Source organism: Kribbella pittospori (assembly GCF_004331465.1).
Lineage (GTDB): Bacteria > Actinomycetota > Actinomycetes > Propionibacteriales > Kribbellaceae > Kribbella > Kribbella pittospori.
Genome location: NZ_SJKB01000015.1, coordinates 1 through 112,131, shown reverse-complemented (window position 1 = coordinate 112,131; position 112,131 = coordinate 1). Strand labels below are relative to the sequence as shown.

The following is a 112,131-nucleotide window of genomic DNA, read 5'->3' as shown; positions in this document are numbered from 1 at the left end:
CGGCGCATTGATCGTGACCACGTCGCAGTGCGGGACCATGTCGGCCGCGCTCGGGTGGAAGGTGAGGTTGAGCTCGCGCTCGACCGACTCCGGCAGCCGGTGCCGGTCGGTGTAGTGCAGGTTCACGTCGAACGGCTTCAGCCGCCGCAGTACGGCGGTGCCGATCCGGCCGGCCGCGACCGTGCCGACGTGCATGCCCTCGAGGTCGTACGACCGGGCCACGCAGTCGGCGACGTTCCAGCCGCCGTCCAGGACAACCTGGTGCGACGGCAGGTAGTTGCGGACCAGGCCGAGGATCATCATCACCACGTGCTCGGCGACGCTGATGCTGTTGCTGTAGGTGACCTCGGCAACGGTCATGCCGTGCTCGATCGCCGCGTCCAGGTCGACGTGGTCGGAGCCGATGCCGGCCGTGATCGCGAGCTTGAGGTTCGGCGCCTTCGCGATCCGCTCGGGCGTCAGGTACGCCGGCCAGAACGGTTGCGAGATCACCACATCGGCGTCGGCCAGCTCACGGTCGAGCACCGAGTCCGGGCCTTCCTTGTCGGACGTGACGACCAGCGTGTGGCCCTGGCTCTCCAGGAACTCTCGCAACCCGAGCTCACCGGAAACGCTGCCGAGCAGCTCGCCCGGTGTGAAGTCGACGGCCTTCGGCGTGGGTGCGGTCTGGCCGCCCGGGTAGCCGTTGATGGTGGGGATGTCGTCACGTGCGTACGACGTCGGGTGGCCGTCGACAGGGTCGTCGTACAGGACGCAGATGATCTTGGCCATGGTGTGGATTCTCCTTGTTTGGAAGGGACTTCCACAGTCGCCGGGTCACGGTCCGACGGTCAAAGACTTGCTCGCTATGTCGAGATAGCCAGAACCCATCAAGTGCACGTTGAGCAGATCGTCCAGAGCAGTGTGTACGCCGGCCTGCCGCGCAACGTCGAGGAGTGCGCGGGCCAGCACGGGCTCGGGACTGCGGGCCGCGATCACCAGTCCGACCCGCGGCCCGTGCGCCGGGCTCTTCAGCGGTACGACGCGCATGCCCTCGGGCACACCGAACATGTGCAGCCAGGCGTGGGAGATCACGGTCGACCAGTGGTTGCCGTGCAGGTGGCTGTAGAGACCGGAGACCGTGTCGCTCTCGATCGCGGGAGAAGCGACGACGCCGTCGTCGGTGAAGTAGCCGTTCATGATCCGGCGGTTGCGCATGTCGGGGGAGAGCAGGCACAGCGGCAGCGCGGCCACCTGTGCCCAGGTTGCCACCGGCAACTCACCCAGCTCGGTGTGCTGCGGGGTGAGGAGCAGGTAGCGCTCCTCGTACAACGGGGTCTTGCGGACCTGACCCAGGGTGTCGTCGTCGAGGTACGTCATTGCGACGTCGAGATCGAACTCCGCCAGCTTCTGCGTGATGTCGCGCGACGACAACGACTCGAGGGTGACCCGGGCGCTGGTGTGCCGCTCGCAGAACGGGGTGGTGAGCAGGGAGACGACGGGCATCGCGGTCGGGATCGCGCCGAGCCGGAGCGTGCCGGTCAGGCCGCCGCGCATCACCGACAACTCGTGCCGGAGCGCGTCCTGCTCGGCCAGGATCCGCTGCGCCCACAGCAGCACCCGCTCGCCTTCGGGGGTGAGTCCCTCGAAGCGGCGGCCGCGCCGGACGATCGGTACGTCGAGCTCCTGCTCGAGCTTGCGGATCGCGGCGGACAACGACGGCTGGGAGACGTAGCACGCGTCGGCAGCCCGGGCGAAGTGCTTCTCGCGGGCGAGGGCGACGAGGTACTCCAGCTGGCGGAGCAGCATCAGGAACCCATCGTGCGGTGGACCGCATACCAGTCGTCTGTATACATAATCCAACTGTAGTGAGGTGGGTCCGCCGCGGATAGGGCTCGGGCCGGTCGCTGGTGTCCTGTGATGTGGATCACATCCAGTGGGGTGTCTCTCCACGCTGCGTTCGTTCGACGGTTGGCAGGGATCCCAAACAGTGAAGGGGTGTGGGTGATGGAGAAGGTCACCTCGAAGGACGGCACCGAGATCGCGTACGACACGTACGGGAGTGGGCCGGTGCTGGTGCTCGTGGCCGGCGGGTTCACCGACCGCGCGCGGTACGTGCCGGACGCCGAGGCGCTGGCTTCGACGTTCACCGTGGTGAACTACGACCGGCGTGGCCGTGGCGCCTCCGGCGATGCACCGACGTACGCCGTCGAGCGCGAGTGGGAGGACCTCGACGCGGTGCGCTCGGCGACCGGCGCGCGGTTCGCCTGCGCGTACTCGTCCGGGTCGATGGTGTTGTTCCAGGCCGGACTGCCGTTCGAGAAGCAGGCGGTGATGGAGCCGCCGTTCCGGGTCGACGGTGCGCCACCGGCGCCGGAGCGGTACATCGAGCGCCTGCAGGAGTACGTCGCGGCCGGGAACCCCGGCGGTGCGGCCGAGCTGTTCATGGTGGAGGCGGTCGGCCAGCCGAAGGAGGTGGTTGATCAGATCCGGGAGACGCCGATGTGGGCCGGGCTCGAGGCGATCGCGCACACGCTTGTGTACGACGGCCTGCAGATGGGGGACAGCGCCGTACCGACTGAGCTGTTGTCGACAATCGAACTGCCGACACTTGCGCTGTACAGCAACGACAGTCCGGCGTGGCTGCAGGCCGCGGTCAAGCAGACCGCGGCCGCGCTGCCGAACGGGACGGCGGAGGGGCATGACGGGACCTTCCACACGCTTCCGCCGGAGACGCTGGCGCGGGTGTTGACGGACTACTTCGTGACCGCGTGAACCGGCTGACGGCGGGCGCCTGGTAGGACACGCTCGAGCAGCCGCTTGAGGCGCGGCGCCAGCGGCTGCTCGACCCCGTAGTGCAGGGCGGCCGCGACGCCGACCATCGCGAGCATCGTGGCGGCGATCAGGAGGATGTGGTTCACCTGGTCGCCGAGCCGCTCGAAGACGATGAAGCCGATGTGCGCGTGGACCAGGTAGAGCGGGTAGGTGAGTGCGCCGAGGACGGCGAACCACGGCCGCCCGAGCCGGTGGGTCCACTTGAGTGCGACGGCCAGCATGACGGCGAAGATCACCACGATGATCGCGACCACGGCCGGCTGGTGGATCTCGGTGTGGTAGCGGATGCCGACCCGGTCGCCGAATCCGATGCCGCGGTAGATCGCGTTGCCGAGCGAGACGGCGACGATCAGCAGCGTTTGCGGCGTCGGGCCGTACCGGTGGATCAGGCACAGCGCCATACCGGCGATGAAGTAGTGCGAGAACTGGGTGTTCAGTACCAAGTCGGTTGCGTGCGGCAACAGACCGGCCTGGAAGACGAAGGTCGCGGCCAGCCAGGCCCAGAGGAAGATCGTGACCCGGCGGCGGGTGATGCCGAACCAGGTCAGGATCAGGATCATCGCGTAGAACCGCACCTCGGCCCACAGCGTCCAGTAGACGACGTCGACGTTCTCGATGTTCGGCAGGGAGTTGACCATCGTCAGGTTGGCCAGGTACTGCGGCAGCGAGACCGGGAACCGGCCCTGGCTGAGCGAGATCGACACGATCGTTGTCAGCGTGACGGCCACCCAGTACGCCGGGTAGAGCCGGACCGCGCGGGAGACGACGAAGGACCGCGGCGTGCGGTCCCAGGCGCTCAGCAGCACGACGAACCCGCTGATCGTGAAGAACAGATCGACTCCGAGGTAGCCGTACCGGGCGACCATGTCGGCATGGGGGAACTGCATCGCCGACAGGCCGCCGGCGTACGCCGAGAACAGGTAGTGGTACGTCATGACCGCGACGGCCGCGAGGATCCGCAGCAGATCGATCTCGTGCAACCGGGCCTTCGGCGAGTCCACAGTCGTCCTTCCAGGTGGTGGCGCGGGGCACCACCACTAGACCGCATCGACCGCCGCCGATCGTCAGCCCATGGCCTGATCCGGCGTCCTACTTACGGATGATTGCCGTCGGCATCCGCCTGAGCCGCTTTTGACATCAAGTCGGCAGCCGCATCGGCATCAGGATGTACGCCGAGTCTCCGGTCGGAGTCTCGTCGGGAGCGCGGAGACCGGTCAGGTTCGCGGGCTTCAGCGGCTGGGTGAAGGCGAAGTGCGCGATCGGCATCCCCAGTGAGGCGAGCGCATCGAGGAGGTACTCCGCCTTGAACCCGGTGGAGACCGGGTCGCCGGTGATCGTCGCCTCCACCGACTCCGATGCCTGTGCCTCCTCACCTGTCCCGGCATCGAGAGTCGCCGTACCGTCCGCGAAGTTGATCCGCACCGGGGTCGTCCGCTCGGCCACCAGCGCGACTCGTTTCACCGCCTCGAGCAGCGCGGCTGTGTCCACCTGGACGGTGCTGGTGATCGCGGACTCGGCCGGGATCAGGCTGCGGACCTTCGGGAAGTCGCCGTCGATCAGCCGGCCCGTCGCCCGCCGGCCGCCACCCTCGAACCCGATCAACCCGTCCCCTGTGCGGGTTGAACCGAGCGCGAGAGTGAGATCGTGGCCGGCCATCGCCTTGGCGACGTTCTGGAGCATCCGGGCCGGCACCAATGCGTTCGCCTCCACGCTCGGGTCGGCCGGCTCCCACTCGATGACGCGGAGCGCCAGCCGGTACCGGTCGGTCGCCAGCAACGAGATGGTCGATCCGCGGAGCTCAACCCGGATGCCGGTGAACACCGGCAGCGTGTCGTCACGGCCGGACGCGCTCACGACCTGCGCGACGGCGCGCGCGAACGCATCTCCGTTGACCACACCGCTCGCCCCGGGCAGCTCGGGCAGCGCCGGATACTCGTTGAGAGGAAGGGTCTGCAGCGCGAAGCGCGAACTCCCGCTGACCACCTGGACCCGGGACGCGTCGCCGCTCAGATCCACCGAGTCCCTCGGCATGCTTCGGCAGATGTCGGACAGCAGACGACCCGACACCAGGACTCGCCCGCCGTCCGCCACCTCCGCCGGCACGCTCACCTGCGCGGAGCTCTCGTAGTCGAACCCGGACAGCGTCACCTGACCGTCCTCCGCGTCCACCACCATCCCGGCCAGGATCGGCACGCTCGGCCGACTCGGCAGCCCTTTCGCCACCCATCCGACCGCCTCGGCCAGCACCTCGCGAGCAACCCGAACCTTCACACCCATTCCTCCCCAACGTCGAAGTACGACTCAATCACCCGGCACCGACAGTTCCTGCGACGCTCGGCTTACTCTGTACGCTTACGATGTAAGTCCCACGGTCGGCGAGAGGATCGGAATGGCGGTACGGCGCGAGCCACTGAACCGGGAGCGGGTCCTGCGGGCGGCGATCACGCTGGCCGACAAGGAGGGCCTGGACGCGCTGACCATGCGGCGGCTCGGCCAGGAGGTCGGCGTGGAGGCGATGTCGCTCTACAACCACGTGAAGAACAAGGACGACATCCTCGACGGCATCGTCGACCTGGTGCTGACCGACATCGACGTACCGCCTGCCGGGACCGACTGGAAGAAGGCGATGCGGCGGCGGTCGATCTCGGCGCACGAGGTGCTGGTCGCCCATCCGTGGGCGGCGATGCAGATCATGTCCCGGTACAGCATCGGCCTGGGGATGACGCGCTACCTGGACGCGACGCTCGGTCGGCTCCGCGAGGGCGGCTTCACGATCGAGGGTGCGCTGGATGCCTGGCACACGCTGGACAGTCACCTCTACGGGTTCACCTTGCAGCAGCTCAATCTGCCGTTCGCCGCCGACGAGGCGTCGCGGGTGTCGGCCGACGTACTCCCGGGACTTTCCGCCGAGGAGTTCCCGCATGTCGTGGAGGTGATCGGCCACGTGATGCGATCCGGGCGGGTGGAGGACTTCGAGTACGGGCTGGATCTGATCCTGGACGGGTTGGAGGCCGGCCTCAACGGAAGCTGATCGCTTCGAGCCGGTTGGCCTGGTCGCGATCGAGAACGACGGCGGAGGCCGCGCCGGGGATGACTTCGGTGGGGTCGGCGACTGCCTGGTCGAGGAGTTGCGGCCAGCGACGGCAGTGCGTGGCCATGCTGCCCTTGCGTACGACGCGTCCGCGCGCCTGCTGTCCGTTGCGGGCGATGTCATCGGGTACGTCGAGCAGGAGCAGATGCACTGTCCGCCCGGTCTGGCGTGCCCGCCAGCCGATGAGGCGTCGTACCCATGGACGGGTGGCGCAGTCGTGCACGAGCAGGGGACCGGTGCGCATCGCGTTGAGCACGATCGCGTAGTACGTGAGATGGAGGAGCGGCCGCCACCAGGGGTAGGGGAGTACGCCGAGGACCGGCAGCCAGCGATCGCGGAGGCGGCCCGAGTCGTACACGCGGTCGGTGTCTTCGGGGAAGAGGCGGTCGAGGAGGGTGCTCTTGCCGGCTCCTGGAATGCCGGCGAGTACGACCACCGAGTCGTTCGGGTACGTCAGCTCCTCGGCCGTCATCGTGTCGGCGGTACCTGTCATGCTGTCGTCCCTTCGCCTGGCGGACTTTCGTCCGTCAACGGAGCTGGGACGGGCAGGGTTCCGCGATCGGCCCGTGATTGCACTGAGAACTTGATAGGAAGTTCCTGAGAGGAGCTAGCGCATGGACTGGTCCGCCTGGCACGACGAGTACGACGACCCGGGGTCGGTGCTGTCCCAGCGGTTGAAGGTCGTGCAGACACAGCTCCGGTCCGCCTTGGCGGACTGCGCTGCCGGACCGCTGCGCATCGTCAGCCTGTGCGCCGGCCAAGGCCGCGACGTACTCGAGGTCCTGGCCGATCATCCACGCCGCGGTGATGTGCATGCCCGGCTGGTCGAGCTCGACCCCGAGATCGCCGACCGTGCCGCCTCAGCCGCTCGCGCACTCGGACTCGATCAAGTCGAGATCCGCGCAGGCGACGCTGCCCTCATCGATCAGTACGCCGGGATGGTGCCCGCGGACATCGTGCTGGCCTGCGGAATCTTCGGCAACATCAGCGACGAAGACATCCAGCGCACGATCGCTGCGCTCCCGCAGCTGTGTGGCTCTGGTGCTCCCGTGATCTGGACCCGCCACCGCGACGACCCCGATCTGGTGCCCGAGATCTGCTCCTGGTTTGAATCGCGCGACTTCGAACGCCTCTACCTCTCCGACCCTGCTGTCGGATTCGGTGTAGGCGTCCACCGCTACACCGGCACTCCTCAGCCCTTTGTCCCCGGCACCCATCTCTTCACCTTCCGCCACTACGAGCCATGACGAGTCGCCGGGACTTCCGTGGAGCTGACGACCTTCGGGCGATGCAGCGGCTGGTTCAACGTCTCTGGACCGTCGACTCGAACTGGCATATCGGTGATCTGGCGTGGCAACGCCGTACTGTTCCCGGCGTCGAATCCACATGGCGGACCTCGCTGTGGGAGGACAACGGCGAGACTGTCGCTTGGGGATGGGTGGAGCTTCCTGGACACCTGTCGCTGGTGACCGACGTGTCCCGTCTTGAGTTGGCGGCGGATGTCATTGCCTGGTTCGAAGAGGTCGCCTCTGCGCCGGAACTCACCTGCTCCGTGCTCGAGACCGAAGTACACCTGACCGCGGCGCTCGAGTCCGCTGGTTACCGGGCTGACGTAGAGGCACCGTTCGTCACGCACCACCACAGGTCGCTCGCGTCGGTCGCGGTCCCGTCCTGTCCCGACGGGTACCTGCTTCGTCACGTGCGCCCGGATGAGGCCGAACGACGCAGTGCGGGACACCGCGCGACCTGGTCCGACTTCGGCTCGACGCTGTCTGCGGACACCTATCAATCCGTGATGAACGCCTGGCCGTACCGGCACGAGCTCGATTGGGTCGTCGAGGATCACGACGGCAACTTCGTCTCCACCTCCTTGGCCTGGCTCGACGAGGCGAACAAGGTCGGCCTGATCGAGCCGGTCGGAACCGACCCCGCCCACCGCCGCCGAGGCCTCGCCACCGCCGTCAACCTCGCCGCCCTCACAGCCTTGCGGGACGCCGGCGCAACCCAAGCAATAGTCAACCCCCGAGGCGACCCCGCCTACCCCGTCGCCGCAAAGCTCTACCAATCCATCGACTTCCACCCCTGCCCCCAAACAACCACCTACAAGAAGAACCACACCTGACCCCGCGGTGATAATGTGAACGAAACGGTTTCGTTCACTTGGGGTGGTGGGTGGTGCGGGGTGAGGTTCGGGAGGAGGCGATTCTGGGGGCGACGTTGGGGTTGCTGGCTGAGATCGGGTACGACCGGATGAGCATGGATGCGATCGCGTTGCGGGCTCGTGCGAGTAAGGCGACCATCTATCGGCGGTGGTCGGGTAAGGCTGAGTTGGTGGTGGCCGCGGTGGAGCGGCATACCGGGCAGCGGATGGCCGAGCGGCCGGATCCGGGGGATCTGCGCGCCGATGTGCTGGGCACGTTGCAGGGGATGCGCGACGGATTGACCGGGCAGGACTCCGGTTTGCTGCTCGGGCTGCTGACGGCGATGCATCACGACGAGGAACTGGCGCGGACGGTACGAGCGCGGATGGTCGACGACAAACGGCAGGCGTTCGACCCAGCCATCGATCGAGCGGTCGCCAGAGGTGAGTTGCCGGCTGCGATCAACCGCGCGCTGCTCGCGGAGCTCAGTTCGGCGATGCTGTTCTCGCGTGCGTTCGTCACCGGTGAGCCGCTGGACGACGAGTTCCTGACCGGACTCGTGGACGACGTACTGCTCCCGCTTCTTCGCCACCAGGCGGGCGACGCCTGATGCTGACGACGGTCCTGCTCGCGCTCGTGGCCGGCTTCTTCATCGGCAACGGGCTTCCGTACTTCATGCTCGGCAGCACCGGACGGACCAACCCAACGCCGTTCGGGCAATCCGCAACGGTGAACGTCGTGGTCGGTTGGGTGGCGTTCGTGATCGCCGCGATCTCCTGGCGTTACGCCCAGGTGTCCGGCCACCCACTGCCCGGGTACGCCGCCGCAGCGGTCGGCCTGCTCGCCGTCGGCCTCATCCACGCAAGGAACTGGCACAACAACCCATGGCGCAACCGCACCCTGTTCCACCGAAGAGACCAGAGCTGACGCTAGCGGCGCGGCGTGGCGTCAGCTCTGGTCGTCGACCGCCATTCGCGGGCCAGGAGGCCGTAGATCACGAGGTCGCGGTGTTCGGTGGGGAAGGCGGCGGCTTCGCGGAGTACGCCTTCCTGGGTGAAGCCCATGCGTTCGGCTACGTTGCGGCTGCGGGTGTTGTCGATCGTGGTGCATAGCCCGACTCGGAGCAGGGCGAGTGGGCCGAAGGCGTGGTCTAGTACGGCGGTGACGGTTCGGCTGATCAGTCCACGGCCGACGAAGTCGGTGTCGAGCCAGTAGCCGATCTCGGCCGAACGCGCCTGACGGTTGATCTCGAGTTGGGCCCAGCCGACCAGGCGCCAGCCGTTGTCCGCCTTGACCGCGATGGACAGCGGCAGCAACGATCCGTTCAGCCAGCCCTGCCCAGCCTCCACCAGGTTTGCGCGGGTCTCCTCCAGCACCGGTGGTTCCTGGTACGCGTCTCCGAACCACTGCGCGAGACGTTGATAGTTGGCCTGCACCAGAGCGAAGTGCGCCTCCGCGATCGCGGCCGTCCGCGGGATCAGTACGGCGTCGTCGCCTAGCGGCCAAGTGAATTCCGCAGCGGTAACAGTGGACACAGCTGCTCCGATCTGGCGTGCCTGGCAGGAGTCGAATCGGCGATCATGCTCGCACATGTGGGCCCGTTGTTGGGGTTACGCTGCTGCGATGCTGGTGGGGCGGGCGGTGGAGCGGGCTTCGGTGGAGCGGGTGCTCGCCGAGGCCGGTGAGGGCCGGTGTGGGTCGCTGGTGGTGCGGGGCGAGGCGGGGATCGGCAAGACCGCGTTGCTCGACCATGCGGCGGCTGCTGCTGACGGCATGCGGGTACTGCGGGTCGTCGGCATCGAGTCCGAGGCCGAGCTTCCGTTCGCCGGACTTCAGTTGATGCTTGCTCGCTTCGCCGATCGCTTCGACGCGTTGCCGGGTCGTCAAGGTCAGGCACTGCGGACCGCGTTCGGCGCGAGCACCTTGCCGGGTGGACCGCCGGCGGTCGGAGCAGCAGTGCTGACGTTGCTCTCCGACCTGGCTGAGGAGCGGCCGCTGCTGTGCCTGGTCGACGATGCGCATTGGTTCGACCGATCCTCGATCGACGCACTGCTGTTCGCCGTACGGCGCCTGCACACCGACCCGGTCGCGATGATCTTCGCCGCGCGGGACGGCGACCGACCGTTCCCTGCCGCCGGGCTGGAAAGCATCGCCCTCAAACGATTGGATCAACCGGACTCGACTCGTCTGCTGGCCAGCGTTCGTACGCTGCCGCGCGAGGCAGCCGAGCGTGTCCTCGCGGAATCCGAAGGGAATCCGCTGGCCATCCTGGAGTTGGCGGCGAGCGATCGCGCCGATCGTCCGTCAGCGCCAGTCGCACCGCTGCCTGCGAGTGGACGCTTGGAGGAGCACTTCCGCCTGCAGGTCCGCGCTTTGCCGGAGAACGCGCAGCGAGCGTTGCTACTTGCCGCCGCCGACCACACCTCAGAGCTCCAGGCGTTCTTGGCCGCCGCCGCGTCTCTGGGGCTGGCTGCCGCGGACCTCGAGCAGGCCGAGCAGGAGCGACTCGTCCGGGTGACCTCCGACTCCGTCGAGTTCCGGCACCCGTTGATCCGATCGGCGGTCTACCAGGACGCGCCGTTCGCCCAACGGGTGGCCGCGCACGAAGCGCTGGCGGAGTCGTTCTCGGACCCGCGTGACGCCGACCGGCGCGCGTGGCACCTCGCCGCCGCTGCCGGTGGCACCGATGACCTGGCCGCCGCGGAGCTCGAACGCGCCGCGCTCCGTGCGGTCGGGCGCGGCGGCCCGGCGTCCGCGGCGCGAGCGCTGGAACGGGCCGCACAGCTCAGCAACGACCGCGCCGACCGAGCCAGGCGTCTCGTCGGAGCAGCTCGAGCGACGTACGACGCGGGCGGGCTCGATCATGCGGCCGAGCTGGCCGCGGCCGGCGGCGCGCTGACCAGACAACCCAGCGAACGGGCCGAGGCCAACTGGATCAGGGCCCAGGTCGCGTACGAGCGCATCTCTCCCGCCGAGGCGAGTGCGCTGTCTCTGGCCGCCGCCGTACCGATCGTTTCGACCGACCCACACCGTGCTGTGTCCATCCTTGCCGAGGCTACGTGGTGTGCGCGTGACGCGGCCGATCCTGTCCTGCTTGGTCGTTGCGCTGAGCAACTACAGTCCGTCCCCGGTGGCCTGGCCGAGGCGTTGATCGGCTTCAGCGACCTGTTGCTCGGGAACGTCAAGCCCGCGGTCGCCTCGATGCGGACGCTGCTGCCCGCTGCCCTTGAGCTGGACGCCACGCTCGACCGGCTGACGGCCGGGTACATGGCCGTGCTCATCGGGGAGGACACCCTGGCGCTCAAACTGCTCGAAAGCCACGTCGCCACGTTGCGCCTTGACGGCGCGCTCGGCTGGCTGCCGTATGCGCAGGAACCACTCGCGCTCGCACAGTTGGTGACCGGCCGCTTCCAGGACGCGGAAGCGACGGTGACCGAAGCGATCGAGCTCGCGACCGACCTCGGTCACGACCTGCAGGTCGTCGTACTGACGTCGATCTCGGCCTGGCTTGCCGCAGTTCGCGGCGACGCCTCAGCCGGCGAGCAGGCAGACCTGGTGCTGGGCGACACCAGGCAGCACCGGATGTCGGCAGCTCTGGTGACCTGGGGCCTGGCGTTGGTGGATCTGATGGCCGGCCAGCCTGCCGCCGCACTCGACCGTCTCGAGCGAGTCTGCGACGGACCGTCCGGCCGGGACGTGGCCGTGCGCGCGATCCCCGATCACGTCGAGGCCGCCGTACGGGCAGGTGAGACGGATCGTGCGCGGCGGTACCTCCCGGCGCTGATCGAGTGGGCGACAGAATCGGGCAACCCCGCGGCACAAGCGCTCGTACTGCGGTGCGAGGCCTTACTCAGCGAGGGAGGCCAGGCGCAGCAGGCCTTCGAGGCGGCGCTGCGTCTCGAAGAATGTGGACCGTACGACCGCGCGCGCACCTGTCTAGCGTACGGCGAGTGGCTGCGACGCAATCGCCGTCGTACGGCGGCCCGGGCACAACTAATGGAGGCGCTCAGCACGTTCGAGCGGATCGCGGCGTACGGCTGGGAACGACGCGTCCGCACCGAGCTGACTGCGCTCGGCGACACCGCTCCGGAGCCGGCGACCGGGATCGGTGGTGCCGGCCAGCTCACCCCGCAGGAGTTGCAGGTCGTACGCCGAGCCGCGCAGGGCATGAGCAACCGGGAGATCGCCGCCGAGCTGTTCCTCAGTCCACGCACCGTCGGTCACCACCTCTACAAGGCCTACCCCAAGCTGGGCGTCAGCAGACGCTCGCAGCTCGCCGGACTGACGCCGTAGCCCATCCGCACCACCCGTCGCGTACGACAGCACCAGTCGTCTGACTGATTCGGAGCGGGCGGCCGTGCTCCTATCGTCAGATCCACTACCTGCACACCTGGGAGGGTCTGATGGCTAAGACGATCATGGGAGCGATTGTCTCCCTCGACGGCTACATGGCCGACGACAGCGACGGCGTCGGACCGCTGTTCGACTGGTTGAGCAACGGGGACGTGAGTTGGTCCTTCGAAGGCAGCGACGACAAGGTCAGCACCACCCAGGCATCGGCCGACTTCACGCGAAACCACTACAAGGGCATCGCGTGCGTGATCATGGGCCGCCGCCTGTTCGACCTCACCAACGGCTGGAACGGCGTACCGGCCGCCGGCGAGCATGTCTTCGTGGTGACGCACGAACCACCGAAGGACTGGGAGCACGCCGGTACGGCGCCGTTCACCTTCGTCGGCAGCGTCGAGGAAGGCATCAAGGCGGGGCGGGAGTACGCCGGTGAAGACCGCATCGTCGATGTGGCTGCCGGCCAGATCGGCGGACAGGCCTTGCGGCTCGGGCTGATCGACCAGGTCGTCGTCAATCTCGTCCCGGTGGTCTTCGGTTCGGGCCGTCCGTTCTGGGCGACCGGTCCGCTGTCCGAGCCGCTCATGCTCGACAACCCGTCGCAGGTCGTCCAGGGCGACCGCGTCACACATCTCGTGTACGACGTACTGAAGGGCTGAAGCCCACGCGGCGAGGGCCGGCGGCGTGGAGGGATGGCCGCCGGGCCTGCGTTCCGGTCAGTGCAGTCGGTCGGATGGTGGGACGGCCGACAGGATCGCCACGGTCTCGGGGGCGTGGACCGTGGTGTCGCGGTGGATGCGCCAGCGGCCGCAGGTGCAGTGCTGGTACCCGATCGTGCCTTGGCTGGTCCGGTGCCGGGACTTGGTCGTCCAGTGGTGGGCGTGCATCTGTCCTCCCGGGGTGGCTGGCGTCCTGATCGACTCTTCACGGCGGCACGCACCGGTCCCAGGTCGTCGACCGGACATCTTGCGGACACTTCCGGCAGGCCTCACGGCAGCGGCGGCCGGTCGTGACCTCCTGCGCCCTAAACTGCGACGGGGAGGCAGGTGTGACCGGTCCGTCGACCTTCGGGGAGCTGCTGCGCAGGTGGCGGGAGCGCGCCCTGTTCACCCAGGAAGAGCTCGCGCAGCGATCCGGTCTCGATCCACGGACCCTGCGGCGTTGGGAGACCGGAGAGTCCGTCCGGCCGCGTGGCAGCTCCCTGCGGCTGGTCGCGGAGGTTCTCGGGTTGACCGACGACGAGTCGCTCGAGCTGGCGGCCGCCGCGCGCGGAGCGACGCTCACGGTCCCCGACAGGCCGCACCAGTTGCCGCCCGCCCCTTCGCACTTCGTCGGCCGGCACGAGGAGCTCGCCGCCTTGCACGCGCGCGTCGCCGAAGGCCGGTCCGTCATTGCTGTCGAAGGCATGGCGGGGGTTGGGAAGACGGCCTTCGCGGTCCAGGCGGGCCGGTTGCTGGCGCCGGACTTCCCCGACGGCCAGATCTTCATCGACCTGCACGGGTTCAGCGACCGCATGCACCCGCTCGAACCGGATCAGGCGCTGGCGCGGACCATGCGGGCGCTGGGTGTGCCGGGCGATCAGCTCCCGGTCGATGTCGAGGAGTGCGCGGGTCTGTTCCGCAGCCTGGTCGCCGACCGACGGCTGCTCTTCGTGTACGACAACGTGGCCGGCGCCGGTCAGGTCGCGCCGCTGCTGCCGGCCACTGCGACCTGCCAGGTCCTCACCACCAGCCGCCACACGCTCGCGAGCCTCGACCGGGGTGCGACCATCCGGCTCGGCACACTGCCCCGGCCGGAAGCCATCGACCTGTTCGCCCGTGCTTCGGAGTCCACAGGGCCGAGCTCCGATCAGCTGACCGAGGTGGTCGAGCTCTGCGGCCGACTGCCACTCGCGCTGCGGATCGCGGCGGCCCGGCTGCGGTCCCGGCCCTCGTGGCAACTGGCCGACCTCGTACTACGGTTGCAGGAGCAACGTGCCGCCGTACTCGACCGGCTCGATGACGAAACGCTCGGAGTGTCCGCCGCCCTCGACCTGTCGTACGCCGCCCTGGACGAGCCGACCCGGCGCGCCTACCGTCTGGTCGGCCTGATCCCCGGCCCGGATATCGACCTCGGAGCGGCCGCAGCGCTGTTCGGCACTGATGATGTCGCCGCCCGCTCAGCGCTGGAGACGCTGCAAGACCTGCACTTGCTCGACGAGGGCCCGGCCGGGCGGTACAGCCTGCACGACCTCACCCGCGCCCATGCGGCCCGGCACGCCCAGGCCACCGAGACTGCGCAGGACCGGTCGGCTGCGCTGACCAGACTCCTCGACCACTACTGCGCATGGGCGAGTGCTGCGATGGATCTGGCCCATCCGTACACCCGCAGTCGCCGACCGGAACCGCCGTACGTGGTGGACCCGCCGGACTGGACCGCGGACCAGGCGAACGGATGGCTCGACACCGAGCTGCCGAACGTGGTGGCCGCTGCCCGAGCCGCCCGCGAACTCGAGCTGCATCGGTACGTGGGCGACCTGGCCGGCCTGGTGCACCGCCGGCTGATCATGCGCGACCGGCTCGGCGAGGCCGACGTACTGCACCTGCTGGCGCTGGAGTCCGCTGACGATCTGGGCGACCGGGCCGCCGCAGCCAGGGCGCACGGGGACATCGGCCGGATACGCCGGCGCCAGAACGACTACCAGGGCGCCGCCGACCACTTCGCCCAGGCGCTGTCGCTTGCCGCCGCGGACGGACTGACTCTGGTGGAGGTGGAGGCGCACATCGGGCTGGCTGCGACAGTGCAGTACGGCGGCAGCCCCGTTGATGCCGACGAGCACCTCATCCGCGCACTGCGGCTGGCAGAGGACGCCGGCGACGAGCTGGGGCAGCTGGAGTCGCACTCCACTGTGGCCCATGCCCGGTTGAGCGAGGGCGCGTACCGGACGGCCGTGAGCCATTTCGACCAGGCCCTCGCTCTGGCTCGGCGAGTCGGCTACCGGGCGCGGGAGGTCGACGCCCTGATCGGCCGTGGCCGGGCTGACGCGGAGCTCGGCCGAACAGCCGCAGCCGTGGACGGGTTCCGCCGTGCGGTGGCACTGTCGCGCGAGGAGGGTCTACCCATCGGCGAGCTCGCCGGCATGTACAACCTGGGCAACGCCCGCCGCCGCAGCGGCGACCCGTCATCCGCGCTGGACTCCTACCGCGAAGTGCTCGCGGTAGCGGTCCGCACCGGGAACCGGAACTGGCAGTACGAGGCACACCAGGGCATGGGACGCGCGTACGTCGACCTCGGTGACGGCCGGTCCGCGCTCGAGCACCACCGGCAGGCTCAACTCCTGGCCGAGCGGAAGCGACTGCGTGCCGATCTCGCGCGGGCCGAGGACGGCCTCGGCGCGGCGTACTCCGTCCTGGGCGACCCGGCCGGGGCCAGGCAGCACTGGCAGACCGCCCTCGGCCTTCTCGCAGAGCTCGGCGTCGACCACACCGACGACCCAGAGACCAGCCGGGACGCGATCACTCAGAAGCTCACAGCCAACTGACGATCAACCGGTCGCCGGACCAAGCTGTCGATCGAGAATTACCGCCCAATCCTGATCGGCCAGCCCGCCGCTGACGAGGACGTCGCGCCAGTCAATGGACGCCTCCTTGATCCCCCACTGAATCTTGCGGATGTCGCCTTGGGCAGCCAGCACGATGGCTGCCTGGACGCGTTCGGAGTCGGCTCCGTTCGCCAGGAGCCGCACGACTTCTTCCGCCGACCCAGCCGCCGGGAAGTCAACGGCGACCCTGCGCTTCAACCGCGCTGACACAGGTAACACGATGCGTGTCATCCTCCTTGACCGGCTGTGGCGATGAGGGACAAGAGTGCCACCACGAGCATCAAGCCTGCGGCGACGTACGCAACGACTGTCGCCGAAATCGCCAGGGCGCGGCCGCTGGTCTGGCCGTGGACCTCGCGGAGCCCAGTACGTGCAGAGCGGACCCCCGCAGCGCTGACCAGCACCGCGGGCACGACCTGAAGGAAGAGACCGGACGCGTCAAATGACGGGTCCGAATACGCCAGCGCGTACATCGCATCGGACGCGGCCCACTGCACCAGCGGCGTGACCAAGGCCAGCACGATGGCCGCCAGAGCTGCCCGCGACCACCGCCCATCGGCCGGGCGCATCGACAGGCGACTACGGAGGCGGCTCGCCGCCAACCACGCCGCCACACCAAAGGCGAGCAACCCGACGAACGACCACAAGGCCGTGTAGTTTCTCCCGTACGAATCTGAAGCCGGTGTTGTCTCCAGTCCAGGCTTGAAGTCCGGCTGCGCCTGAACGGGATCGTCCACGTCGAAGGCTTGCAACTCGGGCGGCGCGCCGACCACCTGCCCGCCTACATCGAGTTCAATCAGCGTGTTGGCCGGCCGCTGCCCCTTGAGCGGCAGCGCCGCGACACCGTCCCGAATCGGGACGTCGACCATGATCGGCGCGCCTCCAGGGCCAACGCCGGACTTGATCGCCACTCTGGTGACGTTCGGAGCGGGCACGACCAGGGCCATCGCGGCGATCGTGTTGTCGATCCCGAGCGAGATCGACGACGCGTTCGTCGGCTTGCCAAGGTCGACGATTCGCATCGCCGGGACCGGAGTACCGGCCCGGCCATAGAGAGCGACATGCGATCCGTCGTGGGCCGGTGTCTCGGCCACGAGCAGGGTCAGGCCTTCGACCCGGGTAGCGAGCAGCCATCTGCCGGGTGAGTGTCCTTCCGCCTCCAGCCTTTCCCTTGCCGCGTCCAACAGCGCGCGGTCACCGGTCAGGTTGCCACGCAGCGGCCAAGCACCGACCGGGTGTGCGGCCACATCCGGCTCACTGTCGTCCGGGCGCGTGCAGGCTCCGCCGAGGAGCAGCATGAAGCCGCTGGCGAGCGCTACGAGCGCGCGAACCGGCCATCTCATCCCACCCCGCGCCACAAGCCCTCCCAGCACGGACGACGGCCCAAGTGCCGCCTACCGCCAGTAAAGGACGCAAGGGCGAGGCTGTACAGGTTCTTAGACGGGCTGGGGTTGTAACTGTTGGCGGGCGATTGATCGGGCCACGATGGCAGCGTCCTCGCCGACGCCGAACAGCACCGCGGACTTGCGCTTGCGCAGGAAGTGGACGCCGCAGAAGTACAGGCCCGGGACCAGCGTGCTCGCACCGTCGTCGGTGAGCGGGAAGCCCATGGCGTCGAACGCAGGGAACCGCACCCAGCGGGTGTAGTCGGGGCGGAACCCGGAGGTGACGATCACCACGAACCCCTTGAGATCCAGCTCCAACGGCGGGTCGGCGTGGAACGGCGGTGGGTCGGGCAGCTCGGGTGCCGTGATCCCCTTGGCGGGGAGTTGCTCGGTGAGCAGCCTGCGCAGGTCGGCGTACCGCGCATCGCCGAAAGCGACCGAGTCGGCGAGGTCAGCGGCGAAGTACGCCCGATGGTCCTCGACCCCGGCCAAGTGGCCCAGGAGGTGTACGCCCGTCTCCTGCAAGGTCCGGTAGTTCAGGTCGTGGCCGCCTCGCTGGCCGGTCACCAGCAGGTTGGCGCCCAGCCGAGCCGCCGGTGAGGGCAGGGCACTCAGCGGGGTGTCGAAGAAGGTGGTCTCTTTCAGCCAGCTGACGATGTCGCGGCCGCCGGTACGGCGCGGCAGCCAGGGCGCCCGTCCGCAGGCCAGGAACACGTCGCGACCCGCTTCGTGCAGCTCCTCGGAGAGCTGGCAGCCGGTCTGACCGCTTCCGACGACCAGGACCTTCCCCGGCGGAAGAGCGGCAGGGTTGCGGTAGTCATGGGCATCGACCACCGTCACGTCGTTCGGGATCCCGGCCACCACCTCGGGGCGGTGTGGTCGCTGGAAGGCGCCCGTACACACAACAACTGTCGCGGCCTGCAGCTCGCCGACCGAGGTGCGGAGGAGAAACTCGCCGTCGGGTCCGGGCTCGAGGCTGTCCACGGCGACACCCTCGCGAACCGGCGCACCGAAGCTCGACGCGTACCGCTCCAGGTATCGAACGATCTCGTCGCGCGGGACGAAGCCCTCCGGGTCGTCACCGGCGTACGTCGCGCCACGCAGACTCATGGTCCAGTTGGGTGTGACCAGGCAGAAGCTGTCCCACAGGCTCCGCCAGGTTTGGCCAACCTGCGCACGTTCGAGCACCACGTGATCGATCCCGAGGGCGGTCAGCTCGTAGCTCACCGCCAGGCCCGCCTGGCCAGCTCCAACCACCACCACTGGGTACCTGCTCATGCGTCGATGCTGCCGTCGGCAGGACCACACAAGAAGTGCAGTGTCTGAACCCCTGCCGACCTGTGGGCTTCAGTCGACGCGGCGCTTCCAGGTGGGGAGTGCCCGCGCCAGCGCGCGCGGTCCACGAACCTCGATCGCCCCGCACCGCAAGGCGTCGCCCCACTCGAGCTCTCCGAGATCCCAGCGAGCGAACGCCACCGGATCGCTCACCACGACCACCAGATCTTCTTCTCCGCCGGGGTGCCTCTCGCAGATCTCAGCGTCGCCACGCTCGATCAGCAGCCAGCCGCGGCTGCCCGGCCCCGACAGCGTCGCGTAGTCGAACCGGACCAGGACCCGGCGGTCGGGAAGCCGGCCGCGATCGAGGTGGCTGTTCACGAAGCCCCACAGCACGATGCCCGGATGCGCGTGCTCGGGTGTCAGCTCCGCCCACTGCGATCCCCAGTGCTGCAGAGCCAGCATGACCTCCGACAGCTCCCGGCCCGCTTGCGTCGGCTCGTACGTCGAGCCCGGACCGCCGGGCTTCGGACGGATCTCGAGTACGCCGGCGCGTTCCAGATCCCGCAACCGCTTGGACAGCAGGCCACGAGACAACCCAGGAGCGCCGTCGGCGATCTCGTTGAAGGTCCGGCAGCCGATCAGCACGATGTTGCGCAGGATGATGAACGACCAGCGCTCGGCCAGCAGTTCGGACGCCCGCGCGATCGGGCAGTACTGCCCGTAGGTCCTCACCCCACCCAGCCTTTCACCCCGGTGCGACCCCCACCAGTGCAAATACAGAACCTCAGATGAGGATCGGGAAGGAGAACAGGAATCCGGCCGAGATGGCGAAGCCGAGGCCTGCCATCGCGAGCAACGCCAGCTGATACCGGCGTCGCCGCATCCGCGAGGACAGCGCGGTGAAGAACAGCACGGTCGCGAACGCGACGGTGAGGATCGTGTAGTTGTCGCCGCGCTGGTTGTTGCGCAGCGCCGTCGCGAACCTCTCGTCCGCGCGGGCGTCCGACTGCTGTGCCTGCTTCAGCTCGGGGATCGAGTACTCGGGCAGCTCGAACGGGGTCGGCGCCGCGTCGGGGTTCTGCAGCGGCCTGGACTGCGTCCAGATCGGGAAGCTCGTCGCCAGTGGCTCGGGGAAGCGTGCCTGGAGAAAGCTCGTGAGCTCGGCGTCCTTGGCCTGGTAGGCCTGGAGCCACTGGGTGAACAGCGACACCTGGATCGTCATCTTCCGGTTGGCGACGCCTTCCAGTCTGGACGCCTCGATCCGGGCCGAGGAGGCCTGGGAGAAGCTGATCGACATGGCCCCGCCCCACTTGCTGGCCTGAAACCCCGACCAAGCGGTCAGGATGGCCGTCACCGACAGCAGCACAACCGCCACCAGTTCGCGCCAGTCGGTCGTGTCCCCATCCGGCTCGGCCATCCGAACGTCCCTCCTCGAGCTGCAGACCACGCGCCTCCAGACTCATCGCCACCCCGACCGGCCCCAACCATCCCGGGCGGATGATTCGGCTGCGGGCCACCTGATCGGCCACTTAGTTGCTCAGGGCCACCGCTTCGCCCGGCTCCGGGTACTGCGGCATTTGTGAATCGAATCACAAATTCGTTTCCCCGGCCGGGGTATTGCTGCGAGGATCTGCGCATGGCCAGCGGCGGTGCACGGCAGCGGAGGTGGCGGATGGCTGCCGTTCGCCACTGGCTGGACCGGATGACCGAGACGTGGATCCCGCCGACACACGGTGATCTGACCAGCCCCTGGCGCTTCCTCTTCTGGCTCACTCGATCGCAGTCGCGGCGGGTCGCGACAGGTGCGCTGTTGGGCACCCTCTGGATGGTCGGCTTGGCGGTGCCACCGTGGGTGCTGTCCCGTGCGGTGGATGACGGACTTGTCGCCGGAGACACGGCCGCCCTCGTCTGGTGGGCTCTGCTCCTGCTCGTGGTCAGCGTGCTGAACGCGCTCGTGGGGATCGCGCGGCATCGCACGATGACCAAGATCCGGATGGACGCATCGTTTCGCTCGGTCCGGGCAACGGTGTGGCACACGTCCCGCCTGGGCGCCTCTCTGACGCGTCGCGTGAGCGCTGGAGAGGTGGTGACGGTTGGCATCGCCGACGTGTACACGGTGGCGATGGCGCTGACTGTCACGGGTCCCGGCGTCGGCGCGGTGGTCGCGTACGCCGTAGTCGCGGTCGTGCTGTTCACCATTTCGCCACTGCTGGCCGCGGTCGTGCTCGCCGGCGTTCCGCTGCTCGCTGTCGCAGTAGGCCCGTTCTTGCAGCGCATCGAGCGCACCGGCGGCGAGTACCGCGTGCATCAGGGGCGGCTGACGACCCGCCTGGTCGATGTCCTGGCCGGGCTACGAGTGCTCAACGGCCTCGGCGGGAAGGGCGTTGTCGCCGAGCGGTACGGACAGGACTCGCAAGGACTGGTGAATCGTGGCTACCGCGTCGCCGGGCCCTCGAGTTGGGTCGGCGCACTGTCCACCGGACTCCCGGCGCTGTTCCTGGCCGCGGTGGTGTGGCTGTCGGCGCGCATGGCTGCGACCGGTGACATCAGCATCGGAGACGTTGTTGCCGTCTACGGCTACGTCGCCGTGCTCGTCGTACCGGTGTCGGCCTTCATCGAGGGCGGAGGTGACATCGCTCGTGCGCGGGTGGCCGGTCAGCGAATCATCGATCTGCTCAACCTGCCGGTCACACGCGACAACGACCGCGACGGGGTGATTCCCACTGACGGAGGCCCATTGGCCGATCCGCGATCGGGCGTCGTGATTTATCCCGGACGGTTCACCGCGCTGGTCGCTGCCCGCCCGGCGGAGGCAGTCGCTGTGGTCGAGAGGCTTGGGCAGCTGAGCACCGACCCCGAGGCCGGTGCGACCTGGGCCGACGTACGGATCGATGATGTTGCCCGCTACGAGTTCAGGCGCCGGCTGGTTGTCGCCGACAACCACGCCGAGGTGTTCGCCGGCACGGTCCGCGACATCGTTGCGGGACGCCTTGAACCCGACGACGTCCGAATCCGTGCCGCCCTGCACGCGGCCGTGGCCGAGGACGTCGTGGAGGCGTTGCCCGGCGGTCTGGACGCGTCGATCGCGGCCGGCGGGAGTGACCTGTCTGGTGGCCAACGGCAACGGATTCAACTCGCCCGGGCGATCTATGCCGCACCTGAAGTCCTGCTCGCAGTCGAACCCACCTCCGCGGTCGACGCCAACACCGAAGCAGCCATGATCGACCGGCTCCGCGAAGCCCGGCGCGACTCGACGACGGTGATCACCACGACGTCACCGCTCGTACTGGACCGCGCCGACGAAGTCATCGTCCTGGTCGACGGTCAGACGTCGTCAGTCGGGACACACGCCGAACTCCTGCGCAGCGATCGCGGCTATCGAGACGTGGTATCCCGTGCACAGGGCGATCAGGAGAACGATGAGTAGGCAACTGCCGATCGCAGGCACCCGCGAGGTCCGTGCTGCGGCGCTGCGTGACTTGCGCGCGGACAGGGGCGCCGTGGTCGGGATCGTCTGTGTCAACGGGCTTGCCGCTGCAGCGGGCCTGGTTGGGCCATGGTTGCTCGGCCGGATCATCGACACGATCCAAGCCGGCGGCAGTGATGTGCTCAGCCGGGTGGACCGTCTCGCCTTCGGCGCCTTGGTGTTCACGATCGTGCAGACAACCCTGACCTGGTGGGCGCTGAAGATCGGCTACCGATTCGGCGAACGCACAGCGGCACGTGTTCGAGAACGCTTCCTGAAACGCACCCTGGCACTACCGCCACGAGTCGCAGACCATCTGCCCACCGGCGACCTGATCGCCCGCGGAAGCACCGACGCATCCGTGGTGGCCATGACCTTGCGGTACGCCGTACCCGAGGTACTCGTTGCCCTCGTCCACGCCCTGTTCCTCGTCGTCGCCGTGGTCGTCCTGGATCCGTTGCTCGGACTGTGTGGGCTCGCCTGCCTGATCGGCGTCGCGGCGGCCGTGCGCTGGTATCTGCGGCGTGCCAGACCGGTCTATCTGGCGGTCGCAGCGACCGGAGCAGAACTGGCGGACGTCGTCGCCAGCACCGCCAAAGGCGCCCGGACGATCGAACTGCTCGGGTTGGGAGACCGCCGAGCGCAGGCCGCAGAATCCGCCGTCACTCAAGCCCGGTCCGCACGCCTAGGGGCACTGTGGCTGCGAACGGTGCTGTTTCCGTGGGCAGACGTGTCACTGGCACTGCCGGTGGTCGGAGTTCTCCTGGTCGGCGGCGCCCTGCAGGCCAATGGTGTGGTCAGCCTCGGTGTAGTCGTGACGGCAACGGTGTACCTACGCCAGCTCGTCGGCCCACTCGACACCCTGATGCTCTGGATCGAACAACTACAAGGCGCCGGCGCCTCCTACGCCCGCGTCGAGGGTCTGGCCGACGTCCCCGACGAGGAACCCCGGCCAACCACGCACGCCGGCGCCGCCGAGGACGGCGACCGTATCCAGGTGAGCAACGCTCACTACAGCTACACCGAGGATCGCGACGTGCTGCACGGAATTGATCTGTCGGTGCAACCCGGAGAACGGTTGGCCATCGTCGGCACCTCGGGGGCAGGGAAATCGACGCTGGCACGGCTCCTCGCCGGCCTCGACCGCCCGCACACCGGGTCAGTGACCATCGGCGGTACGCCGGTTGCCGACCTGCCGCCCGACGAGCTGCGCGAACACGTCGTACTCATCACCCAGGACCATCACGTTTTCCACGACACGCTGCGCGACAACCTGCGGATCGCACGACCGAACGCGACCGACAAGGAGTTGTACGCCGCCTTGGACGCCGTCGGAGCCGCGTGGTTGAACGACCTCCCCGACGGGCTGGACACCGAGATCGGCGACGACACCACCCTCGACGGAGCCAGTGCCCAGCAACTCTCGCTGGCACGAGTCGTCCTCGCCGATCCGCACACCCTGATCCTCGACGAGGCGACCGCACAACTCGACCCCAGGACAGCACGCCGTACAGAACAATCGCTGGCCGCCGTACTGCGGGGTCGTACCGTGATCGCGATCGCCCATCGCCTTCAGACCGCGCACGATGCCGACAGGATCGCCGTCATGGAAGCCGGCGAGCTCGTCGAGCTCGGCACCCACGACGAACTCGTCAGCGCAGGACGCGTCTACGGCAAACTCTGGCGGTCATGGCACGCAGAGGCCGACGACTAGGTGGGTCGCGTCCAGTCGCGTCGGTTCAGCTCCACGGTGAGGTCGTTGAAGGCGACTCGGTCGCTGTCGGTTGCGGTGTGCGGCCGGGCGAACCAGTCCGCGTACTCCGCCAGCTCGGACAGTCGCCACTCCAGGTCGAACAGCTCGATCATCTCCCAGTTCGGAGCGGCCAGTTCGGCGTATCCGGAGTCGACCAGGGTGCCCACGTCACGTTCCCGCGGTGCTTGGGCCAGCGATTCCCAGTCGACGAAGACAACCCTCTGATCGGTGACGAGCTGGTTGGCGGTGTGCGGCTCACCGTGCGTCGGCACCCACGGATGGTCTGCGGCCCGGCGAGCCAGCTCGTGGTAGCTGTCGGTCCAGCGTCGGATCGCGTTGATCCGCTGGGCCAGGGCAGTCCGGGCAGGTTCGCCGTACGGGCCGGTCTGCCATGGGTTGCGCAGCAGGTCGGCCAAGGAGTCGCCGAAGTCCTCTCCGACCCGGGGATGCCAGCTCGGGATGCCCGCGGGAGGCGCGGCGGCGTGCAGGCGCGCGAGCGCTTCTGCGTTCTGCTGAGCCAGGCGGTCGCTGTCGATGCCGCCTGAGCCGACCGGTTCGCCGTCCAGCCATGGCACACAGCTCAGACTGCCGCCGGCCAGCGGAGCCGTGTAGTGACCCTGGCGATTGCGTATGGATGCCACGACGAACTCGAGTCCGCTCGCGGCCAGCTCGCCCGCCGCGGCGTAAGCAGCCTCGAGCGACTCCGCCGAGTGGCGTCGGCCGAGGCTGTCGAGCGTGACGAACAGCCGCGGCATCCCGCCGTACGAGACCCGCCAGTGGTGCGCGCCGAACCCGACCGGCAGATGTTCGATCGCGTCGAGGTCGATCGCCCAGCCCGTTCGGACGGCATCGAGGACCGCCTCGGCTGAGACGACCTCCGGCGGCTCACGCATGAATGCAGCCAAGCACATGCTCGGCCCAACTCTTGGTGAGGAGTCGTGGGGAAGGTTCGGGGAAGGCGGTGTTTCTACGGTCGGCGGTGTGGTGGTCCACCAACCGAACGGAGTACTGCCATGACCGCAACGGGCTCCTCGACCGAGTGGGACTCCATCGTCGTCGGCGGCCGCGTCGCCGGCGCCTCGACCGCACTGCTACTCGTCCGCGCCGGCCTGCGGGTGCTGGTTGTGGACCGCGGCCGCCGAGGCTCGGACACCGTGTCCACGCATGCGCTCATGCGCGGCGGCGTCCTGCAACTGCGACGCTGGGGTTTGCTCGACCGTGTGGTTGCCAGCGGCGCGCCTGCGGTGCGCCGGGCGACGTTCCATTACGGCGCGGAGTCCCTGGCTGTCTCGCTCAAGCCGTATGCCGGTGTGGACGCCTTGTACGCGCCACGTCGTACCGTCCTCGACGCCATCCTCGTCGACGCCGCGGAGGAAGCCGGCGCGCGGTTCCGTTTCGGGACGGCGGTCGAAGACCTGGCCCGCGATACCACCGGCCGCGTCGTCGGAGCGGTGCTGCGCGACCATGGCGGGGCCACCTGGACCGATCACGCGCGACTCGTTGTCGGCGCCGACGGACGCGCCTCTGCGGTGGCCGCTCGGGTGGCCGCACCGACCATTGCAGCGGGCGCCAACGCCGGGGCGTACGCCTACGGGTACTGGCCAGCCGCGGACCTGGACGGCTATCACTGGTACTACGGCGACGCGTTGTCCGCTGGGGTCATCCCCACGAACGACGGTCTCGCGTGCGTGTTCGTCGGCGGTCCACCGGACGTGCTCGCCAAGGCTGCGGGCGACCGAGGGCCTGCCGCCGCGCATCACAGGCTGCTGGAGCGGCTCGACGGCGGACTTGCCGACCTCACGGCAGCACCGCCGTACGGCGCTGTGCGGTTCTTCCGCGGGATGCCTGCGCGACTGCGTCGACCCTACGGGCGTGGTTGGGCGCTCGTCGGGGATGCCGGCTGCTGGGTAGATCCGCTCTCCACTCACGGGATCACCGACGCACTGCGCGACGCGGAGTTGCTGGCGGAGGCCGTTGTTGCCGGATCGGGATCGGAGGACGACGCCGGGTCCGGGCTGACCGGCTACCAGACCCGGCGGGACTGTTTGGCTCTGCCGATGCAGCCGATCGTCGACCGTCTCGCTTCCCACGAGTGGGACCTCGGAGAGGCCCGCCGGTTGCTGCGCGGGCTGTCCTCGGTGATGGCCGACGAGGTCGAAGCGATCCGCGGTTTCGACGCTGCCCCCTCGCGCATCGCCTGACAGGGCCGGCGCGATTACAGTTGCCGATAGGAGTAGCGATGGGCGTCGAGATCGAGCTGTTGGGCGGCTTCGCCGTCCGGGTCGACGGGCGGGCCGTTCCCGCGGAGGAGTGGCGTCGCCGCCAGGCGGCCGCGCTGGTCAAGCTCCTCGCGCTTGCGCCGCGCCGGGCGCTGCACCGTGAGCAGGTGATCGACGCACTGTGGCCCGGTGACGGGATCGACAGTGCGGCGGCACGGCTGCACAAGGCCGCTCACTACGCCCGGCGCACGCTCGGCGATCCGCGGGCGATGGTCCTGGCTGGGGACATCGTGTCCCTGTTCCCGGACGTCGAAGTGGTGGTCGATGCGGAGGTGTTCGAGCGGTCCGCCCAGCAGGCCCTCGCCGCCACAGACGGGCCAGGCCGCGAGGCGGCTACCGCGGCCGATCTCTGGTCCGGGGACCTGCTGCCCGAGGACTCGTACGAGGCGTGGCTGGAGGAACCGCGGGAGCGATTGCGCCTGCTGCATCAGAAGGTACTGCGTCGAGCCGGTCGCTGGGAGGATCTCGCCAGCGCCGACCCCGCCGACGAGGACGCCAGCCTGGCCGTAGCGCGAAAGCTCGCCGGCGGCGGTGACAGGCGTGGAGCGCTGCGACAGCTGGAACGGCTTGAGCGAGCGCTGCGCGGCGAGCTCGGCGTCACCCCGAGTCCGGCTGTCGCGTCGTTGCGCGCCGAGCTGCTCGCCCTGGACGTCCCGCACGCCGAGGGCCGGCGGCCGCCGCTGGGCCGCGCTCCCGAACTCGGCCGGATCGACCGGCTCATCGTTGCCGCGAGCAATGGCCAGGGCCGGACGCTGTTCGTGTCCGGGCCCGCGGGCATCGGCAAGACCGTCGTACTGCGCTGGCTCGACCGGCGAGCCGAAGAGCACGGGCTGCGCGTCGGTTTCGGCACGGCTGCCGCCATCGAGGGGGCGTGGCCCTACGCGCCGGTGCTCGAGGCGCTCGCGGATCTGTGCCGGCGCCATCCTGCTCTGCTCGACGGCCTGGCCGACGAGTACCGCGTCGAGATCGAGGGGGCTCTGCGCGGCGCCTCCCCGGACTGGGACGGCGAGAGCCGCCACCAGCGACTGTTCGTCAGCGCCGCCGAACTGCTGCGGCTCGCGTCCTCGAGCGGCGGCGCAGTGCTCGTCGTCGACGACGCACACGACGCCGACGAGGCCAGCCTGCGCCTCCTGCATTATCTGTCCCGGAGCGCGGTCGGGGAGAGGATCGTGATCGTGGTCGCGCACCGGCCGTGGCCGCTGCGGCCGGCGATGGACGCGATGCGCCGCAGCCTGATCGGCCGCGGCACGTCCGTGCCGTTGGACCTCGGTCCGCTGGCCGATGAGGACATCCGCCAGCTGGCCGGCCGGGCCGTCGGCGAGGATCAGGTGCTGCTCGAACGAGTGGTGAAGCTGTCCGGTGGCAACCCGTTCGCCGCGGTAGAACTTGCGCGCACCGCCAGGGTGGGCGACGACCGCGCCGGTCCGATGGGCGCACTGGTGCTCCGCGGCATCGGCGCCGACGCGACCGCCGCGCTGATCAGGGTTGCAGTGCTGGGTGGTGCGTTCGACACCGACGAGTACGTCGCCCTGTCGGGCGTCGGGGAGGCGCGCGCCTATGTACTCCTCGACGACACGCTCGCCGCGGGTGCGATCGAGCAGACCAGTGCCGGCTACCGCTTCCGGCACTCGCTCGTGCGCGATGCGCTGCTGGACGGGCTGCCGCCGCACCGGCTCCTCCCGCTGCACCGTCATGCTGCCGAGGTGTTGCGCGGCCTCGGCGCCTCACCCGCGCGGATCGGCTATCAGCTGCTGCAGGCCGGCGACGTCGGTGCTGCTGCACCGTTCCTGCTGCAGGCCGCCCGCACAGACGCGGCCATCGGGGCTTACCGCGATGCGCTCGCGCTGATCGACACGGTGCGGCAGGAGGTCCGTGACCCGGAGCGCGGGCCGATGCTCGCTCTCCGCGCGGACATGCTGATGGCCACCGGTGACGCAGGCGCCATCCTCGCGTACCGGGAGGCGCTGGGCGCCACCGTCGACCCCGCCGAGCAGCGGCGATTGCTGCCACGGCTGGCGCGGGCCGCCACCTTCGCCGGCGATTACGCGACTGCGGCCGAAGCCCTCGAAGGTCTGGAGCCGAACGGATCGGCCGACGACGCCGCGTTGCTGCTCCAGCGCGGGATCCTGTCGTACCTGACCGGCGATCTCCCAGCGGCCGAGGCTGCCGCGGACGAGGCACGCCGCCGGATCGGAGTGGCCGATCCCGGCGACTGGCGGATGTACGACCTGATCTCCTTGCAGGGCCTGGTCGCGCACCTGCGCGGGGAGTGGTTCGGCCGGCTCGCTGTGGAACTGCGTGCCGGCGCGCGACGGCCGGACCTGGCCCGGTCGATGTTCGACAGCCACCTCTGCGTGGCGGAGTTCCTGCTGTACGGACCGACGCCGTACGCCGAGGTGCTAGCGCTCGCCGCCACCCTGCGCGAGTCGGCACAGCGATCCGGCGTTCTGCGGGCTGTCGCCTTCGCCACCGCGCTGCGCGGCGAGGCTGCCTTGCTCTCGGGCGACCTGACCCTCGCCGAATCCGAGCTCACCGAGGCCGCACAACTGCATCACGACATCGGCTCGACCGCGGGTGAGGCCCACAGCCTGCAGCGGCTCGCCGAGGTGCGCCTCGAGCAGGGTGACCCTGCCGAGGCGAGGCGACTCTTGCACCGAGCGCTTCCGCTCGCTCGCTGGTCGTCGATCGCGCTGCATCTACTGCAGCGCGTGTACGGGACGATGATCCGCGCGGCGCCGGACGCAGACAGTGCCCGGGCCGCCGTGGACCAGGCAACGGCCGCCCTTGGCCAGGAAGACTCCTGCACCTTCTGCTCCATCATGCTCGCAGTGCCCGCCGCGACTGCCTGCGCCGACGCCGGCGATCTCGACGACGCTCGCCGGTACCTCGCCGCCGCCGAGAAGTCCGCTGCACTGTGGAAGGGCACCGCGTGGCAGGCCGCGATCGCCGAGGCACGAGCACATCTGCACAGCGCCGAAGGTGACCGCGACGGCGCGCGTCGCCGGCTGCTCGAAGCCGCCGAGCTCTTCGCCGCGGCCGGCCAGCCCCTCGACGCCGACCGCTGCCTCACCTGACGACCCGATGTCCTGCGACATCTGCCGGGGGCACCCACCAAACCTGCAGGTCAGGGGCTGCTTGGGCGCAAAGAGGCGCACGAAGGACCGGCGATCGTTGGGGCCAAACGTGGGGCCGAAGTCGTGGCGACTCGTGTTGCCTGCAGTTGCACCGCGAAGGCCTCGACACTGTGTGGCCAGAGCCGGACCAGCCGACCACCGCCGTCGTCGAACGCTGGCACTGCGAGCGGTGTCAACCTCACCGGGCCCGCATCACCATGTGCGGAGGGTGCAACTCGACGGTGATGCTCGGCGGACACCTCGCGGCCGGCGAACTGGAACAGATGCCTGACGCGGTCGTGCTGTGGCTCGTGGGCCACGGCTGGACCCGCGCTGTCGACGAATGGGTTTGCGGAGCTCACTCCGAAGCCATCGATAATGCCTAGCTGCCACGCGCGGACTCTTGCTAACGTCCTGCGCATGCAGAAGAACTGGAGTGCCGGACATCCGGCACCGCCCGGCCGGCCAGCACGCACTGACTGAGTCCCTTATCCAGTTCAGTCGCGTGCTGCGCCCGAGCCCCGCGAGGATGGCGCAGTCCCGGAAGGGTGCTACTTCGCATGCAGGTTCCAGACCGCAATCTCAACGAGTTGCGTGAGCATGGCTTCACGATCGTTCCCGGATTCCTTGCCCCTGAAGAGCTGAAGGCCGCTCAGGAGGCACTCTGGGAACAGCATGTCCATCCCGGTGGATATGAATGCTTCGGCTACCCCCGCCCCGCAGAGTACTTCGCCGACCCGTCAGCCCATCAGGAATACGCGGCCAGCCAGTTCGCCGGGAGTCGAATGGCGCCGTGGCAGTCCTGGGATCTGAACCGGCTCGCGTTCCACCCAGACCTGGTGGATCTGGCTGAGCGATTCCTCGGATCGGCGGACCTCCACCTCTACGACGCAGACCTATGGGCGAAATATGCAGGCGCGATCGACTACGAACAGCCGCACCATCGCGACTTCATCAACCACACACTCGTGGTCCCCAGACGCGACGACCCTGGACGCCAGCTGAGGTCCTACATCCTGCTGTCCGACATCGACGAAGACGACGGACCAACCAAGATCGTCCCACTTGCGGCAGGCGCCGAACGCCCCTATTGGCCAACAGACAAACTCCACGGCTGGGAGAATTTCGCCGGCGGAACCGGCCTCGAGCTTGGCGCGTTCGCCGACGTCGAGGTGAGCGTGACCGGGCCCGCCGGCAGCCTCTTCGCGTTCCGCACGGACATCCTGCATCGCGGATCGAACATGACCGGTGTCCGTCGCGCCCGCTTCGTACTCGAGGTCAATTACGAGGTGTGGGGATCAAGATGGACCGGCAGGACGGAATGGCCCGTCCACTCACAGAACCCGCATTGGACCGAGACGATGGAACGGGCCACGCCCCGTGAGCGCGAACTGTTCGGATTCCCTTCGGTCGGCGACCCCTACTGGGACGACCAGACGCTCGCAGACGTGCAATGCCGCTACCCGAGCATGGACATGGCGCCATACACGGACCAGGCGTCCCGATGAACGTGGAACCCCGCGACTTCGAACGCGACGCGCTCGTGTCGACACTTCACGCCTGAGAGCTTTCGGACACGTCGCTCAGCTATATGCCGGTCGGTGCTGGAGCGCATCACTACTTGCCGTTCAATTCGGGCGGGCAACGTTGGTTCGTCACGGTCGACGGGCTCTTCGGCAAGTTGTTCGCGATGTTTGGCCCGACCTTCTCGCCCTAGATCGATGTTGACCTCGAGGCGGCGTTCAAGGCGCTCGAGGGCGCCTTCCGCACGGACGTTGCCCTGCACGATGGCGGACTTGAGGTGGACCTGCGGGAGCTGTTGCGGGGCTTGGAGCCCGAAGACTCGCACGCGCTCGTCTAGACCGGCGTCGGCCGTAAGGACGGACAGAGCGTAACCGGGCGGTGATCGCCGCCCAGCGGCCGGGTCAGCATCGCCTAGTGCAGCCGGCTGGGGAGTCGCGCAGCCGGTCGCCGACCGGGTCACCCAAATGCTCAGCGGCTTTGTGTAACGCGAAGGGGTACACACTTGAGCTAGCCCAGGCAGTAGCCAGGCGAACCGGCCCCGGGCCACGAGTTGGTCAGCAAGCGGCCCGATGGTTTGATTGTCGCGCTCCTGGCTGCACGACTCGATCACCAGTCGGTCGACGTCGAGCGCCAGCAACGCGGGGATCAGTGCTCGCAAGCAGTCATCTCTGCTGCTGCGGATCGCGGCACCTCCTGGCGGCGAACCGCCGCCAGGAGTCGACGTCGAGGAAACCGCCGACGAGCTCGAGGTCGACCTCCCCGGCGCCGCGGCTCCGGGCGTGATCATGGAGTGGAACGACCGGCACCTCATCGTGCACGGCCGGATCCCGGCGCGCACCCATACCGGGCCGCTGCGCCGACACACCCGGCGCACCGGGCCGATACACCACACCATCGAGCTTCCGGCGCCGGTGCAGGGCGACAAGATCACCGCCACGCTGACCAACGGCGTACTGACCATTCATGCGCCCAAGGCCCACCCCCGCCCCCTGTCTACATCGTTGACGCCGACGCTACCGATGGACCGCTGCCATGAACGCACCGCCGCTGGACCCGTACGCGACCCTGGGCGTGACCGTCGGGCCTCCGACGACGACCTCGACCACGCCTTCCGCGGACTCGTCCGCCAACTCCACCCCGACACCCGCACACCAGACCCCGACAACGACGCTGGCAACAAGTCCGGCAACGACGCCGATCGGCGCCTGCAGGATCTCCTCAACGCCTACGCCACCCTGCGCGACCCGATCCGCCGCGCCGCCTACGACCGGACCCTGGCCCAGGCAGTTGCGCCCAGCGCTCCTTCGCCGCAGCCGCGGGGCTCGCAGGCCGTGCCGATCCGGGTCGGTCCGGCGATCCGGGTCAGCCCAGTGCGCTGGGAACCGCCAGCAGCAGGAGGAAGACACGATGGCACCCGTTGACGACATCGAGACCTACTGCGACAACGGCGTCCGGAAGACCCGCTGGCGCAACAGCTCCGAACCTTTCGCCGCCGGCGGCGGCAAGCAGCGCCAAGTCAGCCAAGGCGCCACCGTCGCGCAGTGGTACAGAGTCGACCAGATCATCACCCAACCCCGACGGCACCACCGCCGAACACAACTCCTACCGCTACCGCCGCGAAGCCCACGCCACCGGCGAGTTGGACGACATCGCCGACCTGGTGGCGCCCCTCCTCAGCGCCTGACCGGAGCGGCGATTGATCGACACCTGGCATGCGAGGCGCTGGGACGGTTGGTGATCGTGTCCGCGCCGTCGAAGCCTCGCTTTCGCCCATGCTGGAGGTCCTGGGTCGTCACACAGAGTGGATGGCCACGAACTTATGCGATGGGGATAGACGAGAAGTTGGCGGGTACCTTCCGCACCTAATCCGAAGATGTGGGGAGTAGCTCATGATTGACCAGGATCAGGTGCAGAGGTTGATCGGTCGTGATGCCTACGGCAGCGACGGCGACAAGATCGGCCGGGTGGGCCAGGTGTTTCTCGACGACCAGACAGGCAGGCCGGACTTCGCTACCGTGAACACCGGGCTGTTCGGGATGAGTGAAAGCTTTGTTCCGCTTGTCGAGGCGATGCTGACCGACGCGGGGTTGTCGGTGCCGTTCACCAAGGAGCGGGTCAAGGACGCACCGAACGTCAGTCCCGACGATGGGCACCTGTCGGAGGAGGACGAACAGCTGCTGTTCGAGTACTACGGCCTTGGCTATGCCGCGCGGGCCGAGCGGCACCGCGATGACAGCGGGAACGCGGGTGACGATGTTGTGGGCCGTGATACTTCGGGTCCGACCACTGACCAGGCGATGACGCGGTCGGAGGAGCGGCTCGACGTCGGTACCCAGCGGCAGGAGGCCGGCCGGGTCCGGTTGCGCAAGTACGTGGAGACGGAGCAGGTGCAGACCACGGTGCCGGTACAGCGCGAGCGGGCGGTGGTAGAGCGTGAACCGATCACCGACGCCAACATCGATGCGGCCACGTCAGGACCGGAGATTTCTGAGGAAGAACACGAGGTCGTCCTTCACGAGGAGAAGCCGGTGGTCGGAACACATACCGAGCCGGTTGAGCGGGTCCGACTGGGCAAGGAACAGCGCACCGACGAGGAGACCGTTTCCGGTGAGGTGCGTAAGGAGCGCATCGAAACCGACGGCGACATCGACAGCAAGTAGGTTGCCTCAGCACACCCCGGTGGCGGGGCGTGCTGGCGCGTTCGTCCGCCGGCGCCCCGCCACCGCAACTGCCACGCCACGCTCTGTTCCGACACACGCGTAGCACTAACTGGCACCCAGAAGAGTCAGTCAAGTAGTCGTGTCGCGATCGTCCGCCGCGGTGATCAGGCGCGGCTGTCGACCCGCAACCGCAACGACATCAGCGACCGGTTCCCCGACATCGTCGCCCATCACCTACGCCGTAGCTGCCCTCCGGCATCGATGCCTGCCACTGTCGCTCCGCTGACGGGCGCGCTGGTCCCGGATGCTGGGGATGTCAGGCCCTCCCGCATCCCTGGCCGATCGCGTTGACTCGTCCCGGGCGAGAGAAGCCAGGCGCATAGCGGGAACTGAGAGGACCCCCCGGCCGCATCCCGGCCCGGCTTCTGTCGCCGTTGACGGTTGGCTCAACCGCAGATGGCGGCAGCCAGACGATCGAGCGATTCCTGCAGACCATCGGCGCCGACCACCGGTAACTCGTCGATCATGTCGAGATGGGTGAACTCCCGCCAGTCGTACACGTGGGTGACCAGGCAGCCCACGCCGTCCGGCTCGAGCCGCCACCGCGGTGCGACCGGTGGTTGCTGCTCGATGCCGCAACCTCGGCGAAAGGGCGCCGACGAGCTGGGAACGAGGACTGGCAAACCATCGTGCACCGGCCTCCGCCAAGCCGCAGCGCGACTCGTTGACGGCGGCTTGACCCGTCGAGATCATCCTCGACATCATGCGCCCGTCCCTACTCCTGGCGGCAGGGCCGCCAAGTCGGCCTGTTCCACACGATCGGCGAATATCGCGAGCCGGCAACGCGGCGACCATCGGCGCGCGGATCGATCAGCTGCTCGACAGCACCACGCTCAGCAAGCGAGTCCGGCACACGCTCGGCAAGATCTTGGTCCACACCGGCAAGACGATCGGCCAGGTGACCGCTGATGACCTGTTGACGATGGATGCTGCCTTGGCGCCGCTTCGACTGCATAGCTCGCATCGGCGCTCGATCCAGCACCGGTGGCGGGTGCTGATGGACCTGGGCTGGATCAGCCATGACTCCGTAGCCTGGCTGGTGCAGCGCCCGCGAGCCGCAGCTATCGGCCGAGGAACTGATCGACCGCTACGAGCTCCGCAGCCCTCATCGTGAGCTCTTCCTTACTACCTGAAACAGCGTCGACCGAGCGTGCGAGAGGTATGGGTCGTCGCGATGGCCGCGAGTTACAGTTTCGGGACTGCGACACGCGCTGACGCAAGGCCAGAGCCCTACTACCGCGATAGACCGCGCACGGGAGCGCTGATGCATGCCGCTCCAACTACCCGGATCCTCCGATGACTGCGCGCCTCGCCTTTGCACGGGTACGGGGGCAGCATAGAGCCGACGCGGACGAAGGAGACCAAGGTGACCGAAGCCACGACCCACACGATTGACGCACCGGGCGCCGTACTGACCTATGACGTCCGCCCCGGCAGCGATGCGGACAAGACTCCACTGGTGATGGTTGCTTCGCCGATGGCCGCCGCCGGCTTCACTACGCTGGCCGGGCACTTCACCGACCGCACCGTGGTCACCTACGACCCGCGGCAGAGCGAGCGCAGCAAACTCACCACCGATACGGATCCGACCCCGGAGACGCACGCCGACGACATCCACCGGGTTATCCAGGTCGCTGTGGGTCCCGGCCCTGTAGATGTGCTGGCAAGCAGCGGCGGCGCGGTGAACATGCTTGCGTTCGTCGCGGCGCATCCTGACGTGGTTCGCACCCTCGTAGCCCACGAGCCGCCGCTCGTGTCGGCATTACCCGACCGCGAGACAGCGCTTGCAGCCATCCACGATGTCCGCGACACCTACGAGCGCGATGGCCTGGGTCCGGGGATGGCCAAGTTCCTGGACCTGATCATGTTGAGCGGCGAGGTTCCCGCCGATTGGACCGATCGGCCGGCTCCTGACCCGGCCCAGTTCGGGTTGCCGACGGAGGACGACGGTTCACGGGCGGACCCGATGCTCGGTCGCGGCCACATCGTCAACACCACGGGATATGAGCCCGACTATGCCGCGATCAAAGCTGCCCCGACGCGGGTAGTGCTGGCGTACGGCGTTGAGTCGGACGGTCTGATCACTCAACGCGGCGCGATGTGCGTTGCCGATGCCCTTGGGATTGAAGCGACGAGGTTCCCGAGCGACCATGGCGGCTTCCTGGGCGGGGAGTATGGCCAGACCGGCGACCCGGACTCGTTCGCGGCCCGGCTGCGCGAGGTGCTCGACGGCTGAGTCGTGCTTAGGCGCATGGCGTGACACCTTGGACCTGATTCGCCTTGTCATGCCCAGCAACGCGGCGAGTTGTCCACAGTCGCCTACGGTGCGCCTCAGGCGTGGTGTGGGCCGTGGTGCGAGCTGGTGTCAACTCATGCGGGACATCTGGCCGTGGTGCGAAGAAAGCGATGGGAAGTTGCTGGTAGAGGCCAGATGCGGCGCTGTCGTTCCTCCTCGTAATGAGAGGGTCGTCGGTTCGATTCCGACAGGTGGCTCCACCTCGCCCGAAAGCGGTCCGGACTCAACCCGCGGGTTGAGACAGTGCGGGGTGGCGCGAAGCGCTTGCCTAGGGCAACACTGGGAGGTGCAAGCTGGCACCCGACCTGCACGGGCCGGTCGGACTGGAGCTGGCCCGGGCCGTCGAGCGGCTGCCCGGCCAGCACGGTACACCTGGCGGATCCCGCTACGAATTGAAGTGGGATGGGTTCCTTCAATGAACTCGTCAAGCCCAGGGGTACCGAGGGTCTGCCGGTCAAGGGCGCGACAATTGCCCCGGACTGACCTTCTACCCGAAGACGTCTCCGGCGGCGAATGAGCTCTGATCCGCGAGGTACCGGTGGCGCAGGGCCCAATGCCAAGATCACGTTGGCGATGTTGCCGCAGGTGGGCACGGTCAGTGAGGCAGTGCTGCGGCGCGCGCTTGCAGGTAGAGCTGTTCGGGGATGCTGAGGGTGCGTTGTGCGGCTAGCTGGTACTCGGCGCGGGCGGTGTCTGTGTCGCCTGTCTCGTCGAGCAGGTGGGCGCGGGCGGCGTGTGTCCGGTGGTGATCGGCCAGGGCGGGGTCGGCTTCCGCGGCGGCGAGCTCCTGCAGCCCGGCGGCAGGGCCGTTGACCATGGCGTGGGCGATGATCCTGTTGAGGGTGATCATCGGCCCGGGGGCAAGGCTCTCGAGCAGCTGGTACAGGGTGAGGATCTGGGGCCAGTCTGTGTCGTGATAGCTGGCCGCTTCGTCGTGGAGGGCGGCGATCGCGGCTTGCAGCTGGTAGGGACCGACGGGCGCGGACGCGAGCACGCCGCGGATCAGGGCGGTGCCTTCGGTGATGGCCTGGGTGTCCCAGCGGGCGCGGTCTTGCTCGGCGATCGGGATCAGGGCGCCGTCAGGCCGGGCACGGGCAGGTCGGCGCGCGTCGGTGAGCAGTTGCAGGGCGAGTAGGCCAGTGACCTCGCCGTGGTCGGGAAGGGCGTCGTGCAGCTGGCGGGTCAGTCGGATCGCCTCGGCGGTGAGGTCCACCCGGGTGAGCGCTTTGCCGGAGGTCGCGGTGTAACCCTCGTTGAAGGTCAGGTACAGCACGTGCAGCACCGCGGCTAGCCGGTCGGGCAGCTCCTCCGGCGGTGGAGTGCTGAACTGGGCTCCGCTGGCTTTGATGGCCTGTTTGGCGCGGCTGATCCGCTGCGCCATGGTGGCCTCGGGCACCAGGAAGGCTCGGGCGATCTCCCCGGTGCTCAGGCCGCCGACGGCCCGCAGGGTGAGCGCGATTTGGGAAGCCGGGGTGAGGGTCGGGTGGCAGCACAACATCAGCAGGGTGAGTGTGTCCTCGGTGTCCGGGACTGGGTTGGGGCCGGGTGGCTGTCGGCTCGCGGCCAGTTCTTCCCGGCGGCGGCGAGCGGCGTCGCTGCGCCACTGCTCGACCCAGCGGCGCGCGGCCACCCTGACCAGCCAGCCGGTCGGGTTGGCCGGCACCCCGGCGGCAGGCCACTGCTCGGCGGCGGCGAGCAGCGCCTGCTGGACCGCGTCCTCGCACCCGGCGAAGTCGTCGTAGCGGCGCACGAGCACGGCGAGGACCCGCGGGGTCTGTTCGCGCAGGGTCTGCTCGAGTTCGCGCCCGATGATCACATCTCGTCCGCGTTGAAGGTCATCACGGGCCGCACCTCGATCAGGTCGACCCCGGCTGCGGCCTCGTGCACTTGGGCGGCGTACGCGATCGCGGTATCGATGTCGTCGCAGTCGATGAGGTAGAAGCCGGCCAGATGCTCTTTGGCCTCGGCGAACGGGCCGTCGCCGGTCACGGTTTGGCCGTGGCTGACGTGCACCTGCTTGGTCAGCGACGGGTCGGCCAGGAGTGCGGTGGCGAGCATCTCCCCGGACCTGGTCAGCTGCTCGTTGAGGGCCCGGAACGCGTGCAGGCCCGCCTTGCGTCGAGCAGGGGGCAAGGCGTCGAAGGTCTGCCTGGACGCCGGGTTGCTGTAGATCAGGATCACGTACTGCATCGCTACCTCCGAGGATCGCATTCTTGCACCTGTGTCGAGACCGCACCGCCAGCCTCGACACCCGTCTGACGAACAGCTCAGCGGAAGGAGGTGCGTGATGATGAGTCTGGCGTTGGTGGCCGGCACGGTCTCCTCGGTGATCTTCGCGGCGAGCAACCTGCCGATGCTGGTCAAGGCCCGCCGGACCCGTGACCTGTCCTCGTACAGCCTTGCTTACTTGGTGATGAACAACGTGGGCAACCTGCTGTACTGCCTGTACGTGTTCAACCTGCCGCCCGGCCCGATCTGGGCGATGCAGTCCTTCTACCTGCTGACCATGGGTCTGTTGCTGCGCTGGTACGTGCGCTTCACCCCACAACGCCGCGCTCGGTCCGCTCAGCCCCGCTACAGCGCGGACGCGCGGCCCGCCGAAGCCAGGCGGCCCGTGATCGTATTCGCCGCGCCGGCAGACCGGCACGGCCACTCCCCATGAGTTCCGGTCCTGCGGCTCCGGTCCATCGCCGCCGGTAAAGCGGGCTGGCTTCACCCGGTGTCGAACTCGCGGACTTGGCATCGACACCCACGTGACCCGCCCGACCTGGACCGACTGTCCCGGCGAAGTGCAAGAAAGTCCGCTGCCACCCAACCAAGACTTAGGAGACCATATGCTCACTCAAGACCTATCAGGTTCCACGGCCATCGTCACCGGAGCCAGCAGAGGTCTCGGTCGAGGCGTCGCCGGTGCCCTGTCCCTCGCCGGCGCGCAGGTCATCGGCGTCGCCCGCGACCGCACCCAGCTTGACGAGGTGCGCGCCGAACTCGGCGAGAGCTTCACCCCTGTCGTTGCCGACGCGGCGGACCCGGTCGTCGCCGGCCAGTTGATCGACGCCTACCAGCCGCGGACCATCGCGCTCAACGCCGGCGCGAGGCCGCTCACCCGGCCGATCCACCAGCACACCTGGGAGACGTTCAGCTGTAACTGGCACGTCGACGTCCAGCAGGTCTTCAACTGGACCCGCGAAGCGCTGCTCCGCCCGCTCGTCCCGGGCAACACGGTCATCGCGTTCTCAAGCGGTGCCGCCGTCGCCGGCTCCCCGCTCAGCGGCGGGTATGCAGGGGCGAAGGCCTCCATCCGATTCATCGCCTCCTACGCCGCCACGGAGTCTGAGCGGGCCGAGCTGGGGATCAAGTTCACCGCAGTACGCCCGCAACTGACGCCCGCGACCGACCTCGGCGCAGCCGGTGTCGCCGCCTACGCCGCCCGGCAAGGACTCGACCTGGCCACCGCACTCGAACGATTCGGCCCGGCCCTCACCCCGGAGCAGGTAGGCAAAGCAATCGTCGAGCTGGCCACCGACCCGAACCTCGGCGACACCGCCTACCTGCTCACCACCGCCGGACTCGCCACCGCATCGTGACGATCCCATTCTCACGGAGACAGCCATGAACCAGATCAACCGTTGGCGGGCGTTCACCCTGCTCGCCGTCTCGTTCTTCATGACGATCGTCGACCTCACCATCGTCAACGTCGCCCTGCCGACCATCGGTCGTTCGCTGCACTTCTCCGAATCGAACCTGCAATGGGTCGTCACCGCCTACGGCATCGCCTTCGGCGGGCTGCTGCTGCTCGGCGGCCGAGCCGCCGATCTTCTCGGCCGGCGCCGCGTCTTCATGGTCGGGCTGGGCACCTTCACCGCTGCTTCGCTGGCGGCCGCGCTCGCGACAACGGACTCGTTCCTGATCGCGATGCGCGCTGTGCAAGGAATGGGCGCGGCGATTGTTCTGCCCGCGGCGCTGTCGCTCGTGATGAATATGTTCGGCGAAGGCGCGGGGCGCAACAAGGCGCTGGGTATTTGGGGTGCGCTCGGCGCCGGCGGGGCGACCTTCGGGTCGATCGCCGGCGGCCTGCTCATCCGGTTCGCCGGCTGGGAGTACATCTTCTCTCTCAACGTGCCGATCGGTGTTGTGGTCCTGATCCTGGTGCCGCGCGTCGTGCCGGAGAGCCGCCTCGAGACGGCGCGGCGACGGTACGACCCGTTCGGCGCGGGCTCGGTGACCGGTGGCCTGGTGCTACTGGTGTATGCGATCTCCAATGCGCCACAGGTCGGTTGGGACTCGACCAGGACCGTCGCGCTGCTGGCCGCCTCGGCGGCGCTGCTGGTCGCGTTCCTGGTCATCGAGTCGCGCGTGCAAGCCCCGCTGGTGCCGCTGCGCATCTTCCGGCTCAAGACGCTCGCCGGGGCCAACGCGGTCAGCTTCCTGCTGGGTGCGAGCTTCTTCGCCTATATCTTCATCGGGACCCTGTACATGCAGCAGGTGCTCGGCTACTCGGCGCTGCGCACCGGCATCACGTGGCTCACCGCGTCGCTCACCTCCGTCGCGTTCGCCGGCCTATCGCAGGCGCTCGTGACGCGGGGTTCGGCCAAGCTGGTCATGGCCTTCGGTATGACCCTCATCGGCGCTGGCGTGCTCTGGACCATGCAGGTACCGGTGCACGGCAGCTACTGGGCCGACCTTGCCGGGCCGTTCTTCATTACCGGAATCGGCACCGCCTTCGCGTTCATCCCGGTGTCGATCGCTGCCCTCGCCGGCGTCGCTGAGCATGAGGCCGGACTTGCCTCCGGATTGCTGAACACGACCCAGCAGCTGGGCGGAGCGATCGGTGTGGCCGTCGCATCGACCGTCGCCGCAGACCGCACCGGGACGCTGTTGCACCACGGCCGCGCGGCCCCGGCCGCACTGACCGGCGGCTTCCACTGGGCGTTCATCGTCTTGGGCCTGATCGGCCTGGCCGCCGTGCCGATCACCTTCGCGCTCGTTCGTCAGCGCGAACTGGACCTGGCCGTCGCCGCTACCGCATCAACGACGACGGCGGCGCCCGAAGAGCCCGACCCGGCCACCGTTTGAGCCCGCAGGTAGATCCCGACCCTCAGCAGGTTCAGATGAAGTACGTGATGTTGATCCACTACAAGCCCGGCTAGCACGAGGCGCTGTCCGAGGACGAGCAAGAGGCCGTGGTCGCCGACCACAGAGCACTGGCGCAGGACCCCCACGCTCGGAGCAGCGCGCAGCTCCAACCGCTCGAGACTGCCACGACCTTGCGCGGGCAATCGAGGCCCGGCCGCTGGTGGAGCGCTAGCGACGCTGAAAAGGACTTCCCCGATGAGTGTGGGGCGCCTCGCTGGTCGGCTTCCTCGGCAAACGTCGATGTCGCTGAGAAGGCTGCCCGAGGATCGCGTCACATCACAAGATCATCCACTCGAGAAAGAGAACGACAATGCGCAAGCTGATCGAATCGACCTTTGTCTCGCTCGACGGTGTCATCGAAGCGCCTGAACGGTGGGCCAACTTCGACGCCGAGGACGCGGCGTCGTCCATGGAGCAGCTCGGCAACTACGACGCGTTCGTCATGGGCCGGCTGACCTACGAGAATTTCTACGCGAACTGGGGCCACACCGCCGGCAACCCCTACATTGACCTCATCAACGCCATGCCCAAATACGTCGCATCTCGAACACTGACCGAAACGGCATGGAATGCCACCCTGCTCGGGCCCGACCCATCCAGCGCGATCGCCCGGCTGAAGGACCAGCCCGGCAAAGATCTCATCAAGTACGGCACCACCCACTTCGACCACACGCTCGTGCGAGACCACCTGATCGACGAGTTCCACCTCTGGATCAGACCCGTCGTGGCCGGCACAGGACGACGGCTGTTCGAAGACGTGGACACCTCGACGCTCCACCTCAGGCTCACCGACGAAAGGAGGCTGCAGAACGGGTCCGTGATCCTCACCTATGCCCCCCGCTGACCTCAGTCCCCGGCGGCCTCCGGCCGTTCACCGCCCGCGCCCGCTCTCGGTGTCTTCCCTGAGCAAGAGCAATATCGCCTCCGGCGGGGACCTCACGACTCCGGGATGACGAGGCCGATTTTGGCCGGCTACGTCGGAGTGGTCGGGGTCCGTCTTCCCGCCCGCCGCTCAGCCCAGTCAGGTCCTGCCAGGAGCCACCGGAGGGCCAGGTCGTACGTCCAGTTGGGCGCTCCACCTTGGCCCCTCTGGCGTCTCCTGATCGCGCAACGCGCCGCCTCGGACGGGACTGAACCGCACCAGTTGACTGCCTTTATCCCTGGTTCGCACCACGTATAGCCCCACGCCGATCGGTGCGGTCCTGGACATTTCAGAGCGTGCCACGGTCTGACCTGCAGTTTTGTTTGGCGCGCCCGGCAGGACTCGAACCTGCGACCAACGGATTAGAAGTCCGACGCTCTATCCAGCTGAGCTACGGGCGCGTGGCACGGAAGAGTCTCTCAGATGGATGGGCGATCGCGCCTCTGGGTTCCCCGGTTCCGGGGGTTCGGGGGTGGGCGAAGTACACGCTTGTCGTTCCATCCGGGTAACGCTGCGTGGGCTGTCCTGCCGTGTGAAGGGCTCTCCAACTAGGCTGCGGGCATGAGTTACCCCTCACCAGGCCCGGCCGGCTCGCCGCAACCCGCGGCGGGGTCGGCGTACTCGCCCGGCGGACCCTACCCGCAGCCGAACGTGCTGGGGAAGCATCCGGTCCCCGGCCAGCGGCGCAACCAGGGCATCCTGATCGGCATCGTGATCGCGGTCGTCTTCGCGATCGCGGGCCTGGTGATCTTCGGCATCGTGGTCAAGTCGACCGGCGCGGGCGGCTTCACCTGGGGACTGGTTTTCGCGTTCGTGCCCGTCATCCCGGTGATCGCGCTGTATCTGTGGCTGGATCGTTACGAGCCGGAGCCGACCAAGTACATCCTGTTCGCGCTCTGCTGGGGAGCGTTCATCGCCACCCTGGCCGCGATCTTCATCAACACCGAGGTCTCGAACCTGCTCGAGGAGACCGGCAGCGGCGGCAACCGCTCGGCCGTCTTCGTCGCGCCGCCGGTGGAGGAGTTCGCCAAGGGCTCGGTCATCCTGCTGCTGGCGCTGGTCCGCCGCAAGGAGTTCGACGGCATCATCGACGGCCTCGTGTACGCCGGGATGGTGGGCGTCGGCTTCGCCTTCACCGAGAACATCCTGTACTACGGCCGCATCTTCAACCAGCTGTCCGAGGAGGCCGGCAGCGACGCGGGTCTGCGCGGTGCGTTCGTGCTGTTCGTGATCCGCGGCCTGATCTCGCCGTTCGCCCATCCACTCTTCACGTCGTTCACGGCAATCGGCATCGGGGTCGCGATCAGGCATCGAAGCACCGCCGTCCGGTATCTCGCCCCGATCGTGGGGTACCTGGCTGCCGTGCTTGCCCACGGACTCTGGAACGGCGGCGCCAGCTGGGCCGGTGGCGGCGGTTTCATCACCGTCTACCTCTTCCTGATGGTGCCGATCTTCATCGGCATGGTCGTGTTCGCGCTGGTGATGCGGTCCCGCGAGGGACAGATGATCGCGTCCCGGCTCTACGACTACGTGCGCTTCGGCTGGCTGGTCCCACAGGACGTACCACTCATCGCGACGCTGCGCGGGCGCAAGGCGCTGCGGCAGAACGCGAAGCGGTACGGGGCTCAGGCGGAAACGGCAGCCAAGGCGTTCCAGCACAACGCGACCGAGCTGGCGTACCTGCGGGACAAGATCGTCCGCCAGGTGATCGGGCCGGACGCGCTGCAGACCGAGAAGCAACTGCTGGACGAACTGCGGGAGCGGCGGCCGAGCGTGCCGTTCCCGCCGATGCCGGCGTTCGCTCAGGCTGCGCCGCAGTTCCAGCCGGTGCCGGGGCCGGGGATGCCTGGGCCGGGGATGCCGGGTGGTCCGGGTGGACCGATGCCTGGTGGTCCTGGCCCTGGTGGGCCGATGCAGGGGGCGCCGGTGCCTGGGGGTGCTGGGCCCGGGGGTGTGGGGCCTGGTCAGCAAGGGTCCGGTCAGCCGGGAGCGGGTGCGCCCGGTGGGCCTGGAGGTTCGCCGTACCCGGGTCAGGGAACAGGTGGATATCAGCGCCCACAGGATGGTTATCCGCCCCCTCAGCCGGGGTATCCGTCGGGGCAACCCGGTTACCCAGGGGGCCAGCCTGGTTACCCGCCGGGACCCCCTGGTCAGCAAGGACCGCCGGGAGGATACGGTCCGTATCCACCATCGCAGTGATGCCACCCGTCCACGCCGCCAAACGGGGATGACGATGACTTTGCTTCTGCGCTGTCCGACCGGGCACCCTGTGTCCGTGGGCGGACGTCGTGGCTGACACCAGGTCAGCAGCTGGTGAAGGTTCGGAGCCGCAGGCTCCGGGCCGGGATCAGCCTGCCCAGGAGCTGGCGAACCTGATCTCCAACTCGGATGCCAAAGGCAAGGGCTTCTGGCGCCGCCGCCGCCGAAAGTCCCAGCCCGAGCCTGCCGCGCAGCCTGCCGCGGAGCCCACCGCGCCGCCCGCCCCGGAGCCCGCCGCGCAGCCTGCCGCAGAGCCCGCCGCGCCGCCTGGCTCGGAGGGCGCCGCGCCGCCTGCGCCGGAGCCTGAGAAGGCCCGGCCGGACTCCGAGGCTGCCGGCCAGGGCGACGACGCTGCGACTGGTGCTGCTCCGGGCGAGGGGTCGTCCTCTGAGACGACCGCCGGCGCTGAGACGCAGCCTGACGCGGCCGAGGCTGCCCGTGAGTCGGACGGGTCCGGTCCGGACGGCGCGGCCGATGCTTCCTCAGACAACGAAGAGAAGGTGTCTGAGGCCGACACCACGGAGGCCGCCACCGAGGACGGGGAGACCGACGAGACGGCGGCTGAGGTAGCCGAGCAGCCCGAGGCCGAGGTCGCTGACACGGCCGACAGGTCTGCCGAGCGTGCCGACGTACCGCCTGAGAACCGGTCGCGGCCGACGGTCGGCGTGGTCTACGAGCCCGATGAGTCCCCGGACGGATTCCCCCTCGAGTACGGAAACATCATCGTCGGCCTGCCCAAAAAGGCAGGTGAGTCAGACGACGCCACCGAAGCCGGCACCTCCGACGAGACTCCGGCCGACGAGCAGCCTGCAGAGGCGGCCGAACAGCACGAGCCCGACACAGATGACGCTTCCGAGGCGCAGGAGTCCGGCGCGACTGTCGCTGCCGAGGAGCAGGAACCCGACGCGGCTGACGCTGCCGAGGAGACCTCCGAGAGCGCTCCGGCCGCTGAAGCTGCCCTGGCGGAAGCCGGAGACGCGGAGTCCGCTGAGCCTGCTCTGGAGCCCGGAGACGCGCAGTCGGCTGACGCGGCTGCTGTGGTGTCCGGCGAAGACGCTGCGGCTGAGGCCTCGCAAGACGGTGCTGAGTCCGGCGTGAGCGCCAGGGCCAAGAAGCCCGAGGACGGCGCTGCCGCGGCTGAAGGGCAGGAAGCTGGCGGGGAGCAGGAGCCCGAGCAAGACGCCGCCCATGGATCGTCCGACGGTGATCCAGTTGCTGAGGCTCGCGAGGCCAACGCGGACGGGTCCTCCGAAAGCGCTCCGGCTGCTGAGGCCAGTGCGGAGGAATCCTCCGAGGGTGGTCGGGCTGCTGAGGCTAGTGCGGAGGAGTCCTCCGAGAGTGGTTCGGCTGCTGGGGCTGATGCGGAGGAGGTCGGGGACGACGTACCGGCTGAGGACTCGCACGACGGTGGTGAGTCTGAGGACTCGACCGCAGCAGCTGGACAGTCCGAGGACGGGACTGAGAGGTCCGACGCGAGCGACGCGGCTGAGAGGTCTGCAGAGGGCGCCTCGGAGGAGGCTGCTGCAGGCGACGGTGTGAGCGAGACGTCGGCTGAGGCCGTTGCGGGCGAGGACACCAGCCAGGAGCAGGAAGCCGACGAAGAGCAGGCGACCGACGGCGAGCAGGCGACCGGCGGCGAGCAGGAGTCGGACGAGGCTCCGGCCGCTGAGGCTGAGAAGGCTGGCGAGGACGCGTCTGAGCGTGGCGTTGCTGCTGGTGACGCGGAGGCGTCGGACGAGAGCGGACCGGAGAGCGCCGCGGCCGCGGCGCAGCCCGAGGGCGAGCAGGACACCGAGGCTGCGGCGCAGGATCCTGGCGCGGAGCACGGCGAAGTTGCGGAGCAGGACGGCGAAGCTGCTGGGGAGCAGGGTGACGCGGTTGCCGGGGGGCAGGACGGCGAGGCTGCGGGGGAGCGGGATGCTGGCGCGGCTGCGGGGGAGCGGGACGAAGCTGGGGAGCCGGAGGCAGAAGAAGTTGAGGAGTTGACTGCGGAGCAGTTGGCTGAGCGGTTGGCGGCTGAGCAGGCTGCTATGGCGTTGATTACGGCGCTGATGAAGTTGCGGGGCGCGCTGGCGACGAGTCGGTTGCCGATTGATGTGGTGGGGGCTGACGAGGCGCGGCAGCAGCAGAAGGCGATGCTGGATCAGCTGGACGACTACATCCTGCCTCGGCTGGTGCAGTTGGAGGCGCCGGTTCTCGCGGTCGTGGGTGGCTCGACCGGTGCGGGCAAGTCGACACTGGTGAATACGATCATCGGCAAGGTCGTCAGCGAACCTGGTGTACTGCGGCCGACGACCCGATCGCCGGTGCTGATCCACCACCCGGGCGACGCGGACTGGTTCGTCGGCGACCGGGTGCTGCCGGGGATGGCGCGTACGGCGGCCGACAGCCCGGGCGGGATGGAGGACGCGGGCCAGCTCCGGTTGGTTGCCGCTGACACCGTTCCGCGCGGCCTGGCGATCCTGGACGCACCCGACATCGACTCGGTCGTCGAGGCGAACCGTGATCTCGCGACACAGCTGCTCGCCGCCGCGGACCTCTGGCTGTTCGTGACCACGGCAGCCCGGTACTCCGACGCCGTCCCGTGGGACTTCCTGCAGAGCGCGTCGGACCGCAGTACGGCGGTCGCCGTCGTACTGGACCGGGCTCCGGCCGAGACGATCGACGACATCACCGGCCACCTTGCCCAGATGCTGCTCGAGCGCGGTCTCGGCGACTCGCCGCTGTTCTCGATCAAGGAGATCGTTGTCGACGGCAACGGCATGCTGCCGGCGGAGACCGTTGCCTCGATCAAGGACTGGCTGGTCGACCTGGCCGCGGACGCGGAGGCCCGGTCGGCAGTCGTCCGGCGGACCCTGCACGGCGCCGTCACCGCGATGGTGAAGACGACCCCGCCGTTCGCGGCCGCGGTCCGGGCGCAGGCCGACACCGTGATCGAGCTGCGCTCGACCGTCGAGTCGGCGTACGACCAAGCGGTGAAGGACATCGCCAAGGCGACCCAGGACGGCACCCTGCTGCGCGGCGAGGTGCTCGCCCGCTGGCAGGAGTTCGTCGGCACCGGCGAACTGCTGAAGGGTCTGCAGTCCAACGTCGGGCGGTTCCGCGACAAGGTGAAGGCCACGCTCGGCACCAAGTCCGCACCGCCGACCCGGGATCTCAACGACGCGGTCGAGTCCGGTCTGGAGTCACTGCTGGTCGAGCATGCCGCGGCCGCCGCCGAACGTGCGGAGAAGTCCTGGCAGTCGACCGCAGCCGGTCGACAGCTGCTCGCAGCCGGTGGCCCTGAGCTCGGTGCGATGTCCGAAGACTTCGCGGCCGCAGCGGGGCGTACGGTCCGCGAGTGGCAGGCCTTCGTGCTCGACCTGATCCGCAAGGAGGGCGCCGAGAAGCGCGGGACCGCACGTCTCCTGCAGTACGGGGTGAACGGGCTGGCACTCTCGCTGGTCGTGGCGCTTTTCGCCAGTGACGCGGACATCCCGACCGGTGCCGACGCGAGTTCAGGCGTCGGCAGCGCAGTCGTCGGACAGAGGTTGCTGGAGGCCGTCTTCGGCGACGAGTCGGTTCGGAGCATGGTGGCGAAGGCAAGGGAAGAACTTGACGGTAAGGTTCATGCCCTGATGGATGCCGAATTCGCCCGCTATCTGACTGTCCTCGACCAGCATCCGGTCGACGCTGAGGCAGCCAGGCAACTGACCGAGGCCGCGCGCGCGGTGGAGGACTGCACGTGACGGGAACAGTGGATACGGTCGAGGCCCCGGTGCGGGCCGCGACCGATGTCCTGATGAAGATCGACGCGCTGGAAGCAGCCGCGAAGGCAGGTCAGGGCCGGTTGGACCAGGTGGTCCTCACCGAGGCCACGCAGATCGTGGACCGGGCCGGTCAACGGCTCAGGATGTCCGGCGAGCTGACCGTGGTCGCGCTGGCCGGTGCGACCGGGTCCGGGAAGTCATCGCTGTTCAACGCGATGACCGGCCTCGACCTGGCTGCGATCGGGACGCGCCGGCCGACCAGCTCGATGCCGCTTGCGTGTGTCTGGGGTGAGGAGCCGGCCGGTGAGGTGCTGAGCTGGCTCGGGATCCCGCGGCGCCACCAGGTGCAACACCGCAGCTCGCTGGAGGAACAGCAGTCGGAGGATCTCGACGGTCTGGTTCTGCTGGACCTGCCCGACCACGACTCGACCGAGGTAGAGCACCGGCTGATCGTCGACCGGCTGGTCGAGTTGGTGGACATGCTGGTGTGGGTGGTGGACCCGCAGAAGTACGCCGACGCCGCGCTGCACAACCGCTACATCAAGCCGTACGCGTCGCACTCCGGTGTGATGGCGTTCGCGCTGAACCATATCGACAAGCTCAGCCCGGACCAGCGGAAGAGCTGCCTGAACGACCTGGAACGGCTGCTGAAGGCGGACGGTCTGAAGTCGCCGACGGTCGTTGCCACGTCCGCGGTCAGCGGCGACGGGCTCGACGAGGTCCGTGGCCTGCTCGTCAAGAGAGTCAGCAACAAGCGGTCCGCGCGCGAGCGTCTGGCCGCTGACGTCGATCGCGTCTCCGACCGGATGGCGAGCCAGTGTGGCGATGCCAAGACTCCGGAGATCGCCGAGGGCGACATCACCGAGCTGGTCGAGGCGTTGTCCGACGCGAGCGGCCTGCCGGTGGTGGTTGACGCCGTACGGCGTTCCTACCTGCAGCGAGCCAGTGCCGCGGCGGGATGGCCGCTCACCAAGTGGTTGGGACGGTTCCAGCCGGATCCGTTGCGACGGCTGCAGCTGGATCAGGTGTCGAGGCAACAAGGCAAGGAGCTGCGTCGGTCCGCGTCCAACGAGGTCGCGACCGCGCGAGCTTCGTTGCCTGCAGCAACACCTGTGCAGCGTGCCCGGATGGATACTGCGGTGCGGACGATCACGAACAAGGCTGCGGAAGGTCTGTCCCGGCCGTGGGCGGACTCGGTGCGTTCCGCGATCCGGCGCCGTGAGGAGTCGCTCGGTGACGAGCTCGACCAGGCGGTCGCGCGGACGGACCTTGGTATCGCCAACAATCCCGGTTGGTGGGGTGCGGCCCGGTTCGTGCAGTGGTTGTTGTTTGCGGTGACGCTCGCTGGTGGTGTGTGGCTGGCCGCTCTCCTCGTGGCGCGGATCGCCGGGCTGGATGACCCGCCGCTGCCCAAAGCCGGCGGGATCCCATACGCGTGGATCATGCTGGTCGGTGGTGCTGTCCTCGGGATAGCGCTGGCGTTCGTCTGCCGGTTGTTCGCGACCAGTGGCGCCGCCCGTCGGGCTCGTGCGGCCGAGAAGGCCCTTCGGGCCGAGCTCGAGAAGGTCGCCGAAAGCCATGTGGTCGCACCGGCTCGTGAAGAGCTCGAGGCCTACACCACCTGCCGCGACAGCCTCGCCACCGCCCGAGGCTGACGCACCGGACCCGCGCGACCACCCGAGGCTGACACACAGAACTATCGGCCGGGGCTGACGCACCGGACCCTCGGCACTGCTCGAAGGTGAGCCGCCCAACCCACGTGCCGTCGCGGGTTGGGCGCGACCGCAGGGCTAGAGCTCTCGGCCGGGGGCGAACTGGTTCATGGACAGCTCGGCTGCTTCGTAGAGGTCCTTTTCGGTGGTCGTTCCCGACTCGCGGACCGCGACCATCCAGGCGCGGACGGACTGTTCGTTGAAGTCCACCATCACCGGGTCGTCCGCGACCTCCACCGGACTGCGGTCCGTGGGGAATGTGCCATCGACGTACATGGCCAGGGCGAGGAAGCCGCCTTCCCAGCCGGGGCCGACGTACAGGGCGCCGGCGCCGCCCGGTGCTGGGAGTTCGCTGACCGTGTGCTCCAGCTCCAGCTCGGTGGAGGCGTTGGCTCCCGGGATGAGACGGAGCTCGAGGAGGCTGGTCGGGCCGCCGAACGTCACCTTGAAACGCTTCGGTGGCTCGCATTCGAGGACCTCGCCGCCCGCGTTGTCCTGGAGCTGGAAGCTGCCGCCGACCTTGAAGTCGCCGGTGACCGGCCAGAACCAGCGCTTCATCCGCTCCGGGGTCGTGAGTGCGTCCCACAGCTCCTCCGGCTCGGCCTGGTACGAGCGACGCATCAGCACGGTGGCCGTCTCCCCGGTCCGGCTGACCTCCCGATGAACCGCGTTGATGTGCTCGAGGATGTCGATCACGGGTGTTCCCTCTCCTGATGGGGCTGATGTGGAGCCCAGAATGCCGTTCGGTGCTTATATAAGTCAAGACTGAGATAATCAGGCCGCCTCGGCCTCCCGGGCGGCGGCAGTCAGGGGCAGTGGAGTGGCCGAGTACTCGTCGCCCGGGTACGGCGACGCGGTCGTCTCGGTCGGATCCGAGGCGGCCACAGGTGTCGGGACAGAGGCGAACGCGCCCGAGCGTGAGACTTCCGGGCGGGGTGGATTCTTGCTGAAGGTCGTCGTGCCCCGGTTGAGATCGTGGCCCAGAGAGAAGGCCTCGAGGATGACCCGGCTGTGTGGTTCGCCGGCGTCGTCGGTCCACTCGTGGGTTCGCAGCCGGCCGGTGACGATGATCGGCTGGCCGACCTGCACCGACTCGAAAGCGTTCTGGGCCAGGCCTCTCCAGCACTCGACGGTGAACCAGGTCGTCGGTTTGTCGACGTACGTGTCGTGGGTCCGGTTGTACTGCCGTGGCGTCGAACCGACCCGGAACGACACCACCGCGTTCTGCCCGCCCACCTCCTTGAACTGCAGCTCGCTGCCGACCCAGCCCAGCACGGTCACATAGGTCTCGCCGAAACTCATGATCGCCACCTCTCGTCCGATCCGGATGCGCTGTCACCCGAGAAGATGCACGTGTTGCGACCCTGGTCGGCACCCGATCCGACGATCTGTGGACAACTCAGGGCTGATTGGGATCCGGCTGGCCCGAGCACATAGGCTCTGGGGTATGGCGGAATTCATCTACACGCTTCGCAACGTCCGGAAGGCGCACGGCGACAAGGTCGTTCTCGACAACGTCACGCTGAACTTCCTCACCGGCGCGAAGATCGGCGTGGTCGGGCCGAACGGCACCGGTAAGTCCTCGCTGTTCAAGATCATGGCGGGGCTCGACCAGCCCTCCAACGGTGAGGCCCGGCTGGCCGAGGACGCGACGGTCGGGATCCTGCTGCAGGAGCCGCCGCTGACCGAAGGCAAGACGGTGCTCGAGAACGTCGAGGAGGGCGTCGGCGACACCAAGCAGAAGCTGGACCGCTTCAACGAGATCTCCGCCGAGCTGGCCGACCCGGACGCGGACTACGACACGCTGCTGGCCGAGATGGGTGACCTGCAGACCGAGCTGGACCATCGCAACGCCTGGGACGTCGACGCTCAGCTCGAGCAGGCGATGGACGCATTGCGCTGCCCGCCGGCCGACGCCCTCGTCGACAAGCTGTCCGGCGGTGAGCGCCGCCGGGTCGCGCTCTGCAAGCTGCTGCTGCAGCAGCCCGACCTGCTGCTGCTCGACGAGCCCACCAACCACCTGGACGCCGAGTCCGTGCTGTGGCTGGAGCAGCACCTGCAGAAGTACCCGGGCGCCGTCCTGGCGATCACCCACGACCGGTACTTCCTGGACAACGTCGCCGAATGGATCCTCGAGCTCGACCGCGGCCGCACCTACGGCTACGAGGGCAACTACTCGAAGTACCTCGAGACCAAGCAGGAGCGCCTGGTCGTCGAGGGTCGCAAGGACGCGAAGCGGCAGAAGATCCTGGAGCGCGAGCTCGAGTGGGTCCGGTCGAACGCGCGGGCCCGCCAGACCAAGAGCAAGTCCCGCCTGGCGCGGTACGAGGAGCTCGCGGCCGAGGCCGAGCGCGCCCGCAAGCTGGACATCGACGAGATCAACATCCCGCCGGGTCCGCGGCTGGGCAGCACGGTGCTCGAGGTTTCGAAGCTGGAGAAGGGCTTCGGCGACCGCAAGCTGATCGACGGCCTGAGCTTCTCGCTTCCGCGCGCCGGCATCGTCGGCATCGTCGGCCCGAACGGTGTCGGCAAGTCGACGCTGTTCCGGATGATCGTCGGCGAGGAGACGCCGGACGCGGGCACGCTGAGGCTCGGCGACACCGTCAAGGTCTCGTACGTCGACCAGTCCCGCGGCGGCCTGGACCCGAAGAAGACGGTCTGGCAGCAGGTCTCCGACGAGCTCGACTACATCAAGGTGGCGAACTTCGAGATGCCGAGCCGGGCGTACGTCGCCTCGTTCGGCTTCAAGGGCCCGGACCAGCAGAAGCCGACCGGCGTACTGTCCGGCGGTGAGCGGAACCGGCTGAACCTGGCGCTGACGCTGAAGATGGGCGGCAACCTGCTGCTGCTCGACGAGCCGACCAACGACCTGGACGTGGAGACCCTGCAGTCGCTCGAGGACGCGCTGCTCGAGTTCCCGGGCTGCGCCGTGGTCGTCTCCCACGACCGGTGGTTCCTGGACCGGGTGGCGACGCACATCCTGGCCTGGGAGGGCACCGACCAGGACCCGGCACAGTGGTTCTGGTTCGAAGGCAACTTCGCGTCGTACGAGGCCAACAAGGTGGAGCGGCTCGGTCCGGAGGCTGCACGCCCGCACCGGGTCACGTACCGCAAGCTCACCCGCGACTGAAACGCTGAACCCAGTGCCCCACCTCGTCCGCGAGGTGGGGCACTGGTCTGCGTGGGATCAGTGGACGTGGAGGGCGGACAGCAGCATGGGGAGAGAGGCGTGGAGTTCGCGCTGCCAGTAGGCCCAGCCGTGAGTGCCCGGGCCGTAGAAGTTGGTCGTCAGGTGTTTCGCGCCCACGCGGTCGAGTTGTGCGGCGAGAGCGTGGTTCTGACGGTTGAAGTCGGCCTCCAGCGCATCCGTCTTGCCGGGTGGGTCGAACGGACCCGCCGTGCCGTCGCCGCAGGACAGATAGACCGGTAGCGACTTGAGGCGTTGCGCGAGGTAGTAGGGGTCGTGCGCCGCCCAGATGCTTCGCTGTGCGACCGGATCACCCCAGACACGCAGCGGGTCGTTGCCCTGGCCGGCGAAGAATCCCATGATCCGGTTGACGGACTCGTTGTTCAGGAGCGGGTGCGCGGAGCCGGAGTACGCCGCCACCGCGCGGAACATCCCCGGATGCCGAGCGGCGTACAGCAGTGCGCCCTGGCCGCCCATGGACAGCCCGGCCACGACGCGGTTGGCTCCGGCGCCCCAGTCGCGTTCCAGCAGGTGCCGCAACTCGACGGTGTGGAACGTCTCCCACGCCGGGTCGCCGCCCGCGCCGTAGTTCCACCAGTTGCTGTACCAGCCGTTCCAGCCGGCCTCCGGCATCACCACGAGAACCTTCCGCAGACTGTCGATCGTGGCGATGTCGGTCCCCGTCCACGAGGTGTAGTCGCCACAGCAGCCGTGCAGCAGCCAGAACGTCGGCCAGTGGCGGCTGCGGTCGGCGGGATTCCACCCGTCCGGTGTCATCAGCCGGACGTTGACGGTCCGGCCGCCGAGGGCCTGGGACCGCACCGACAGGTCGACCAGCCGATCGGCGACCTGCGTGACGGCGACGACCTCCGCGCCGCGGGGTGCGGGGCGTGTCGTCTCGACGGGGGGAACCGTCGTCGTGGCGGTCGCGGGTGCGAGCGGCCAGAGAGCGAGGATCGTTGCCAGAACGAGTAGCACTCGCCGGCGCATCGACCTCGGATACCGAGTCGAGCCTGGACGTGTCGTCATGAGAGGCCTCCGGGGGCGGTGCGGATTTCTGCTCAGGTGTCGCCGAGACGCCAAGGCGCTCGCGGCACTACGGCAATCCTTTGCCCGCGCAGTGATGCGCTCAAACACTTAGCCCTTGACCTAAGTGTTGGTAGTGACAATACTTAGCCGCATGGCACAGTATTCGGCGGAGGTCGACGGGGTGTTCGTCGCGCTCGCCGACCCGACCCGACGCAGCGTCATCCGGCGCCTCGGCCGCGGACCGACGAGTGTGGGCGAGCTCGCCGCCGAGTTCCCGATGACCCTGCCGTCGTTCATGAAGCACGTCCGGACGCTGGAGAGCAACGGCCTGATCCGCACGGTGAAGGTCGGCCGGGTGCGCACCTGCGTGCTCGACCGCGACCGGCTCGCGCTGGTCGACGACTGGCTCGCGGAACAGCGCCGGATCTGGGCCGGCCGTACCGACCGGCTCGAACAGTTCGTCACCGATCCGATGGAGGAGCAGTCATGAACCCCGATCTCGACCTGACGGTGGACCGCGTCATCCGCGCGCCGCGTGCGGTCATCTGGCGTGCGTGGACCGACCCGTCCCGCTTCGAGAAGTGGTGGGTTCCGGCGCCGGCCGTGTGCCGGGTGGAGCGACTGGAGCCGCGTCCCGGCGGTGCGCTGGTGACGCAGCTGAGCGGTGACGGCACCGAGTTCGGTCCACATCTGGACGCCTGCTTCGTGGTCGTCGACGAGCTCGAGCGAATCGTGTTCACGACCGCGCTCGACAGCTCCTGGCGCCCCGCACAACCTGCGCCGGTCCTGATGACGGCCGAGATCACATTGGCGGAGCACCAGGACGGCACCGACTACCGGGTCCTCGTCCGCCACGGCGACGCGGCGGCCCGTGCCCGCCATCAGGAGCTCGGCTTCGCCGAAGGCTGGGGCACGGTCACCAAACAACTCGCCACCCTCGCCGAGCACGAGGCCGCCCGATGAAGCTCGTACTCACGGAGTTTGTCACCCTCGACGGGGTCAGCCAAGGTCCTGGCTCGTCGACCGAGGACACCAGCGACGGCTTCACCCGTGGCGGCTGGCTCGTGCCGTACCTGGATGAGGCCTTCGTACGGCGTACGTCGGACTGGCTGGATCTCGCCGACGGACTGCTGCTCGGCCGCCGGACGTACGAGGCGTTCGCCCGTGACTGGCCGCAGATCACCGACCCGGACGACCCGTTCACCGTGCGGATGAACGCGTTGCCGAAGTACGTCGTCACCAGCACCCTCGCCGAAGGCGCCTGGCACCCGACGACCGTGCTCCGCGGTGATCCCGTCCAGACCGTCGGCGAACTCAAAGCCCGGCCAGGACGGGAACTCCAGATCCACGGGAGCGCCCGCCTCGGTAACGCACTGCTGGCAGCGGGTCTCGTCGACACACTCCGGCTCGTCGTCGCCCCGACCGTGATCGGCTCCGGGCGCCGGCTGCTCAACCACCCGAGTGCGCCGACCGGCCTCCAGATCACCGAGCACGAAGTGACGCCGAGCGGCCTGGTGATCCTGCAGTACGACGCCATCGGGGCCGCGCCACTCGCGGAGTACGAAGGTGTGACGGCCTTCGTCTAGCCGGCCTGATAGTCCGCCAGAACGCGTTCGACGACTGGAAGGTCCGTCGTGATGAGGGCCTTCCAGAGCGCCCAGCCACGGGCGCGCGCCCAGGTCCCGGCGTCCTGCCCGACGGCCTCCCGGAAGGCGACGCGGGACTCGCCGGAGAAGAACGTGTACGCGATCACCAGGTCGCACGCCGGGTCGCCAACGCCTGAGGTGCCGAAGTCGATGACGGCAGACAGCCGGCCATCCTGCACCAGCAGGTTTCCGCTCGCGATGTCGCCGTGGAACCACACCGGCGGCCGGTCCCAGGACGCCGCCAGCGCCGCATCCCAGACCTCGCGGGCCAGGTCGGTGTCGATCCGTCCCTTCAGTACGCCGAGCGCCTCGACAGTCTCGTCGTGGTAGTACTCCGGCGGCGCACCGCGGTAGAAGCTGTGCGCGCCCGCTGCCGGACCGCCCGTGGCGTCCGCGCCCTGCAACGCGAGGATGAACCCCGCGATCGACCGCGCGAATTCGTTGAGATCGGCAACGGTCTCGTACGACGCGGTCGCGCCGTTCAGCCATCGCCGGATGGCCCAGTGGTACGGATACCCCTCGCCCGGTGAGCCCTTGGCGACCGCCTCGGGGATCGGCACGGGCAGGACCGGAGCCAGCTTCGGCAACCACTCGTGCTCCTTGTGCACAGCGGCCGTGTAGCTCTCGTGCGTCGGCAGGCGCGCGGTCAGATCCTCGCCGAGCCGGTACGTCCGGTTGTCCCAGCCGTCGACCTTGACCGGCGTCACCGCCAGGCCGGCCCACTGCGGGAACTGCGTCGCGATCAGTCGCCGTACGAGCGCCGCGTCGATGCCGGCCCGGCCGTCTTCGTGGATGTCCGTCACGCGACGAGATTCTCCGGGGTGCGCTGCAGTGGCATCAAAGGCTTTAGCTATCGGCTAAAACATCCTTGACCGGCTGCGAGTTGCCGACCGCGTCCGCGAGGAAGGCGGAGATGGTCCGCAGTTCGTCGTTGCTTCGCGACGCGAGGACCGCGTGCATGCGCTCGGCCTGCTCGGCGTACAGCGGGACGAGCTTCTCCTGGATCGCCTCCATCGACGGCGTGACCACGACCTTGCGGCGATCCCCAGGATCCGGTCGGCGGGTGACGAAGCCGTGTGCCTCGAGCCGGTCGATGACGCCGGTCACCGTGCCCGAGGTGAGGCCGGTGTGCTCGGCGAGCTCCCGTGGCGTCAGCGGTCCGTAGGTCTGCAGCAGCGTCATGAACTGCGAGTCGCTGGCGCCGAGGCCGACCTTCGCGGAGACCGCGTGGTTGAACAGCACGACGCTCGCGATCAGGTGGATCATCCGCTCCTGGATCTCGCCGGCGAGCTCTTCTCTGGCACTGGTCATGGCCACCTCAGCATAGGGGTTGCATTTCTCTCGGATCTCCAAGATACTCGAATTCACGAGATACTTGAAGAACCGAGATAAGGAGAGAGCGATGAAGGTGCTGGTGATCGGTGGAGGGACCGGCGGGCTGGCGCTGGCGCACGGGCTGAAGCGGGCCGGCATCGGCGTGACCGTGTTCGAGCGGGACGCGCTCCGGACCGACGGCCTGCACGGCTACCGGGTCGGGATCGACCCGGACGGCAGCCGGGCGCTGCACGCGTTGCTGCCGGCGGATCTGTACGACACGTTCGTGGCGACCAAGGCGCGGGACCCGAAGTACTTCAACATGCTCACCGAGGACCTGAAGGAGGTCCTGTCGTTCGACCTGCCGGAGTCGACCGACCCGGTCGAGAGTGAGAAGTCGATCAGCCGGATGACCCTGCGGCAGGTGCTGCTGACCGGTCTGGACGACGTGGTCGAGTTCGGCAAGGAGTTCACCCGCTTCGAGCAGCACGGCGACCAGGTGACGGCGTACTTCGCGGATGGCACTCAGGCGACCGGTGACCTGCTGGTCGCCGCCGACGGCTCGGGCTCGCGGGTACGACGCCAGTACCTGCCGCACGCGAAGACCGAGGAGACGGGCATCATCGCGATCGCGGGGAAGCTGCCGATCACCGCGGAGAGTGCGAAGCTGGTGCCGCCGAAGGTGTTCGAGGGCATCTCGATGGTCAATGCGCCGCATGGGCTGGCCTGCATCCTGCATGTGATGGAGTTCCAGTGGGACCGCGACGGCATCGTGAAGCGCGGGATCGGCGACAACACCGAGGAGTTGATCCGGCGCTGGCCCGGGCTGCAGTTCGACAACACCCGCGACTACATCAACTGGGGTCTGTCGGCGACCAGGGAGACGATGCCCGACAACATCATGGAGTTGCGAGGACAGGAGCTGATCGACGTCGCGCTCCGCCTCACCCCGGACTGGCATCCGAATCTGCGGCGGTTGTTCGAGCTTGCCGATCCCGGCACCTGCTTCCCGGTGAACATCTGGACCTCGGTCCCGCTCGAGCTGTGGCGGACGTCGAACGTGACGCTGCTCGGCGACGCGATCCACACGATGACGCCAGGTCGCGGCGTCGGCGCGAACACCGCACTGCGTGACGCGGTGAACCTGTGCCGGCAGCTGATCGAGGTGCGTGACAGTCGCGAGGAACTGATCCCGGCGGTACGGGCGTACGAGGCGAAGATGATCGAGTACGGCTTCGACGCCGTACTGAAGTCTCGGGCGCAGATGACCTCCGACGACCCGGTCTACAAGCCGGTGATCGGCCGGCTGGCGCTGGCGGGGATGCGCACAGCGATGCGGACGGTCAACCACCTGCCGCCGGTGAAGCGGCGGATGCGTGACTCGATGCTCGCCTACCGCGGGGCAGACCGTGACGAACTGGCCCTGGAGATCAGCGCGGCAGCACGCTGAGAAGCCGGCCCGAAGCGATCGGGCCGGCGATTGTCAGCGGGTCAGCGCTGGCCGATGTGCTCCGACACGGCGTCGAAGACGCGGCCGATCGCCGCGAAGTCCTCGGTGCTGGCCAGGTCGACCAGGTTCTCCCGGACGCCCTCGACGTGGTACGGCGCGGCCTGCTCCAGCAACTGGAGACCGGCCTCGGTCAGCTCGGCCCAGACGCCGCGCTTGTCGCTGGTGCAGGACGTACGGCGGACCAGTTCGGCGGTCTCCAGCCGGCCCACGGTGTGGGTCAGGCGGGAGCGGCTCTGGTGCAGCCGGTCGGCCAGGTCGGCCATCCGCAGCCGCCGGTCGGGCGCCTCGGAGAGCCGGACCAGGATCTCGTAGTCGTTGATACCCAGGCCGAACTGACGCAGGTCGTCGTCCAGTTTGGCCATCAGGCGTGCGGTCCCCAGCAGGTACGCACGCCACGCCACCTGCTGTTCGGCGTCGAGCCACCGGGTCTCAGTCGTCGTCGTCACGGGATCAGTGTACCGGGAATGTAGTTGACTTTTAAACCGTTACTGTCTACTGTCGCAGCAAGATGTTGAAGTTTGAACCATTGGGCTGCGTCGCCCCCGACCAGTACGCCCCCTTCGAGAGGAACCCATGAGCGAGACCATCAATGCCGGCACGACCCCGACCAGCAGCATCCCCGGCCTGGTCGCCGGCACCTACGCCCTCGACACCGCGCACAGCGAGATCGGCTTCACCGTCCGCCACCTGATGACCAAGGTCCGCGGCACCTTCCAGGAGTTCGCCGGCGAGATCGTCGTGAAGGACTCACTGGAGGAGTCGACCGCCGGCGTCACCGTCGAGCTGGCGTCCGTGCACACCCGCAGCGAGCAGCGCGACGGGCACCTGCGCTCCGGCGACTTCTTCGACGCCGAGAACAGCCCGAAGATGACCTTCGCCAGCACCGCCTTCAAGCCCGAGGGTGACGACTACATCCTGGCCGGCGAGCTGACGATCAAGAACGTGACCAAGCCGATCGAGTTCGAGGTCGAGTTCCTCGGCGTGGACCAGAACGCCTACGGCCAGACGATCATCGGCTTCGAGGCCTCGACCTCGATCAGCCGTAAGGACTGGGGCATCGACTTCAACGTGCCGCTCGAGGGTGGCAAGCTCCTGATCGGTGACAAGGTCGACATCCACCTGGACGTCCAGGCGGCTCTGCAGGCCTGACCTTGGCCGACATAGCGTGAGAAAGACCCCGCACCAGGTGGGTGCGGGGTCTTTCTGTGCCAAGACCTAGGCGCCGACCATCCGGTGTGCGAGGTCGGCGTACAGCTTGCCCAACGCCTCGGGGTCTCCTCGGTGTGGCGTGTACCAGCGGGCAACGTCGATGGACAGCGAGAGTACGGCGAGTGTCGTGCCCGGCAGGTCCGTCACCGCGAACGAGCCGTCGTGTACGCCGTCGGCCAGGACCTGCTCGATCTGCGTGGAGATGGCCCGGCGGATGGTCGCGACCTCGGCGAGGTGCTCGGGCGACAGCGCGGCCAGCTCGTACTGCACGACGCGGGCGATGGTGTGATGCTGCGCGTGCCACGCCGTGAAGGCGGAGACAAGTGAGCGGAGGCGGTCTGTGGGGGTCGAGCCGGTGTCGGCGGAACGCAGTACCTCCAACGCCGCGTTGTGGCCGTAGAGGCTGATCTCGAAGAGCAGGCGCTCCTTGGACGGGTAGTGCACGTAGAGCGCGGCCGGACTCATCCCTGCGCGGGAGGCGATGTCGCGCGTGGTGGTCGCCTGGAACCCGCGCTCGGCGAAGGCGTCGACGGCGCCGGTCAGCAGCCGGCGTGCGGCGGCCGGCTGGACATGCTCCCAAACCAGGGGACTGGTGACTGCGGACACGTTGACACCATGCACCGAACGCGTGAAGCTAAGCAAGCGCTTAGGCACCAATCTCACACCTCGGGGAGGCCAGATGGAGCGCGTCATCTTCAACGAGGATCACCACGCTTTCCGGGCCAGTGCGAAGGAGTACTGCGACCGTTCACTGGTGCCGCGGATGGAGCAGTTCCTCGAGGAGAAGACGGTCGACCGGGCCGCCTGGCTGGAGGCCGGCAAGCAGGGCTTCCTCGGCCTCGACGTGCCGGAGGAGTACGGCGGTTCGAGCGTCGGCGACTACCGCTTCAACGCGGTGTTCGCCGAAGAAGTGTCCAAGGTCTCCGCGTCGCTGTCGAGTTGCTTCGGCATCCACTTCGACTGCTGCGCGCCGTACATCGTCGATCTGGGCACCGAGGAGCAGAAGCAGCGGTGGCTGCCGAAGTTCTGCTCCGGTGAGTACGTCGCCGCGATCGCGATGACCGAGCCGTCCGGCGGCTCCGACCTGGCCGCTCTGAAGACGAGCGCGAAGAAGGCCGACGGCGGCTGGGTGGTGAACGGGTCGAAGACCTTCATCACCAACGGCGACATGGCCGACCTGGTCATCCTGGCGGCGCGCACCGATCCCTCCAAGGGCGCGAAGGGCATCACGCTGTTCGTGATCGAGGAGGGCATGGAGGGCTTCGCCCGCGGCCGCAAGCTGGACAAGGTCGGTCAGACCGAGTCCGGTACGTCGGAACTGTTCTTCTCTGATGTGTTCGTCGGCGACGACAACGTGCTCGGCGAGGTCGACCGCGGCTTCATCCACATGATGGAGCGGCTGGCCCAGGAGCGGGTCGGCGCCGCGGTGTCGAACATCGCGCAGGCCACCCAGATCCTGGCCGAGACGATCGACTACGTGAAGCAGCGCAAGGCGTTCGGCCAGCCGGTCGGCTCGTTCCAGTACAACAAGTTCCTGGTCGCCGAACTCGTCACCAAGGCCGAGGTCACCCAGGCGTACGTCGACAACGCGATCGTCGCGCACGACGAGGACCGGCTGTCTGCGGTGGACGCGGCCAAGGTCAAGTGGTGGAGTGCGCACGTACAGAACGAGATCCTGGACGCCTGTGTGCAACTGCATGGCGGCTACGGCTACATGAACGAGTACCGCGTCGCCCGCGCCTGGCGGGACGCCCGGGTGACGAAGATCTGGGCCGGCTCGAACGAGATCATGAAAGAACTCATCGGCCGCGACCTCGGCCTCTAGGAGGGACCCGGAATGCCTGAAGCAGTGATCGTGTCCACGGCCCGCTCGCCGATCGGCCGCGCGTACAAGGGATCGATGACCACGATCCGGCCGGACGACCTCGCCGTACAGATGATCCAGGCGGCGGTCGGCAAGGCCGGGCTGACCGGGGACCAGATCGAGGACCTGGCGCTCGGGTGTGCGGAGCCGCACGACGAGCACGGCGGCAACATGGCCCGCCGGGTCGCGATCCAGCTCGGCTGGGACAACACGCCGGCGACGACGGTCAACCGGTTCTGCGCCTCGTCGACACAGACCGCGCGGATGGCCTTCCACGCGATCAAGTCCGGTGAGGGCGACATCTTCGTCAGCGCCGGCGTCGAGTGCGTGTCGCGGTACAAGAACTTCGGCTCGGCCGGGGTCGGCGACCCGAGTTCGTTCAACCCGGTCTTCACCGACGCGGTGCAGCGGACGGAGAAGTACGCCGAGACCAACGACACCTGGCACGACCCGCGCGAGGACGGGCAGATCCCGGACGTCTACATCGCGATGGGCCAGACCGCGGAGAACGTGGCGACGCTCAGGGGCATCACCCGCGCCGAGCAGGACGCGTTCGGCGTTCGCTCGCAGAACCTGGCCGAGAAGGCGATCGGCAACGGCTTCTTCGAGCGCGAGATCGTCCCGGTGACGCTGCCCGACGGGACCGTGGTGAGCAAGGACGACGGACCGCGGGCGGGGACGACGCTGGAAGGTGTCGGTGGCCTCAAGCCGGTGTTCCGGCCGAACGGCACGGTCACGGCCGGCAACTGTTGCCCGCTGAACGATGGCGCAGCCGCGGTCGTGATCATGAGCGACACCAAGGCCCGTGAGCTCGGCCTGACCCCGCTGGCGCGGATCGTGTCGACCGGCGTGAGCGGTCTGTCGCCGGAGATCATGGGGCTCGGTCCGGTGGAGGCGTCGAAGCAGGCGCTGGCCCGGGCCGGCATGAGCATCAACGACATCGACCTGGTCGAGATCAACGAAGCGTTCGCGGTCCAGGTGATCGGCTCGGCGCGTGAGCTCGGGATCGACGAGGACAGGCTGAACGTGCACGGCGGCGCGATCGCGCTCGGGCATCCGTTCGGCTCGACCGGTGCGCGGATCATGACCACGCTCGTGAACGGGCTGCAGTTCGAGGACAAGCAGTTCGGCCTGGAGACCATGTGCGTCGGCGGCGGCCAGGGCATGGCGGTCGTCCTGGAGCGCCTCAGCTGATGGGTCTGGAGAACCGTACGGCGATCGTCACCGGGGCGTCCCGGGGGATCGGGCTGGCAGTCGCGCATCGCTTGGTGGCCGATGGAGCGCGTGTCGTCATTACCGGTCGCACCCAGGAGACGCTCGACCAGGCGGTCGAGTCCCTGGGCGGACGTGAGCACGCGCTTGCGGTCGCCGGGAAGGCCGCGGATCCCGAGCATCGGGCGACTGTGGTGGCCGCGGCGGTGGCGACGTACGGGTCGGTCGATCTGCTGGTGAACAACACCGGCATCAACCCGATCTACGGCAAGCTGCTCGACGTCGACCAGGCCGTCGCGGCCAAGATGGTCGACACCAACGTGCTGGCGACGATCGCCTGGGTGAAGGCATGCCGGGACGCGTGGATGCGGGCGCACGGCGGCGCCGTGGTCAACCTGTCCTCGGTGGCCGGTCTGGCGCCGTCGCCGGGCATCGGCTGGTACGGCGCGACCAAGGCGATGGTGTCGCGGGTGACCGCCGAGCTGGCCCTCGAGTTGGCACCGGAGATCCGGGTCAACGCGGTGGCTCCGGCGGTGGTGAAGACCAAGTTCGCCGGAGCCCTCTACGAAGGCCGTGAGGACAAGGTCGCCTCGACGTACCCGTTGCGCCGCTTGGGTACGCCGGAGGACGTCGCTTCGCTGGTGTGGTTCCTGCTGTCGGACGAGTCGTCGTGGATCACCGGTCAGACGATCACGATCGACGGCGGCCTCACCCTCAACGGCGGGATCGTCGGCTAGGGCTGCCGAGCAGGGTGCGCCTCGCGGGGTATATGCGACATCTTCTGTCGCATATTCTGAACCCGTGCGAGCCGACCGGTTGTTGCAGATCATCCTGCTGTTGCAGCGGCATGCGCGGTTGAGTGCGCGGGAGTTGGCCGAGCGGCTGGAGGTGTCGACGCGGACGGTGATGCGCGACATGGAGGCGTTGTCGGCGGCCGGCGTACCCGTCTATACCGAGCGTGGGCGCAACGGTGGGTGCGTGCTGCTGCCGGGGTATCGGGCTGACGTCAGCGGGCTGACGCCGCGGGAGGCGCAGGCGTTGTTCGCATGGTCGGGGCGGTCGGCACTGTCCGACGAGCTCGGCTTGCGCGATGCGTTGCAGTCCGCGATGGGGAAGCTGTCGGCGACCCTGCCGCTGGAGTTGCAGGACGACGCTGATGCGTTGTCGGGTGCGATCGTGGTCGATCGGCGCCGCTGGTTCGCGGAGGCCGAGGACACCGGGGCTCTGCCGGTACTACGGCAAGCGGTGGTGACGCGGAGACGGGTGCGACTGCAGTACGCGTCGGCGAGTGAAGGGCATCAACGCCGTACCGTCGATCCGTGGGGGCTGGTCGAGCAGGCCGGGCGGTGGTATCTCGTCGCGGCGCATCGTGGTGCGGCGCGGATGTATCGCGTGTCCCGGGTCGAGGAGGCCGACATCCTCGAGGAGGCCGCTGAGCGACCGGACGGACTGGATGTGCGGGCGGAGTGGGAGCGGCTGCGGTCCGGGCTCGAGCAGCACGCTCCGGTCGGCGTCGAGGTGGAGGTGCGGGTTCACCCGGAGCGCGTCGAGGTGATCCGGCGGATCGCCACGCCGATGGTGGCCAAGGGGACGAGGATCCGCGAAGTGCCCGCGGAGGACGAGTGGCCGCACCTCGCTCTGCACTTCCGTGTCCGTGAGGCCGCATCCGGCCTACTGCTCGCGTTCGGAAGCGACGTCGAAGTGGTCGAGCCGGTCGAGATGCGGACCAGGCTGCTGGAGCTGGCGACCGCTGCGGTCGCGACCTACGGCTGACGTCTGGCCACGAAGGTCTGGCGGAGGATGAAGTTGCCGTCGGCACCTTCATCCTCGTTGCGCCAGTGGAAGCCGGTCTCGGTGATGCCGGTGAAGGCCCAGCGGGTCTTGGCGGTCTGGGACTCGAGCGTGATGGTGTCCTCGGTCGCGTGCGCGACGAACGGCATCACGAACGCGGCCTTCGGGCCCATCCAGGTGGAGCGGAACGCGTTCAGCTCGGGGTCGTGGATGCGGATCGACAGACCCCACTCGCCGTCGCCGTCGACCGACCTGGCGGCCCGGCTCGGCGTGATCCAGATGTCGGCGACCGCGCGGCCGTCGAGGGCCCAGGCGAAGTGCCACTCGCCCTTGGTCGACCGGGTGACCGCACCGGTCTCGTCGTACCAGGCGACGTCGAGGTCCCAGCTGCCGATCAGTGGGGCGAACGGGGCGAAGGCCTCCGCGTACTCCGGCCGGGGTCCGTCGGACACCATCAGCCCGGCCAGGACCCGGGCTGCGGAAGCGCCATCGGTAATCTCCATAGGTGCTATTTACCCCTGACGCACCCGGGGGGTGTCAAGAGGATTCGGACTCCCCGCCGCCGGTGACCCCGTCGTGTCCCAGCACGATGGCACTTCCGGCGGTCGGGGCGATCAGTCCGACAGCACCGGGCAACTCTAATGCCCCGGCGTTCCACCACCGAATCGTCCGGAGCGCGCACCTGTTGCGATCACGTTGCTGTTCGCCCGTTATTCCGTGGCGACGCGGAGGGTGGCTGGTTATGGTCCGGGCATGACGACACCGGTGGTGATCCGGCAGGCCGTTGGCGACGACGCCGACGCCGTGGCTGAGGTACGACGTGCGGTCTACTCGTACAAGATCATGTCGCCGGCCGCGACGCGGCACATGATCACTGTGCAGGCGCCGGGCGAGCGGTTCCTGGCGCTGGTCGCCGAGTCCGGCGGTGAGCTGGTCGCCTGGGGATCAGCCGGTCTGAACGTCTGGACCAGCAGTCCGGGCCAGAGCCATCTGTCCATCTACGTCCACCCGGACCATCGCAAGCAGGGCATCGGCAGTGCGCTGGCCGAGCGGCTGCATCAGCACCTGAGTGAAGTAGGCGCTGTGCGGGTGCGGGCGTTCGTCCATCCCGACGGCCTCGAGTTCGCCCGCAACCTCGGGTACGACGGGACGCGGCTGATGCACTACTCCGGCGTCGACCCGCGGAAGCTCCCTGCGCAGCCGCCGACTCCGAACGGCATCGAACTCGTGACGTTCGACCAGGTCGATCCGCTCCAGGTCTACACCGCCGACACGGTCGCGTCGCTGGACGAGCCGAGTGATTCGCCGATCGATGCCGTCGGCTACGACGAGTGGCTCGACGAGATCTGGAACGGCCCGGCCCTGGACAAGTCGCTGAGTGTGGCCGCGATGGCGGGTGACGAGATGGCGGCGTTCACCGTGATCGAGACAGCCGGTGATCGTGCCTGGTCAGGTATGACCGGGACCGTCCCGGCGCACCGGGGTCGCGGTCTGGCCAAGCTGGTCAAGTCGGTCGCGCTCCGTCGCGCCGCCGACGCCGGCATCACCGCCGCCTACACCTCGAACGACGACGAGAACGGCCCGATGCTGGCCATCAACAACTGGCTCGGCTACCAACGCGTCCAGACGGAGTACGGCCTCCTGCGCACCCTCTCCGAATAGATGACAACCATCAGCTTCGACCGGGTGCAGCACCTGGTCCGGGTACGCGTGCGGCTCGGTGATGCGGAGTACCGCTTCCTCGTTGACACCGGCATCGGAATCACGGTCGTTGCCTCGGCCATCGCAAGTCGCGCCGACGTTCAGCCGACCGGCCAGACGTACACCGGGCGGCGGATGTCGGGCCAAGAGGTGGAGGCGCCGCTCGTCCGGCTGCCGATGCTCGCGCTTGGTGACTACTCCGTCGACGGGCATGTCGCCGGTGTCGCCGACCTCGGGGATGCGGACGATCCGAACGGTTTCGCCGGGATCCTCGGTCCTGGCTTCTTCGAGAACTACACGGTCACCACGGATCCGGACGCGATGACGCTGACCGTGCGACCGCGGGAGAGCTTCCACGCTGACGGTCCCGACGTTCCGCTCGACGTACGGCGGGACTCGGTGTCGGTGGATCCGTTCACCCAACTGGTGTTGCCGAGTGGGCGCGAGATCTGCGTCGAAGTGGACACCGGGTCGGACAGCCTGATCCTCGACACCCGGTTCATGGCCGACTGCGGTGTGGGTCTCGAGACCCCGGGGCTGACGACGCGGACCGGGACCGACGAGACCGGCTACGAGTGGACGCGGCACTGGGTGACGATTCCGGGCAGCGTGCACCTGGCGGGTGCGCCTGAAACCGCTCAATCGTCACCCAGGGTTCAGTTTCAGGACATCGTTCACGACGGGCTGGTTGGGGCAGGGTACCTGGAGCGGTACAGGATGACGTTCGACGTGACGGGCGCGCGATTGGTGCTCGGTCCCCGGAACGAAACGGCTGAGACACAGCTGTAATCGGGTCTGTATCCGGTCTGCACCTGATTGCGGGTTATGTTCCGGAGAACTTCGCTGAAGGAGTTCGCATGGAGATCAGGGCTGCCGAAACGGGGGATGTCGAAGGGGCGATCGCGTTGCACGATGCCCTCGCACCGTACTTGGTGGTCACGCGGACGGCGTTGACCCGCAGGCTGCAGGCTCCGCCCGAACTGGGACTGGGAACCTTCGCCGCGGTGGACGCGGGCGAGGTGGTGGGCTGGGCGTCGACCGCGCTGATCGCGGGGTCGGATCCGCTCGACGGGCAACTGCGAGTACTGGTCCGGCCGGACCACCGCGGCCGCGGGATCGGTGCGAAGTTGCTGGAGGCAACCCACGAGGACCTGCGCGCGGCCGGAGCGACCACCGCGCGGGTGTTCGCGGACCCGTCGACCGTGGAATGGGCGGCCCGCTGGGGCTACCGGCAGACCCGGCAGGTGCACTACGCAGGCATCTACCCACCCAAGGCACCCGACGTCCCGGGCGCCCCGACCGGAGTGGAGCTGGTCGCGCTGGACCAGGTCGACCCGCGCAAGCTGTACGAGGCCGACGAAGTTGCCCAGCGCACCAAACCTGGCGACGCCAAGATCACCACCCGGCCGTACGACGACTGGCTCGAGGGCATCTGGAACTCGCCGTCGATGGTGCTCGACCTCAGTACGGCGGCCCTGTACGACGGCGAGATCATCGCGTTCACCCTCGGCAACGGCGATCACACCAAGATCTGGTCCCAGATGACCGCGACGATGCCGGAGTATCGCGGCCGCGGGCTGGCCAAGCTGGTCAAGTGCGCCGCGCTCCACCGCGCCGCCGAGGCCGGCGTCCGTGGCGCCTACACCGCCAACTACGACGGCAACGCCCCGATGATCGCGGTCAACGAGTGGCTCGGCTACGACCGCGTCGCCACCCACGCCGTACTCATCTGCCCGCTCTGACCCACACCTTCTCCCTGCCCCCTCGCCCTCTGGCTGGCTGACACGGAGGACGTGGGGAGGGTGGGGTGGGGCGGGGGAGTCAGGGGACGAGCAGTACGACGGTCTCCGCGACGCAGGCGGGTTTGGTCGAGTTCTCCAGTTCGATGACCCAGTTGAGGGAGACCTGGACGCCGGCCGGCGTCTCGACGGCGTTGGAGATCGAGGCGCTCGCGCGGACGCGGGTGCCGACCGGGACCGGGGCCGGGAAACGCACCTTGTTGACGCCGTAGTTGAGCTTCGCGGTGACGCCGCTGACCGAGAACAGTTCGTCACCGAACCGCGCGATCAGGCTCAGGGTGAGGTAACCGTGCGCGATCGTCCCGCCGTACGGGCCCTGCTTGGCGCGCTCGACGTCGACGTGGATCCACTGGTGGTCGCCGGTGGCGTCGGCGAAGGTGTTCACCTGCTCCTGGGTGATCTCCAGCCACTGGCTCTCGCCCAGTTGGGTGCCGACCGCGTGCACGACCTCGTCGACACCGGTGAACGACTGCGCCATCTGCAACTCCCTCAATGCTGTGCTCAGTTTCGGGGTCCGCCGGCAACGTACAGGACCTGGCCGGAGACGAACCCGGCCTCCTCACTGCAGAAGAACGACGCCGCCGCAGCGATGTCCTCCGGCTTGCCGGTCCGGTTCACCGGGATCGCGGCCGCGTTCGCCTTCTTGAACTCCTCGAAGTCCACCCCGACCCGGGCCGCGGTGGCCGCGGTCATGTCGGTCTCGATGAACCCGGGCGCGATCGCGTTCGCGGTGATGCCGAACTTGCCCAGCTCGATCGCCAGCGTCTTCGCCAGGCCCTGCAGACCGGCCTTCGCAGACGCGTAGTTCGCCTGGCCGCGGTTGCCCAGCGCCGACGTGGAGGAGAGGAACACCATCCGGCCGTAGCCGGCCTCGACCATGTGCGCCTGGCAGGCGCGGGACATCAGGAAGCTGCCGCGCAGATGCACCGACATCACGGTGTCCCAGTCGTCCTCGGACATCTTGAACAGCAGGTTGTCGCGCAGTACGCCGGCGTTGTTCACCAGCACCGTCGGCGCGCCCAGCTCGGCGACCACCCGCTCGACGGCGGCGGTCACCTGGTCCGACTTGCTGACGTCGCAGCCGATCGCGATCGCCGTGCCGCCTGCCTCGGTGATCGCCTTGACGGTGCCCGCGCAGGCGCCCTCGTCGAGGTCGAGGACCGCCACCGCGTTCCCGTCCTTGGCGAGCCGCAGCGCGACGGCCGCGCCGATTCCCCGGGCCGACCCGGTCACGATCGCCACCCGCTGATCAGTCATCCGCGCTGCTCCTTCGCTCCGTGCTGCTGCCGGAGATGACATTACCCACGCTCCGTCACGCCGGAAGTACTCCGGATGCGATGATCGCCGTGTGGATCATCACAACCGCCATGTCTACTACTGCCCGCTGCGGTGGGGTGACATGGACGCCCTCGGGCATGTGAACAACGGACGGTACGTCGACTACCTGCAGGACGCCCGCGTCGACTTCCTGTTCCGGACCGCCAAGGAGCTCGGTGCGGACGACCTGGAGACCGGCCTGCTGGTGGCCCGTCACGAGGTCGAGTACCGCGCACCGCTGCACTTCCGGCCCGAGCCGGTGCGGATCGAGCTGTGGATCAGCGAGATCAAGGCCGCCTCGTTCACCGTGGACTACGAGATCCTCGACGCCGAGCCCGAGCGCCGGACGTACGTCGAGGCACGGACCCGCCTGGTGCCGTTCGACTTCGCCGCCAACCGCCTGCGCCGGATCAGCCCGGTCGAGCGCGAGGCCCTGTCGAAGCTGGTGGGCGCATGAAGTACACCCATCCAGTTCTGGTCCGGTGGTCGGACATCGACTCGTACGACCACGTCAACAACGTCCGGTACTTCGACTACCTGCAGGAGGCGCGGATCGCGTTCCTCGGCGAGGTCCTGGGCGTCACCGGCGACGTGTTCGCCGAACACTCGGTGGTCCTGGTCAGCCAGACCGTGGACTACCTGCGCCCGATCATGCTGCGGCACCCGCCGTACGACGTCGACGTGTGGGTCGACGCGGTCGGTACGACGTCGTACACGCTCGGCTCGTGGATCGTCGACCGCAGCGGTGAGAGCGAGGACGTGTACGCCAAGGCGGTGTCGGTACTCGTCGCCACGGACCCCGACACCCACGCCAAACGTCCCCTGTCGGCGTCCGAACGGGCAGCCCTGCTCAAGCACGTTGAGACGGCTTGAGACACTGGAACGGACATGAGTGACCAGCAGAGCTTTTATGACGCTGTCGGTGGGGCGGAGACCTTCCACCGTCTGGTGGCCGCGTTCTACCGCGGTGTTGCCGCCGACCCCGAACTCCGCGCGCTGTACCCGGAGGAGGACCTCGGTCCGGCCGAGGTGCGCTTCCGGATGTTCCTGGAGCAGTACTGGGGCGGTCCACGCACGTACTCCGAGCAGCGCGGGCACCCGCGGCTGCGGATGCGGCACGCCCCGTTCGCCGTCACCCCGCGCGCCCGGGACCTCTGGCTCGGCCACATGCGCGCGGCCCTGGACGAGATCGCCCTGACGCCGGAGCAGGACAACCAGATCTGGACGTACATGGTGATGGCGGCGCAGAGCATGGTGAACACCGACGAACCGCAGTACCCCGGCGCGATCGACGTGTCCGGCCGCTGACCCCCCTCTTCGAAGGAGAAACACGAGCATGGCTACCACTCGTACGGCCAAGGCCCACTGGGAAGGCTCGCTGATGGAGGGCGCCGGCAAGGTGTCCCTGGAGTCGTCCGGGATCGGCACCTACGACGTGACCTGGGCCTCCCGGGCGAACGAGGCGAACGGCAAGACCAGCCCAGAAGAGCTGATCGCGGCCGCACACTCGACCTGCTTCTCGATGGCGCTGTCGCACGCGCTGGCCGGTGCGGGCAACGCGCCGGAGTCGCTCGACACCCAGGCCGACGTGGACTTCCAGCCGGGTGAGGGCATCACCGGCATCAAGCTGTCCGTGAACGGCAAGGTCCCCGGCATCACCGCCGACGAGTTCGCCGAGTTCGCCGAGACCGCGAAGAAGAACTGCCCGGTCTCCCAGGCCCTGTCCGCCGTCCCGATCACCCTGGACGTCACCTTCACCGCCTGACAGCTCCACCCGACACCGACCAGGAGCAGTTGCGCCTGGTCGGTGTCGTGTTTCTGCGAGACAGTCCCGCGCGGTGCTGGGCATACTGCGTCAGTGCGCGACGATGCCGAACTGCTCGACAACCACCTCGCCTTTCTCGCCGCGCATCGCGGGGAGGTACGGCGGTCCGCAGCCGGGATCGAGGTGGTCGGGGAGGCGAGCGAGTTCTCGGCGTGGATCCCGCTAACCGCCGACGCAGACCTGCCGGAGGGTACGGCGACCGTGCGGTTGGTGCCGTGGAGCGGTGAGGGCTGGGAGGAGCGCCTGACGGCGGCCGGGTTCGAGCCTGCCGAGGTCCTCGTGCACATGGAGGCCCCGCCGGAAGCCGTCGACGGTGAGCCGCTGCCGGCGATCGACACGGACGAGGACGCGCGAGCCTTCGCCGAGGTGCAGGGTGCCGCCTTCCTCGACGACGACGATCCTGACATCGAGTGGTGGCGGGCGATGCTCCGCGAGCAGGCGGTCAAGAACTACTCCGCGCCGGAGCAGTCCCTCTACGTACTACGCGTCGACGGCGACCCGGCGTCGGTGACGCTGGTACTGCGGTCTGGACCGGTGACCGGGATCTACGCGGTAGCCACGAAACCGGCATACCGGGGACGCGGGCTGGCCTCGACGCTGCTCGCGCAGGCGCGCCGGGACGCGGCCGGTGGGCGGCTCACGCTGCAGGTGGTCGAGGGGTCGGACGCGGAGCGGCTCTATCTCAAGCTCGGCTTCCGTCCTGCTTTCCGCTCGCCGCACTTTCGTCGCCCTTAGCCTGGACCGCCGCCTCGACCTCTGCTGCCTCGGTCTCGGCCTCTTCCTTCTCCGTCGCGCTGCCGACGCCGGACGACCCGGAGCTGCGCGGGTCCCGGGTGGTCAGGTTGCCGACCCGGAGGACCTCGCCGTTGCGGACGTACCAGGTGGTGCCGTCCTCGCCCCGGAGTGTGGTGATGCGCAGCCCGACCGCGACGACCACGCCGGTCGCCTTCTCCATGTCGATGAGGTCGCCGACGCCGTACTGGTCCTCGAAGATCATGAACACGCCGGCCAGGAAGTCCTTCACCAGCGTCTGCGCGCCGAAGCCGAGCGCGACGCCGATGATGCTGGCGGACGCGATCACCGGCAGGATGTTGAATCCGAGCTCGGCCAGCACCATCACCACCAGGATGGACGTCAGCACGATCGTCACCGCACTGCACAGCAGGGAGGCGATCGTCTCGGCCCGCTGGGTCCGGCGTTCGTTGGCCAGGGTGTTCTCGACGAACACCTGGCCGCGTTTCGATTTCGCCAGCACGCCGGCGACGGCACCGTTCCCGGTCCGGCGGGCGAACCGGCGGATCACTTTGTGCAGCACCCAGCGGAGCAGGAAGAAACCGATGATCAGCCCGGCGATCCGGGCCGGGACCATGATGATCTGGTCGGTCACCTCCAGCTTGCCGTCGTTGCCCATCCGGAAGAACGTCGGGAAGGCCTCCGGCAGCGAAAACAGGGGGTGACTGATCGAGGACACAAGGTAGCTGGTCAGAATAGGCATCTCGCCGCCCGATCTTAGTAAGGCTGACAAGGGAGACGCGATCGCATGCCCAGCCGGCTGGATGACGAGCTGTCCCGGCTCGTGAGCGCTGGTGTGCTGCGCCCGTACCAGGCCGACGCTCTGCGGGATGCCGCGGACGCCGAGGTCACCGCCGCACTGGCCGATCCTGGGCGGGCCCGGCCGGAAGTTCCCGCCCAGCCACCGAAGCCGAAGGCCCCGCCGGTCGTGTCGCACGCAGGCGCGCTCATCGAGGTGCTCGGCTACATCGGCGGCGCACTCCTGCTCGGAGCGGTCGCGCTGCTGACGATCGCGAACTGGGGTGAGATGGGCCACGCCGCCCGCGTCACCACGGGGACCAGCGCCGCGATCGTCCTGCTCGGCGCTGCCGCGATCCTCGCGCTGCTGCGCCGTCAGGACCAGCTGAGTTCGGCGCTGGCGGCCCTCGGCTGCTGCGTGGCCGGTTTCGCGACGTACGTCGCCATCGAGGGGGAGACGGGGCGGGTCGTCGGCGTCGCGGTGGCGCTGGCGCTGGTCGCGATCGGGGTGTGGTGGCTGGCCGGCTCTTCGTTGCTTGTAGCAACGTTCGGGATCCTGGCCGTCGGTGTCCTGGTGCTGACCGCGGACGTGCTCACCCCGGACAACGGTACGGCGACCAACACGGCCGGGATCGCCGGGACCGGGTTCATCCTGGTGGCGTTCGTGATGGCGCTGCTCGGCCTGGTGCGGGACCAGGTGACCGCGTGGTCGCTGGCCGGCGCAGCGATGTTCAGCTCGTCGATCTGCTGGCTGGTTCAGGAGCGCGGCGAGATCATGGCTCTGGCCGTCGGCACGGCCGGTCCGGCCGCCCTGCTGGTCGCGTACGGTCGCCGGCACGCGTCGGCGTACGCCGTGGTGGGCTGCGCGATCCTGCTGGTCATCTGGCCGACCGCGCTCTACCAGTTGACCGACAACGTCGCGGGTGTGGCCATCGGTCTGGTCGTCGCCAGTGCCGCACTGCTGTTCGCCGTACTGCTGCTGAGTCGTCGCCGCTCCAACGCGAACCAGTGAACGCGGCGCGCGGCGTTACGCGGTACGGCGGTTGATGCGGCAGACTCGCTGAGGTGACTGCTCCTACTCCGGCCCTTGTCGAGCTAGCGGTTGCCCATGGGGTGGCGACGGAGTACTGGAACTGGCAGGGCGAGCATGTGATCGTCTCGAGCGAGGTCGTCGCCGCTGTGCTCGCCGCGCTGGGGGTGGACGCGTCCACGCCGGAGAAGGCGGCTGATGCGCTCGCGGAGCACCAGCAGACGCGCTGGCGTCGTACTTTGCCCGCCACTGTGGTGATGCGGGAGGGGTGGACGCCCTGGTTCGCGGTTCACCTGCCGCATGGGTCCAGCGCCGAGGTGTGGGTGGACCTGGAGGACGGCGGGCAGCGGCGGGACATCCCGCAGCAGGACCACTGGGTCGAGCCGGAGTGGATCGACGGTGTGCAGGTCGGTGAGGCGACGTTCCAGTTGCCGGGCGACCTGCCGCTCGGGTACCACCGGCTCTGCGCGCGGGTCGGGACCAGTCCGGAGATCTCGGTCGGCACGCTGATCGTCACGCCGCGCAAGCTGGAGCCGGAGAACCTGCGACGTACGTGGGGTTGGGTCCTACAGCTGTACTCGGTTCGCTCGCGCCGGTCGTGGGGGATCGGTGACCTGCATGACCTCGCCGACCTGGCTGCCTGGTCCGCGAACGATCTGGGCGCCGGCTTCGTGCTGGTGAACCCACTGCACGCCGCGGAGACGTCCGGCCGGATGGAGCCGTCGCCGTACCTGCCGGCCTCGCGGCGGTTCGCCAACCCGATCTACCTGCGGATCGAGGACATCGACGAGTACGGCGACCTTGCGCCGGCGGAGCGGGATCGCGTCCGGGCGCTCAGCCTGCAGACGCGGGCGCTGAGCGAGGACCCGACCGCACTGGACCGGGACACGGTCTGGGCGGCCAAACGGGAGGCGCTGCAGTTGCTGTTCGGCGTCCGGCCGTCGATCGGCCGGATCGCGGAGTACGGCGCCTACTGCGACCGCGAGAGCCAAGGGCTGATCGACTTCGCCACGTGGGCCGCGATCGCCGACGTGCACGGGCCGGAGTGGAGCAAGTGGCCCGAGGAACTGCAGGAGCCGGCCGCACCGGCTGTTGTTGCCTTCCGCAACGAGAATCCGGACGCAGTGGAGTTCCACTGCTGGCTGCAGTGGCAGATGGACGAGCAGCTGGCCCGCACCCAGGCGCGCGCGACGGCCGCGGGCATGTCGCTGGGCGTCGTACATGACCTGGCTGTCGGCGTACATCCGGATGGTGCGGACGCTTGGGCGCTGCAGAACGTGCTGGCGCCGGGCATCCATGTCGGTGCACCGCCGGACGCGTTCAACCAGCAGGGTCAGGACTGGTCGCAGCCGCCGTGGCGGCCGAACGCGCTGGCCGAGACCGGGTACGCCGCCTGGCGGGATCTGGTCCGGGCGGTGATGCGGCACGGCGGAGGGCTTCGGATCGACCACATCCTCGGCATGTTCCGCCTCTGGTGGGTGACGTCGCCGGAGCGGCCGACCGAGGGTACGTACGTCCGCTACGACCACGAGGCGCTGGTCGGCATCCTCGTACTCGAGGCGACGCGTGCCGGCGTGACCGTGGTGGGCGAGGATCTCGGCACGGTCGAGCCGTGGGTGCGTGACTACCTGACCGAGCGCGGCATCCTCGGTACGTCGGTGCTGTGGTTCGAGCGGGACCGGGACGGCAACCCGTTGGCACCGGAGCGCTGGCGTGAGCTCTGCCTGGCCACGGTGACCACCCACGACCTGCCTCCGACGGCCGGCTATCTCGCCGGTGACCACGTCGAGCTGCGCAACCGGCTCGGTCTGCTCACCAGACCGGTCGAGGAGGAGCTCGCAGTGGACGAGGCGGAGCGCGACTCGTGGCTGAACGCTCTCCGCGAGCGGCATCTACTCAGCAACAGCGATGGCGATGTGGAGCGCATCGTCGAGGCGCTCCACCAGTACGTCGCTCATACGCCGGCGAAGCTGGTCGGCGTGGCATTGACCGACGCTGTCGGAGAGCGCCGTACTCAGAACCAACCGGGCACCACGGACGAGTACCCGAACTGGCGCGTGCCGCTGGGCGGTCCGGACGGCCAGCCGGTGCTGATCGAGGACCTGCCCAACAACCAGCGCCTCCGCCGACTGATCGGCGCCCTGAATATCTAGCTTTCTGTACACGGTCGCTTACGAACCGTTGACAATAGATTTGAACGGTTGTTTTCTATGTGTCAACAAGAAGGCGCCTTCCTTCGCTGTCTCACCGCCCCAACAGTTGAAGGAGTCCTGGCATGCTGCGAGCACGCAAGCTCAGCCTGGCCGGAATCGCCGTCGGCGCATTGGCGCTGGCGGTCAGCACCTCCGTCCCGCTGGCCTACGGGCACGGGTACACGACCACGCCGATCAGTCGCGCGAAGCACTGCGCGAACGGCACCGTTCAGAACTGCGGCGCGATCCAGTGGGAGCCGCAGAGCACCGAAGCGCCGAAGGGGTTCCCGGCGTCCGGGCCCGCGGACGGTCTGCTCTGCTCCGCCGGCCTGGCCCAGTTCCACGAGCTGGATGACCAGCGCGGGGGAGCGTGGCCGGCCACTCAGCTCACCTCGGGTGCGAGCTACACGTTCAACTGGCACCTGACCGCACCGCACTCGACGACCGACTTCAAGTACTACATCACCAAGCAGGCGTGGGATCAGAACGCCCCACTCACCCGCGCCGCGCTCGACCTGAATCCGTTCCTGACGGTGCCGATGAACGGTGGTCGGCCGGCCAACGACGTCAGCCACCCAGGCACGCTGCCGAACCGGTCCGGACGGCACATGATCCTCGCGGTCTGGACCATCAACGACACGGCGAACGCCTTCTACCAGTGTTCGGACGTTAATTTCTGATTCAACGGCACGTTTCGTGAATTACTTTCGTGGGAAGTGCACTCCTTGAAATAACCGCCCCGTATTTCGAGGAGTGTCCCCCATGAAGTCAGTGCTCCGTCGTGTCCTCATCCCCGTCGTCGCCGTCATCGCCGGGCTGCTGCCCGCGGTCGTTGCCGTCGACCAGGCGTCCGCACTCACCAAGATGACGCACTCGCAGGCGGCCGCGATCTTCCGCGCCGCCGGCATCACCTGGTCGTCCAGCGGTGGCTGCTCGGACTGGAACAACCCGACCTGTACGTCGTTCACGAACATCAACGACTCCACCGTGTACGGCGTACGCACCCTGAAGCAGGCCAGTGGCTGCGCGGTGAACATCACCGGTGGGACCGAGGTCGGTCACGCCAGTGGCACCTACAGCCATCGCAACGGCTACAAGGTCGACATCTCGATCTACACCTGTGTCAGCAACTACATCCGCGGCACGTTCACCCGGATCGCCGACCGTGGTGACGGGGCCCAGCAGTGGCGCTCCGGTGCCGGCAACATCTACGCCAACGAAGGCAACCACTGGGACATCACCTACTACAACTGCGGTGGTTGCTGAGCAGAAGAACAAGCAGCGCTCCGCGCTGCGTTGGAGAGCAAGCAACTGCGATGGTTGCTTGAAGAACCAGCAGCGCTTCGCGCTGCGTTGGAGAGGGAAGCAACTGCGGTGGTTGCTGAATCTCTTCGTCTCTCCTTCTCTTCATGGTTGCCTCGGGGGTGAGCCCCGAGGCAACTGTGGAGGGGTGGGGGACTAGGCTCTGGAGCGTGATCACTCTGCTCTCCGGCCACACCGTGCTGGTGTTCGTCGGTATCCCCGCGCTGGTCATCGCGGTGGTGGCGCTGCTGGTCTTCGCGCCGTCGATCGCGAAGGGCCCGCGCTACCGCCCAGGCCTGTCCTGGTGGGCTCCGCCGGTCTGGATCAACGGTCCGGCCCCGGCCAAGCCGGACCCGGCCCACCTGCCCGAGCTGCCCGGTGCGCCGGGGACCCCCGCGACCGCCGGCACCGGCGTCGCCCGCACGACCGGAGGCGCAAGTGCCAGCTGGTGACGCATTCACCCCTGACCAGCTCTACGACATCGAGCGCGCGGTCCGGCACGCCGAGGAGGTCTCCGGCCTGCACTTCTCCGTGTACGTCGGGGGAGCCGACTCCGAGACCCGCCCGTTCGCGCTGGAGCTGCTGAACGAGCTCGAGGACCCGGACCACACGGTCCTGGTGTACGTCGACCCGGCCGGGCGCCGCCTGGAGATCGTCACCGGAGCACTCGCCAAGCGGCAGCTGTCGGACACGGCAGCCGGTCTGGCCGCGCTGACGATGCAGACCTCATTCGCCACCGGTGACCTGACCGGCGGTCTGGTCACCGGCGTCCAGCAGCTGGGCACGCACGCACACCAGCCGACGCTGCTGCACGCGAACGAGCCGCACCAGCAGTGAGCCCGGCGCTCCAGCCACGCCGGATCGAGCTGGGCGACGTCGTACTGCGTCCGTTCGTCCTGTCGGACGAGGCTGCGGTGGCCGACGCGCTGCGCGATCCGGACATCCTGCGCTGGACCGGAGGTACTGCGGTGATCCGCACTCCGGCGGACCTGCGTGCAAGACGGTGGCTGGAGCCGCGGGTCGACGGCTGGGCACGTGGCAGTGCGGTGTTCGCCATCGCGGATGCCGCGACCGACCAGGTGGTGGGCACGGTCTCGGTCCGGGACGTCAACCGGGTGCCTGACCAGGCGGTCGTCGCCTACTGGGTCAGCCCATCAGCGCGCGGTCGCAGGCTTGGTGCCCGTGCACTGGACGCGGCGGCCCGGTGGGCCTTCTCGTCGGACGGTCTCGGGCTGCACCGCCTCTCGCTGGACCACTCGCTGGTCAACGAAGGCTCATGCCGGGTCGCGACGCGGGCGGGGTTCCAGCTGGAAGGGACCATGCGGGACTACTTCGTCGAGGCGAACGGAGAGCGTCACGACTCGCACCTGCATGCGCGGCTCGCGACCGACCCACCGCCTCAGCTGCCGGGAGCGGCCGCCGGCTCGTAGGTCGGGCAGGCCGGGTTGCTGTACGCGCGCTGGGTCTTCGGCTCGGAACACAGATCGAGGACCTGCTCCGACGACGAACCCGGGCCCAGGTAGACGACCCAACTGTCGGTGATCGGCTCCATGGAGCTGTCCGCGAGCCCGGGGTACTGACCGTTGACCAGCATGGCCTTCGCCGGCACACCGGCCGCGATGAGCTTGGCCGCCGTACCCTTCGCGAGTGTGTCGGCCTCCAGACCGACGTCGGTCGGGTACTTGTCGAGGACCGCGATCCACTGGCCGCGTTTGAAGGCCGGCGAGGTCGGGCCGGTGTTGACCGCCGGCGTACTGGCGCGGGTCTTCGGTGCCGGCGTACTGGGTGGCGGCTTGCGATCCGCCTTCGCCGTACTGGCCGATGGATCCGCACTCGGAGTCGCAACGCCATCGGCCGGAGCGGCGGCGCCGTTCGGTACGGCGCCCGTCCGCAGACCATCGTCGGTCGTCGGCCCGGTCGATCCCCGCGTCAGGATGAACGCGAACACAGCGAGCATCGCGGCCGCGGCCACGATCGACGCGCCGATGGCGCTGTGCGACCGCTGGGCCTTCCGCGGCTGCTCCGCGGGGGTCTCGCGGCGCCGTGAAGGGCTGTGATGTCTCCGTGCTGCCCGGGCGGGCGGCCTGCGGTGATCCACGGGTGTCACGGCAAGGGCCCCTCCCCACAGTTCCCCGCAATCGGCTGATGCACCCGCAGCTTAAACCGAACCAGCGAGTAAGTGAGTCTTCTTCAGGTGGCGAGAATCTCCTTCTGCACAAGGGAATAGCGGTCCGCGCATGAGTCCTCACGATGTGCCGAAGAGCAATCGTTTGATACTCACTCGGTGCATCGGAGTGGTGACTCGATTAGGTCCCGGAGGGAATGCCGTCGAACTTGGGCTGCGGCCGGGTGTCGAGGGCGTCCTCGAGCCAGGCGTCGATGTCGACCCCGGCACCGAGGATGTGAGTCACGTACGACGCGCGCTCGTGGCTGAGCACCTCTTGTTCCCAGACACACGCACCCGCGCCGATCGGGGCCGGGCGCAGATCGTCGGCCTCCATCCCGCTGAAGATGCTGAGCCGGGACTGGAAGTCCTTCGCCCAGCTCTGTACGACGAGGTACATCGCGTCGTCGCCCAGATGCAGCACGACCACGGCCAGACCGAGCGCGCCCATCGCATCGTCGAACTCGAGTTGCCGGGTGGCGGTGGCCTGGGCGACCTCCACCATGTTGTCGTCCCACTGCCGTCCGCGCGCGGTGATGACGTACGGCTTCACGAGCCGGTGCGGGTACCGCCAGGGCATCAGCGGCGTGACTGGACGCGGGCGGTACGCCTCTGCGAGTCCGGTCAGCGCAACGGCTGCCGCACCGGCCAGGGCGGGGTCAGAAGCGGGCACCCCATCAGTTCTACAGGTCACCAGGGCGACCACGACACCGCCGGCCGCACATCGCAGTGGGGCCGGCGCTGTGCGGTGGACGGGTCAGCCGGCGTCGCGCGCCTGGGCCGCGATCGCGCGAGTCAGGTCGGCCTGGGCCTCGGTGACGTAGCGCAGCGTCGGGGCGTCGACTGACGACGACTCGGCCGACAGCCACCCGGTGAGCGCGTCCAGGGTGGACTGCTCCGGGAGGTGCCGCGGCGACAGGTAGACCAGCACGTTCTCGCCCATCGACGAGCCGAGCCGGGTGTAGACGTCCTTGGCCGCGCTCAGGTACTTCTCGACGTACGGCCGGAGCAGGTCCTCCTGGCCAGGCTGCTGGAAGCCGAGGATGGTCCGGAACTGCGTCTCGTTCGGGGTGTCCCCGGACTCGACCGCGATCCGCCACGCCTCTTCCTTGGCCTCGGCGGTCGGCCGTGCTGCCCGCGCCTGAGCCGCACGCTCGCCACCGGTGATGGTGGTGTCGCGGGTCAGCTCGTCGTCGATCTCGGCCGCGTCGATCCGGCCCAGCCGGGCCAGTGCGACGATCAGCGTCCAGCGCAGGTCGGTGTCAACGACCAGACCGGGCGGCAGGTCGCGGTCGTCCAGCCATGCCGTCAGCCGGTCTGCGCCGGCGTCGGAGAACACCGCCGAGCTGTAGGCCCGGGCGAATGCGAGCTGGTGGTCGCTGCCCGCCTCGGCATCCGCGAGCAGACTCGCCAGCGTCTCCTCGAACTGCGTCCGCAGTGCCGGCCGGTTCGCCGGAGCGGCGTACAGATTGATCGCACTGGTCGCCTGCGACAGCAGGGACCGTACGCCGGTCAGATCGGTCTCGGCCCGGATCCCGCGCAGCACGATGCCGACGTACTGGCTGGCCGGCATCTCCGCGTCGCGGGTCATGTCCCACGCCGCACCCCAGGCCAGCGCCCGCGGCAGCGACTCGGACAGCTGGTCGATCGACTCGACCAGCGTGGCCCGGGACCGCTCGTCCAGGCGGATCTTGGCGTAGGTGAGGTCGTCGTCGTTCAGCAGCACCAGGTCAGGCTGGGTGGCGCCGGTCAGCTCGGGCAGCTCGGTCCGCGGCCCGTCGATGTCCACCTCGAAACGCTCGGTGCGGACCAGTCCGTCGTCGGTCCGGCGATACAGACCCACCGCCAGCCGGTGCGGCCGCAGTACCGGGAACTTCTCCGTCGCGGTCTGCTCGATCGCGAACGACGTGAACGCACCCTCGGAGTCGACCGCGAAGTCGGCCCGCAGCGTGTTCACCCCGGCGGTCCGCAGCCAGCGCTCGGTCCAGTCGTCCAGGTCGCGGCCGGAGGCCTTCTCCAGCGGCTTGAGCAGGTCGGTCAGCTCGGTGTTCCCGAAGGCGTGGTCGGCGAAGTACTCCTTGAGCGCGGTGATGAAGGTGTCCTCACCGACGAACGCGACCAACTGCCGCAATGTGGACGCGCCCTTGGCGTAGGTGATGCCGTCGAAGTTCACCTCGACCGCGTGGAAGTCGACCATGTCGGCCGCGATCGGGTGCGTCGAGGGCAGCTGGTCCTGCCGGTACGCCCAGTTCTTCCGCGCGTTGCAGAACGTCGTCCAGGCACCGGCGTACTTCGTCGTCGCCACCGCCTGCGCCCAGTGGCTGGCCCACTCGGCGAACGACTCGTTCAGCCACAGGTCGTCCCACCAGGTCATCGTGACCAGGTCGCCGAACCACATGTGCGCCAGTTCGTGCAGCACGGTGTTGGCGCGGCTCTCCATCTCCGCGTGGGTGGTGCGGCTGCGGAACAGGTACTCGTCCCGCAGCGTCACGCAACCCGCGTTCTCCATCGCGCCCATGTTGTACTCCGGCACGAACGCCTGGTCGTACTTGTGGAACGGGTACGGCGTACCGAACGCCTGCTCGTACAGCTCGAAGCCCTGCTTGGTCACCTCGAACAGGTCGTCGATGTCCAGCGCGTCCTTCAGCGACGGACGGCACAGCAGCGACAGCGGATACGACCCGTGTGCGCCCTCGTACACGTCGGTGACGACGTGGTACGGCCCGGCCACGACGGCGGTGATGTACGTCGAGATCCGTTCGGTCGGCGGGAACTCCCAGCGGGCCAGCTCCTCGCCGTTCTCACCCTCGTACGGCGTCGGCTCGGGGGCCGGAGCGTTCGAGATGACGACCCAGCGGGCCGGTGCGGAGACGGTGAAAGTGAAAGGGGCCTTGAGGTCCGGCTGCTCGAAGGTGGCGAACACCCGGCGGGCGTCCGGCACCTCGAACTGGGTGTAGAGGTAGGTCTCCTTGTCGGCCGGGTCGACCGAGCGGTGCAGCCCTTCACCGGTGCGCGAGTACAGGCAGTCCGCGACGACACGGAGCTCGTTGCGGTCGGCCAGCCCGTCCAGCTGGATCCGCGCGCCGTCGTACACCGTGTCCGGGTCGAGCGCGCGGCCGTTCAGCGTCACCTCGCGGACCTTCTCCGCGATCAGGTCGGCGAAGCTGCTCGCGCCCGCCTCGGCGGCGAACGTGATGGTGGTCACCGACGGGTACGTCGGGGCGCCACTCGGGGCGTTGGACAGGTCCAGTTCGATCGCGTAGCTGACGTCGCTGACCACGCCCGCACGGGTACGCGCCTCGTCGCGCGTCAGGTTGGTTCCAGGCATGTCGGCATCCTATGCACCTGGCTCCAGGCTTCGCCGACGGTTTCCCCGCGACATTGCTGATGGATACCAAACCGGTGCCTGATTGTTCGATTTTGTATGATCGAGAACATGACTGCCCCCGCCGATTTCTGGTTCGACCCGGCCTGCCCCTGGGCCTGGATGACGTCTCGCTGGATGCTCGAGGTCGAGCAAGTCCGGGACGTGAAGACGACCTGGCACGTGATGAGCCTGGCCGTCCTGAACGATGGCCGCGAGTATCTGGACGACAAGTACAAGAGCTTCCTGACCAACGCCTGGGGTCCGGTCCGCGTGCTGATCGCGGCCGAGCAGGCGCACGGCAACGAGGTGCTGCTGCCGTTGTACACCGCGCTCGGCAAGCGGATCCACATCGAGGGCCGCGGCATCGGCGACGGCAAGGGCGACGTGGTCCAGGAAGCCCTGGCCGAGGTCGGCCTGCCTGCGTCGCTGATCGAGGCCGCCGACACCGACAAGTACGACGACGCGCTGAAGAAGTCGCACCACGCCGGCATGGACCAGGTCGGGATGGAGGTCGGTACGCCGGTGATCTCGGTCGAGGGCACCGCGTTCTTCGGCCCTGTCGTCACGCCCGCGCCGAAGGGCGAGGCTGCCGGCAAGCTCTGGGACGGCGTCCGCCTGGTGGCCGGCACCGAGGGCTTCTTCGAGATCAAGCGGACCCGCGACCGGGGCCCGATCTTCGACTGATTCGGTCTGTGATTCAAGGCTTGAATTCGCCCCACCCGGTTGGTGAAGGTTACTCACCAAGCAATTCCTCCAGCGGTGAGTAGGTATCAGATGACGTTGCGTGACGAGCTTCCCGAGACCGTGGCCGTGCCCCCGGGACTGACAGCGGGGATCGCTGTCTTCGACCGCGGGACCGGGCAGTTCGTCCAGCAGCAGAACGCCGACCATCGGTTCCGGTCGGCGTCGGTGGTGAAGCTGCTGATCGTGCTCGACCTGCTCTGGGACCGCGGACCGGCGTACGACGTATCGGCCGAGGACCAGGCCCGGCTCGAGGTCATGTTGCGTAGCAGTGACGACGACGCGGCCAGCTACTACTGGGATCACCTCGGTGGTTCCGGCATCGTCGAGCGGATGATCCGGCGGCTCGGCCTGACCCACACGGCCGGGCCTCCGGTCACGCACCCGGGCTTCTGGGGCTACGTCTCGATCACCGCCGCGGACACGGTCCGGATCTATCGCCACATCCTCGACGAGGCTCCGGCGCCGGTGCGCGAGTACGTGATGGGCCTGCTGCATGAGCCGACCCGCCTCGGTACCGACGGCTTCGATCAGTACTTCGGAATCGCGTCGGTGTTCGACCCGGACTTCAGCATCAAGCAGGGCTGGTCGGGGTTCCTCGGCTCGAGCGGCTACGGCTCCGACAAGGCCAAGCCGGTCGACGTTCCGCTGGATCTGGTGAGCGAGGCACTGCACACCACCGGGACGGTCGGGGCGGACGATCGCACCATCGTGGCGGTGTTCACCCTGCACCCGCGCGGAACGCAGTACGACAAGGCCTACACGGACGTGACGGCGCTGACGGCGGCGCTGACCGTGCCGGGCGGCGTACGGCGGACTGCGAGCTGATGCGAGACTTCTGGCCATGCGAGTCCACATCGGCTCTGACCATGCCGGCTTCGAATTGAAGAACCACCTGGTCCAGCACCTCACGGCTGCCGGGCATGACGTCGTGGACCACGGCCCCGCCGTGTACGACGCCGTCGACGACTACCCGCCGTACTGCCTGCGGACCGGGGTGGCGGTGGTGGAGGAGCCGGGCAGCCTCGGCATCGTGATCGGTGGCTCCGGCAACGGTGAGCAGATCGCCGCCAACAAGGTGAAGGGGGTCCGGGCGATCCTGGCCTGGAGCACCGACACCGCGCGGCTCGGCCGGGAGCACAACAACGCCAACGTGATCAGCGTCGGGGCGCGGATGCATTCCGAGGAGGAGGCGACCGGGTTCGTGGAGACGTTCCTGGCCACCGACTACTCCGGCGAGGAGCGGCACACCCGCCGGATCGACATGCTGTCGGGCTACGAGTCGACCGGCGAACTGCCGCCGCTGTCGTGATCCTCGGGCGCGTCGGCGGCTGTCCCGGTCTTGGCCGGGCGGCGGTCGACGGGCCGGCGGGGACGGGAGACGTCGCGGGCCCGCATCGAGCGGCCCGTGCCGACCACGGCCGGCGTGGGCGGACCGCTGCGGCCCTTGGCTCCCGACGAGCCCTGCGTTCCATTGGTCATCCCCATAAGAGGAATCATGCCTGAAGGTCACACCCTGCACCGCCTGGCGAGCGACATCTGGGACGCGTTCGGCGGCCGCCCGGTCCAGGCGTCCAGTCCGCAGGGCCGGTTCGTCGACGGCGCCGCGCTGCTGAACGGGCACGTCCTGCGGCAGACCGAGGCCCACGGCAAGCACTTCCTCGCCGACTTCGAGGGCGCCGGCTGGCTGCACATCCACCTCGGCCTGATCGGCAAGGTGGACTTCGGTACAGCGCCGATACCCGAACCGGTCGGTCAGGTCCGCCTCCGCCTGCAGAACGCAACGTCGTACGCCGATCTGCGCGGGGCGACCGTGTGCGAGGTGCTGACCGACGGCGAGCGCGAGGTGCTGATCGCGCGGCTCGGGCCGGACCCGCTCCGCGACGATGCGGACCCGGAGCTCGCGTGGAAGCGGATCCATCGCAGCAAGCTGCCGATCGGCCGGTTGCTGATGGACCAGGAGGTGCTGAGCGGCGTCGGCAACGTCTATCGCGCCGAGGTGCTGTTCCGCGCGAAGCTGCACCCGATGACTCGCGGCGACCTGGTCAAGAAGCGCGAATGGCAGGGTATGTGGAACGACCTGCTCGAGCTGATGAAGTACGGCGTCGAGACCGGCCGGATCGATACCGTTGCCGACGACCACACGCCCGAGGCGATGGGCCGTGACCCGCGGCAGGACGACCATGGCGGCGAGGTGTACGTCTACCGCCGGCAGGGCCAGCGGTGTTTCGTCTGTCACTCGGTGATCCGGACCGAACTCCTGGCCGGGCGCAACCTCTTCTGGTGCCCCAAGTGCCAGCGGACCGGTCTCACGCGCAAGTGATGGCAGCCAACAGTTGTATGACGATGTGATGCGCGGACCAGGGAGTGCCGTTATCTTCTTCACACCATGAACTGGCGCGGCGGTCTCGCTGGAGTAGTGCGACGGGTCGGCCGCCGGGTCGACGCGCTGGTCCGTCGTGCGCGCCGGTCCCACGCGATGGCGTTCGCTGCGATCCTGCTGATGACAGTGGTCTTCGCCGTCGCGAGCCTGAGCTGGGAGAAGCACTTCCCGGCGTCGGCGCTGATCATCCCGCTGTTGCTCGGCGGTCTGTTGCTGCGCTTCAAGCAATTGCTCGTGCTGACGCTGTTCACGCTGACGGTCAGTTCGTTCGTCGTGATGTCCCGGCCGGAGGAACTGCCGAAGACAGGGTTCGTGCTGGTCCTCGGGGTGATCGGCTGGATCGTGATCACGAACGCGAAGGTCCGCAGCCAGCTCGGCGTTCCGGGGACCCGCGGCGAGTCGATGCTGATGGAGTTGCGCGACACGCTGAACGCCCAGAGCGACCTGCCCGAGGTTCCGGTCGGCTGGCGGCTCGAGGTGGCGATCCGTTCGGCCGGTGGGTCGACGTTCTCCGGTGACTTCGTGGTGTCGACGACGCACGAGCAGGTGCTCGAGGTCGCGCTGGTCGATGTCTCGGGCAAGGGAATCGACGCCGGCACCCGGGCGCTGCTGCTGTCCGGTGCGTTCGGCGGGCTGCTCGGCGTCGTACCGGCGCAGGACTTCCTGCCGTCGGCGAACCGCTACATCCGCCGGCAGGACTGGGACGACGACTTCGCCACCGTGGTGCACGTCGCGGTCGACCTGCAGACCGGCGACTTCGACGTACGGACCGCTGGTCACCCGCCTGCGATCCTGTTCGATGCGTGGGCCGGGCGGTGGCAGACGCGCGAGTCCGACGGGCCGTTGCTCGGGTTGATGGAGGCGCCGGAGTTCGCGGTGAACCACGGGCAGCTGAAGCTCGGCGACGCGCTCTTCCTGTACAGCGACGGGATGGTCGAGACACCCCGCCGCGACATCGGCCGTGGCACCGACCGGCTGGCCGGGCACGCGGAACGCCTTGTCGGGCAGGGCTTTCTGGGCGGTGCCCGCGAGCTGGTGGACAACGCCGGCGGTCCCGGCGACGACTCCGCGATCGTGATCATCCACCGCCTGGCCCACGGGTAGGCGTGCGCTCGTGATGGCGTAGCCTGCTCGATCGTGACGAGCGAGGGCTTCGACAAGGATGCTGACCGGGCGGCGCCGGACGTGTCGTTCGAGGAACTGGTCGCGCTGATGCCGGACGCGGTCCGGGACGCGTTCCCGCCGGACCGCTGGCAGTTGGAGAAGCTGTGGGCGCTCGACCTGAAGGTCGAACCGGTGGAGATCGCCGACCTGGTCTGGATGTTCGACCTGCCGCTGTGGCAGCTCGACGGCGAACGGTTCAAGATCACCCCGAACCAGGTCGCCGAGACCCCGATGAACTTCCGTGCCAGCTACCAGCGGGTGATGGACTCCGACCTCGACCACCCGATCAACCTGGTCGCGTATCGGGGTCGTCTGGTCGTGCTGGACGGCGTACATCGACTGCTCAAGGCGCACTTCCTGCGCCGGCGCTGGATCGAGGCCACCATCGCGACCGCCAGACAGTTGCAGTCCTGCGCGCCGTGAACCCCGACCGGCTGGTCTGTGACTACCGGCGCTGGCAGGGTGGTGGCCATGGAGAGCAGGGTGGAACGTGAGGTGTACGTCGAGGCGCGACCCGATCAGGTGTGGGCGGCGCTGACCCAGGGGGAGACCTTCACCCGGTGGTACGCGTTCGGCGGGGCCGAGATCGACCTGAAGCCGGGCGGCCGGATCGTGCTGCAGTGGGACGAGCACGGGCGGTACCTCGGCTTCGTCGAGAAGGTCGAGCCCGGCCGCCGCTTCGCCTACCGGTACGCCGTCGAGGCGGACACCGACCCAGCGCCGGGGAACGCGAATCTGGTCGAATTCACCCTCACTCCGGAAGGCGACGGCGCGCGGCTCGGTGTGGTCGAGTCCGGTTTCGACCGGCTGGAATCGCCCGCCTCCTCCCACCCGGAGGAGTCGGCGCTGTCCTGGGAGGCCGGCTTGGCGGCCCTCGCCGAACTCGCGCCCACCCTGTGACGCCGTGACGCGCCTCGACTGGTGATGGTGATGCGTCACCATTACCATTGGTGACATGACAGCAAGCAACGAGGATTATGCGCCGAGCCCGACCGACTGGGTCCGCGACCAGGTCGACAAGGTCCACGCCGCCGGCACCACGGACGTCGTCGACATCATCGGGCGCAAGGTGGTCCTGATGACCATGCGCGGCGCCAAGTCCGGCAAGATCCGCAAGGTCCCGGTGATGCGGGTCGAGAACGACGGCGTGTACGCGGCTGTCGCGTCGCTCGGCGGCGCCCCGAAGAACCCGGTCTGGTACTACAACCTGAAGGCCGACCCGAAGGTCACCCTCCAGGACGGTGACGTCACCAGCGAGTACGTCGCCCGCGAGATCGAGGGCGCGGAGTACGACGAGTGGTGGAAGCGGTCCGTCGACGCGTACCCGCCGTACGCGGAGTACCAGACCAAGACCAGCCGGAAGATCCCGCTGTTCCTGCTGGACCCGGTCAGTAACTGAGCCACGCCACGCTGGAACCGGCGGCGAACCTTTCAGGTCGCCGTCGGTCACGCAGGGCCGAGGCGATCCCAGTAAAGTCTGTGAACAGTTCGGTCGCGGAACGGTACAGGCTGCTCAGAGCGGTCCGGGGACTGTGAGACGCTGGGCTCGGTAGTTCGGCGCGCTGCGTCGACCGAGTTCTGGGAGTCGTCCTGACCACACACGACGCGGTGCAGGAACCGTTCGTCGGGTCGACGCGGTTGCGTCTGGCCGGACTGGCACTGCATGCCTATACCGCGAGCGGAACGGTGCTCGCGCTGCTGATCGTCATCGCCGCCATCGACGGGGACGCGGTCCGTGCGCTCTGGCTCGGCCTGGCCGCACTCGTGATCGACGGAACCGACGGGATGCTGGCCCGCCGGCTGCGGGTCAAGGAGACGATCCCGTGGTTCGACGGCGCGATGCTGGACAACATCGTCGACTACCTGACCTACGCGTTCGCCCCGATCGTGCTGCTCTGGACCGGCGACTACCTCCCCACCGGCGCCCTCGGCGCGGTGCTCGCGGCGCTGCCGTTGCTTGCCTCCAGCTACCAGTTCTGCCGGGTCGACGCGAAGACCGACGACCACTTCTTCCTCGGGTTCCCCAGCTACTGGAACGTGGTCGCCTTCTACGTCGTCGTCCTCGGCCTCAGCCCGGTCACCACCGGCATCATCCTGGTCGTCTGCTCGATCCTGGTCTTCATCCCGGTCAAGTACGTCTACCCGTCCCGGACCAAGGCGTTCCGGTCGCTCAACCTGCTGACCACCGCGATCTGGCTGGCGTCGTACGCCGTACTCCTCGCCCAGATGCCCGACCCGAACACCATCGTGGTCGCCGTCTCGCTGGCCTACCTCCTGTACTACGCGGTCCTGAGCCTCTACATGACCTTCTGGGTCCCCCGACGCAAGGCCGTCTGAGGCCATGCCTCCTGACCCCGCGCCTACTGCGCGGCACTCGGCACGGCATCTCGCCGCACTGGTGCAAAGGCCACGATGCGCCGCATCGAGACCTTCGCCCCAGCACGCCGAGCTACCGCACCGAGCACCTGCTCGCGACGACGCGGGGCCAGGAGGCATGGCCTAGTGCTCCTAGGTCTGGGGGCGGCGCTCGGCGCCGCGGTGCTCTTCGGTATCGCCTCGATCCTGCAGGCAGTCGGTTCGCGCAAGGTGCCGACCGAGTCCGAGCTGGATCCGCGGCGGCTCGGCGGGTTCGTGGTCGCGTTGCTCAAACAGCCGGCGTTCGTTGGTGCGTTGGTGCTGAATCTGGCCGGGTTTGGGTTGCATTTCGTTGCCCTTCGCCTCCTTCCGCTGTACCTCGCGCAGGCTGGGATCGCGGTCAGTCTGGTCGTGACCGCGTTGCTCGCGACCCGGCTGATGTCGGATCAGCTGAGTGCGCTCGAGTGGTCTGCTGTGCTTGCGGTCTGCGTCGGGCTTGGGCTGCTGGCTGTGTCGGCGGGGGATGCGGGGGAGAACACGGAGCATCACGGGCTGACGATCGGGGTCATCGTCGGTCTCGTCGCGATCGCGATCCTCGGGGCGCTCGCTAGTCGGTCGCAGCATGGGGTGTCTACTGCGTTGCTTGGTTTGCTGGCGGGGCTTGGGTACGCCGGGGTCGCGATCTCGGCGCGGTTGTTGCAGGACGGGTCTTTGGGGGAGTTGTTTCGCAGCCCTACGACGTACACGCTGCCTATCAGTGGGGCGATGGCGTTCATTCTGTACTCGCTCGCGTTGCAGCGTGGGTCGGTGACGCTGGCAACCACTCCGATGATCGCCCTCCAAACCATCACCCCAGCCGCCGTCGGCGTCTTCGTCCTCGACGACGCCGTCCGCGCCGGCTGGTGGCCGGCCGCGATTGCCGGCTTCCTTCTCTCAGCTGTGGGCTCCCTCATCCTGGTCCGCTTCGAATCCGTCAAACCCGACCCGAGGTAGTCGGGACTGCCCCGCGGGGTGTGGTTGGGGTACTGAGGTGGTGGTGTGGTTGGTCCTCACGCGACCTTGTGCACCCACCAACCACGTGGCGACCGCCGAGGTGGTCGAGCCGTGCCCAAGGTCCACGGCGAGCTGCGCGCTGCCGCCCGCGGTTGAAGGCGTCGGTGGGCTGTGGATGCGGGGTCGGGATGTGGTCGGGGTGGAGGTCTGGTTGGTCCTCACGCGACCTTGTGCACCCACCAACCACGTGGCGACCGCCGAGGTGGTCGAGCCGTGCCCAAGGTCCGCGGCGAGCTGCGGGTTGCCGCCCGCGGTTGAAGGTGTCGGTGGCTGTGTTTGTCGGGGTGGGGTGCGGGTGTGGTCGGGGTGGAGGTGTGGTTGGTCCTCACGTGACCTTGTGCACCCACCAACCACGTGGCGACCGTCGAGGTGGTCGAGCCGTGCCCAAGGTCCGCGGCGAGCTGGGGGTTGCCGCCCGCGGTTGAAGGCGTCGGTGGGCTGTGGGGTGATGGGGAGTGTGGTCGGGGCAAGTGTGATTGTGCGAGGCAGCGACCAAGGTGCCAGGACAGATCACGTCAAGCCGTTACGCGCGTGGGCCGGTGTCGCAGGGCGACCACCCCCGACCGGAACTCTTGGCGATCCACGAGCTCGAGCTGGATGCGCTCGCGCAGACCGGCGAGCAACGTCGGACCGTGTCCGGCAAGGACCGGCTGAACAATGAACACGTACTCGTCGATCAGTCCCAGATCTGCCAACGCCAGGGGGAGCGTCACGCCACCCACGAACAAGCCCTCGCCTGGCTCCTGCTTGAGCCGCTGAACCGCTTGCCCCAAGTCGCCTCGGACCAGCTCGGCATTCCAATCGACCCCGCTCAGCGTGCTCGACACCACGTACTTCTTCGTCCGGTCGATGGCCTCGGCGAACGGGATCTCCCACTCACCCATCCAGTCAGGCCACGTGCCCGTGGCCGGCTGCCGCCACGCCGACTCCATCATTTCGTAGGTCACCCGGCCGAAGAGCAGAGCATCGGCTCGTTCCATCTCAGCGGTCCAGTAGCGCATCGACTCCTCGTCGGGCGGGAGCCCTGCCTCGTGATGGCAGCAACCGTCGAGCGTGACGTTGATCGAGTAGCGAAGTGGTCTCATCTCATTGCTCTCGCTTCATGCGCGCAGCGCGTTTCACCGGACCGTAGTCAGACTACTGTCGGCGCCATTGAGTCGCGGCCGCCGGACCAACACCGCACCGGCCACAGTTGCCGAACCCGCCGCCCTCAGCACTTCGTGAGCTGAGGGCCTCAGGCCACGTTGTCGAGGACTCGGATGCCGCAGAGCTCGGTGTGGGGGCTGGGATTCGTATCGCAGGAGGCGGGGACACAGCTCAACTGCTCGGTGGTTCGGTGGGGTGGCGGTGTTGTACTTGTGCTCTCGTCGACCAGGGCGTGGGTAGGGGATGGGCATGGGTAGATGGTCTGTGTCGGTGACCGGGGTGGCGACGCTGCGGGAGTATCGGCGGGGCTGGTTGCGGCCGGATCTGATTGCTGGGGTCACGGTGGCGGCGTACTTCGTGCCTCAGGTGATGGCGTACGCGCAGTTGGCCGGGTTGCCGGCGGTGACTGGGTTGTGGGCGGCAATCGGGCCGCTGCTGTTGTACTTCCTGCTCGGCTCGTCGCGGCTGCTGTCACTTGGTCCGGAGTCGACGACCGCGCTGCTGACGGCTACCGCGATCGGACCGCTTGCCGCAGGTGATCCCGTTCGCTACGCGGCACTGGCCGCCGTACTCGCTCTGATCGTTGGCGTCATCTGCGTGCTGGGTTGGCTGGCGCGGCTCGGGTTTCTTGCGGATCTGTTGTCCAAGCCGGTGCTGGTGGGGTACCTGACCGGCATCGCGGTGATCATGATGACCGGCCAACTCGGCCGCCTGACCGGTGCTCCGGTGACCGGGGACTCGCCGCCCGCCGAGGTGCTGTCTGTGATCCGTCTGTACGACGAATGGCAGACAGCGCCGTTGGTGTTGTCATTGGCCTCGCTGGGGTTGCTGCTCGCATTCGCCCGCTGGACGCCGCGACTCCCCGGCCCGCTCATCGTGGTCGCGCTCGCGGCCCTGGTGACGTGGGCGGCAGGGCTGGGTGACAAGGGAGTGACCCTGGTCGGCAACGTGCCCAGCGGTCTGCCCGTTCCGCGGCTGCCGGACATCACGGTCGCGGACGTCGGTCTGCTTGCGTTGCCGGCCCTCGGCGTTGCCCTCGTCGGCTACACCGACACGGTGCTGACCGGCCGTGCGTTCGCCTCCCGTGGCCAAGAGCGTGTCGACCCCGATCGTGAACTCCTCGTCCTCGGCCTGGCGAACGTGTCCGCCAGCCTGGTCCGTGGTTTCCCGATCAGCAGCAGCGGCAGCCGGACTGCACTCGCCGAGGCGACAGGCGCGAAGAGTCAGGTGTACTCACTGGTCGCCGCAGCCGTCATCGTCGCGACGTTGCTCTTCGCCGGACCATTGCTGTCGACCTTCCCGATCGCCGCACTCGGCGCGCTCGTGGTGTTCGCCGCCCTACGGCTGATCGAATTGGCCGAGTTCCGCCGCATCGCCAACTTCCGCACCAGCGAGTTCCTGCTGGCGATCGCTACCACGGTCGGCGTGATCGGTCTGGATGTCCTGTACGGCGTCCTGGTCGCGGTCGCTTTGTCCGTGATCGACGTACTGCGTCGCGTCGCCCGCCCACATGACGGCATCCTGGGCTATGTGCCGGGGATCGCCGGTATGCACGACATCGACGACTACCCGGACGCGAGGCCGGTCCCGGGCCTGGTCGTCTACCGCTACGACTCGCCACTGTTCTTCGCGAACGCCGAGGACTTCCGCCGCCGCGCGATGGCCGCGGTCGACGACGCCGACGCGCCGGTTGGCTGGCTGCTCCTCAATGCCGAGGCGAACGTCGAGATCGACATCACCGCGATCGATGCGCTCGACTCCCTCCGCGAGGAACTCACCACCCGCGGCATCGTCCTCGCCCTGGCCCGCGTCAAACAGGACCTCCGCGACGACCTCAACGCCGCCGGCTTCCTCGATCGCCTGGGACCTGACCGCCTCTTCTACACCCTCCCCACCGCGGTCGAGGCCTTCCGTCGGGAGACCGCGTCGTCGTGATAGTTGCCTCAAGCAATTTCATGGCACCTCTGCTGCCCCGTCTGCCGCAGCGATCCAGGATCGACCGGCGAAGATGGCGAGCAACGCGCCGGCGGCACCCATGATGCCTACCGCGGTTGCCGGTGAGGTCAGGCCGGCCACCGCACCGGCGGCAGCAACACCAAGTCCTTGGACAGCCTGCAATCCCGCCGAGGCAAGCCCGATGACCTGCCCTCGTCGGCTATCCGGCACCAGACGGACGAACATCGGCGTGACAAGCATGGTGTACGACGACAGCACACCGACCAGTGTCCAGAGCCCGATCGCTGCCGGCACTGATGGGACGGCGGCACTCACCACCAGCGGGATCCCGGATGCGACCGCGAGCGGTGTCAGCGACCGGATCCGCCAGTGCGCAGGCATCCAGCGGGTCAGCAGCAACGACCCGACGAGAGCGCCCACAGGGTCCGCGGCCATCAGTAGACCGACCGCGGCCTCACCTCTGCCTGCCTCGGCCGCGTAGGCCGCCGCGAGTCCTTCGGGTGCGATGTAGAAGCCGTACAGATACAGCAAGCCGAGCAGGCTGCGGAGCCGACGGTCGCCCCAGATCACCCGGAACCCTCCGGACAGCGACCGCCCGACCGTCATCGGCTCCGCTGCGTCCGGTGGCCGGTGGAGACTCGCGCCGAACCGGACGACAGTCGACGAGACCAGGAACGTCAACGCGTTCAGCCCCAGCGCGACGTGCGATCCGGTCAGGCCGACCAGCAATCCACCCGCGGCGAATCCAGCCACCTGGACGATGCTGTCGGTCGCACTCGCGAGACCGACTCCGACGACGTACCGATCTCCCTCGAGGACACTCGGCAGGATCGCGTTGCGAGCAGCGCTGTACAGCGGCTGCAGTCCGACCACGACGATCAGCAGTGCGGCCAGTACGGCGACCGGCAGGCCGGGGATCGCCATCACGGCCACCAGACCCGCGCGGCTCAGGTCGGTTAACACCATCACCGTACGGCGCGGGAACCGGTCCGCCAGTCCAGTCAGCAACGGGGCGCTGACCAACGGCGGCAGGAACGACAGGGCGTACGTCAACGCGGTGACGGCGGCGGAACCGGTCCGGTCGAAGACCAGTACGGCGATCGCGACTCGGGCGAGCTGATCGCCGAGCCGGGACTGCGCGTGCGCGATCCACAACGCACGGAACTCGGCCACGCCCACGACTTCGCGGATGGTCGGGCGGCTGGCCATGCGCCGACGCTAGGCCGCGCCACTTTCAGATCGCTGTCACCGCCGGCCGGGCCCTGCCGTGAAGATCGCTGGTACCGCCGGCCGGGCCGGCCGTGAAAGCAGAGTGAAGGTGCCCGCTGCCAGGCTCGGATCTCAACCTGTCACATCAACCGAGGAGGCCATCATGCGCGACCGCGAGCTCAAAGCCACCAACAAGGACTGGTGACTTGGACGGGTGCGGCCTCGCGCCGCACCCGTTCCTGACGACCTAGCGCTGGGCGAGGTGGCGGAGGAGGGCGGTCAGGCCGGCGACCTGGTAGCGCCAGAAGCTGGTGATCGTGGCGCGGAGGTCCGCCTCGGTCTCGTTGTGGAGCAGGATCCGGGCGATGGTTCTCGAGGTGTTCGTCCAGATGGATTCGAACAGGTCGAGGTCGCCCGGGGCAACCGCGTCGGCCGGCAGCGCGTTGACGAGCGCGTCCACGGACAGGCTGTTGATGCGCGCAACGACGTCCGCGTGCCGTGTCCCGGCCGCACCGGAGAGGATCACGACAGACTCGAGCCGGTACTGCAACCAGAACTGCATCATCTCGTCGGCGACATCCGTGGTCGTGCCGTCGCGTTTCACCAGCGCGGCGAAGTCCTCGACCCGGCGGCCGACGACCTCCTCCAGCGCGTTGACGACCTCGTCCGGTACGACGGCGTCGTACAACTCCTGTTTGTTGCGGTAGTAGCGGTACAGGTTCGCCGGTGCCATCCCGGCCTCGGCCGCGACACCGGCCATCGTCGCGCCGGCGTACCCGTGGACGGCGAACGCCCGGAGTGCGGCGACGCGGATCCGGGACCGGACGTCGTCCTTCAGCACCTGTGGCACACGAAGAACCTAGCATGAATAGTGAATCTATGATTCGCTATTGGCGAGAGTCGATCAGAGGAGGCAAGGATGACGCGCACCGGAGTGTTCTGGGACGGCGTGGAAGGGCGGGCGCCGATACCGCAGGCGGCGCGCACGCTCGGGTTCGAGCTGATCGAGGCCGATCCGGACCAGGGCACGATCTCCGTCGCGTTCGCCGGGGTCGAGGCGTTCACGAATCCGTTCGGCGAGGTCCTCGGCGCCTTCCTCGCCGCGATGCTCTACGACACCGTCGGCCCGGCGCTGCTGGCCACGCTCCCGCCCGGCCGGTTCATCGAGACCCTCGACCTCAACACCACCTTCGTTCGTCCGGCCCGCATGGGCAGGCTGGTTGGGCATGGCCGGGTCGTCACCCGCGTCGACGACCACGCCACGCTTGAAGGAACGCTCCATGGCGCCGACAACCAGATCGTCGCCACTGCTACCGCCACCGCTCGAGTCATAGACCTCCCATCGGCCGCCTAGCGGGTCGGCCACTTCCATGCGGGTTCGTCGAGAGGACCTTGGCCGGCGATCGTGGTGGCGCCGTGGTCTTTGACGAGTTCGATCGTGTGCAGGTCGTCGAGCGCATCCAGTGCGGCGAGAAACGGCCGGGAGTGCGTCACGACGATGACTTGCGCTTCCTTCGCGGCGGTGACGACGAGATTCGCCAAGGCCGGCAGGAGGTCCGGATGCAGGCTCGTCTCGGGCTCGTTGAGCACTAGGAGCTCTGGCGGTCGCGGGGTCAGCAACGCAGCGACCCACAGCAAGTACCGCAGCGTCCCGTCGGACAGCTCGGCCCCGGACAACGGCCGCAGCAACCCGTGCTGGCGGAACGAGATCTCGAACCGCCCACCAGCGTTGACGATCGCCAGGGTGCTGCCCGGGAACGCCAGCTCGATCGCCTCATCGAGTGCACCCTTGATGCCGATCTCCCGGATCGTCTGCAACGCGGCCGCGACGTCGGCGCCGTCCGGATCGAGCACCGGCGTACGCGTGCCGATCTGCACACGACGGGCGGGCGCGTCAGCGTCGGTGCGGAAGTGATCGTAGAAGCGCCAGGATCGCAGCCGCTCCCGCACGGTCAGCAGCTCCGGCGCGCGTTCCGGATCGGCGAACTCGCTGAGCATGCTGTCGAAGGTCTGAAGCTGGTGACCACCGCGCAACCACTCGCCCGAGCCGGCGCGGATGCGTACCTCGCGGTTGACGCGCTCAACCAGCAGCGATGCCGGCCGCAGGAACGGCCCCGCCCACAGGGCTTCCCGTTTGATCTCCGGATCGAGATCGAACACGGAACCATGTGGCACCGGCAGGCCGAGATCCATCAGATAGCCGTAGTCGTCGCCCGCGAATCCCAGGCGCAGGTTCACCGGCCCGGTCCGCACAGTGCCCTGCACCGGCCGATTCTTGCGCACGTGCTCCGGCCCAGCCCACAGCGTCGACTGAAGACCGCCCTCCCGAGCCAATGCGGCGACGGCTCCATTGCGCGAGGCATCGGCGAGCAGGCGAAGCGCTCGGTAGAGACTCGATTTGCCGGTCCCGTTCGCGCCGGTCACGACGTTGAGCCCACGCAACGGCATCACCACGCGGCGCAGTGACCGGTAGTTTTCCACCGCCAGGGTCGTGAGCATGTCCGTCACGCTACCGACCTGCTCCGACAGAACGAATCGCTAGACACTGGGCGGTCGGCGCGGATGCGGTCTGACCTGTCGGACTTCGCGACCGCTTGCCGTGTCCAACTGGTGGAGGCCTAGGTCGGGTTGATGCCCAGTGCGGTGAATCGCTGGGCGAGGTCGTCGACCCAGGCGTGCGGTGTTCGATGATCCGGCAGCGCGACGCCCGCTTCGCTACGCCAGAGTGCGTCGCCTAGGGCAGTGCGTAGGTGCCAGGCCATCACGTGCTCGGCTGACAGTTCGTGGCCGGTGAGCTGGTTGTAGTGGTGGAGGGTTGCGGTCAGCAGTTCGACGCCCGGACCTGTTCCGGGGAAGGCGCGCAGGTCGTACTCCGCCTCGGCCAGGCCGGCGGTCTCGAAGTCGACGACCGCGCGGAGGTGGTCGCCGTCCCAGACCTGATTGCCGCCATGCAGATCGCCGTGGACCAGCACGTTCTGGCCCGGCGTCGCCAGTACGTCGTCCGCCCAGTCGCACCACCGCAGGACAGCCGGACGCTGATCCGGGCGAGCCCATTTCGGGAACCGGTCGCGCAGGTCGTCGGTTGTGGCTGGTTGGAGGATCGCGGGAGGAAGCTCACCGAGAACGGCTTCGACACGGGTCGCTGACTGGTTCAAGGCAGCCAGGAACTGCGCGAGCTGCCGGCCCACGTCGTCCCGGTCCAGCGAGTCCACGACCTCGAACAGCGACTTGCCCGGCACCAGCTCGGTCACCAGGAGCAGTGGATCGGTGCTGCTAGCAACTACGTTCGGCAGGAACGGAATGCCCGGCTCACGCGCCAAGGCCTCCAGTACGCCGATCTCATGCGCCAGCCGAAGTCCGGCCTGCCGCGACCACGCGAACTTCGCCACGAACCGCCCACCAACAACCGCACTCCCCGCCCACCACAGCGGATCCCCCTCACCCAACGCCTCCCGAACCACGACCGGGCAATCCCCCAACCCAGGCGCAACCTCCTTCAACGCGGCGCCAACTGCCTCAGGAGACCCGTCCTCCAACCACCTCATCACCCCCGGAGGCTACCCCTAGAAACGAAACTGCCCTCGGTCTGTTGGGCAGACCGAGGGCAGTTCGGGGAGGGGCTAGGCCAGGGAGTCTTCCCAGGCTTGGTGGAGGCCGGCGTAGCTGCCTCCGGTGGTGATGAGGTTGCGCGGGGCGCCGTCCTCGATGATGCGGCCGTGTTCGAGCACGATCACCCGGTCCGCGGTTTCCACCGTGGACAGCCGGTGCGCGATCACGATCGCCGTACGGTCGGCCAGGATGGTCCGCAGTGCGCGCTGGATGAGCCGCTCGCTGGGGATGTCCAGGCTCGAGGTCGCCTCGTCCAGGATCAGGACGGCGGGGTCCGCGAGGAACGCCCGGGCGAACGCGACCAGCTGCCGCTGGCCGGCGGACAGCCGGGAACCGCGCTTCTCCACCGACGTCTCGTACCCGTTCGGCAGCGCGGAGATGAACTCGTGCGCGCCGATCACCTTGGCCGCCTCGACCACCTCTTCCATGGTGGCCTCAGGCTTGCCGAACCGGATGTTGTCGGCCACCGAGCCGGTGAACAGGAAGTTCTCCTGCGTCACCATCACGACCCGCTTGCGCAGATCGTCCTCGGTGAGGTCCCGCAGGTCGATCCCGTCCAGCAGCACCTGGCCGTCGGACGGGTCGTAGAACCGCGCCACCAGCTTGGCGATCGTGGTCTTGCCGGCACCCGTCGTACCGACCATGGCCAGGGTCTGACCGGCCGGCACGTCCAGATCGAGACCGGGCAGCACCGGTACGTCGTCGACGTAGTTGAACCGCACATTGCGGAACTCGAGGTGACCCCGCGCGCGCCCGGGCTTGGCCGGCTCGATCGGCTCGGGGACGTCGGGCGTCTCGTTGAGCACGCCGGAGAGCTTCTCCAGCGCGGCACTCGCGGACAGGAAGGTGTTGTAGAACTGCGAGATGTCCTGCAGCGGCTCGAAGAACTGCCGCAGGTACAGCAGGAACGCGGTCAGTACGCCGACCGTGACGTGACCGTGGTACGCCTGGTAGCCGCCGTACGCCAGGATCGCCACGATGGTGATGTTGCCGACGCCCTTGATCGACGGCATGAAGATCGCGTTCAGCTGGAACGACTTCAGGTTGGCCTGCCGGTACCGGTCGTTGACGCCGTGGAAGATCTCCTCGTTGCGCGGCTCCCGGCGGAACGCCTGGACCGCGCGGATCCCGGTCATCGACTCGACGAAGTGCACGATGACGAGTACGACGGCCTCACGCGTCTGCCGGTACACGACCGCCGACCGCTTCCGGAACCAGGCCGTCAGCAGGATCAGGGCCGGGAACGACAGCAGCGCGAGCAGACCGAGCTTGAGGTCGAGCGTGAGGAGCAGGATCGACGTACCGATCAGGGTCAATGCTGCCGTGACCAGGCCGTCGAACCCGTTGGCCAGCATCTCGTCGATCACGCCCACGTCGGACGTCAACCGCGAGATCACCCGGCCAGAGGTGAACTTGTCGTGGAACGACGGGCTGAGCCGCTGGAAGTGGTCGAACACGCGCTTGCGCAGACCGAGCAGGATGGTCTGACCGAGCCGGCCGGACCGCATCAGGAACAGCTGCCGGGTCCACGCCTGGAGCAGCGCCATCACCAGGACGAGGGACACGACGGTGATCAGTTCCTGCGCGCCTTCGCCGGCGAGGATCGGCGGGATGCCGTTGTCGATGCCGAGGTGGACCAGGTACGGGACCGCGAGGCGGGCGCCGTTCTCGACCACCACGATGACGACCAGCAGCCAGATCAGCTTGGCGTGCGGCCGGAGCAGCTCACCGAGCAGCTTGCGGGAGTCCTCCTTCAGCCGGACGGTCGTTGCCCTCGACAACTCCCGGTCGGGGTCCTCGTCGAACTGACCCCGCCAGGTGTCCTGCTGCGACTTGTCGTCCTTCGTTTCCTCCGGAGGAGGTGTCTGCTGGGTCGTGGTCATGCGTGCACCTCCTCTTCCTCCGCCGCGAGCAGGTTCCGGTACGCCGGGACCTGCTCGAGCAAATCGTGATGGGTTCCGACATGGGTGATGGTCCCGTTCTGGAGCAGGGCCACCTTGTCGGCCAGCATCACGGTCGACGCGCGGTGCGCGACCACGATGCCGGTGGTCTCGGAGAGCACGTTGCGCAGTGCCTCCTCGACCAGGGCCTCGGTGTGCACGTCGAGTGCGGACAACGTGTCGTCGAGGACCAGTACGGCGGGCTTGGCGAGCACGGCCCGGGCCAGCGCGAGCCGCTGGCGCTGACCGCCGGACAGTGACATGCCCTGCTCGCCGACGCGGGTCTCCAGACCCCATGGCAGTTCGTTGGCGAACTCGGCCTGCGCGACCTGCAGCGCCTGCTGGACGTCTGCCTCGGAGGCGTCCGGCCGGCCCAGCGTCAGATTCTCCCGGACGCTCATCGAGAACAGCGTCGGGTCGTCGAACGCGGAGGCGACAGCGGTCCGCAGCGAGACCAGCGACAGGTCACGGATGTCGTGCCCGTCGATGGTGATCCGCCCCGCGGTCACGTCGTACAGCCGGGGGACCAGCGCGGTGAGCGTGGTCTTGCCCGACCCGGTCGCGCCGACCAGGGCGAGCGTCGTACCGGGGGTGAGGTCGAGGTTGATGTCGTGCAGGATCTCGGTGGAGTCGTCGGAGAACCGGAAGCCGACGTGCTCGAAGCGCAGGTGCCCCTTCGAGTTCACCAGCTCGTCCGGACCTGACTCGATCACCGAGTAGGTGTCGAGGATCTCGCTGATCCGGTCCGCCGCGGTCATCGCCTCCTGGGCCATCGCCAGGATCGCGCCGAGCGAGGTGACCGGCCAGATCAGGGACAGCATCAGCGTGATGAACGCGACCAGGGTGCCGAGCGTGATCGCCTCACGGCCCACCGCGAGCGCGCCGAGCAGCAGCACGATCACCAGGGTCAGGTTCGGGATCACGCCGAGGAAGCTCCAGAACCGCGACGCCAGCCGGACCTTCTCCACCTCGGTGGTGTAGAGCGTGAGCGCCTCGTCGTCGAACTGCCGCTGGACGTGCCCGCGCCGGCCGAAGGCCTTGATCACCCGGAAGCCGAGCGCCGACTCCTCCACCCGGGTGGCCAGGTCACCCTGCTGGTCCTGGACCTTGCGGGAGATCTTGAGGTACTTCTTCTCGAACTTCAGCGACAGCGTGATGATCGGCACCGCGGCCAGCAGGACCACCACGCCGAGCGGCCAGTACAGCCGCAGCAGCAGGATGGTGACGACTCCCAGTTGCAGGATGTTCATCACCAGGAACAGCAGGCCGAAGCCCATGAACCGGCGGATGATGGACAGGTCGGTGGTGACCCGGGACAGCAGCTGACCGCTCTGCCAGCGGGTGTGGAACTCCATCGGCAGCGACTGGAGCCGGACGTACAGGTCGTGCCGGAGGGTGGCCTCGAGGTCGCTGACGGTGCGGGACTGCGCCCACCGGCGGGCCCAGACCAGCAGGACCTCGGCGAGGCTCAGCCCGAGGGCAAGGAACGCGAGCGGGACCAGGAGGTCCAGCTCGCGGCGGGTGACCGGGCCATCGATGATGGCCCTGGTGACCAGGGGAACGGTAAGGCTGACGCCCACACCCAGCATGGCGGTGGTGAACATCACCGACAGGCGCCAGCGGTGTGGCCGGAGGTAGGGCCGGAGCCGCCAGAGGTTGCGGCTGCGTGCAGGGACTCGGGTGGTAGGGGCAGCGATCGACGGCGCTTGGGCAGGGTGCTCGGACGGCATCTGGACGGGCGCACTTCCCATCATGCTCGGTAAGGGGTTTTCGCGACCGGAAAACGGCGCACTTTCCAGTATCGCTCACCAGGTAAGCGCTTGTCCTCTCAATTCCATTCCCCATGGATGAATTACCACTTGTTGCAATAAGCGCCTCCCGCCCCACGCGGTAGCAGCCGTCACACTCATCACGTTTCGCAATCAGTCTTCAGCCATCGATCGCGGCTGCGGGTCGGTGGCCGGGAGCGAACGGAAGGTCCGCAGCGGGGAGACGAGCGCGACCAGTACGCCGAGGAGCATGCCTGCAGTGGCCAGCAGGAGGGTCGGCCGGATGCCGATCGCGGTGGCGAGCACGCCTGAGGTGGCGGCGCCGGCGGCCTGGCCTCCGATCACGAGCGTCCGCCAGGTGGCGGTGACCTGACCGAGCAGGTGGGCCGGGGCCAGAGCCTGACGGAGAGTGCGCTGGGGGACACCGAAGAGCGACATACCGAGCCCGGACAGCGCCTGAGCGACGTAGATCATCGGAGTGACGCCCGTGGCCAGGGCAACGCCGCTCAGGGAGGCCAGGAGTACGCCGGAGATGTACGCGCGACCGATGCCGACCCGGCTGCACCAGGCGGTGGCGCCGAAGGTCCCTGCCACGGCAGCGACACCGAACGCGGTCAGAGCGACGCCGACGAACCCGGGCGACCAGTGCAGCTCACGCACCAGGTACAGGACGACCAGCGGCCCCTGCATCGCGCCCGCCAGGGCAGCTGTGGTCGCGGACAACGTCAGAGACGTCAGGATCCGGTCACTGAAGATCGCCCGCAGCCCGGTGGTCAGCCGCGCTCGGGTGTGCTCCACAGACGCCCGTACCGGCTCGCGGATCAGGTACGACGCCGTAGCGGCGACGAGGTACGACACGGCGTCGACCAGGATCGCGAACGGCGCAGTCACCAGCTGTACCAGGAAGCCGGCCACCGACGGACCGGTGGTCGAGGCCAGATTCAGGTTGAGCAGAGCGGCGCTGTTGGCCCGCATCAGGTCCTCACGCGGCACCAGCGACGGCAGCATGGTCAGCGACGCGGTGTCCGACAGCAGAGTCAGCACTCCGGTCAGTACGGCGACCACGTAGAGCTGCTCGATGCGCAACGAATCCGTTGCCGCCGCCAACGGAATGGTTCCGAGCAGTACGGCGCGGCCGAGGTCCGTCACGATCAGGATGCGGCGCAGCGGCCACCGGTCGACCCAGACCCCGGCCGGCAGACCGAAGACGAGGTGCGGCGCGATGGTCAGAGCGGACAGCAGACCCATCTGCAGCGCCGACGCCTGCAGCGTGACGACAGCCACCAGCGGCAGCGCCACAGTGGTGATCGCACTGCCCGACGCCGACACCAACTGCCCGATCCACAGCTTGCGGAATTCGCCCCTCACGACCCATGCCATGCCAAGCAACCTGTCACTCAGCAGAGTCGTGCGACTACGGGTGTTCGCCCCCAGCAGAGCGTGTTCACTGCACGCGAAACACAGGACCCCTGGCTGTGAAGGGCAGTGAGGCACCACTCGGGATCAGCCACGCGTGCTCCCGCCGTACCCGGACCACATCGCACTGCCCGTCGGTGATCAGCAGGATCGGCCCGTCCACCGGGAAGTCATCCGCTCGCTCCAGCAGGTCGACCCCGGGCTGCAGCACCGTTCCACCGCGGCCGCGCACCTGCACCCGGCCCGCGATGTCGTCCACCGGCACGTAGCCCGCGTCGTACGCCGCTGCGTCGCAGTACACGACCCGAGCCGCAGGGACATCCCGTGCCCGCGAGTACGACGCGATCGCCCCGAGTGCCTTGCCGAGGAGCTCCCGGTCCATCGATCCGGAGGTGTCCAGGACCACGCCGTACGTCGGGAGCCGTTCGACCTCGACCGGGCGGATCCACCCTGGCCGTGGGATGTCCGGCGTACCGGACTGGCGGCGGGAGGCGCGTGCGTAGGTGCGGACGCGTGCGACGGCCGGGACGTGCTCCTCGAACCAGCGCGCGAGCTGCGCGTCCCACTCGAGTGGCGGGTGATCCAGTGCGCGGATCTCCTCGACCAGTCCGGCAGGCAGAGTGCCTCGGGCTGAGTCGTGGTACGCGAGGCCGGTGGTCAGTGCGCGCCGGTAGATGTCGTCGAGTCCGGCTGCTCGTGCGGCCTCTCCTGGATGCGGCAGCGGCTGTCCGAGTACGTCGCCCAGGCCGACACCGCGCAGAGTCGCCAGCTTGCGGTAGCGGCGCAGGTCCGTGGTGATGCGGTCGTAGACGGTCTCGACGGACATGCCCTTCAGCACCGGGTCGTGCAGGGCGCCGTCCGGCATGGTGCCGACGCCCATCTCCAGCAGCCAGCCGTTGATGACCAGGTCGGCTGCCACGTTCCACAGGTACGGGTCACGGCCGCCGACGCGGTCGCCGTGGCGAAGTGCCGCGTGCAGCATCTCGTGCGCCATCACGAACCGCCACTCGTTCTGGGTCATCGCGATCAGCGGGTTGACGTAGATCTCGCCGGCCGCAGCGTTCACCGCTGCCACCCGGATGTCCCAGCCGCGAGCCAGCTCGGCCTCCGCCACGATCGTCATGCTGGAGGCGATCGCTCCGAGCAGCGGGTACGACGAGACGAACCAGCCCAGGGCCAGGTCCCACTCGTCCCGACCGCTCCGGTGGTCCGCTTAGGCACGTGCGGCTACCAGCCGCGGCAGGTCGCGGCTGACCTCGACCAGGAACCAGGTCGGGAGAACCGGACGGCCGCCGTCGTCGGCCGCGATCACCAGCTGCGCCACCTCGAGGGAGATCTCGGCGAGCTCGACCAGCAGCGCCTTGCCGCGGTGCGCGAGCTGCCGAGCCGCCGGGCTGGCCGATGCCTTGTCGGCGGCCAGCTCCTTGGTGAGGCGGGCGCGGAAGGTCTCGGCCAGGAAGTAGAGGAGGTCGCGGTCCTCCGGTGCGGCCGGCCAGCCGGTCTCGCCCTTCAGTACGGCGTCGAGTCCGAAGGCGTTCCGGACCGTCTTCACGAAGGCGCGGAACGCGGACGCGTGGGCTGCGGTGAGGGTGCCGAAGGCAAGTACCCGCAGGGTCTCGTCGGACACGTCGTCGCCGTACGAGTGCAGCGCGTCCGACAGCATGTGCCAGCTCCGCGGCGTCGAGAACGGCTCCTCGGTCTTCGGCGGCGCGGTCCAGAGATGGTCCGGGCGGTTGCGGAGGTAGTCGAGCACCCACGGGTGGATGCCCGCCGTACCGGCCCAGAGCAGCCAGTCGGACGCGGACGCGCGCAGGTGGACGTGCACCAGGCGGTTGATCAGCGCACTGGCCATCGGCCGGGCCAGAGCGTTGTCGGTGGCTCGGTTGCCGGCCCCGATGACCACGGAGCCCTCCGGCAGCTCGTACTCGCCGATGCGGCGGTCCAGGATCAGCGAGTAGAACGCCTTCTGCACCTCGGCGGACGATGCGTTCAGCTCGTCCAGGAACAGGCAGTACGGCTCGGTCCGCGCGATCGCCACCGGCGGTGCGAACCGGCTGCGCCCGTCCACGATCTGCGGTACGCCGATCAGGTCCTCAGGCGCGAGCTGGGTCCCCAGCAGCGTCACACACTCCAGTCCGAGCGATTCCGCGAACGCCCGTACCAGACTGCTCTTCCCGATCCCCGGAGCACCCCACAAGAACACCGGCCGCACCACAGCCACATGCAGCAACACCTCCGGCAGTTCCCCCGCCGAAACCGAAATCCCCGCCTGCATCCGTCCCTTTCCGTTGACCAACGTTCCAGCATCTCCTCCCACCCGGCCACGTGTCACACGGTTTTGGCTGTAGGGGGCGACTTCCCTTGGTTGGGGGTTGGTGGCTAGGGTGCCCCCTTGTGTAGAGGTGCTGGGGAGCGCCGCGAGGGGGAGTCTTGTGTTGAATCTGCGGGTCAAGGTGGCTGCCGCCGCCTGCGTCGTCGTACTCGTTCCGCTGGCTGCCGATCAGGTCATGGCCGCCGATCCGCCAGAGCACCTGGGGGAGGGGACGCTGGTCGCCGGCCGCACGGTGGCTGATGTCGGCCTGTCGGGGTCACGTGTGGTCGTGTCGGACAGCACGGGCCACGCGGTCTACGAGACCAGCAACAACGGCACCACCTGGACCGCGACCGGCGGCTCCAACGACACCAAGCCACTCCAGCTGGAGGGCTCCTCGCTGCTCACCTTCGACGCAGGTACGGCGAAGGTCGGCGGACTCACGTTCCCCGCGACCGATGAGGTCGTGCTGGGCAAGGGCGGCAAGCTCGTGTCACACCGTACGCCGAACGCCGCCACTGCGGAGGTGTACGACGTCGCCACCAAGGCGAAGGTGGCCGACTACGCCCCGCCGTTCGCGATGGCAGACAGCACGGTGTGGAAGGTGACTGAGCCCGGTCAGCTGGTCGGCAAGGACCTGAGTGCCAACACCGAGAAGACCATCCTCGTCGCCAGCGCGTGCACGGTCGGTCCGGGCCGCGTCAACGGACGCTGGGCGCTGCTGAGCGGCTGCAACCAACTGGTCGACGTGAACGGCCCGGAGGCCCCGCGCAACCTGATCGTGGCCGCCGACGCCCAGGTCGGCAACGGGTTCACAGTCCAGACCGCGTCCGGGAACCTGCTGGTCACCGATCTGAACGACCAGTCCCTCGGCCAGCGGCTCTACGGACCGATCCGCACCGCACCGGCCAGCCTCAGCACCGACGGCTCCGGTGCGACCAAGATCGTGTACGCCGACGCGCAGAACCGCGCGCGGGTGATCAGTCTGACCTGGCTGGCCGCCGATCCGCAGCAGCGGCCCGACACCACTGCGCCGGTGCTGACCAGTGCGACCGCGGGCGACCGGATCCGCGACAACACGAGCCTCTCGTTCGAGTGGGCGTACACCGACCCCACCGACCCGAACTCTCCCGCGTCCGGCGTAGCCACCTACGACCTGCGGACCCAGAAGCGTCCCAACCGCACCTCGCCATACGGCGCCTGGACCCAGCCCGCAGGCTGGCAGGGGCTGAAGGGGACCGCTGCGAGTACCACCGCGCCGCTCGGCACCGACACCTGCTGGCAGGTCCGTGCACGTGACTACGCGGGCAACCTGAGTGCGTGGAGTACGTCGTACTGCAGCGAAGTCGACGGTACGGCGCCCGGCCTGATCACCCTGCGGATCGGGGACCGGGTGCAGCTCGCGTCGACGGTGTTCAGTTGGGGCTACAAGGACGACACGGACGTCGACACGTACGACATCGTCTACAAGGTCGCATCGCCCGGGAACGCGCTGGGCGCCTGGATCTACCCGCCGGCCTGGCAGAAGACCAAGATCCGGTCGATCGCGTACACGCCGCGGCTCGGCTGGGAAGAGTGCTTCATGGTCCGGGCGCGGGACTACCTGGGCAACACGACCGCGTGGTCGTCACAGCTCTGCTCGGTGGCGCCGCAGGACGACCGGGCGCTCACGTCGGCCGGCACCGTCACCCGCTCCACCAGCACGCTCGCGTTCCAGGGCACCACGTCGATCCTGAAGGCGAACGGCGCCTACCTGACCAAGACCGCCGAGGCCGGTGCCCGCATCGCCCTCGTCGCCATCCACGGCCCCGGCCAAGGCCGCGTCGACATCTACCACGCCAACGTCAAGATCGGCACAGTCTCCCTGGCCGCCACCACTACAGCCCGCAAGGTCACCTACCTCCCCATCACCCCCTACCGCTCCGGGACCATCAAAATCATCTCGACCTCCACCGCCCCCGCCACCATCGACGGCGTCGCCTTCCTCCGCCAAAACCCGTAGCTCGACTGCCGCGGTGGTGGAGAATGTGACGGGTGGGTCTGAGGTGGGGAAGCCTGCGGTGTGTGGGGAGTTGGGGCGCGTGCTGCAGGCGGGCCGCGCAATCATGATCGGGAAGTTGGACGGATTGTCGGAGTACGACCGGCGGCGGCCGTTGACTCCGAGCGGGACCAACCTGCTGGGGTTGGTGAAGCACCTGGCCGGGCTGGAGTACGGCAGGCGTGGGCGCACTCCGACGCCACGATCGCCGTGCTCGACCTCGACAGCCCCGGGTACGTGGCGCACTGGAGCGAGGGCGGCCAGGACACCACCCTCGGCGTACTCCTGATCCGCATGGTCGCCGAAACCGCCCAGCACGCCGGCCACGCCGACATCATCCGTGAACTGATCGACGGCGAGCAGCACTCCGCCCGACGGAGCACCGTCCAGGAAGCCGCGGACCACTTCCGGTAATTGCCTGGGTGGTGGGCGCGGTGCGCTGCTAGCCTGCCGCCTGAGTCAGAGCGTGAAGGAGGTGGTGCACATGCGGTCTATCTGCGCGGTGCCGCCTCGCCGATCTCCCCGGGCGGCTCTGACCCACTAGGGGCTCACCGCAACCAACTCATGCGAGGAGTCCTGTTGTGGATTCGTTTGATCAGTTGCGGGCGGTTCGTGCTCTCTTCGACGGCTATCCGGGTTCGTACTGGGTGGCCGGCGGGTGGGCGCTGGATCTGTTCGCGGGCCGGGTACGTCGGCCGCACAGCGACGTGGATGTACTAGTTCTAGCGCGCGATCTCGATCAGGTCGCCGCCACCTTCACCAAGCCGCGTCCGATGGTCCAGCACCCCGAGTCGGATACGCGCCGTCCGTGGGAGCCCGGCGAACAACTCACCCCCGGCCCCGACGCGCTCGTCTTCCCCGACGACGCCAACCCGTGCCCGATCCAAATCCTGCTCGCCGCGTCCGACGCCGACGAGTGGGTCTTCCATCGCGGCCGAGGCACCATCCGCAAGCCGCTCACCGAGATCACGCTGATGTCGCCGGACGGTACGCCGTACCTCGCGCCAGAAATCGTGCTCCTGTTCAAGTCACGCGGTGGCCGGCCCAAGGACAACGACGATTTCGCCGACGTCGCGGTCCTTCTGGACGCCGACCGCCGTCACTGGCTCCGCAACCGGATCGCTCCAGACCACCCCTGGTTCCCTGCGCTGCGCTGAGCTCAGTCGAGTGGGTTGGCCGCGCGGCCGCCGGTTGTCCAGGCGAGGTCGGTGATGATGCGGCCGGTGGTCTCGTCGAGGCTGCTGGACGGGTCGATCACCTGCTCGCCGGGGACGTTGAGCAGGTCGCACGGCTGGTACCAGTCGCGCATCTGCTCCGGCGTGACGGTCTTGGCCAGCGGGCGCGTCGCGTGGCGCCGGACGGTTTCCTCGAACGAGAGCTGGAAGTAGTACACACCAGTCCGGCCCACGTGATCCGCGATCAGTTGCCGCAGCATGTCGCCGTACGTCGGGCTGTAGAGGATCCCCTCCAGCATCACGTGATAGCCGTTCTCCAGCGCATAACGCGCAGTCTGGTCGATCAGACCGACGTTCGGCGCTCCCGGCCGATCATGCTCCCGCAGCAGAATCCGCCGCAGATAATCCTGCTCGATCCACGCAACCCCACGCCCAACCCGCTCCCGCACCGCCCGAGCCGTTGTGCTCTTCCCCGACCCAGAATTCCCCCGCAAAACCACCAACCGCGAAGTCCCAACCCCAACCCAACCCACCCCGCCGACCCTAGCCCAGGACGCTCCACGCTTCAGCGCAGACCTCGATCCACGTCGCGAGGTCCGGCGTGCTGTCGATGGTGAGGAGCGAGTACGGCGGGCACCCCGGCAACTCCGTGACTCCTTCGAAGCTGTGGTCCGGCGCAAACAGCAGGACCTGCCCGCACCGCGGCAACTAACCGCTCCCAGTCACTCATGCCGCAGATGATGGCAGGGTCCGGCCACAGTCCGGTGCGCTGGTCGCGTGGGCGACGTACTGCGTGGTGCCAGACTGCCTGGCATGGAGATCAAACATCGGATGATCGTGTTCGACGCTGCGGATATTGATGCGGAGAGTGCGTTCTGGGCGGCGTTCCTGGGTGGGACTGTCGAGGAGTGGGGCGACAGGTGGCGCGCGATCTGGGTTGATGGCGAGTGGACGCTTGGTGTCCAGTCCGCTCCGAACCACGTGCCGCCGGATTGGCCTGATGGTGCGCCACAGCAGATGCATCTCGACTTCTACTCCGAGGGGCTCGAGGCCCACGACGCGGCGCATGAGCAGGTGATCAGCCTGGGCGCGCGACTGTTGAAGGCTGCCGACGATCGGACAGCCGCACGCGGTGTTCAGGTGTACGCCGACCCGGCCGGCCACCCATTCTGCCTCTGCTGGGTACCCAACTGACCCGCGGTACTTCAGCGAGAGCCTGGGCTACTCGCCTGTCGCGCCGTCGATGCGTTCGCGGAGGAGATCCGCGTGGCCGTTGTGGCGGGCGTACTCCTCGATCATATGCAGGTAGATCCACCGCAGCGTGTAGTCCTCGTCGGGGATGACCTCGTCGAGACTGCGCCCGGCCACGGCTGCACGCGAGCGGGCGACGCTCGCTTGATAGCTGGCCAGGTCGTCGGCGGCGCGCGCGATGTCAACCTTCTCGAAGCCGTCCTTCGAGCCGGGCGCATAGTCCCAGTAGAACAGGTGGTCCGGCTGGCCGTCGTACGCGTGGAACCAGGCCTCGACTCCAGACATGTGCCGAACCAGGCCGAGCAGCGAGAGCGTCGACGGCGGCACCGACCGCAGCGCCAGTTGTTCCGGTGTGAGCCCGCCGCATTTCAGCAGCAAGGTCGTGCGCTGGAACTCGAGGCGGTCGTCGAGCGCGGCCCGCTCGTCGATCGGGTTGTTCGGCGGCTCGGGGCGCTCAGGCGTGGTCCACGTCGACATTCCGGCGATGCTACGGACGCGTCGGCTCCTTGACCAACCACAGCGGACGAAGATTCTGCTGCGGTGTCGGATCGGGCTGCCGCCGTTCGTGGAGAAGGTGGAGAGTGGCCGGAGGGGCCGCCCTGCTGAAGGAGGAGACATGACGGAGTACCTCATCGCATTCAACGACGAATGGGTGCCCGATCTCACGGACGACGATTTCCGTGAGGCGTCCAAGCGGACCACCGCGCTGAGGGCAGAGATGAAGGCTGCCGGGGTCCTCATCTTCACCGGCGGCCTGGACGACGAGGCCCCGGTGTTCAGCGTCGACGCCTCGAGCGGCAGCCCGTTGTTCACCGACGGTCCGTACGTCGAGACCAAGGAGTACCTCGGCGGCTTCGCCGTCGTCGACGTGGCGGACGAGGAGGCTGCGCGGCTGTGGGCGGGAAAGATCGCGGTGGCGTGCGGTTGGCCGCACGAGGTACGACGGTTCCGGTACGCAACCGCCCCCGAGACCGCCTGAACGTTCGGAAGTGAACGGCCCAGGACAGAGGATCGTGCCTCTGACCTGGGCCACTGGCGAAATCCCATCGCCTCGAGCCGGACAGGGCCGCTAGGTTCCGTGCGTGATCGTTCAAAGCAACGACAGCCTGATCGAGGCGGCCGCCGCCGTACTCCATCCTCACCTGGTCGGTGATCGAGTCTTCGGCGATGTGGCGTCGGCTCTCGTCACCGACGCCGGCAACGTGTACGTCGGGGTGTGTATCGACACCGCCTCCGGGACGGGATTCTGTGCCGAGCACGCTGCCATCGCCGCGATGGTGACTGCCCGTGAGTACAAGATCGTCAAGATCGTGGCGGTCTGGCAGGGCGCGGCCGGAGACCCGGTGCACGTCGTACCGCCGTGCGGCCGTTGCCGAGAGTTCATCCGCCAGATCGACCCGTCGAACCTCGACACCGAGGTGGTCCTGGGCCGGGACCGAACGTCGACCGTCCGCGACCTCCTACCCGCCGCCGACTGGTCCGCACCACTGGACTGAACGTCGCTCGCAGGCGTCACGCTCGGCCGCCTTTTCGGTGTCTCGCCGGTGTCGGATGTCCCCGCCTCGGTCGTCGCCGGAGCCGTCTCGCCGGTGGAGAATGTCGATGTGAGGATCGAGTTCACCCTCGACTGCGCTCACCTGGACCGCATGACGCGGTTCTGGCGCGACGCCGCGGGGTTCGCAGTGGTCGGCGTCATTGAAGGCCGGTACGTCTCGCTGCAGGGGCACGATGTCGCTCTCACCCTCCAACAGGTTGAAGAGCCCAAGACCGTCAAGAACAGAATGCATCTCGACCTGCTTGTCGACGACGTGGAGTCGGAGGTGACCCGCCTGGAAGCGCTGGGAGCCTCTCGCTTGACTCCGACAGCACACGAAGAGTTCGGCCAAACCTGGTTCGTCCTCGCCGACCCCGAGGGCAACGAATTCTGCGTAGCCGCCGATCCGTCAGCTACCGCCCCGCCCAACAGCTGATATGGAGTGAGTTCTTGTCAAGTGGCAGGGTGAGGCGCCCGTCCCGGTTGCCGGGGCGGGCGCCTCGTGGCTTGGTCGGGGTTTTGGTCGG

The 112,131-nt window shown here is 68.3% G+C and carries 111 protein-coding genes, 1 tRNA gene and 1 pseudogene (1 of these 113 only partly in view); 68 read left to right on the top strand and 45 right to left on the bottom strand.

Annotation, left to right across the window (positions count from 1 at the left end; genetic code table 11):
- Positions 1 to 771, bottom strand: the 5' portion of a protein-coding gene (locus E0H73_RS35935) for an NAD-dependent formate dehydrogenase (protein ID WP_131364063.1). Its footprint begins 390 nt before the window's first position; the window shows 771 of its 1,161 coding nt (coding positions 1-771); the start codon lies at positions 769 to 771; its stop codon lies off the left edge, out of view.
- Positions 772 to 816: 45 nt separating this feature from the next.
- A complete protein-coding gene (locus tag E0H73_RS35930; RefSeq protein ID WP_131364061.1) occupies positions 817 to 1,788 on the bottom strand; it encodes a LysR family transcriptional regulator in 972 nt (323 codons plus the stop codon).
- Positions 1,789 to 1,986: 198 nt separating this feature from the next.
- Here E0H73_RS35930 and E0H73_RS35925 point away from each other — a divergent pair, with 198 nt between their 5' ends.
- Positions 1,987 to 2,754 carry an alpha/beta fold hydrolase gene (locus tag E0H73_RS35925; RefSeq protein ID WP_165555950.1) on the top strand — a complete coding sequence of 256 codons (768 nt, stop codon included), beginning with the start codon at positions 1,987 to 1,989 and terminating at the stop codon, positions 2,752 to 2,754.
- Here the strand turns inward: E0H73_RS35925 and E0H73_RS35920 are convergent.
- Together E0H73_RS35920 and dnaN are read right to left on the bottom strand one after the other, a co-directional pair.
- Positions 2,736 to 3,815: an acyltransferase family protein gene (locus E0H73_RS35920; RefSeq protein ID WP_131364058.1), complete on the bottom strand. Its 1,080-nt coding sequence runs from the start codon at positions 3,813 to 3,815 to the stop codon at positions 2,736 to 2,738. The two genes, E0H73_RS35925 and E0H73_RS35920, sit on opposite strands and share 19 nt — an antisense overlap.
- Before the next feature lie 136 nt (positions 3,816 to 3,951).
- On the bottom strand, positions 3,952 to 5,085 hold the full coding sequence (dnaN, locus tag E0H73_RS35915) for a DNA polymerase III subunit beta (RefSeq protein WP_131364057.1): 1,134 nt from the start codon (positions 5,083 to 5,085) through the stop codon (positions 3,952 to 3,954).
- Positions 5,086 to 5,203: 118 nt separating this feature from the next.
- Between dnaN and E0H73_RS35910 the strand changes: the two genes are divergently transcribed.
- Positions 5,204 to 5,845: a TetR/AcrR family transcriptional regulator C-terminal domain-containing protein gene (locus E0H73_RS35910; RefSeq protein ID WP_131364056.1), complete on the top strand. Its 642-nt coding sequence runs from the start codon at positions 5,204 to 5,206 to the stop codon at positions 5,843 to 5,845.
- Here E0H73_RS35910 and E0H73_RS35905 read toward each other — a convergent pair.
- Complete coding sequence (locus tag E0H73_RS35905) at positions 5,832 to 6,398, bottom strand: AAA family ATPase (protein ID WP_131364054.1); 567 nt, start codon at positions 6,396 to 6,398, stop codon at positions 5,832 to 5,834. The genes E0H73_RS35910 and E0H73_RS35905 overlap by 14 nt on opposite strands.
- 121 nt (positions 6,399 to 6,519) lie before the next feature.
- Here E0H73_RS35905 and E0H73_RS35900 point away from each other — a divergent pair, with 121 nt between their 5' ends.
- Genes E0H73_RS35900 through E0H73_RS35885 form a run of 4 tightly spaced genes read left to right on the top strand, consistent with a single transcriptional unit; the run spans position 6,520 to position 8,973 of the window.
- Positions 6,520 to 7,152 (top strand): class I SAM-dependent methyltransferase family protein, encoded by a 633-nt coding sequence (locus E0H73_RS35900; protein ID WP_131364052.1) that lies wholly within the window; start codon positions 6,520 to 6,522, stop codon positions 7,150 to 7,152.
- A 41-nt stretch (positions 7,153 to 7,193) separates the two neighbouring features.
- Positions 7,194 to 8,027, top strand: coding sequence for a GNAT family N-acetyltransferase (locus E0H73_RS35895; protein WP_165555949.1), 834 nt, complete (start codon positions 7,194 to 7,196; stop codon positions 8,025 to 8,027).
- 53 nt (positions 8,028 to 8,080) lie between these two features.
- The gene (locus tag E0H73_RS35890; RefSeq protein ID WP_165555948.1) at positions 8,081 to 8,656 is read left to right on the top strand and encodes a TetR/AcrR family transcriptional regulator; all 576 of its coding nucleotides are present in this window, start codon (positions 8,081 to 8,083) and stop codon (positions 8,654 to 8,656) included.
- Positions 8,656 to 8,973, top strand: coding sequence for a hypothetical protein (locus tag E0H73_RS35885; RefSeq protein ID WP_131364046.1), 318 nt, complete (start codon positions 8,656 to 8,658; stop codon positions 8,971 to 8,973). Before E0H73_RS35890 ends, E0H73_RS35885 begins: the two co-directional genes overlap by 1 nt.
- A 2-nt stretch (positions 8,974 to 8,975) precedes the next feature.
- Here E0H73_RS35885 and E0H73_RS35880 read toward each other — a convergent pair whose 3' ends face one another.
- Entirely contained in the window at positions 8,976 to 9,581 is a 606-nt protein-coding gene (locus E0H73_RS35880) for a GNAT family N-acetyltransferase (protein ID WP_165555947.1), read from the bottom strand.
- A gap of 88 nt (positions 9,582 to 9,669) precedes the next feature.
- Between E0H73_RS35880 and E0H73_RS35875 the strand changes: the two genes are divergently transcribed.
- Entirely contained in the window at positions 9,670 to 12,339 is a 2,670-nt protein-coding gene (locus E0H73_RS35875) for a helix-turn-helix transcriptional regulator (RefSeq protein ID WP_165555946.1), read from the top strand.
- Between the two features lie 110 nt (positions 12,340 to 12,449).
- Positions 12,450 to 13,052, top strand: coding sequence for a dihydrofolate reductase family protein (locus E0H73_RS35870; RefSeq protein WP_131364040.1), 603 nt, complete (start codon positions 12,450 to 12,452; stop codon positions 13,050 to 13,052).
- A gap of 57 nt (positions 13,053 to 13,109) precedes the next feature.
- On the opposite strand, the gene E0H73_RS46160 is transcribed toward E0H73_RS35870, so the two are convergent.
- Entirely contained in the window at positions 13,110 to 13,280 is a 171-nt protein-coding gene (locus tag E0H73_RS46160) for a hypothetical protein (RefSeq protein WP_165555942.1), read from the bottom strand.
- A 161-nt stretch (positions 13,281 to 13,441) separates the two neighbouring features.
- Between E0H73_RS46160 and E0H73_RS35865 the strand changes: the two genes are divergently transcribed.
- Entirely contained in the window at positions 13,442 to 15,913 is a 2,472-nt protein-coding gene (locus E0H73_RS35865) for an ATP-binding protein (RefSeq protein WP_165555945.1), read from the top strand.
- Between the two features lie 3 nt (positions 15,914 to 15,916).
- Here E0H73_RS35865 and E0H73_RS35860 read toward each other — a convergent pair whose 3' ends face one another.
- The 5 genes from E0H73_RS35860 to E0H73_RS35840 form a co-directional block, all read right to left on the bottom strand.
- A complete protein-coding gene (locus E0H73_RS35860; RefSeq protein WP_131364036.1) occupies positions 15,917 to 16,204 on the bottom strand; it encodes a hypothetical protein in 288 nt (95 codons plus the stop codon).
- Positions 16,201 to 17,316 carry a hypothetical protein gene (locus E0H73_RS35855; RefSeq protein WP_131364034.1) on the bottom strand — a complete coding sequence of 372 codons (1,116 nt, stop codon included), beginning with the start codon at positions 17,314 to 17,316 and terminating at the stop codon, positions 16,201 to 16,203. Before E0H73_RS35855 ends, E0H73_RS35860 begins: the two co-directional genes overlap by 4 nt.
- A gap of 93 nt (positions 17,317 to 17,409) precedes the next feature.
- On the bottom strand, positions 17,410 to 18,636 hold the full coding sequence (locus tag E0H73_RS35850; protein ID WP_131364032.1) for a flavin-containing monooxygenase: 1,227 nt from the start codon (positions 18,634 to 18,636) through the stop codon (positions 17,410 to 17,412).
- Positions 18,637 to 18,705: 69 nt separating this feature from the next.
- Complete coding sequence (locus tag E0H73_RS35845) at positions 18,706 to 19,368, bottom strand: winged helix-turn-helix transcriptional regulator (protein ID WP_131364030.1); 663 nt, start codon at positions 19,366 to 19,368, stop codon at positions 18,706 to 18,708.
- A gap of 52 nt (positions 19,369 to 19,420) precedes the next feature.
- Positions 19,421 to 20,053 (bottom strand): hypothetical protein, encoded by a 633-nt coding sequence (locus E0H73_RS35840; protein WP_131364028.1) that lies wholly within the window; start codon positions 20,051 to 20,053, stop codon positions 19,421 to 19,423.
- A 255-nt stretch (positions 20,054 to 20,308) separates the two neighbouring features.
- Here E0H73_RS35840 and E0H73_RS35835 point away from each other — a divergent pair, with 255 nt between their 5' ends.
- Together E0H73_RS35835 and E0H73_RS35830 are read left to right on the top strand one after the other, a co-directional pair.
- Positions 20,309 to 22,063, top strand: a complete 1,755-nt coding sequence (locus E0H73_RS35835) for an ABC transporter transmembrane domain-containing protein (RefSeq protein ID WP_131364026.1) — start codon at positions 20,309 to 20,311, stop codon at positions 22,061 to 22,063.
- Positions 22,056 to 23,816, top strand: a complete 1,761-nt coding sequence (locus E0H73_RS35830; RefSeq protein ID WP_131364024.1) for an ABC transporter ATP-binding protein — start codon at positions 22,056 to 22,058, stop codon at positions 23,814 to 23,816. The genes E0H73_RS35835 and E0H73_RS35830 overlap by 8 nt, the downstream gene beginning before the upstream one ends.
- Here the strand turns inward: E0H73_RS35830 and E0H73_RS35825 are convergent.
- Complete coding sequence (locus E0H73_RS35825) at positions 23,813 to 24,748, bottom strand: phosphotransferase (protein WP_131364022.1); 936 nt, start codon at positions 24,746 to 24,748, stop codon at positions 23,813 to 23,815. The two genes, E0H73_RS35830 and E0H73_RS35825, sit on opposite strands and share 4 nt — an antisense overlap.
- A gap of 120 nt (positions 24,749 to 24,868) precedes the next feature.
- On the opposite strand from E0H73_RS35825, the gene E0H73_RS35820 reads away from it, so the two are divergent.
- The 5 genes from E0H73_RS35820 to E0H73_RS35800 all read left to right on the top strand — a co-directional run bounded on the left by E0H73_RS35820 (position 24,869) and on the right by E0H73_RS35800 (position 33,431).
- A complete protein-coding gene (locus E0H73_RS35820; RefSeq protein ID WP_131364020.1) occupies positions 24,869 to 26,056 on the top strand; it encodes an NAD(P)/FAD-dependent oxidoreductase in 1,188 nt (395 codons plus the stop codon).
- 38 nt (positions 26,057 to 26,094) lie between these two features.
- Entirely contained in the window at positions 26,095 to 29,208 is a 3,114-nt protein-coding gene (locus E0H73_RS35815) for an ATP-binding protein (protein WP_131364018.1), read from the top strand.
- A gap of 599 nt (positions 29,209 to 29,807) precedes the next feature.
- Positions 29,808 to 30,755, top strand: a complete 948-nt coding sequence (locus E0H73_RS35810; protein WP_131364016.1) for a phytanoyl-CoA dioxygenase family protein — start codon at positions 29,808 to 29,810, stop codon at positions 30,753 to 30,755.
- A 594-nt stretch (positions 30,756 to 31,349) separates the two neighbouring features.
- Positions 31,350 to 32,192, top strand: a complete 843-nt coding sequence (locus tag E0H73_RS35805) for an Hsp20 family protein (RefSeq protein ID WP_131364015.1) — start codon at positions 31,350 to 31,352, stop codon at positions 32,190 to 32,192.
- Between the two features lie 468 nt (positions 32,193 to 32,660).
- Positions 32,661 to 33,431: a DUF2382 domain-containing protein gene (locus E0H73_RS35800; protein ID WP_131364014.1), complete on the top strand. Its 771-nt coding sequence runs from the start codon at positions 32,661 to 32,663 to the stop codon at positions 33,429 to 33,431.
- Positions 33,432 to 33,877: 446 nt separating this feature from the next.
- Here E0H73_RS35800 and E0H73_RS35795 read toward each other — a convergent pair whose 3' ends face one another.
- Both E0H73_RS35795 and E0H73_RS35790 read right to left on the bottom strand, forming a co-directional pair.
- Complete coding sequence (locus E0H73_RS35795) at positions 33,878 to 34,126, bottom strand: SRPBCC family protein (RefSeq protein ID WP_131364012.1); 249 nt, start codon at positions 34,124 to 34,126, stop codon at positions 33,878 to 33,880.
- An 80-nt stretch (positions 34,127 to 34,206) separates the two neighbouring features.
- Complete coding sequence (locus E0H73_RS35790; RefSeq protein ID WP_131364010.1) at positions 34,207 to 34,446, bottom strand: hypothetical protein; 240 nt, start codon at positions 34,444 to 34,446, stop codon at positions 34,207 to 34,209.
- Between the two features lie 411 nt (positions 34,447 to 34,857).
- Here E0H73_RS35790 and E0H73_RS35785 point away from each other — a divergent pair, with 411 nt between their 5' ends.
- Positions 34,858 to 35,727: an alpha/beta fold hydrolase gene (locus E0H73_RS35785; RefSeq protein ID WP_131364008.1), complete on the top strand. Its 870-nt coding sequence runs from the start codon at positions 34,858 to 34,860 to the stop codon at positions 35,725 to 35,727.
- A 655-nt stretch (positions 35,728 to 36,382) separates the two neighbouring features.
- Here E0H73_RS35785 and E0H73_RS35775 read toward each other — a convergent pair.
- Entirely contained in the window at positions 36,383 to 37,603 is a 1,221-nt protein-coding gene (locus E0H73_RS35775) for an RNA polymerase sigma factor (protein ID WP_238164489.1), read from the bottom strand.
- The gene (locus E0H73_RS35770) at positions 37,600 to 37,998 is read right to left on the bottom strand and encodes a YciI family protein (protein ID WP_202867720.1); all 399 of its coding nucleotides are present in this window, start codon (positions 37,996 to 37,998) and stop codon (positions 37,600 to 37,602) included. The genes E0H73_RS35775 and E0H73_RS35770 overlap by 4 nt, the downstream gene beginning before the upstream one ends.
- A gap of 76 nt (positions 37,999 to 38,074) precedes the next feature.
- On the opposite strand from E0H73_RS35770, the gene E0H73_RS35765 reads away from it, so the two are divergent.
- The 4 genes from E0H73_RS35765 to E0H73_RS35750 all read left to right on the top strand — a co-directional run bounded on the left by E0H73_RS35765 (position 38,075) and on the right by E0H73_RS35750 (position 41,767).
- On the top strand, positions 38,075 to 38,449 hold the full coding sequence (locus E0H73_RS35765; protein WP_202867719.1) for a hypothetical protein: 375 nt from the start codon (positions 38,075 to 38,077) through the stop codon (positions 38,447 to 38,449).
- Positions 38,450 to 38,621: 172 nt separating this feature from the next.
- Positions 38,622 to 39,374, top strand: coding sequence for an SDR family oxidoreductase (locus tag E0H73_RS35760; RefSeq protein ID WP_131364006.1), 753 nt, complete (start codon positions 38,622 to 38,624; stop codon positions 39,372 to 39,374).
- 25 nt (positions 39,375 to 39,399) lie between these two features.
- Positions 39,400 to 40,863 (top strand): MFS transporter, encoded by a 1,464-nt coding sequence (locus tag E0H73_RS35755; RefSeq protein ID WP_131364004.1) that lies wholly within the window; start codon positions 39,400 to 39,402, stop codon positions 40,861 to 40,863.
- Between the two features lie 370 nt (positions 40,864 to 41,233).
- Positions 41,234 to 41,767 carry a dihydrofolate reductase family protein gene (locus E0H73_RS35750; protein ID WP_131364002.1) on the top strand — a complete coding sequence of 178 codons (534 nt, stop codon included), beginning with the start codon at positions 41,234 to 41,236 and terminating at the stop codon, positions 41,765 to 41,767.
- A gap of 402 nt (positions 41,768 to 42,169) precedes the next feature.
- Here E0H73_RS35750 and E0H73_RS35745 read toward each other — a convergent pair.
- Positions 42,170 to 42,246, bottom strand: a tRNA-Arg gene (locus E0H73_RS35745).
- A gap of 160 nt (positions 42,247 to 42,406) precedes the next feature.
- On the opposite strand from E0H73_RS35745, the gene E0H73_RS35740 reads away from it, so the two are divergent.
- The 3 genes from E0H73_RS35740 to E0H73_RS35730 all read left to right on the top strand — a co-directional run bounded on the left by E0H73_RS35740 (position 42,407) and on the right by E0H73_RS35730 (position 49,508).
- Positions 42,407 to 44,044, top strand: a complete 1,638-nt coding sequence (locus E0H73_RS35740) for a PrsW family intramembrane metalloprotease (RefSeq protein ID WP_131364000.1) — start codon at positions 42,407 to 42,409, stop codon at positions 44,042 to 44,044.
- Positions 44,045 to 44,133: 89 nt separating this feature from the next.
- Positions 44,134 to 47,832: an AAA family ATPase gene (locus E0H73_RS35735; RefSeq protein ID WP_131363998.1), complete on the top strand. Its 3,699-nt coding sequence runs from the start codon at positions 44,134 to 44,136 to the stop codon at positions 47,830 to 47,832.
- On the top strand, positions 47,829 to 49,508 hold the full coding sequence (locus tag E0H73_RS35730) for a P-loop NTPase family protein (protein ID WP_238164488.1): 1,680 nt from the start codon (positions 47,829 to 47,831) through the stop codon (positions 49,506 to 49,508). The genes E0H73_RS35735 and E0H73_RS35730 overlap by 4 nt, the downstream gene beginning before the upstream one ends.
- 135 nt (positions 49,509 to 49,643) lie before the next feature.
- Here E0H73_RS35730 and E0H73_RS35725 read toward each other — a convergent pair whose 3' ends face one another.
- Complete coding sequence (locus E0H73_RS35725) at positions 49,644 to 50,261, bottom strand: SRPBCC family protein (protein WP_165555943.1); 618 nt, start codon at positions 50,259 to 50,261, stop codon at positions 49,644 to 49,646.
- A gap of 78 nt (positions 50,262 to 50,339) precedes the next feature.
- Positions 50,340 to 50,867, bottom strand: coding sequence for a single-stranded DNA-binding protein (locus tag E0H73_RS35720; RefSeq protein ID WP_131363996.1), 528 nt, complete (start codon positions 50,865 to 50,867; stop codon positions 50,340 to 50,342).
- A 145-nt stretch (positions 50,868 to 51,012) separates the two neighbouring features.
- On the opposite strand from E0H73_RS35720, the gene ettA reads away from it, so the two are divergent.
- On the top strand, positions 51,013 to 52,695 hold the full coding sequence (gene ettA, locus E0H73_RS35715) for an energy-dependent translational throttle protein EttA (protein WP_131363994.1): 1,683 nt from the start codon (positions 51,013 to 51,015) through the stop codon (positions 52,693 to 52,695).
- 57 nt (positions 52,696 to 52,752) lie between these two features.
- Here the strand turns inward: ettA and E0H73_RS35710 are convergent, their stop codons facing one another.
- Entirely contained in the window at positions 52,753 to 53,742 is a 990-nt protein-coding gene (locus tag E0H73_RS35710; RefSeq protein ID WP_131363992.1) for an alpha/beta hydrolase, read from the bottom strand.
- 190 nt (positions 53,743 to 53,932) lie between these two features.
- Between E0H73_RS35710 and E0H73_RS35705 the strand changes: the two genes are divergently transcribed.
- The 3 genes from E0H73_RS35705 to E0H73_RS35695 are packed head-to-tail and all read left to right on the top strand — an operon-like array spanning position 53,933 to position 55,367.
- Positions 53,933 to 54,271 carry an ArsR/SmtB family transcription factor gene (locus E0H73_RS35705; RefSeq protein WP_131363990.1) on the top strand — a complete coding sequence of 113 codons (339 nt, stop codon included), beginning with the start codon at positions 53,933 to 53,935 and terminating at the stop codon, positions 54,269 to 54,271.
- A complete protein-coding gene (locus E0H73_RS35700) occupies positions 54,268 to 54,744 on the top strand; it encodes an SRPBCC domain-containing protein (protein WP_131363988.1) in 477 nt (158 codons plus the stop codon). The genes E0H73_RS35705 and E0H73_RS35700 overlap by 4 nt, the downstream gene beginning before the upstream one ends.
- Entirely contained in the window at positions 54,741 to 55,367 is a 627-nt protein-coding gene (locus E0H73_RS35695; RefSeq protein ID WP_131363986.1) for a dihydrofolate reductase family protein, read from the top strand. The genes E0H73_RS35700 and E0H73_RS35695 overlap by 4 nt, the downstream gene beginning before the upstream one ends.
- On the opposite strand, the gene E0H73_RS35690 is transcribed toward E0H73_RS35695, so the two are convergent.
- On the bottom strand, positions 55,364 to 56,230 hold the full coding sequence (locus tag E0H73_RS35690) for an aminoglycoside phosphotransferase family protein (protein ID WP_131363984.1): 867 nt from the start codon (positions 56,228 to 56,230) through the stop codon (positions 55,364 to 55,366). The genes E0H73_RS35695 and E0H73_RS35690 overlap by 4 nt on opposite strands.
- 43 nt (positions 56,231 to 56,273) lie before the next feature.
- Complete coding sequence (locus E0H73_RS35685; protein ID WP_202867718.1) at positions 56,274 to 56,738, bottom strand: MarR family winged helix-turn-helix transcriptional regulator; 465 nt, start codon at positions 56,736 to 56,738, stop codon at positions 56,274 to 56,276.
- 91 nt (positions 56,739 to 56,829) lie between these two features.
- On the opposite strand from E0H73_RS35685, the gene E0H73_RS35680 reads away from it, so the two are divergent.
- The gene (locus E0H73_RS35680) at positions 56,830 to 58,191 is read left to right on the top strand and encodes an FAD-dependent oxidoreductase (protein ID WP_131363982.1); all 1,362 of its coding nucleotides are present in this window, start codon (positions 56,830 to 56,832) and stop codon (positions 58,189 to 58,191) included.
- Between the two features lie 41 nt (positions 58,192 to 58,232).
- On the opposite strand, the gene E0H73_RS35675 is transcribed toward E0H73_RS35680, so the two are convergent.
- The gene (locus tag E0H73_RS35675; RefSeq protein WP_131363980.1) at positions 58,233 to 58,697 is read right to left on the bottom strand and encodes a MarR family winged helix-turn-helix transcriptional regulator; all 465 of its coding nucleotides are present in this window, start codon (positions 58,695 to 58,697) and stop codon (positions 58,233 to 58,235) included.
- Positions 58,698 to 58,824: 127 nt separating this feature from the next.
- Between E0H73_RS35675 and E0H73_RS35670 the strand changes: the two genes are divergently transcribed.
- Positions 58,825 to 59,400, top strand: a complete 576-nt coding sequence (locus E0H73_RS35670) for a YceI family protein (RefSeq protein ID WP_131363978.1) — start codon at positions 58,825 to 58,827, stop codon at positions 59,398 to 59,400.
- A gap of 66 nt (positions 59,401 to 59,466) precedes the next feature.
- Here E0H73_RS35670 and E0H73_RS35665 read toward each other — a convergent pair whose 3' ends face one another.
- Positions 59,467 to 60,066, bottom strand: coding sequence for a TetR/AcrR family transcriptional regulator (locus tag E0H73_RS35665; RefSeq protein WP_202867717.1), 600 nt, complete (start codon positions 60,064 to 60,066; stop codon positions 59,467 to 59,469).
- A gap of 73 nt (positions 60,067 to 60,139) precedes the next feature.
- On the opposite strand from E0H73_RS35665, the gene E0H73_RS35660 reads away from it, so the two are divergent.
- The 4 genes from E0H73_RS35660 (at position 60,140) to E0H73_RS35645 (ending at position 64,309) form a co-directional block, all read left to right on the top strand.
- Positions 60,140 to 61,285 carry an acyl-CoA dehydrogenase family protein gene (locus tag E0H73_RS35660; RefSeq protein ID WP_131363974.1) on the top strand — a complete coding sequence of 382 codons (1,146 nt, stop codon included), beginning with the start codon at positions 60,140 to 60,142 and terminating at the stop codon, positions 61,283 to 61,285.
- Between the two features lie 12 nt (positions 61,286 to 61,297).
- Positions 61,298 to 62,518 carry an acetyl-CoA C-acetyltransferase gene (locus E0H73_RS35655; RefSeq protein WP_131363972.1) on the top strand — a complete coding sequence of 407 codons (1,221 nt, stop codon included), beginning with the start codon at positions 61,298 to 61,300 and terminating at the stop codon, positions 62,516 to 62,518.
- Entirely contained in the window at positions 62,518 to 63,273 is a 756-nt protein-coding gene (locus E0H73_RS35650) for an SDR family oxidoreductase (RefSeq protein WP_131363970.1), read from the top strand. Before E0H73_RS35655 ends, E0H73_RS35650 begins: the two co-directional genes overlap by 1 nt.
- A gap of 64 nt (positions 63,274 to 63,337) precedes the next feature.
- A complete protein-coding gene (locus E0H73_RS35645) occupies positions 63,338 to 64,309 on the top strand; it encodes a helix-turn-helix transcriptional regulator (protein WP_131363968.1) in 972 nt (323 codons plus the stop codon).
- Here the strand turns inward: E0H73_RS35645 and E0H73_RS35640 are convergent.
- Positions 64,300 to 64,830, bottom strand: coding sequence for a hypothetical protein (locus E0H73_RS35640; protein WP_131363966.1), 531 nt, complete (start codon positions 64,828 to 64,830; stop codon positions 64,300 to 64,302). The genes E0H73_RS35645 and E0H73_RS35640 overlap by 10 nt on opposite strands.
- 250 nt (positions 64,831 to 65,080) lie before the next feature.
- Between E0H73_RS35640 and E0H73_RS35635 the strand changes: the two genes are divergently transcribed.
- The 3 genes from E0H73_RS35635 (at position 65,081) to E0H73_RS35625 (ending at position 67,770) form a co-directional block, all read left to right on the top strand.
- Positions 65,081 to 65,989 (top strand): GNAT family N-acetyltransferase, encoded by a 909-nt coding sequence (locus E0H73_RS35635; RefSeq protein ID WP_238164487.1) that lies wholly within the window; start codon positions 65,081 to 65,083, stop codon positions 65,987 to 65,989.
- Positions 65,990 to 66,817: a retropepsin-like aspartic protease gene (locus E0H73_RS35630; RefSeq protein WP_131363964.1), complete on the top strand. Its 828-nt coding sequence runs from the start codon at positions 65,990 to 65,992 to the stop codon at positions 66,815 to 66,817.
- A gap of 68 nt (positions 66,818 to 66,885) precedes the next feature.
- Complete coding sequence (locus tag E0H73_RS35625; RefSeq protein ID WP_131363962.1) at positions 66,886 to 67,770, top strand: GNAT family N-acetyltransferase; 885 nt, start codon at positions 66,886 to 66,888, stop codon at positions 67,768 to 67,770.
- A gap of 79 nt (positions 67,771 to 67,849) precedes the next feature.
- Here E0H73_RS35625 and E0H73_RS35620 read toward each other — a convergent pair whose 3' ends face one another.
- Entirely contained in the window at positions 67,850 to 68,305 is a 456-nt protein-coding gene (locus tag E0H73_RS35620) for a MaoC family dehydratase (protein ID WP_131363960.1), read from the bottom strand.
- Between the two features lie 23 nt (positions 68,306 to 68,328).
- A complete protein-coding gene (locus E0H73_RS35615) occupies positions 68,329 to 69,084 on the bottom strand; it encodes an SDR family oxidoreductase (RefSeq protein ID WP_131363958.1) in 756 nt (251 codons plus the stop codon).
- Between the two features lie 91 nt (positions 69,085 to 69,175).
- Here E0H73_RS35615 and E0H73_RS35610 point away from each other — a divergent pair, with 91 nt between their 5' ends.
- The 5 genes from E0H73_RS35610 (at position 69,176) to E0H73_RS35590 (ending at position 71,704) form a co-directional block, all read left to right on the top strand.
- Positions 69,176 to 69,601, top strand: coding sequence for an acyl-CoA thioesterase (locus E0H73_RS35610; protein WP_238164486.1), 426 nt, complete (start codon positions 69,176 to 69,178; stop codon positions 69,599 to 69,601).
- Complete coding sequence (locus E0H73_RS35605; protein ID WP_131363956.1) at positions 69,598 to 70,017, top strand: acyl-CoA thioesterase; 420 nt, start codon at positions 69,598 to 69,600, stop codon at positions 70,015 to 70,017. Before E0H73_RS35610 ends, E0H73_RS35605 begins: the two co-directional genes overlap by 4 nt.
- A gap of 15 nt (positions 70,018 to 70,032) precedes the next feature.
- Positions 70,033 to 70,452, top strand: coding sequence for a globin (locus E0H73_RS35600; RefSeq protein ID WP_131363954.1), 420 nt, complete (start codon positions 70,033 to 70,035; stop codon positions 70,450 to 70,452).
- 28 nt (positions 70,453 to 70,480) lie between these two features.
- Positions 70,481 to 70,909, top strand: coding sequence for an OsmC family protein (locus tag E0H73_RS35595; RefSeq protein ID WP_131363952.1), 429 nt, complete (start codon positions 70,481 to 70,483; stop codon positions 70,907 to 70,909).
- A 93-nt stretch (positions 70,910 to 71,002) separates the two neighbouring features.
- Positions 71,003 to 71,704, top strand: a complete 702-nt coding sequence (locus E0H73_RS35590) for a GNAT family N-acetyltransferase (protein ID WP_131363950.1) — start codon at positions 71,003 to 71,005, stop codon at positions 71,702 to 71,704.
- Here E0H73_RS35590 and E0H73_RS35585 read toward each other — a convergent pair.
- A complete protein-coding gene (locus E0H73_RS35585) occupies positions 71,652 to 72,464 on the bottom strand; it encodes a mechanosensitive ion channel family protein (RefSeq protein ID WP_131363948.1) in 813 nt (270 codons plus the stop codon). The two genes, E0H73_RS35590 and E0H73_RS35585, sit on opposite strands and share 53 nt — an antisense overlap.
- 45 nt (positions 72,465 to 72,509) lie before the next feature.
- On the opposite strand from E0H73_RS35585, the gene E0H73_RS35580 reads away from it, so the two are divergent.
- The 7 genes from E0H73_RS35580 (at position 72,510) to E0H73_RS35550 (ending at position 78,453) form a co-directional block, all read left to right on the top strand.
- Positions 72,510 to 73,511: a DUF2157 domain-containing protein gene (locus tag E0H73_RS35580; protein WP_131363946.1), complete on the top strand. Its 1,002-nt coding sequence runs from the start codon at positions 72,510 to 72,512 to the stop codon at positions 73,509 to 73,511.
- Positions 73,512 to 73,564: 53 nt separating this feature from the next.
- Positions 73,565 to 75,682, top strand: a complete 2,118-nt coding sequence (gene malQ, locus E0H73_RS35575) for a 4-alpha-glucanotransferase (protein ID WP_131363944.1) — start codon at positions 73,565 to 73,567, stop codon at positions 75,680 to 75,682.
- 122 nt (positions 75,683 to 75,804) lie between these two features.
- Entirely contained in the window at positions 75,805 to 76,401 is a 597-nt protein-coding gene (locus E0H73_RS35570; RefSeq protein WP_131363942.1) for a lytic polysaccharide monooxygenase auxiliary activity family 9 protein, read from the top strand.
- 82 nt (positions 76,402 to 76,483) lie between these two features.
- Entirely contained in the window at positions 76,484 to 76,987 is a 504-nt protein-coding gene (locus tag E0H73_RS35565; RefSeq protein WP_131363940.1) for a hypothetical protein, read from the top strand.
- A gap of 206 nt (positions 76,988 to 77,193) precedes the next feature.
- Positions 77,194 to 77,475 carry an aa3-type cytochrome oxidase subunit CtaJ gene (gene ctaJ / locus E0H73_RS35560; RefSeq protein WP_131363938.1) on the top strand — a complete coding sequence of 94 codons (282 nt, stop codon included), beginning with the start codon at positions 77,194 to 77,196 and terminating at the stop codon, positions 77,473 to 77,475.
- Entirely contained in the window at positions 77,462 to 77,860 is a 399-nt protein-coding gene (locus E0H73_RS35555) for a DUF5130 family protein (RefSeq protein ID WP_131363936.1), read from the top strand. Before ctaJ ends, E0H73_RS35555 begins: the two co-directional genes overlap by 14 nt.
- Complete coding sequence (locus tag E0H73_RS35550) at positions 77,857 to 78,453, top strand: GNAT family N-acetyltransferase (protein WP_131363934.1); 597 nt, start codon at positions 77,857 to 77,859, stop codon at positions 78,451 to 78,453. Before E0H73_RS35555 ends, E0H73_RS35550 begins: the two co-directional genes overlap by 4 nt.
- Here the strand turns inward: E0H73_RS35550 and E0H73_RS35545 are convergent.
- From E0H73_RS35545 to pepN, 3 genes are all read right to left on the bottom strand, one after another.
- Positions 78,423 to 79,121, bottom strand: a complete 699-nt coding sequence (locus E0H73_RS35545; protein WP_131363932.1) for a hypothetical protein — start codon at positions 79,119 to 79,121, stop codon at positions 78,423 to 78,425. The genes E0H73_RS35550 and E0H73_RS35545 overlap by 31 nt on opposite strands.
- A 208-nt stretch (positions 79,122 to 79,329) precedes the next feature.
- Positions 79,330 to 79,860: a hypothetical protein gene (locus E0H73_RS35540; RefSeq protein WP_238164485.1), complete on the bottom strand. Its 531-nt coding sequence runs from the start codon at positions 79,858 to 79,860 to the stop codon at positions 79,330 to 79,332.
- Between the two features lie 84 nt (positions 79,861 to 79,944).
- Positions 79,945 to 82,515 carry an aminopeptidase N gene (gene pepN, locus E0H73_RS35535; protein ID WP_131363930.1) on the bottom strand — a complete coding sequence of 857 codons (2,571 nt, stop codon included), beginning with the start codon at positions 82,513 to 82,515 and terminating at the stop codon, positions 79,945 to 79,947.
- Between the two features lie 108 nt (positions 82,516 to 82,623).
- On the opposite strand from pepN, the gene E0H73_RS35530 reads away from it, so the two are divergent.
- The 3 genes from E0H73_RS35530 (at position 82,624) to E0H73_RS35520 (ending at position 84,607) form a co-directional block, all read left to right on the top strand.
- The gene (locus E0H73_RS35530) at positions 82,624 to 83,238 is read left to right on the top strand and encodes a mycothiol-dependent nitroreductase Rv2466c family protein (RefSeq protein WP_272949176.1); all 615 of its coding nucleotides are present in this window, start codon (positions 82,624 to 82,626) and stop codon (positions 83,236 to 83,238) included.
- A 90-nt stretch (positions 83,239 to 83,328) separates the two neighbouring features.
- Positions 83,329 to 84,123 carry a serine hydrolase gene (locus E0H73_RS35525; protein WP_131363926.1) on the top strand — a complete coding sequence of 265 codons (795 nt, stop codon included), beginning with the start codon at positions 83,329 to 83,331 and terminating at the stop codon, positions 84,121 to 84,123.
- Positions 84,124 to 84,139: 16 nt separating this feature from the next.
- Positions 84,140 to 84,607, top strand: coding sequence for a ribose-5-phosphate isomerase (locus E0H73_RS35520; protein WP_131363925.1), 468 nt, complete (start codon positions 84,140 to 84,142; stop codon positions 84,605 to 84,607).
- Here the strand turns inward: E0H73_RS35520 and E0H73_RS35515 are convergent.
- Positions 84,571 to 84,777 (bottom strand): hypothetical protein, encoded by a 207-nt coding sequence (locus E0H73_RS35515; RefSeq protein WP_131363923.1) that lies wholly within the window; start codon positions 84,775 to 84,777, stop codon positions 84,571 to 84,573. The two genes, E0H73_RS35520 and E0H73_RS35515, sit on opposite strands and share 37 nt — an antisense overlap.
- A 16-nt stretch (positions 84,778 to 84,793) precedes the next feature.
- On the opposite strand from E0H73_RS35515, the gene E0H73_RS35510 reads away from it, so the two are divergent.
- From E0H73_RS35510 to E0H73_RS35475, 7 genes are all read left to right on the top strand, one after another.
- On the top strand, positions 84,794 to 85,618 hold the full coding sequence (locus E0H73_RS35510; RefSeq protein WP_131363921.1) for an Fpg/Nei family DNA glycosylase: 825 nt from the start codon (positions 84,794 to 84,796) through the stop codon (positions 85,616 to 85,618).
- A 66-nt stretch (positions 85,619 to 85,684) separates the two neighbouring features.
- Positions 85,685 to 86,782, top strand: coding sequence for a PP2C family protein-serine/threonine phosphatase (locus E0H73_RS35505; protein WP_131363919.1), 1,098 nt, complete (start codon positions 85,685 to 85,687; stop codon positions 86,780 to 86,782).
- 33 nt (positions 86,783 to 86,815) lie between these two features.
- Complete coding sequence (locus E0H73_RS35500) at positions 86,816 to 87,265, top strand: hypothetical protein (protein WP_131363917.1); 450 nt, start codon at positions 86,816 to 86,818, stop codon at positions 87,263 to 87,265.
- A gap of 48 nt (positions 87,266 to 87,313) precedes the next feature.
- Entirely contained in the window at positions 87,314 to 87,742 is a 429-nt protein-coding gene (locus tag E0H73_RS35495; RefSeq protein WP_131363915.1) for an SRPBCC domain-containing protein, read from the top strand.
- A gap of 55 nt (positions 87,743 to 87,797) precedes the next feature.
- Complete coding sequence (locus E0H73_RS35490; RefSeq protein WP_131363913.1) at positions 87,798 to 88,241, top strand: nitroreductase family deazaflavin-dependent oxidoreductase; 444 nt, start codon at positions 87,798 to 87,800, stop codon at positions 88,239 to 88,241.
- 209 nt (positions 88,242 to 88,450) lie between these two features.
- A complete protein-coding gene (locus tag E0H73_RS35485; protein ID WP_131363911.1) occupies positions 88,451 to 89,179 on the top strand; it encodes a CDP-alcohol phosphatidyltransferase family protein in 729 nt (242 codons plus the stop codon).
- Positions 89,180 to 89,344: 165 nt separating this feature from the next.
- Positions 89,345 to 90,190, top strand: a complete 846-nt coding sequence (locus tag E0H73_RS35475) for a hypothetical protein (RefSeq protein ID WP_131363909.1) — start codon at positions 89,345 to 89,347, stop codon at positions 90,188 to 90,190.
- 575 nt (positions 90,191 to 90,765) lie between these two features.
- Here E0H73_RS35475 and E0H73_RS35470 read toward each other — a convergent pair.
- Positions 90,766 to 91,335: a dihydrofolate reductase family protein gene (locus E0H73_RS35470; RefSeq protein ID WP_131363907.1), complete on the bottom strand. Its 570-nt coding sequence runs from the start codon at positions 91,333 to 91,335 to the stop codon at positions 90,766 to 90,768.
- Positions 91,336 to 91,645: 310 nt separating this feature from the next.
- Here E0H73_RS35470 and E0H73_RS35465 point away from each other — a divergent pair, with 310 nt between their 5' ends.
- Positions 91,646 to 93,331, top strand: a complete 1,686-nt coding sequence (locus E0H73_RS35465; RefSeq protein WP_131363905.1) for a SulP family inorganic anion transporter — start codon at positions 91,646 to 91,648, stop codon at positions 93,329 to 93,331.
- A gap of 18 nt (positions 93,332 to 93,349) precedes the next feature.
- On the opposite strand, the gene E0H73_RS35460 is transcribed toward E0H73_RS35465, so the two are convergent.
- On the bottom strand, positions 93,350 to 94,561 hold the full coding sequence (locus E0H73_RS35460; protein ID WP_131363903.1) for an MFS transporter: 1,212 nt from the start codon (positions 94,559 to 94,561) through the stop codon (positions 93,350 to 93,352).
- A gap of 247 nt (positions 94,562 to 94,808) precedes the next feature.
- Positions 94,809 to 95,411, bottom strand: coding sequence for a TetR/AcrR family transcriptional regulator (locus E0H73_RS35455; protein WP_131363901.1), 603 nt, complete (start codon positions 95,409 to 95,411; stop codon positions 94,809 to 94,811).
- Positions 95,412 to 95,480: 69 nt separating this feature from the next.
- Between E0H73_RS35455 and E0H73_RS35450 the strand changes: the two genes are divergently transcribed.
- Positions 95,481 to 95,915, top strand: coding sequence for a PaaI family thioesterase (locus E0H73_RS35450; RefSeq protein ID WP_131363899.1), 435 nt, complete (start codon positions 95,481 to 95,483; stop codon positions 95,913 to 95,915).
- On the opposite strand, the gene E0H73_RS35445 is transcribed toward E0H73_RS35450, so the two are convergent.
- The 7 genes from E0H73_RS35445 to E0H73_RS35415 all read right to left on the bottom strand — a co-directional run bounded on the left by E0H73_RS35445 (position 95,912) and on the right by E0H73_RS35415 (position 105,570).
- A complete protein-coding gene (locus tag E0H73_RS35445) occupies positions 95,912 to 97,060 on the bottom strand; it encodes an AAA family ATPase (RefSeq protein ID WP_131363897.1) in 1,149 nt (382 codons plus the stop codon). The genes E0H73_RS35450 and E0H73_RS35445 overlap by 4 nt on opposite strands.
- A 119-nt stretch (positions 97,061 to 97,179) precedes the next feature.
- Complete coding sequence (locus E0H73_RS35440; protein ID WP_131364177.1) at positions 97,180 to 98,106, bottom strand: phosphotransferase family protein; 927 nt, start codon at positions 98,104 to 98,106, stop codon at positions 97,180 to 97,182.
- 75 nt (positions 98,107 to 98,181) lie between these two features.
- Positions 98,182 to 100,053, bottom strand: coding sequence for an ABC transporter ATP-binding protein (locus E0H73_RS35435; RefSeq protein ID WP_131363895.1), 1,872 nt, complete (start codon positions 100,051 to 100,053; stop codon positions 98,182 to 98,184).
- Entirely contained in the window at positions 100,050 to 101,714 is a 1,665-nt protein-coding gene (locus E0H73_RS35430; RefSeq protein WP_238164484.1) for an ABC transporter ATP-binding protein, read from the bottom strand. Before E0H73_RS35430 ends, E0H73_RS35435 begins: the two co-directional genes overlap by 4 nt.
- Positions 101,715 to 102,032: 318 nt before the next feature.
- Positions 102,033 to 103,259 carry an MFS transporter gene (locus tag E0H73_RS35425; RefSeq protein WP_131363893.1) on the bottom strand — a complete coding sequence of 409 codons (1,227 nt, stop codon included), beginning with the start codon at positions 103,257 to 103,259 and terminating at the stop codon, positions 102,033 to 102,035.
- A gap of 64 nt (positions 103,260 to 103,323) precedes the next feature.
- Entirely contained in the window at positions 103,324 to 104,469 is a 1,146-nt protein-coding gene (locus E0H73_RS35420; protein ID WP_272949178.1) for a vWA domain-containing protein, read from the bottom strand.
- Between the two features lie 39 nt (positions 104,470 to 104,508).
- Entirely contained in the window at positions 104,509 to 105,570 is a 1,062-nt protein-coding gene (locus E0H73_RS35415; RefSeq protein ID WP_131363891.1) for an AAA family ATPase, read from the bottom strand.
- Positions 105,571 to 105,730: 160 nt separating this feature from the next.
- On the opposite strand from E0H73_RS35415, the gene E0H73_RS35410 reads away from it, so the two are divergent.
- From E0H73_RS35410 to E0H73_RS35400, 3 genes and pseudogenes are all read left to right on the top strand, one after another.
- Positions 105,731 to 107,608: a hypothetical protein gene (locus tag E0H73_RS35410; RefSeq protein ID WP_238164482.1), complete on the top strand. Its 1,878-nt coding sequence runs from the start codon at positions 105,731 to 105,733 to the stop codon at positions 107,606 to 107,608.
- A 103-nt stretch (positions 107,609 to 107,711) separates the two neighbouring features.
- Positions 107,712 to 108,058 (top strand): annotated as a pseudogene (locus E0H73_RS48465) (mycothiol transferase).
- Positions 108,059 to 108,225: 167 nt separating this feature from the next.
- Positions 108,226 to 108,801 carry a nucleotidyltransferase domain-containing protein gene (locus E0H73_RS35400; protein WP_131363887.1) on the top strand — a complete coding sequence of 192 codons (576 nt, stop codon included), beginning with the start codon at positions 108,226 to 108,228 and terminating at the stop codon, positions 108,799 to 108,801.
- A 2-nt stretch (positions 108,802 to 108,803) separates the two neighbouring features.
- On the opposite strand, the gene E0H73_RS35395 is transcribed toward E0H73_RS35400, so the two are convergent.
- On the bottom strand, positions 108,804 to 109,268 hold the full coding sequence (locus E0H73_RS35395; protein ID WP_238164481.1) for a P-loop NTPase family protein: 465 nt from the start codon (positions 109,266 to 109,268) through the stop codon (positions 108,804 to 108,806).
- A 364-nt stretch (positions 109,269 to 109,632) separates the two neighbouring features.
- Between E0H73_RS35395 and E0H73_RS35390 the strand changes: the two genes are divergently transcribed.
- A complete protein-coding gene (locus E0H73_RS35390; RefSeq protein ID WP_131363883.1) occupies positions 109,633 to 110,013 on the top strand; it encodes a VOC family protein in 381 nt (126 codons plus the stop codon).
- A gap of 27 nt (positions 110,014 to 110,040) precedes the next feature.
- On the opposite strand, the gene E0H73_RS35385 is transcribed toward E0H73_RS35390, so the two are convergent.
- The gene (locus E0H73_RS35385; protein ID WP_131363881.1) at positions 110,041 to 110,547 is read right to left on the bottom strand and encodes a DinB family protein; all 507 of its coding nucleotides are present in this window, start codon (positions 110,545 to 110,547) and stop codon (positions 110,041 to 110,043) included.
- Positions 110,548 to 110,686: 139 nt separating this feature from the next.
- Here E0H73_RS35385 and E0H73_RS35380 point away from each other — a divergent pair, with 139 nt between their 5' ends.
- The 3 genes from E0H73_RS35380 (at position 110,687) to E0H73_RS35370 (ending at position 112,040) form a co-directional block, all read left to right on the top strand.
- Positions 110,687 to 111,049 carry a YciI family protein gene (locus E0H73_RS35380; protein WP_131363879.1) on the top strand — a complete coding sequence of 121 codons (363 nt, stop codon included), beginning with the start codon at positions 110,687 to 110,689 and terminating at the stop codon, positions 111,047 to 111,049.
- Between the two features lie 103 nt (positions 111,050 to 111,152).
- Complete coding sequence (locus E0H73_RS35375; protein ID WP_202867715.1) at positions 111,153 to 111,566, top strand: cytidine deaminase family protein; 414 nt, start codon at positions 111,153 to 111,155, stop codon at positions 111,564 to 111,566.
- Between the two features lie 108 nt (positions 111,567 to 111,674).
- Complete coding sequence (locus E0H73_RS35370) at positions 111,675 to 112,040, top strand: VOC family protein (protein ID WP_238164480.1); 366 nt, start codon at positions 111,675 to 111,677, stop codon at positions 112,038 to 112,040.
- The last annotated feature ends 91 nt before the right edge of the window (positions 112,041 to 112,131 follow it).

Bases quoted from the DNA above. Each gene is read 5' to 3' on its own strand.
- E0H73_RS35600 (WP_131363954.1), top strand. From the start codon at position 70,033: ATGAGTGACCAGCAGAGCTTTTATGACGCTGTCGGTGGGGCGGAGACC.
- E0H73_RS35810 (WP_131364016.1), top strand. From the start codon at position 29,808: ATGCAGGTTCCAGACCGCAATCTCAACGAGTTGCGTGAGCATGGCTTC.
- E0H73_RS35640 (WP_131363966.1), bottom strand. From the start codon at position 64,830: ATGGAGATTACCGATGGCGCTTCCGCAGCCCGGGTCCTGGCCGGGCTG.
- E0H73_RS35620 (WP_131363960.1), bottom strand. From the start codon at position 68,305: ATGGCGCAGTCGTTCACCGGTGTCGACGAGGTCGTGCACGCGGTCGGC.
- E0H73_RS35930 (WP_131364061.1), bottom strand. From the start codon at position 1,788: ATGCTGCTCCGCCAGCTGGAGTACCTCGTCGCCCTCGCCCGCGAGAAG.
- E0H73_RS35765 (WP_202867719.1), top strand. From the start codon at position 38,075: ATGATGAGTCTGGCGTTGGTGGCCGGCACGGTCTCCTCGGTGATCTTC.
- E0H73_RS35425 (WP_131363893.1), bottom strand. From the start codon at position 103,259: ATGGCATGGGTCGTGAGGGGCGAATTCCGCAAGCTGTGGATCGGGCAG.
- E0H73_RS35495 (WP_131363915.1), top strand. From the start codon at position 87,314: ATGGAGAGCAGGGTGGAACGTGAGGTGTACGTCGAGGCGCGACCCGAT.
- E0H73_RS35700 (WP_131363988.1), top strand. From the start codon at position 54,268: ATGAACCCCGATCTCGACCTGACGGTGGACCGCGTCATCCGCGCGCCG.
- E0H73_RS35770 (WP_202867720.1), bottom strand. From the start codon at position 37,998: ATGCGATCCTCGGAGGTAGCGATGCAGTACGTGATCCTGATCTACAGC.
- E0H73_RS35565 (WP_131363940.1), top strand. From the start codon at position 76,484: ATGAAGTCAGTGCTCCGTCGTGTCCTCATCCCCGTCGTCGCCGTCATC.
- E0H73_RS35390 (WP_131363883.1), top strand. From the start codon at position 109,633: ATGGAGATCAAACATCGGATGATCGTGTTCGACGCTGCGGATATTGAT.
- E0H73_RS35520 (WP_131363925.1), top strand. From the start codon at position 84,140: ATGCGAGTCCACATCGGCTCTGACCATGCCGGCTTCGAATTGAAGAAC.
- E0H73_RS35435 (WP_131363895.1), bottom strand. From the start codon at position 100,053: ATGACCACGACCCAGCAGACACCTCCTCCGGAGGAAACGAAGGACGAC.
- E0H73_RS35850 (WP_131364032.1), bottom strand. From the start codon at position 18,636: ATGAGCAGGTACCCAGTGGTGGTGGTTGGAGCTGGCCAGGCGGGCCTG.
- E0H73_RS35635 (WP_238164487.1), top strand. From the start codon at position 65,081: ATGACGACACCGGTGGTGATCCGGCAGGCCGTTGGCGACGACGCCGAC.
- E0H73_RS35855 (WP_131364034.1), bottom strand. From the start codon at position 17,316: ATGAGATGGCCGGTTCGCGCGCTCGTAGCGCTCGCCAGCGGCTTCATG.
- E0H73_RS35570 (WP_131363942.1), top strand. From the start codon at position 75,805: ATGCTGCGAGCACGCAAGCTCAGCCTGGCCGGAATCGCCGTCGGCGCA.
- E0H73_RS35490 (WP_131363913.1), top strand. From the start codon at position 87,798: ATGACAGCAAGCAACGAGGATTATGCGCCGAGCCCGACCGACTGGGTC.
- ettA (WP_131363994.1), top strand. From the start codon at position 51,013: ATGGCGGAATTCATCTACACGCTTCGCAACGTCCGGAAGGCGCACGGC.
- E0H73_RS35925 (WP_165555950.1), top strand. From the start codon at position 1,987: ATGGAGAAGGTCACCTCGAAGGACGGCACCGAGATCGCGTACGACACG.
- E0H73_RS35910 (WP_131364056.1), top strand. From the start codon at position 5,204: ATGGCGGTACGGCGCGAGCCACTGAACCGGGAGCGGGTCCTGCGGGCG.
- E0H73_RS35530 (WP_272949176.1), top strand. From the start codon at position 82,624: ATGACTGCCCCCGCCGATTTCTGGTTCGACCCGGCCTGCCCCTGGGCC.
- E0H73_RS35465 (WP_131363905.1), top strand. From the start codon at position 91,646: ATGGGTAGATGGTCTGTGTCGGTGACCGGGGTGGCGACGCTGCGGGAG.
- E0H73_RS35705 (WP_131363990.1), top strand. From the start codon at position 53,933: ATGGCACAGTATTCGGCGGAGGTCGACGGGGTGTTCGTCGCGCTCGCC.
- E0H73_RS35430 (WP_238164484.1), bottom strand. From the start codon at position 101,714: ATGTTCACCACCGCCATGCTGGGTGTGGGCGTCAGCCTTACCGTTCCC.
- E0H73_RS35760 (WP_131364006.1), top strand. From the start codon at position 38,622: ATGCTCACTCAAGACCTATCAGGTTCCACGGCCATCGTCACCGGAGCC.
- E0H73_RS35895 (WP_165555949.1), top strand. From the start codon at position 7,194: ATGCAGCGGCTGGTTCAACGTCTCTGGACCGTCGACTCGAACTGGCAT.
- E0H73_RS35380 (WP_131363879.1), top strand. From the start codon at position 110,687: ATGACGGAGTACCTCATCGCATTCAACGACGAATGGGTGCCCGATCTC.
- E0H73_RS35800 (WP_131364014.1), top strand. From the start codon at position 32,661: ATGATTGACCAGGATCAGGTGCAGAGGTTGATCGGTCGTGATGCCTAC.
- E0H73_RS35470 (WP_131363907.1), bottom strand. From the start codon at position 91,335: ATGAGACCACTTCGCTACTCGATCAACGTCACGCTCGACGGTTGCTGC.
- pepN (WP_131363930.1), bottom strand. From the start codon at position 82,515: ATGCCTGGAACCAACCTGACGCGCGACGAGGCGCGTACCCGTGCGGGC.
- E0H73_RS35595 (WP_131363952.1), top strand. From the start codon at position 70,481: ATGGCTACCACTCGTACGGCCAAGGCCCACTGGGAAGGCTCGCTGATG.
- E0H73_RS35615 (WP_131363958.1), bottom strand. From the start codon at position 69,084: ATGACTGATCAGCGGGTGGCGATCGTGACCGGGTCGGCCCGGGGAATC.
- E0H73_RS35515 (WP_131363923.1), bottom strand. From the start codon at position 84,777: ATGACCAATGGAACGCAGGGCTCGTCGGGAGCCAAGGGCCGCAGCGGT.
- E0H73_RS35630 (WP_131363964.1), top strand. From the start codon at position 65,990: ATGACAACCATCAGCTTCGACCGGGTGCAGCACCTGGTCCGGGTACGC.
- E0H73_RS35625 (WP_131363962.1), top strand. From the start codon at position 66,886: ATGGAGATCAGGGCTGCCGAAACGGGGGATGTCGAAGGGGCGATCGCG.
- E0H73_RS35755 (WP_131364004.1), top strand. From the start codon at position 39,400: ATGAACCAGATCAACCGTTGGCGGGCGTTCACCCTGCTCGCCGTCTCG.
- E0H73_RS35445 (WP_131363897.1), bottom strand. From the start codon at position 97,060: ATGCTCACGACCCTGGCGGTGGAAAACTACCGGTCACTGCGCCGCGTG.
- E0H73_RS35870 (WP_131364040.1), top strand. From the start codon at position 12,450: ATGGCTAAGACGATCATGGGAGCGATTGTCTCCCTCGACGGCTACATG.
- E0H73_RS35440 (WP_131364177.1), bottom strand. From the start codon at position 98,106: ATGAGGTGGTTGGAGGACGGGTCTCCTGAGGCAGTTGGCGCCGCGTTG.
- E0H73_RS35415 (WP_131363891.1), bottom strand. From the start codon at position 105,570: ATGCAGGCGGGGATTTCGGTTTCGGCGGGGGAACTGCCGGAGGTGTTG.
- E0H73_RS35885 (WP_131364046.1), top strand. From the start codon at position 8,656: ATGCTGACGACGGTCCTGCTCGCGCTCGTGGCCGGCTTCTTCATCGGC.
- E0H73_RS46160 (WP_165555942.1), bottom strand. From the start codon at position 13,280: ATGCACGCCCACCACTGGACGACCAAGTCCCGGCACCGGACCAGCCAA.
- E0H73_RS35750 (WP_131364002.1), top strand. From the start codon at position 41,234: ATGCGCAAGCTGATCGAATCGACCTTTGTCTCGCTCGACGGTGTCATC.
- E0H73_RS35385 (WP_131363881.1), bottom strand. From the start codon at position 110,547: ATGTCGACGTGGACCACGCCTGAGCGCCCCGAGCCGCCGAACAACCCG.
- E0H73_RS35650 (WP_131363970.1), top strand. From the start codon at position 62,518: ATGGGTCTGGAGAACCGTACGGCGATCGTCACCGGGGCGTCCCGGGGG.
- E0H73_RS35605 (WP_131363956.1), top strand. From the start codon at position 69,598: ATGAAGTACACCCATCCAGTTCTGGTCCGGTGGTCGGACATCGACTCG.
- E0H73_RS35505 (WP_131363919.1), top strand. From the start codon at position 85,685: ATGAACTGGCGCGGCGGTCTCGCTGGAGTAGTGCGACGGGTCGGCCGC.
- E0H73_RS35740 (WP_131364000.1), top strand. From the start codon at position 42,407: ATGAGTTACCCCTCACCAGGCCCGGCCGGCTCGCCGCAACCCGCGGCG.
- E0H73_RS35830 (WP_131364024.1), top strand. From the start codon at position 22,056: ATGAGTAGGCAACTGCCGATCGCAGGCACCCGCGAGGTCCGTGCTGCG.
- E0H73_RS35680 (WP_131363982.1), top strand. From the start codon at position 56,830: ATGAAGGTGCTGGTGATCGGTGGAGGGACCGGCGGGCTGGCGCTGGCG.
- E0H73_RS35875 (WP_165555946.1), top strand. From the start codon at position 9,670: ATGCTGGTGGGGCGGGCGGTGGAGCGGGCTTCGGTGGAGCGGGTGCTC.
- E0H73_RS35840 (WP_131364028.1), bottom strand. From the start codon at position 20,053: ATGGCCGAGCCGGATGGGGACACGACCGACTGGCGCGAACTGGTGGCG.
- E0H73_RS35900 (WP_131364052.1), top strand. From the start codon at position 6,520: ATGGACTGGTCCGCCTGGCACGACGAGTACGACGACCCGGGGTCGGTG.
- E0H73_RS35790 (WP_131364010.1), bottom strand. From the start codon at position 34,446: ATGCAGTCGAAGCGGCGCCAAGGCAGCATCCATCGTCAACAGGTCATC.
- E0H73_RS35860 (WP_131364036.1), bottom strand. From the start codon at position 16,204: ATGACACGCATCGTGTTACCTGTGTCAGCGCGGTTGAAGCGCAGGGTC.
- E0H73_RS35670 (WP_131363978.1), top strand. From the start codon at position 58,825: ATGAGCGAGACCATCAATGCCGGCACGACCCCGACCAGCAGCATCCCC.
- E0H73_RS35525 (WP_131363926.1), top strand. From the start codon at position 83,329: ATGACGTTGCGTGACGAGCTTCCCGAGACCGTGGCCGTGCCCCCGGGA.
- E0H73_RS35510 (WP_131363921.1), top strand. From the start codon at position 84,794: ATGCCTGAAGGTCACACCCTGCACCGCCTGGCGAGCGACATCTGGGAC.
- E0H73_RS35815 (WP_131364018.1), top strand. From the start codon at position 26,095: ATGGGCGTCGAGATCGAGCTGTTGGGCGGCTTCGCCGTCCGGGTCGAC.
- E0H73_RS35695 (WP_131363986.1), top strand. From the start codon at position 54,741: ATGAAGCTCGTACTCACGGAGTTTGTCACCCTCGACGGGGTCAGCCAA.
- E0H73_RS35710 (WP_131363992.1), bottom strand. From the start codon at position 53,742: ATGCGCCGGCGAGTGCTACTCGTTCTGGCAACGATCCTCGCTCTCTGG.
- E0H73_RS35585 (WP_131363948.1), bottom strand. From the start codon at position 72,464: ATGCCTATTCTGACCAGCTACCTTGTGTCCTCGATCAGTCACCCCCTG.
- E0H73_RS35450 (WP_131363899.1), top strand. From the start codon at position 95,481: ATGACGCGCACCGGAGTGTTCTGGGACGGCGTGGAAGGGCGGGCGCCG.
- E0H73_RS35835 (WP_131364026.1), top strand. From the start codon at position 20,309: ATGGCTGCCGTTCGCCACTGGCTGGACCGGATGACCGAGACGTGGATC.
- E0H73_RS35460 (WP_131363903.1), bottom strand. From the start codon at position 94,561: ATGGCCAGCCGCCCGACCATCCGCGAAGTCGTGGGCGTGGCCGAGTTC.
- E0H73_RS35720 (WP_131363996.1), bottom strand. From the start codon at position 50,867: ATGAGTTTCGGCGAGACCTATGTGACCGTGCTGGGCTGGGTCGGCAGC.
- E0H73_RS35660 (WP_131363974.1), top strand. From the start codon at position 60,140: ATGGAGCGCGTCATCTTCAACGAGGATCACCACGCTTTCCGGGCCAGT.
- E0H73_RS35655 (WP_131363972.1), top strand. From the start codon at position 61,298: ATGCCTGAAGCAGTGATCGTGTCCACGGCCCGCTCGCCGATCGGCCGC.
- E0H73_RS35825 (WP_131364022.1), bottom strand. From the start codon at position 24,748: ATGCGTGAGCCGCCGGAGGTCGTCTCAGCCGAGGCGGTCCTCGATGCC.
- E0H73_RS35580 (WP_131363946.1), top strand. From the start codon at position 72,510: ATGCCCAGCCGGCTGGATGACGAGCTGTCCCGGCTCGTGAGCGCTGGT.
- E0H73_RS35685 (WP_202867718.1), bottom strand. From the start codon at position 56,738: ATGACCAGTGCCAGAGAAGAGCTCGCCGGCGAGATCCAGGAGCGGATG.
- E0H73_RS35820 (WP_131364020.1), top strand. From the start codon at position 24,869: ATGACCGCAACGGGCTCCTCGACCGAGTGGGACTCCATCGTCGTCGGC.
- E0H73_RS35905 (WP_131364054.1), bottom strand. From the start codon at position 6,398: ATGACAGGTACCGCCGACACGATGACGGCCGAGGAGCTGACGTACCCG.